107 protein-coding genes and 4 pseudogenes (2 of these 111 running past the window's edge) are annotated in these 113497 nt (G+C 69.3%); 49 read left to right on the top strand and 62 right to left on the bottom strand.

The features are described from left to right. On the bottom strand, positions 1-123 hold the beginning of the coding sequence (locus J2S55_RS40210) for an IS110 family RNA-guided transposase (RefSeq protein ID WP_306872100.1). It extends 984 nt beyond the left edge of the window; the window shows 123 of its 1107 coding nt (coding positions 1-123); the start codon lies at positions 121-123; the stop codon falls past the left edge of the window. 280 nt (positions 124-403) lie between these two features. Here J2S55_RS40210 and J2S55_RS40205 point away from each other — a divergent pair, with 280 nt between their 5' ends. Next, positions 404-1300, top strand: coding sequence for an IS3 family transposase (locus J2S55_RS40205; protein WP_306875791.1), 897 nt, complete (start codon positions 404-406; stop codon positions 1298-1300). Positions 1301-1712: 412 nt separating this feature from the next. Further along, positions 1713-2075, top strand: coding sequence for a nuclear transport factor 2 family protein (locus tag J2S55_RS40200; protein WP_306872098.1), 363 nt, complete (start codon positions 1713-1715; stop codon positions 2073-2075). Between the two features lie 261 nt (positions 2076-2336). Here the strand turns inward: J2S55_RS40200 and J2S55_RS40195 are convergent, their stop codons facing one another. After that, positions 2337-3497: a site-specific integrase gene (locus J2S55_RS40195; RefSeq protein WP_306872095.1), complete on the bottom strand. Its 1161-nt coding sequence runs from the start codon at positions 3495-3497 to the stop codon at positions 2337-2339. Between the two features lie 409 nt (positions 3498-3906). Between J2S55_RS40195 and J2S55_RS40190 the strand changes: the two genes are divergently transcribed. Further along, entirely contained in the window at positions 3907-4305 is a 399-nt protein-coding gene (locus tag J2S55_RS40190; RefSeq protein WP_306872093.1) for a hypothetical protein, read from the top strand. 103 nt (positions 4306-4408) lie between these two features. Here the strand turns inward: J2S55_RS40190 and J2S55_RS40185 are convergent, their stop codons facing one another. After that, on the bottom strand, positions 4409-5212 hold the full coding sequence (locus J2S55_RS40185; RefSeq protein ID WP_306872091.1) for an IS5 family transposase: 804 nt from the start codon (positions 5210-5212) through the stop codon (positions 4409-4411). Between the two features lie 273 nt (positions 5213-5485). Beyond that, positions 5486-5686, bottom strand: coding sequence for a hypothetical protein (locus J2S55_RS40180; RefSeq protein ID WP_306872088.1), 201 nt, complete (start codon positions 5684-5686; stop codon positions 5486-5488). Positions 5687-5974: 288 nt separating this feature from the next. On the opposite strand from J2S55_RS40180, the gene J2S55_RS40175 reads away from it, so the two are divergent. Together J2S55_RS40175 and J2S55_RS48480 are read left to right on the top strand one after the other, a co-directional pair. After that, complete coding sequence (locus tag J2S55_RS40175; protein ID WP_306872084.1) at positions 5975-6658, top strand: hypothetical protein; 684 nt, start codon at positions 5975-5977, stop codon at positions 6656-6658. 38 nt (positions 6659-6696) lie between these two features. After that, a pseudogene (locus J2S55_RS48480) lies at positions 6697-6841 on the top strand (IS1380 family transposase); the annotation flags it as partial. Positions 6842-6876: 35 nt separating this feature from the next. Here the strand turns inward: J2S55_RS48480 and J2S55_RS40170 are convergent. From J2S55_RS40170 to J2S55_RS40125, 10 genes are all read right to left on the bottom strand, one after another. Next, positions 6877-7728: a hypothetical protein gene (locus tag J2S55_RS40170; protein ID WP_306872082.1), complete on the bottom strand. Its 852-nt coding sequence runs from the start codon at positions 7726-7728 to the stop codon at positions 6877-6879. Positions 7729-8558: 830 nt separating this feature from the next. Beyond that, positions 8559-8945 (bottom strand): hypothetical protein, encoded by a 387-nt coding sequence (locus J2S55_RS40165; RefSeq protein ID WP_306872080.1) that lies wholly within the window; start codon positions 8943-8945, stop codon positions 8559-8561. A gap of 27 nt (positions 8946-8972) precedes the next feature. After that, positions 8973-10709: a DUF6245 family protein gene (locus tag J2S55_RS40160; protein WP_306872077.1), complete on the bottom strand. Its 1737-nt coding sequence runs from the start codon at positions 10707-10709 to the stop codon at positions 8973-8975. Between the two features lie 269 nt (positions 10710-10978). Continuing rightward, a complete protein-coding gene (locus J2S55_RS40155; protein ID WP_306872074.1) occupies positions 10979-11125 on the bottom strand; it encodes a hypothetical protein in 147 nt (48 codons plus the stop codon). A 185-nt stretch (positions 11126-11310) separates the two neighbouring features. Beyond that, on the bottom strand, positions 11311-13059 hold the full coding sequence (locus J2S55_RS40150; protein ID WP_306872073.1) for a bifunctional metallophosphatase/5'-nucleotidase: 1749 nt from the start codon (positions 13057-13059) through the stop codon (positions 11311-11313). A 45-nt stretch (positions 13060-13104) separates the two neighbouring features. Then, positions 13105-13914, bottom strand: a complete 810-nt coding sequence (locus J2S55_RS40145; RefSeq protein ID WP_306872071.1) for a carbohydrate ABC transporter permease — start codon at positions 13912-13914, stop codon at positions 13105-13107. Next, positions 13907-14836 carry a carbohydrate ABC transporter permease gene (locus tag J2S55_RS40140; RefSeq protein ID WP_306872068.1) on the bottom strand — a complete coding sequence of 310 codons (930 nt, stop codon included), beginning with the start codon at positions 14834-14836 and terminating at the stop codon, positions 13907-13909. The genes J2S55_RS40145 and J2S55_RS40140 overlap by 8 nt, the downstream gene beginning before the upstream one ends. Positions 14837-14839: 3 nt before the next feature. Continuing rightward, on the bottom strand, positions 14840-16084 hold the full coding sequence (locus tag J2S55_RS40135) for an ABC transporter substrate-binding protein (RefSeq protein ID WP_306872065.1): 1245 nt from the start codon (positions 16082-16084) through the stop codon (positions 14840-14842). Positions 16085-16154: 70 nt separating this feature from the next. Beyond that, the gene (locus tag J2S55_RS40130; RefSeq protein WP_306872061.1) at positions 16155-18527 is read right to left on the bottom strand and encodes a phospholipase D-like domain-containing protein; all 2373 of its coding nucleotides are present in this window, start codon (positions 18525-18527) and stop codon (positions 16155-16157) included. Continuing rightward, a complete protein-coding gene (locus J2S55_RS40125; protein WP_370879747.1) occupies positions 18524-20164 on the bottom strand; it encodes a beta-N-acetylhexosaminidase in 1641 nt (546 codons plus the stop codon). Before J2S55_RS40125 ends, J2S55_RS40130 begins: the two co-directional genes overlap by 4 nt. Before the next feature lie 143 nt (positions 20165-20307). On the opposite strand from J2S55_RS40125, the gene J2S55_RS40120 reads away from it, so the two are divergent. The 3 genes from J2S55_RS40120 to J2S55_RS40110 all read left to right on the top strand — a co-directional run bounded on the left by J2S55_RS40120 (position 20308) and on the right by J2S55_RS40110 (position 22869). Further along, positions 20308-21480, top strand: a complete 1173-nt coding sequence (locus tag J2S55_RS40120) for an ROK family protein (RefSeq protein WP_306872058.1) — start codon at positions 20308-20310, stop codon at positions 21478-21480. A 172-nt stretch (positions 21481-21652) separates the two neighbouring features. Continuing rightward, entirely contained in the window at positions 21653-21823 is a 171-nt protein-coding gene (locus tag J2S55_RS40115) for a sigma factor (RefSeq protein ID WP_306872056.1), read from the top strand. Between the two features lie 221 nt (positions 21824-22044). Then, complete coding sequence (locus J2S55_RS40110; protein ID WP_306872053.1) at positions 22045-22869, top strand: GNAT family N-acetyltransferase; 825 nt, start codon at positions 22045-22047, stop codon at positions 22867-22869. 168 nt (positions 22870-23037) lie between these two features. Here J2S55_RS40110 and J2S55_RS40105 read toward each other — a convergent pair whose 3' ends face one another. The 4 genes and pseudogenes from J2S55_RS40105 to J2S55_RS40090 form a co-directional block, all read right to left on the bottom strand. Beyond that, positions 23038-23259: a helix-turn-helix domain-containing protein gene (locus J2S55_RS40105; protein ID WP_214635263.1), complete on the bottom strand. Its 222-nt coding sequence runs from the start codon at positions 23257-23259 to the stop codon at positions 23038-23040. Continuing rightward, a complete protein-coding gene (locus J2S55_RS40100) occupies positions 23259-23750 on the bottom strand; it encodes a DUF2975 domain-containing protein (protein WP_306872052.1) in 492 nt (163 codons plus the stop codon). Before J2S55_RS40100 ends, J2S55_RS40105 begins: the two co-directional genes overlap by 1 nt. Positions 23751-24111: 361 nt before the next feature. Beyond that, positions 24112-24312: pseudogene (locus J2S55_RS40095) on the bottom strand (transposase); the annotation flags it as partial. 842 nt (positions 24313-25154) lie between these two features. Beyond that, positions 25155-25706: a recombinase family protein gene (locus tag J2S55_RS40090; RefSeq protein ID WP_306872051.1), complete on the bottom strand. Its 552-nt coding sequence runs from the start codon at positions 25704-25706 to the stop codon at positions 25155-25157. A gap of 394 nt (positions 25707-26100) precedes the next feature. Between J2S55_RS40090 and J2S55_RS40085 the strand changes: the two genes are divergently transcribed. Both J2S55_RS40085 and J2S55_RS40080 read left to right on the top strand, forming a co-directional pair. Beyond that, positions 26101-26805 carry a DUF305 domain-containing protein gene (locus J2S55_RS40085; RefSeq protein WP_306872048.1) on the top strand — a complete coding sequence of 235 codons (705 nt, stop codon included), beginning with the start codon at positions 26101-26103 and terminating at the stop codon, positions 26803-26805. A 229-nt stretch (positions 26806-27034) separates the two neighbouring features. After that, the gene (locus tag J2S55_RS40080; protein WP_306872045.1) at positions 27035-29560 is read left to right on the top strand and encodes a heavy metal translocating P-type ATPase; all 2526 of its coding nucleotides are present in this window, start codon (positions 27035-27037) and stop codon (positions 29558-29560) included. 466 nt (positions 29561-30026) lie between these two features. Here the strand turns inward: J2S55_RS40080 and J2S55_RS40075 are convergent, their stop codons facing one another. After that, entirely contained in the window at positions 30027-31058 is a 1032-nt protein-coding gene (locus tag J2S55_RS40075) for a flavin-containing monooxygenase (protein ID WP_306872043.1), read from the bottom strand. Between the two features lie 51 nt (positions 31059-31109). Further along, positions 31110-31799 (bottom strand): helix-turn-helix transcriptional regulator, encoded by a 690-nt coding sequence (locus J2S55_RS40070; RefSeq protein WP_306872042.1) that lies wholly within the window; start codon positions 31797-31799, stop codon positions 31110-31112. Between the two features lie 359 nt (positions 31800-32158). Here J2S55_RS40070 and J2S55_RS40065 point away from each other — a divergent pair, with 359 nt between their 5' ends. From J2S55_RS40065 to J2S55_RS40055, 3 genes are all read left to right on the top strand, one after another. Further along, entirely contained in the window at positions 32159-32863 is a 705-nt protein-coding gene (locus J2S55_RS40065; protein ID WP_306872040.1) for a hypothetical protein, read from the top strand. Between the two features lie 198 nt (positions 32864-33061). Beyond that, positions 33062-33574, top strand: a complete 513-nt coding sequence (locus J2S55_RS40060; protein ID WP_306872038.1) for a hypothetical protein — start codon at positions 33062-33064, stop codon at positions 33572-33574. Between the two features lie 24 nt (positions 33575-33598). Then, positions 33599-33952 carry a hypothetical protein gene (locus tag J2S55_RS40055; protein WP_306872034.1) on the top strand — a complete coding sequence of 118 codons (354 nt, stop codon included), beginning with the start codon at positions 33599-33601 and terminating at the stop codon, positions 33950-33952. A gap of 52 nt (positions 33953-34004) precedes the next feature. On the opposite strand, the gene J2S55_RS40050 is transcribed toward J2S55_RS40055, so the two are convergent. The 4 genes from J2S55_RS40050 to J2S55_RS40035 are packed head-to-tail and all read right to left on the bottom strand — an operon-like array spanning position 34005 to position 35543. Then, positions 34005-34697 carry a methyltransferase family protein gene (locus J2S55_RS40050; protein WP_306872031.1) on the bottom strand — a complete coding sequence of 231 codons (693 nt, stop codon included), beginning with the start codon at positions 34695-34697 and terminating at the stop codon, positions 34005-34007. Continuing rightward, the gene (locus J2S55_RS40045) at positions 34697-34960 is read right to left on the bottom strand and encodes a hypothetical protein (protein ID WP_306872028.1); all 264 of its coding nucleotides are present in this window, start codon (positions 34958-34960) and stop codon (positions 34697-34699) included. The genes J2S55_RS40050 and J2S55_RS40045 overlap by 1 nt, the downstream gene beginning before the upstream one ends. 25 nt (positions 34961-34985) lie before the next feature. After that, positions 34986-35225, bottom strand: coding sequence for a DUF2933 domain-containing protein (locus J2S55_RS40040; protein WP_306872025.1), 240 nt, complete (start codon positions 35223-35225; stop codon positions 34986-34988). Positions 35226-35276: 51 nt separating this feature from the next. After that, positions 35277-35543 (bottom strand): SHOCT domain-containing protein, encoded by a 267-nt coding sequence (locus J2S55_RS40035; protein ID WP_306872023.1) that lies wholly within the window; start codon positions 35541-35543, stop codon positions 35277-35279. Positions 35544-35733: 190 nt separating this feature from the next. Between J2S55_RS40035 and J2S55_RS40030 the strand changes: the two genes are divergently transcribed. Further along, a complete protein-coding gene (locus tag J2S55_RS40030; RefSeq protein WP_306872020.1) occupies positions 35734-36009 on the top strand; it encodes a hypothetical protein in 276 nt (91 codons plus the stop codon). 78 nt (positions 36010-36087) lie between these two features. Here the strand turns inward: J2S55_RS40030 and J2S55_RS40025 are convergent. From J2S55_RS40025 to J2S55_RS40005, 5 genes and pseudogenes are all read right to left on the bottom strand, one after another. Then, positions 36088-37095, bottom strand: a pseudogene (locus J2S55_RS40025) (Tn3 family transposase); the annotation flags it as partial. Beyond that, positions 37026-39044, bottom strand: coding sequence for a DUF4158 domain-containing protein (locus J2S55_RS40020; protein ID WP_306872017.1), 2019 nt, complete (start codon positions 39042-39044; stop codon positions 37026-37028). The pseudogene J2S55_RS40025 and the gene J2S55_RS40020, both read right to left, overlap by 70 nt. Positions 39045-39758: 714 nt before the next feature. Then, positions 39759-40556, bottom strand: coding sequence for a class I SAM-dependent methyltransferase (locus tag J2S55_RS40015; protein WP_306872015.1), 798 nt, complete (start codon positions 40554-40556; stop codon positions 39759-39761). 471 nt (positions 40557-41027) lie between these two features. Continuing rightward, positions 41028-41390, bottom strand: a complete 363-nt coding sequence (locus J2S55_RS40010; protein WP_306872013.1) for a VOC family protein — start codon at positions 41388-41390, stop codon at positions 41028-41030. Between the two features lie 396 nt (positions 41391-41786). Further along, positions 41787-42191: a YybH family protein gene (locus J2S55_RS40005; RefSeq protein WP_306872011.1), complete on the bottom strand. Its 405-nt coding sequence runs from the start codon at positions 42189-42191 to the stop codon at positions 41787-41789. Positions 42192-42399: 208 nt separating this feature from the next. On the opposite strand from J2S55_RS40005, the gene J2S55_RS40000 reads away from it, so the two are divergent. The 6 genes from J2S55_RS40000 (at position 42400) to narI (ending at position 50259) form a co-directional block, all read left to right on the top strand. Beyond that, the gene (locus J2S55_RS40000) at positions 42400-42852 is read left to right on the top strand and encodes a GrpB family protein (RefSeq protein WP_306872007.1); all 453 of its coding nucleotides are present in this window, start codon (positions 42400-42402) and stop codon (positions 42850-42852) included. Positions 42853-43263: 411 nt separating this feature from the next. Then, entirely contained in the window at positions 43264-43389 is a 126-nt protein-coding gene (locus tag J2S55_RS39995) for a hypothetical protein (protein ID WP_306872004.1), read from the top strand. 240 nt (positions 43390-43629) lie between these two features. Then, positions 43630-47292 (top strand): nitrate reductase subunit alpha, encoded by a 3663-nt coding sequence (locus J2S55_RS39990; RefSeq protein WP_306872001.1) that lies wholly within the window; start codon positions 43630-43632, stop codon positions 47290-47292. Next, complete coding sequence (gene narH, locus J2S55_RS39985) at positions 47292-48938, top strand: nitrate reductase subunit beta (RefSeq protein WP_306872000.1); 1647 nt, start codon at positions 47292-47294, stop codon at positions 48936-48938. Before J2S55_RS39990 ends, narH begins: the two co-directional genes overlap by 1 nt. After that, on the top strand, positions 48935-49549 hold the full coding sequence (gene narJ, locus J2S55_RS39980) for a nitrate reductase molybdenum cofactor assembly chaperone (RefSeq protein ID WP_306871996.1): 615 nt from the start codon (positions 48935-48937) through the stop codon (positions 49547-49549). Before narH ends, narJ begins: the two co-directional genes overlap by 4 nt. Beyond that, complete coding sequence (gene narI / locus J2S55_RS39975) at positions 49546-50259, top strand: respiratory nitrate reductase subunit gamma (protein WP_306871994.1); 714 nt, start codon at positions 49546-49548, stop codon at positions 50257-50259. The genes narJ and narI overlap by 4 nt, the downstream gene beginning before the upstream one ends. Positions 50260-50351: 92 nt before the next feature. Here the strand turns inward: narI and J2S55_RS39970 are convergent, their stop codons facing one another. Together J2S55_RS39970 and J2S55_RS39965 are read right to left on the bottom strand one after the other, a co-directional pair. Beyond that, positions 50352-51587 carry an MFS transporter gene (locus J2S55_RS39970; RefSeq protein WP_306871991.1) on the bottom strand — a complete coding sequence of 412 codons (1236 nt, stop codon included), beginning with the start codon at positions 51585-51587 and terminating at the stop codon, positions 50352-50354. Positions 51588-52116: 529 nt separating this feature from the next. Continuing rightward, the gene (locus J2S55_RS39965) at positions 52117-53061 is read right to left on the bottom strand and encodes an alpha/beta hydrolase (RefSeq protein WP_306871989.1); all 945 of its coding nucleotides are present in this window, start codon (positions 53059-53061) and stop codon (positions 52117-52119) included. A 313-nt stretch (positions 53062-53374) separates the two neighbouring features. On the opposite strand from J2S55_RS39965, the gene J2S55_RS39960 reads away from it, so the two are divergent. Continuing rightward, the gene (locus J2S55_RS39960) at positions 53375-53947 is read left to right on the top strand and encodes an alpha/beta fold hydrolase (RefSeq protein ID WP_306871986.1); all 573 of its coding nucleotides are present in this window, start codon (positions 53375-53377) and stop codon (positions 53945-53947) included. 356 nt (positions 53948-54303) lie between these two features. Here the strand turns inward: J2S55_RS39960 and J2S55_RS39955 are convergent, their stop codons facing one another. Together J2S55_RS39955 and J2S55_RS39950 are read right to left on the bottom strand one after the other, a co-directional pair. Next, a complete protein-coding gene (locus tag J2S55_RS39955; protein ID WP_306871983.1) occupies positions 54304-54831 on the bottom strand; it encodes a TetR-like C-terminal domain-containing protein in 528 nt (175 codons plus the stop codon). Continuing rightward, positions 54803-55651 carry an alpha/beta fold hydrolase gene (locus J2S55_RS39950; protein ID WP_306871980.1) on the bottom strand — a complete coding sequence of 283 codons (849 nt, stop codon included), beginning with the start codon at positions 55649-55651 and terminating at the stop codon, positions 54803-54805. Before J2S55_RS39950 ends, J2S55_RS39955 begins: the two co-directional genes overlap by 29 nt. Positions 55652-55780: 129 nt before the next feature. Between J2S55_RS39950 and J2S55_RS39945 the strand changes: the two genes are divergently transcribed. Then, entirely contained in the window at positions 55781-56698 is a 918-nt protein-coding gene (locus J2S55_RS39945; RefSeq protein ID WP_306871978.1) for a helix-turn-helix domain-containing protein, read from the top strand. A 396-nt stretch (positions 56699-57094) separates the two neighbouring features. Here the strand turns inward: J2S55_RS39945 and J2S55_RS39940 are convergent, their stop codons facing one another. From J2S55_RS39940 to J2S55_RS39930, 3 genes are all read right to left on the bottom strand, one after another. After that, positions 57095-58195, bottom strand: coding sequence for a winged helix DNA-binding domain-containing protein (locus J2S55_RS39940; protein WP_306871976.1), 1101 nt, complete (start codon positions 58193-58195; stop codon positions 57095-57097). A 6-nt stretch (positions 58196-58201) separates the two neighbouring features. Next, positions 58202-59227, bottom strand: coding sequence for an aldo/keto reductase (locus J2S55_RS39935; protein ID WP_306875785.1), 1026 nt, complete (start codon positions 59225-59227; stop codon positions 58202-58204). Between the two features lie 95 nt (positions 59228-59322). Further along, positions 59323-59745 carry a VOC family protein gene (locus tag J2S55_RS39930; RefSeq protein ID WP_306871974.1) on the bottom strand — a complete coding sequence of 141 codons (423 nt, stop codon included), beginning with the start codon at positions 59743-59745 and terminating at the stop codon, positions 59323-59325. Positions 59746-59903: 158 nt separating this feature from the next. On the opposite strand from J2S55_RS39930, the gene J2S55_RS39925 reads away from it, so the two are divergent. Continuing rightward, entirely contained in the window at positions 59904-60365 is a 462-nt protein-coding gene (locus J2S55_RS39925; protein WP_306871972.1) for a helix-turn-helix transcriptional regulator, read from the top strand. Positions 60366-60804: 439 nt separating this feature from the next. Further along, entirely contained in the window at positions 60805-61251 is a 447-nt protein-coding gene (locus J2S55_RS39920; RefSeq protein WP_306875783.1) for a recombinase family protein, read from the top strand. On the opposite strand, the gene J2S55_RS39915 is transcribed toward J2S55_RS39920, so the two are convergent. From J2S55_RS39915 to J2S55_RS39905, 3 genes are all read right to left on the bottom strand, one after another. Then, complete coding sequence (locus J2S55_RS39915; protein WP_306871970.1) at positions 61221-61475, bottom strand: alpha/beta hydrolase family protein; 255 nt, start codon at positions 61473-61475, stop codon at positions 61221-61223. The genes J2S55_RS39920 and J2S55_RS39915 overlap by 31 nt on opposite strands. After that, positions 61432-61974: an alpha/beta fold hydrolase gene (locus J2S55_RS39910; protein ID WP_306871968.1), complete on the bottom strand. Its 543-nt coding sequence runs from the start codon at positions 61972-61974 to the stop codon at positions 61432-61434. Before J2S55_RS39910 ends, J2S55_RS39915 begins: the two co-directional genes overlap by 44 nt. 641 nt (positions 61975-62615) lie before the next feature. After that, complete coding sequence (locus tag J2S55_RS39905; protein WP_306871965.1) at positions 62616-63392, bottom strand: SDR family oxidoreductase; 777 nt, start codon at positions 63390-63392, stop codon at positions 62616-62618. Between the two features lie 172 nt (positions 63393-63564). Between J2S55_RS39905 and J2S55_RS39900 the strand changes: the two genes are divergently transcribed. Beyond that, complete coding sequence (locus J2S55_RS39900; protein ID WP_306871962.1) at positions 63565-64437, top strand: helix-turn-helix transcriptional regulator; 873 nt, start codon at positions 63565-63567, stop codon at positions 64435-64437. Between the two features lie 409 nt (positions 64438-64846). Here J2S55_RS39900 and J2S55_RS39895 read toward each other — a convergent pair whose 3' ends face one another. The 3 genes from J2S55_RS39895 to J2S55_RS39885 form a co-directional block, all read right to left on the bottom strand. Then, positions 64847-65302, bottom strand: coding sequence for a hypothetical protein (locus J2S55_RS39895; RefSeq protein WP_306871960.1), 456 nt, complete (start codon positions 65300-65302; stop codon positions 64847-64849). A gap of 12 nt (positions 65303-65314) precedes the next feature. After that, the gene (locus J2S55_RS39890) at positions 65315-65758 is read right to left on the bottom strand and encodes a GNAT family protein (RefSeq protein ID WP_306871957.1); all 444 of its coding nucleotides are present in this window, start codon (positions 65756-65758) and stop codon (positions 65315-65317) included. A gap of 68 nt (positions 65759-65826) precedes the next feature. Next, complete coding sequence (locus tag J2S55_RS39885; protein WP_306875779.1) at positions 65827-66033, bottom strand: tyrosine-type recombinase/integrase; 207 nt, start codon at positions 66031-66033, stop codon at positions 65827-65829. 624 nt (positions 66034-66657) lie between these two features. Here J2S55_RS39885 and J2S55_RS39880 point away from each other — a divergent pair. From J2S55_RS39880 to J2S55_RS39870, 3 genes are read left to right on the top strand one after another with little or no spacing between them, the layout of a single operon-like run. Then, a complete protein-coding gene (locus tag J2S55_RS39880; RefSeq protein WP_306871954.1) occupies positions 66658-67446 on the top strand; it encodes a hypothetical protein in 789 nt (262 codons plus the stop codon). 44 nt (positions 67447-67490) lie between these two features. Continuing rightward, the gene (locus J2S55_RS39875; RefSeq protein WP_306871952.1) at positions 67491-68624 is read left to right on the top strand and encodes a sensor histidine kinase; all 1134 of its coding nucleotides are present in this window, start codon (positions 67491-67493) and stop codon (positions 68622-68624) included. Next, positions 68621-69277, top strand: coding sequence for a response regulator (locus J2S55_RS39870; protein ID WP_306871950.1), 657 nt, complete (start codon positions 68621-68623; stop codon positions 69275-69277). The genes J2S55_RS39875 and J2S55_RS39870 overlap by 4 nt, the downstream gene beginning before the upstream one ends. A 472-nt stretch (positions 69278-69749) precedes the next feature. On the opposite strand, the gene J2S55_RS39865 is transcribed toward J2S55_RS39870, so the two are convergent. After that, the gene (locus J2S55_RS39865) at positions 69750-70259 is read right to left on the bottom strand and encodes a hypothetical protein (protein WP_306871949.1); all 510 of its coding nucleotides are present in this window, start codon (positions 70257-70259) and stop codon (positions 69750-69752) included. Between the two features lie 168 nt (positions 70260-70427). Between J2S55_RS39865 and J2S55_RS39860 the strand changes: the two genes are divergently transcribed. After that, positions 70428-70883: a transposase gene (locus J2S55_RS39860; RefSeq protein WP_306871947.1), complete on the top strand. Its 456-nt coding sequence runs from the start codon at positions 70428-70430 to the stop codon at positions 70881-70883. Positions 70884-71014: 131 nt separating this feature from the next. Here J2S55_RS39860 and J2S55_RS39855 read toward each other — a convergent pair whose 3' ends face one another. Beyond that, entirely contained in the window at positions 71015-72445 is a 1431-nt protein-coding gene (locus J2S55_RS39855) for a hypothetical protein (protein WP_306871943.1), read from the bottom strand. A 263-nt stretch (positions 72446-72708) separates the two neighbouring features. Here J2S55_RS39855 and J2S55_RS39850 point away from each other — a divergent pair, with 263 nt between their 5' ends. From J2S55_RS39850 to J2S55_RS39825, 6 genes are all read left to right on the top strand, one after another. Then, positions 72709-73056: a hypothetical protein gene (locus J2S55_RS39850; RefSeq protein WP_306871940.1), complete on the top strand. Its 348-nt coding sequence runs from the start codon at positions 72709-72711 to the stop codon at positions 73054-73056. A 329-nt stretch (positions 73057-73385) separates the two neighbouring features. After that, complete coding sequence (locus J2S55_RS39845) at positions 73386-73529, top strand: hypothetical protein (protein ID WP_306871938.1); 144 nt, start codon at positions 73386-73388, stop codon at positions 73527-73529. After that, on the top strand, positions 73526-73825 hold the full coding sequence (locus tag J2S55_RS39840; protein ID WP_306871935.1) for a hypothetical protein: 300 nt from the start codon (positions 73526-73528) through the stop codon (positions 73823-73825). The genes J2S55_RS39845 and J2S55_RS39840 overlap by 4 nt, the downstream gene beginning before the upstream one ends. A gap of 399 nt (positions 73826-74224) precedes the next feature. Then, positions 74225-75814, top strand: coding sequence for a protein kinase domain-containing protein (locus J2S55_RS39835; RefSeq protein ID WP_306871933.1), 1590 nt, complete (start codon positions 74225-74227; stop codon positions 75812-75814). Between the two features lie 702 nt (positions 75815-76516). Next, positions 76517-77173 (top strand): C39 family peptidase, encoded by a 657-nt coding sequence (locus J2S55_RS39830; RefSeq protein WP_306871931.1) that lies wholly within the window; start codon positions 76517-76519, stop codon positions 77171-77173. Positions 77174-77190: 17 nt separating this feature from the next. Continuing rightward, entirely contained in the window at positions 77191-77775 is a 585-nt protein-coding gene (locus J2S55_RS39825; RefSeq protein ID WP_306871929.1) for a hypothetical protein, read from the top strand. Between the two features lie 684 nt (positions 77776-78459). On the opposite strand, the gene J2S55_RS39820 is transcribed toward J2S55_RS39825, so the two are convergent. Continuing rightward, positions 78460-79401, bottom strand: coding sequence for a tyrosine-type recombinase/integrase (locus tag J2S55_RS39820; protein ID WP_306871926.1), 942 nt, complete (start codon positions 79399-79401; stop codon positions 78460-78462). Between the two features lie 220 nt (positions 79402-79621). Here J2S55_RS39820 and J2S55_RS39815 point away from each other — a divergent pair, with 220 nt between their 5' ends. From J2S55_RS39815 to J2S55_RS39780, 8 genes are all read left to right on the top strand, one after another. Continuing rightward, positions 79622-79957: an ArsR/SmtB family transcription factor gene (locus J2S55_RS39815; protein ID WP_306871924.1), complete on the top strand. Its 336-nt coding sequence runs from the start codon at positions 79622-79624 to the stop codon at positions 79955-79957. A gap of 12 nt (positions 79958-79969) precedes the next feature. Beyond that, entirely contained in the window at positions 79970-81199 is a 1230-nt protein-coding gene (arsM, locus tag J2S55_RS39810) for an arsenite methyltransferase (RefSeq protein ID WP_306871922.1), read from the top strand. A 114-nt stretch (positions 81200-81313) separates the two neighbouring features. Beyond that, the gene (locus tag J2S55_RS39805; protein WP_306871920.1) at positions 81314-81967 is read left to right on the top strand and encodes an arsenate reductase ArsC; all 654 of its coding nucleotides are present in this window, start codon (positions 81314-81316) and stop codon (positions 81965-81967) included. A gap of 88 nt (positions 81968-82055) precedes the next feature. Next, the gene (locus J2S55_RS39800) at positions 82056-82448 is read left to right on the top strand and encodes an ArsR/SmtB family transcription factor (RefSeq protein ID WP_306875777.1); all 393 of its coding nucleotides are present in this window, start codon (positions 82056-82058) and stop codon (positions 82446-82448) included. Continuing rightward, positions 82448-83536 carry an ACR3 family arsenite efflux transporter gene (arsB, locus tag J2S55_RS39795; protein WP_306871918.1) on the top strand — a complete coding sequence of 363 codons (1089 nt, stop codon included), beginning with the start codon at positions 82448-82450 and terminating at the stop codon, positions 83534-83536. The genes J2S55_RS39800 and arsB overlap by 1 nt, the downstream gene beginning before the upstream one ends. After that, entirely contained in the window at positions 83529-83933 is a 405-nt protein-coding gene (locus J2S55_RS39790) for an arsenate reductase ArsC (RefSeq protein ID WP_306871915.1), read from the top strand. The genes arsB and J2S55_RS39790 overlap by 8 nt, the downstream gene beginning before the upstream one ends. A 103-nt stretch (positions 83934-84036) precedes the next feature. After that, the gene (locus tag J2S55_RS39785) at positions 84037-84261 is read left to right on the top strand and encodes a hypothetical protein (RefSeq protein ID WP_306871912.1); all 225 of its coding nucleotides are present in this window, start codon (positions 84037-84039) and stop codon (positions 84259-84261) included. A 76-nt stretch (positions 84262-84337) separates the two neighbouring features. Beyond that, positions 84338-84802, top strand: a complete 465-nt coding sequence (locus J2S55_RS39780; protein WP_306871909.1) for a hypothetical protein — start codon at positions 84338-84340, stop codon at positions 84800-84802. A 40-nt stretch (positions 84803-84842) separates the two neighbouring features. On the opposite strand, the gene J2S55_RS39775 is transcribed toward J2S55_RS39780, so the two are convergent. Both J2S55_RS39775 and J2S55_RS39770 read right to left on the bottom strand, forming a co-directional pair. Next, positions 84843-86195, bottom strand: coding sequence for a M28 family metallopeptidase (locus J2S55_RS39775; RefSeq protein WP_306871907.1), 1353 nt, complete (start codon positions 86193-86195; stop codon positions 84843-84845). Further along, positions 86192-86479: a hypothetical protein gene (locus tag J2S55_RS39770; protein ID WP_306871905.1), complete on the bottom strand. Its 288-nt coding sequence runs from the start codon at positions 86477-86479 to the stop codon at positions 86192-86194. The genes J2S55_RS39775 and J2S55_RS39770 overlap by 4 nt, the downstream gene beginning before the upstream one ends. 177 nt (positions 86480-86656) lie before the next feature. Here J2S55_RS39770 and J2S55_RS39765 point away from each other — a divergent pair, with 177 nt between their 5' ends. Next, positions 86657-87535 carry a hypothetical protein gene (locus J2S55_RS39765; protein WP_306871903.1) on the top strand — a complete coding sequence of 293 codons (879 nt, stop codon included), beginning with the start codon at positions 86657-86659 and terminating at the stop codon, positions 87533-87535. Here the strand turns inward: J2S55_RS39765 and J2S55_RS39760 are convergent. From J2S55_RS39760 to J2S55_RS39730, 7 genes are all read right to left on the bottom strand, one after another. Next, positions 87532-88611: an ArsO family NAD(P)H-dependent flavin-containing monooxygenase gene (locus J2S55_RS39760; protein ID WP_306871900.1), complete on the bottom strand. Its 1080-nt coding sequence runs from the start codon at positions 88609-88611 to the stop codon at positions 87532-87534. The two genes, J2S55_RS39765 and J2S55_RS39760, sit on opposite strands and share 4 nt — an antisense overlap. Next, positions 88608-89006: an ArsR/SmtB family transcription factor gene (locus tag J2S55_RS39755; protein WP_306871897.1), complete on the bottom strand. Its 399-nt coding sequence runs from the start codon at positions 89004-89006 to the stop codon at positions 88608-88610. The genes J2S55_RS39760 and J2S55_RS39755 overlap by 4 nt, the downstream gene beginning before the upstream one ends. Positions 89007-89038: 32 nt before the next feature. After that, a complete protein-coding gene (locus J2S55_RS39750) occupies positions 89039-90277 on the bottom strand; it encodes an MFS transporter (RefSeq protein WP_306871894.1) in 1239 nt (412 codons plus the stop codon). Next, positions 90274-90546 carry a hypothetical protein gene (locus J2S55_RS39745; RefSeq protein ID WP_306871891.1) on the bottom strand — a complete coding sequence of 91 codons (273 nt, stop codon included), beginning with the start codon at positions 90544-90546 and terminating at the stop codon, positions 90274-90276. Before J2S55_RS39745 ends, J2S55_RS39750 begins: the two co-directional genes overlap by 4 nt. 14 nt (positions 90547-90560) lie before the next feature. Next, positions 90561-91988 carry an FAD-dependent oxidoreductase gene (locus J2S55_RS39740; RefSeq protein WP_306871889.1) on the bottom strand — a complete coding sequence of 476 codons (1428 nt, stop codon included), beginning with the start codon at positions 91986-91988 and terminating at the stop codon, positions 90561-90563. A gap of 37 nt (positions 91989-92025) precedes the next feature. Beyond that, positions 92026-92181 carry a hypothetical protein gene (locus tag J2S55_RS39735; RefSeq protein WP_306871887.1) on the bottom strand — a complete coding sequence of 52 codons (156 nt, stop codon included), beginning with the start codon at positions 92179-92181 and terminating at the stop codon, positions 92026-92028. Positions 92182-92314: 133 nt separating this feature from the next. Beyond that, a complete protein-coding gene (locus J2S55_RS39730; RefSeq protein ID WP_306871883.1) occupies positions 92315-93400 on the bottom strand; it encodes a flavin-containing monooxygenase in 1086 nt (361 codons plus the stop codon). 56 nt (positions 93401-93456) lie between these two features. On the opposite strand from J2S55_RS39730, the gene J2S55_RS39725 reads away from it, so the two are divergent. Then, positions 93457-93843: an ArsR/SmtB family transcription factor gene (locus J2S55_RS39725; RefSeq protein ID WP_306871881.1), complete on the top strand. Its 387-nt coding sequence runs from the start codon at positions 93457-93459 to the stop codon at positions 93841-93843. Positions 93844-93859: 16 nt separating this feature from the next. Here J2S55_RS39725 and J2S55_RS39720 read toward each other — a convergent pair whose 3' ends face one another. After that, positions 93860-96700, bottom strand: coding sequence for a Tn3 family transposase (locus tag J2S55_RS39720; RefSeq protein ID WP_306871879.1), 2841 nt, complete (start codon positions 96698-96700; stop codon positions 93860-93862). Further along, complete coding sequence (locus tag J2S55_RS39715) at positions 96691-96888, bottom strand: DUF4158 domain-containing protein (RefSeq protein WP_306871877.1); 198 nt, start codon at positions 96886-96888, stop codon at positions 96691-96693. Before J2S55_RS39715 ends, J2S55_RS39720 begins: the two co-directional genes overlap by 10 nt. Positions 96889-97072: 184 nt before the next feature. Between J2S55_RS39715 and J2S55_RS39710 the strand changes: the two are divergent. From J2S55_RS39710 to J2S55_RS39700, 3 genes and pseudogenes are all read left to right on the top strand, one after another. After that, a pseudogene (locus J2S55_RS39710) lies at positions 97073-97596 on the top strand (integrase core domain-containing protein); the annotation flags it as partial. 1250 nt (positions 97597-98846) lie between these two features. After that, complete coding sequence (locus J2S55_RS39705; protein ID WP_306871875.1) at positions 98847-100100, top strand: coiled-coil domain-containing protein; 1254 nt, start codon at positions 98847-98849, stop codon at positions 100098-100100. 491 nt (positions 100101-100591) lie between these two features. After that, entirely contained in the window at positions 100592-103888 is a 3297-nt protein-coding gene (locus tag J2S55_RS39700) for a hypothetical protein (RefSeq protein WP_306871873.1), read from the top strand. 213 nt (positions 103889-104101) lie between these two features. On the opposite strand, the gene J2S55_RS39695 is transcribed toward J2S55_RS39700, so the two are convergent. Together J2S55_RS39695 and J2S55_RS39690 are read right to left on the bottom strand one after the other, a co-directional pair. Then, complete coding sequence (locus tag J2S55_RS39695; protein ID WP_306871871.1) at positions 104102-105100, bottom strand: serine hydrolase domain-containing protein; 999 nt, start codon at positions 105098-105100, stop codon at positions 104102-104104. A gap of 411 nt (positions 105101-105511) precedes the next feature. Continuing rightward, a complete protein-coding gene (locus tag J2S55_RS39690) occupies positions 105512-106408 on the bottom strand; it encodes an IS3 family transposase (RefSeq protein WP_306875775.1) in 897 nt (298 codons plus the stop codon). A gap of 280 nt (positions 106409-106688) precedes the next feature. Here J2S55_RS39690 and J2S55_RS39685 point away from each other — a divergent pair, with 280 nt between their 5' ends. Further along, a complete protein-coding gene (locus J2S55_RS39685; protein WP_306871868.1) occupies positions 106689-107795 on the top strand; it encodes an IS110 family RNA-guided transposase in 1107 nt (368 codons plus the stop codon). Here the strand turns inward: J2S55_RS39685 and J2S55_RS39680 are convergent. The 4 genes from J2S55_RS39680 to J2S55_RS39665 form a co-directional block, all read right to left on the bottom strand. Further along, on the bottom strand, positions 107746-108081 hold the full coding sequence (locus J2S55_RS39680) for a transposase (RefSeq protein WP_306871866.1): 336 nt from the start codon (positions 108079-108081) through the stop codon (positions 107746-107748). The genes J2S55_RS39685 and J2S55_RS39680 overlap by 50 nt on opposite strands. Before the next feature lie 251 nt (positions 108082-108332). Next, complete coding sequence (locus J2S55_RS39675; RefSeq protein ID WP_306871863.1) at positions 108333-108698, bottom strand: hypothetical protein; 366 nt, start codon at positions 108696-108698, stop codon at positions 108333-108335. Between the two features lie 638 nt (positions 108699-109336). Beyond that, positions 109337-112294 (bottom strand): S8 family serine peptidase, encoded by a 2958-nt coding sequence (locus J2S55_RS39670; protein WP_306871861.1) that lies wholly within the window; start codon positions 112292-112294, stop codon positions 109337-109339. A gap of 457 nt (positions 112295-112751) precedes the next feature. Further along, a protein-coding gene (locus J2S55_RS39665) for a CU044_5270 family protein (protein ID WP_306871859.1) crosses the window boundary here: on the bottom strand, positions 112752-113497 show its 3' portion. It continues 103 nt past the right edge of the window; 746 of the gene's 849 nt are visible here — the last part of the coding sequence; its start codon lies off the right edge, out of view — the gene reads right to left on this strand; it ends in the stop codon at positions 112752-112754.

The raw sequence follows: 113497 nt of genomic DNA, 5'->3' as shown, positions 1-113497 counted from the left end.
CTGGACTGTGAGAACGGCAGCGACATGAGCCTCGGTATGGGTATCGACGCCGACGATGACCTCTTCGCGTTCATCGTCGGTGGAGTGGGTGGTGACGGGGTGGCGGCCGGGGGCGACGCTCACGTGCTCCTCCTGGAGGTGCGGTCATGACAGAGGCACCGACCGGGTGAGGGAGGTCAGGACTGTGATGGTGCACGGCAAGGCCCCTATGGGGACACACCCCCGCCCGATCGACAGCGCCACCGGCACCAGGGCGACAGGTCATCACGAAGGCAGCATGGCCAGTCTCAAGCTGGGTCAGACCCTGGCACCGGGGGGCACGTCATCCATCCTCACAGTGCTCAAGCGCTCGGTGGTCTTGTGGGTCAAGGAGTCGACGGGCCGGTGAGCGCACGCGGCCTTCATCGCCTCCCAGAAGACCGAGCACGATGTTCCCCACGCGACGGCCTGCCGGATCCTGGGGGTCTCGCAGTCCTGGTTCTACAAATGGCGTGGGCGCGCACCGGGTGTTCGTCAGCAGCGTCGCGCCGGCTTGGATGCGGCGATCGAGGTGAAGTTCACCGCCTCGGGCGGCACCTACGGCAGCCCGCGCATTACCCGGGACCTGCACGAGGAGGGCTGGCGGGTCTCGGCCAACACGGTGGCCGCGCGGATGGCCGAACTCGGCCTGGCCGGTCGGCCGGCTGCCAGACGGCGTTCGCTGACGCGCCAGGGCGCCAGGCCCGCGGCACCGGATCTGGTCGGCCGTCAGTTCACCGCCGTCGCACCGGACGTGTTGTGGTGCGGAGATGTCACCGAGATCGTCACCGACGAGGGCAAGCTGTATCTGGCCACCGTGCAGGACCTGTTCTCCCGCCGGTTGCTCGGCTATGCCATGTCCGCCCATCATGACGCCGCTTTGACGGTCGCCTCCTTGCAGATGGCCGCGGTCACCCGAGGCGGCGACGTCGACGGGGTGATCTTCCACTCCGATCGCGGCGGTGAGTACACCGCTGCCCGGTTCCAGGCTGCCTGCCGCCACTGGGGTGTGGTGCAGTCGATGGGCCGGGCCGGCTGCGCGCTGGACAACGCTCCGGCCGAATCGTTCAACGCCACGCTCAAAGTCGAGCTCGCCCACCGGTATCGCTTCGCCACCCGCGCCGAGGCCCGGCTGAAGATCGCAACCTGGATCGCCGGTTTCTACAACACCCGCCGCCGCCACAGCGCCGCCGACGGGTTACCACCGATCATCTACGAACAGCGGATCGCGGCCGTTAGAGCGGCCACCACGGTGAGACGTCAGCAGCTCATAGCCGCATAGAAAAGTCTCCACGATTTCAGGGGATTGCCACAGCAGATCACGGCCGCCCGAGCGGCCACCACGATGAGATATCAGCAGCTCATCGCTCCATAGAAAGTCTTCACGGTTTCAGGGGATTGCCACCAACAGCCACTATCAACGAAACGTAATGAGACGAGAACACCGCATCAATCCTCGACCGCGAGCTTCTCAGAGGTGTCTTCAATCCTCGACCGTCGCGAATCACCGAAGACGCGAACTCGCGACGGTCTGATTTTCCGGGCCGCCGCGCACCACTTCAACGGCCTGTCGGGAAGCCTGCTGAACCCGACACCCACTCACCGACGATCGGAGTCCCTGGATCGGACTGCAAAGATCAGCCGAGCGTGAACGTCCTGGCGCGGATACGGCGCCGGCTGGGAGGGTGGACCTCATGATGGAGGACTTGCGGGCCGCCGAGCGCCGACTCCAGGCCGCGCAGCTCGCTGGAGATGTCGAGGCGCTGGATCGGCTGCTGGATGATCGGCTGATCTTTACCTTCGGTGCGAACGTTGCGACCAAGGCAGACGACCTGGAGCTGCACCGCACTCGGACGCAAGTGCTGACGAGAGTGGCCGAGGAGGAGTTGACCGTGCTCGCCGATGGGCACACCGGGGTGACGTGGTTTCTCGGCACCGTCGAAGGGACCGTCTCCGGTACGCCGTTCGCGGCCAGGATGCGCTACACCCGTACTTGGCTATACGACGAGACACACGGCTGGCGAATCATCGCCGTGCACGCCAGCACGACCGATTGACATAGCCGACACGTTGTCCGACGACCGGCCAGCCGGATGGTCGCCAGCGAGGTTCGACCGCCCCCCCGGGGGCGGGCCGACGCTGGAAGCCAGGCTATCCCGGCAAGGCCAAGGACTGGATCTTGTTATCCCAGCTCCGGCCCATGCACGAAAGGATCAAAGCCAGAGGGATCAGAGACACCCTCTCGCAGAGAGGCTGTCTCACCGGTCTGGCACATGTGCCAGACCGGTGCCAAGATCGTTGAGACCCTACAAGTACACCTAGAGCCCGGCTCTGCCCATGGGGTTGTCCTTCCAGCGGTCGACGGCGCGGACGTAGCCGTGCACGGTGGGGGAGGTGGGCTTCCACCGGCCCTGTTCGGCGATTTTGCCGGTGGGCACGTTCGCGTCGGCCAGGGTGGTGGCGCCGCCGGCGCGTAGCCCGTGTGCGCTGTAGCGCTCGGCGTCGGCCAGACCGGCGCGGAGCGCGGCGTCCTTGACGATGGTGTTCAGCGTGACGCCCGACAGGCGTAGTCCGCCGCGGCCGGCCCAGCCGGGGGTGCCGCCGATGCGGCCGAAGCGGTCGATGGGCCGCAGCAGCGCCCCGGTGGTGATGCCGTGCTCGCGCAGCACGGCCAGCCAGGTCTGCACCGAGCGGACCGGGCAGGTGGAAAGGTGCGAGCCGTAGGGGATCGCGATGGTCTGTCCGGCGGCGTCCTGGTCGGTTTTGCTCATCGGGATGAACACCTCCAGTCCCTGGCGCGGGAAGGTGAGATGGTCGCAGTCGATGGCGGCGATCTCGCTGCGCCGGCCCATCAGCGCGAAGCCGAGCACCAGCGCGGCCCGGTCCCGGATGCCCGTCGGAGTGCCGTCGGGGGTGTGTTCGACGAGGCTGCGCAGGATGTCGATGGTGATCGGCGGGGCCTTGCGCACCGTGTTGCCCCCTGTGGTGCTCCAGGCGCGGCGGTAGGCGCGCAACGCGTCGCGGGCGGCGGTGGTGTGCGGTCTGGCCAGGCCCGCCTTGCCGTGCGCGGACGACACACAGGCCAGCGCCTGGTCGATAGTGGCCGGGGCCAGGCCGCGCCCGGCCAGTTCGGCGACGAAGGAGGCCAGGGTGGCGGCGGTGGCCGGCAGCGGGGTGCGGCCGGTGGCCGTGCACCAGGACAGGTAGTCGGCCCAGACGCGGGCGTAGGCGCGGGTGGTGTTGGCCGCCGGAGCCGCCGCGATCAGCCGCGCCGCCTCCTCGGTCACCTGCTCGTCGGCCGGGCGTCGATCACCGACGACCGTCACCCCGTCCAGAACCACCGCATCGCCCATCCGTGCCGCACTGTCGGCCGGCGCCCGCCGGGCGAGCGCGGTCCCCGGCGGGCTCGGCTCATCGGGGAAGGCATCCGCCCCGGCTCCGCCGTTGCCGTCAAGGCTCGGCGTGGTGCGGATTGCCACGAAACTGTCAATGCCGGATTGCCACGAAGTGTCAGTGGGCTGGTCAGCGCGTTGTCGGTTCACGAAGCTCATCGCGATAGCGTGCCGCTTCCTATCGGGGCCGGGTGCCAGACGTTCGATTCATCTAAGACTCCCGCGTCTCTCGGAGCTTGCCGCCCATGGTAGAGGTTTGGCAAGGGTCCGTTGCTGTCATTTGTGACGAGATTGCCATCTACTGGCACATGGAACTTACGCTCTGACGTGTAGCTTTGCCACCTGATGTCAGCGAGCCGTGCCACAAATGTGTCAGTAACAGTGCCGGTAAGGCGATCATCGATTCCCTGAGAAGCCGTTGTCTTACCGAATGTAGTTCCTGCGTTTGCGCTGGTCAGGCGTGAAGTCCGGTGCCGTGCGGGAGGGATGACGTGTGATGTCGTCTCGTTCGCTGGAGGTCGTGGTGGCGTCGGTGATGGGGTTGTTGGAGGAGCGCGAGACGGCTGCCCGGGTGCGGGTGGAGGGGTTGCGCGCGGAGGCTGACCGGGTCCTGGCCGCGTTGTGCGAGGCCGAAGTGGTCCTGGAGCGCCGGGTGGTCGTGGTTGAGGAACTGGCCGAGGCTCTGGACGCGCGGGCGCCAGCCGAGTCGGCCGAGCAGGCCGGGGGCGTCGAGCCGGTGCCGGTGGTCGTGAAACCTGCGAAGTCCGGGGCGGTGGTGCCGCACCGGCGTGCAGAGACAGCGGTGGAGGTGCTCGCGCCGGACTACCGGCGGATCGTCGCGCTGGTGGAGGCCGACGGCGCCGCAGCGCAACTGCTGGTGAAGGACCTGGCGTGAGGGCTGGGCCTGGAGCTGGTCCCGGCGAAGTTGGAGGGGGTGCGGTCGAAGGCGAAGCGGCTGGTGGCGCGGGGGTGGCTGGCCGAGGCGGTGCCGGGGGTGTTCACGCCGCGACCAGCGGAGGTCCGGCCGCCGCGCGGCGGGCCAGGCGCCGGGTCATGAGCATGGTCATCGACCACCACACGATCGCTTCGCTGCTGGTGGGGAGGGTTTCGTAGTCGTGGGCCAGACGGCGTGAGCGCATCAGCCAGCCGAACGTGCGCTCCACCACCCAGCGTCGCGGCAGGACGACGAAGCCGCGCATGTCGTCGGTGCGTTTGACCACGGTCAGCGCGATGCCCCACCGCTCGTCGGCCCAGTCGGCCAGGTCGCCGGTGTAGGAGTCGTCGGCCCACAGACGTCGCAGGCGGCGGTGCCTCGCCCGCAGTGCGGGCGGCCTCGCGGGCGGCCTCGCGGGCGGTGACGCCGGCCGCGGTGACCAGCACCTGAAGCAGCGCCCGAGCGTGTCCACGACGATGTGCCGCTTGCGGCCATTGATCTTCTTGCCGCCGTCGTAGCCGCGCGTCGCGGACCGGACCGAGGCGGCGGCCTTGACCGACTGCGCGTCGATGTCGCCCGCGGTCGGCTCCACCGCCCGGCCCTCGGCGATGCGGCACCGTGCGCGCAGCCGGTCGTGGAACTCGCCGGCCAGGCCTTGGTCGCGCCAGCGGCGGAAGAACGCGTAGACGCAGGTCCAGGCCGGGAAATCGGCTGGCATCGCCCGCCGCTTGATCCCGTTGTCGACCAGGAAGCGCACCGCGTCGACCATCTCCCGGTGGCAGTACGCCTCCGGCTGCCCGCCCCGCCCTTCCAACCAGGCGGGCACCGGCAGCGCCGCCCGCACGACCCGCCACTCGGCATCGGTCATGTCCGACGGGTACACGCGTGCCCGGACCGGCCGGCCGTCCGCGTTCCCGTACATGTGCGCGAGGCAGTCACACTCACGGTGGAACGGACTGGACTCGCCCGCCGCGACCGCGTACAACCGCGGCAACAGGGTCTCCTGGACCTCTCGTTCGGCTTCGACAACCACTGAGATTCCAAGAGGCCCTGCTCGCATGCGCGGACAGCACAGAAATCACCCTGCCAGATAACCCGACGCCAAGTTCGGCACGACAACGGCTTCTCAGGCATCCGTCGATCAGGTCGCTGCGGTACTGGATTTCGCGGAGTCCCGCCGAAGGTGACGGACGAACTGATCGGTGTCGGTAAATGCGGTGTTGGCCTGCGAGCTGCGTTGGAGCAGCGACCCCTCCAGCACGGCGAACAGGTCCGCGCGCAGTTTGGGCCTGGCCCCGGTCGGCAACGCCGCCAGTTTCACAGTCCCGTCGCCAGCCGTCATCTCGCATGTGCCACGCCTGTAGTCGCACCTCATCGGACCGGGAGCCTACGTCCTGCGTCTGACAACGCCGCGACAGGTCTGGACCTCGGGATCGACGCCTTCGGCAGCAGGGTTCGGACGGATCGCGACCTGCGACGGGTGACGCTCGGATGAAGGAACTCGGAGAAGTGACCTTCACTCGGATCGCCCATCAGCATGCTGTCGTAGCTGTGAGGGAGGATCACGGCAGCTATCGAACGCTGCGGCGGCGACCACCCGCCGATGACCCCACTGTCGAAAGGGAGAAGCATGTTTCTCGAATCGCCCGCCGCAAACTGGGATGCCGTGCCAGTTGAGGAGGCGCTGGAGCAGTACGACATGGCCGAAGCGAGCAACCGCACCAGCTGGGATGTCGACGACTATTTCGGTGAGGAACCCGAGCATTTCTACGTCCACCGCGGTGACCTGACGATCGACGGTGCGCTGGCGCTGGGCAACACGCCCTGCGAGGACGAGGACACGGTCTACGTCATCGATGGCGATCTAACCGTCAGCGGTCCCATCACCTTTTGCAACGCGGACGTCTATACTTCGCTCTACGTCACCGGCTCGGTCGTGGCACAGGATCTGGTGTGCCTCTGGGACAGTTGCCTGTTCGTCGGCCGGTCTTTGACCGTCCGGAACCTTCTCGCGACTTCGCTGTACGACCCGGCCGCCCTCGTCGTCAAAGGGCCGGTGTCTGCACATACCTGGCTTGAGATGGGCGGCCGGGGCTGTATCTACTTCGCCGGCAAACCAACGACCGACATCTGTGTTCGCGGGCACCTGAACGAGTACGCCGAGGGAGCCAATGCCGCTGTCTACCTCGGCGGGGAAGGCAAGGTCGCCAGCGTGGCGGAGGCGGTCCTCCCTGAGTTCCTCGAAGAGGACAGAATCCGCGACAGCCTTCAGATCCTGAAGGCGGTGCTTGAGGGCAGGCCCGTCCTGCGGTAGGCACCCGCCCAGGCGCGCTGTTGTGCCGGTTCGGGGTTCCCGCGAGCGCGTGGACCCCGACCGTCGAAGCCGACGGCACCGTCGGTGAGGACGCGTGGGACGGGGCTGGTCGTGCGGAAGGAACGCCCGCACCCCGGCGCCCAATTGTGGGCCACCGACGTGGACGTAAACCGCGTTCGCTGCGAACACCCCTGGGCTCACCAGCGGAAACGCAGGAACTACATTCGGTAAGACAACGGCTTCTCAGCGCATGAGCTTGTGTCCGTGCTCTGGGTTTGGGCCAGGATGCCCACGTGCTGCCAGAACGCCAGCAGATCCGCCATGGTCTGCACCGCCGGGTGCCCGCAGGCCTGGACCAGGGCGGAGAACCCGCTGTCCCAGCGGGCCCAGTTGTGCTCGTCGCCGATCATCTGCAGCCGCAACGTGTGGATGCCGGGGTATTCGTCCAGCTCGGGCACCTCACCGGCAGCCGGTATGTAGTCCAGGGGCGGCTGGATACCGTCCCAGATACTGGAGGCCAGCCACTGCTCACCGTCGGCCCAGCGTCCAGGACTCTGGGCTGCGGCGTGTGCGGCGATCTCCTGCGGTGAAGCGCGCGGGGCGTCGAGGAAAGCTCTGGTGATCTCACCGGCGCGGGGGCATACCGTCAGCCAGCCGGTCTCGTACACCCCGAGGACCACATGAGGCGCATCCGCCGGCCGCGGGACGTCGGGGTGGGTGGGAGTGATCTGGTGCGGCCGCGAAGGCAGCGTGGGCGGTTCCACCCGGTGGGGGCGCCGGCCGTAGCGGTCGATCCAGTCTTGTGCCAGCACGACCTGCTGGGTCTCGACCGCGTCTTCTTCGGCCTGGCGGACCTTTTCGCGGGCGGCGCGCAGCTGCTCACGGCGCTGTTGTTCGGTGGCGGTCAAATGCACGTGGCAGTGCTCGGCGCCGATACCGGTGAAGATGCGTTTGGCGCAGCGCACCCCTTTGAGGTTGACGCCGGCGCACTGGGCGTGAGGAAAGAGGTCCGGGCGAGAGGCCTCGCTCAGCGCCTGCAGGTGTTCGGCGGGGACGTCGGGAGAACGCATGAGAAGGAATTTTTGAGAAGTGGCGGGCTCTGTGGTGATCGGGTGCACCTCTCCCGTTGATCGTCAGATCACGCCGACGATCACACGGTTTCACCTGCGGTTGGCATCAGGCGTCCGGGCCGCGGCCGGCGGCCAGGGGGTGAGTATCGCCGCGCCGATGCCCGCAGGACGGCGATCCAGATATCGGAGTCGGTGAGGGAGGAGCGTCAAGGGCATCGGTTCGGGAGATGCGTGGGGGAGTGCCCGGCAGCGTGGACGGCGGCATTCCCCCGTCGCCCGGTAGGGACAAGATAAGCACAGACGTGCAACTGGTTTCCGTGGACGGGCTTCAAGTGTCTGGACGCAGGAGCGACGATGCCTCAGAGTTATTAATCTACATTGTAAAGGCGATCGACCGGTTTCAAGATCATTTACAATGGACTAAAGACTCCTCACCTACAAAAAGGGGTCGCGACCGGATCATCCGGTATGAAGTACGGGGGCTGAAGCAGTCATGGGGGAGCAACTGGCCGAGCATGTACGACTCCACGTCCCAAGTGTCTGATCACGTCTTTCCCGATCACGGGCATCTTCGACAGCTCCGGCTGGGAAGGCAAGGCGATCAGCGCCGAGACCCGCTTCACCGGCTGGGGCACCAGGCTCTCCATCAAAGCTCCGCCCGCGTCCAAGGTGATGACCAAGCTTGAGGCAGGTGGCGAGCATGCCCTGCAGGGCGCTCTTCTCCGAGCTTTACAGGGTCAGCCCCCAGTGGTGCTTGATCTGCACCCAGGTGCGGGCGTACAGACAGTGGTTGAGCGGCGGCTGCCAGGGCGGGTCGCTGCGCGCCTGCCTCAGGCGCGTGGACGGCGCGGCGGCAGGCTGTAGGTGTTGAAGAGGCTGGCGCCCGCCAGCTTGTGGTGGGCCAGTTGCTCCGCTACAGCCTGCGGATCTTTCCAGCGAGCATGGCCCGCGGCGAGAGCCTCGGCCCAGTTCTGCATGGCAGCTGCGAGGAGATCCCACTTGTCTTGGGTGATGACGCGCATGCCCGGCACGGGGGTGGCCTTGCCATCGAGTTCCCTGCTGGGGTGGACGATAACGGGCAGGTGCGTCACGTCTGGGTAGACATCTTTGTCCCACAGCGCGCTACCGCCGAGCTGGTCAACATCGTGCTTACTAATCGTCGACGTTGTGCGGCCGGTTTTGAGCTCAATGACGGCATGGCGTTCGTCGCTGAGCACCTACAAATTGTCTGGACCCTTGGAGTACTACTTTTCGGGACGTGTGCTGTCCAGGCCGAGGTGCTGGCCAAGGCGTTGCCAGGCACGCTCAGCATCTTCGGTCCGATCTTCATCGCCCCAAACCACGTCCTCGATGAGGGCCTTGATGGCCAGGACCAAGGTGGTGCCGTCGGTGTACTTGCTGGCGAGGAACTCGGCGGCCGCTTGCGCCTGGGCGGCCGCGGGACGCTGTTGGGCGGCCGCCGCGTCAACGTGGTGGAAGTAGGCAGCGCGCTGCTCGGTGAGCCAGCCGTGTACTGCCGGATCAGTGATGGTGGGGATGACTTTCTTGAGCCGGTCTGCGGCGTCGCTGCGGCGGCCGGTGGCGGCCAGGTCGAATGCCTGACGCAAGGCGACGGCCTCTTGCCGAACCAAACCTGTGGTGTCGTATTGCTTGGGGTCATGCAGGGCGATGGACTGGTGAGCGCCGAGGAGGAGGACGGCGCAGTGGTCCTCGCTGTCGCGAACCCCGCGGCCCATGCCTTGCTCGATACGCTGGAGCTGGCGGGCGAGGATGGTAGAACTGCCCGAGAGCACTGCGGCTTCACGACATTCGGTGGCATCCATGGGCCGCGGCACCCCGTCGAGGATCAGTAGCTCGCAGGCCTCTTTCGGCAGATCGATGCCGTCGTACTTGTTCACCAGAACGACCAGCTCCACATGGCCGTCTTTGAGTGCAGCGACTCCGTCCTGCAACTCGCCGGCGCGCCATACGTGAGCGGCGTGTGAGCGCCAAGGGGCGGCGGCGCGGTTGCTGGGCACGAGGACGACCACGTTGACGGGCTTGGCATCGGGGGTGCCGTCCCCGTCGCGATCACCGTCGGCGTACTGGCGAGCCGGCACGCGCACGGCTTTTGGATAGAGGCTGGGATTCAGCGCGATCGGTGCGAGGATCATGCGGTCGCCCAGGTCGGCGGTGCTTCCCGGCGTGACGGGTTGGGCGATGTCTTCGGGGGAGGCGTTGAAATCGGTGACGAGGATGCTGTCGTCGGAGAGAGCGGCGGTCAGATAGACGCGGCGGCGTGCCGTCGCGAAGGCAGGGATCATCGCGATGGGTGGGCAGGGCGGGCTTGTCTGGGTGCTGGTGCTGGTGCTGGTCACGGTGACGGTACACAGGTCCAGCACATCATCGATCAGCGGCCAGGTGAACTTGAAGTCATCGTCGCTGGCACACGGATGCAGGATTTGCATGACTCTGTCCTGCCGAGCGGTCCAGGACCAGAAGGGGACGGGCACCGTGGCGGTGGGATCGTCAGTCTCCAGGTCAGCCCATGCCTTGGGGGACTGCGCCCGAAGGTCTCGTTCGAATTCGTTGAGGAGGTCGTCGTAGGCGGTGTGGCTGGACGGGATGCTGAGCCGGAACTGGGCCTCGGTGGTGGCTAAGCAGCAGGCCCGGCGGCTGGAGGCCGAAACCCAGTTGGGGGCCGAGCGCGAGCGCACGCACCAGCTGACCGACCGGCTGACCGAGACCCGCCAGCACCTGGCCACGGCCGCCGAGCAGATCACCGAGCTCAAGGCCGCCACCGCCGAGGCGCGCGCCGAGACCGATGCGGTACGCGCCGAGCTGGAGGAACTCCGCCGCGTCGGCGACGAGCAGCTGCGCGTCCTGCGCGCGCAGCTGGAGGACGCCCGCATCCGGTACGGGCCGTCACCACCGAGCCGGGCCGCCTCGCCCGCGTGTTCGTCGGGGGTGTTCGTGCCGCCGTACAGGCCCAGGGCGGCCATGGCGGCGTCGAGATGGACGGCGGGGGCTCGTCGGAGGAGAGCGGGGGGAGGGTCATGGGCACCCACCGTAGGGTCCGCCGACCCCGGGGGGCCGGGGGGTTTCGAGACTTTCGTGACACCCCTACGCGGGTGCACGCGACCCCCAGGGCGCCGATCTAGCGGTGCTAGCTTGCGGGAACACGAGTCTTTGCCATTTGTCCCACCTCCACCCTTCACGGTGCGCGACGACAGACGCGCCAGCTAGGGCTCGCACTCGATCGGGGATGACCTCAGGTCAAGAGTCCGGAGTGCTGAGGGAGACTCGGGTTGAGTCGGGTCAGCTCGCCGTACAGGTCGACGGCCTGCTGGGAGGCTTTCAGGGCGTTCTGGTGCTGGCTGACGTTGCGCAGGCGGTTCGCATGGGTGAGATGGAGCACGGCTCGTCGCGCCGGGTCTTGAGTGGTGGCCAGGCGGTGGGCGGTCAGCCGGATGGACAGGGCGGCGATCCCAGGTCGAGGTCGATATGCCGACCGGACGGCAGGCAGGCACCGAATGGCTCCCGCTGACCGTCCGGGCGGGCCCGCGCGGGTGCGGGGGATGTGGGTCCCCCGCACCCGGAGTCCTATATCAGCGGTACCGCCCGGTCCAGGGCGGGCGGGGCCACCGGTCCCTGCCGCAGGTAGGCCCGCATGGCCTCGTAGTCGCGGTTGCCGCGCACGGCGTCGGTGTACCCGGCGAAGGCGGCGTAGCCGTCGGCGCCGAGAAGCGTGTAGGCCAGCGCGGCGAGCCGGTAGGTCCTGCCGGTGTCGAGCGGCTGCCCGTTCACGATCACGTCGGCGGGGTTGATCCTGTCACCGACGGGCCTGGTCGCGTCGAAGGAGAAGCGGACGTTCTTGGACACGGCCAGCGGCGCGAACTTCACGGTGCCGTTGGCCTGCGCCTGCCACTGCTGCTCCAGGGCCTGCTCGATCTGCGAGCCCTTGACGGTGACGGTGAGCACCGGGTTGGCGTAGCCCCAGGCCGCCCACGACTCGCCCATGAGCACCTGACCGTCGCTGTCGGCGGGGTTGGCGCCCTTGGCGAACCTCAGGTCGCCGCGCAGGGAGTTGGAGCCCTTGGTCGGGGCGACGGCCACCATGGCCAGGTCGGCCTTGCCGCCCTCGGTCCGCTGGGAGTCGAAGTAGGCCACGTCGGCCACGGTGTTGCCGAGCGTGCTCTGCCCCGTCGCGTCGCGGGTCCTGGTGAGGTCGCCGGTGATGGTCCCGTACGGCTTGGCGTAGGTCTCCTTCTGCTTGGCGTTCCAGTGGTCGACCAGCTTCACCATGGCGGGGTCGGGGGTGACATCGCGGGTCACTGGGTGGTTGACCGCGGTGGTCTCGGACCTGATGACGTCGCGGGTACGGTGGTCGAGCTTCAGGTTGATCTCGTTGATGAGGCGGCCGTGGTTGGCTGCCTCGACGACCGGGCGGGGATTACCCGCTGGGTCGGGTAGCGAGCAGGTGAAGTACCAGTGCCAGTGGCCTGTGACGATGACGTCGATGTCGGGCGAGGCGTTGGCGGCGAAGTCCCAGATCGGCCCGTTCTTCTGATCGGCGCAGCCGTTGTAGTCGTCTCCGGCCTTGCCGCCCTCGTGCACGTTGGCGACGATGGCCTTGACGCCGCGCCGCTTGAGGATGGCGGCGTACTTGTTGGCCGTCTCCACCAGCGGCAGGTTGTCCAGTGACGGCTGGTAGGAGGTGGAGCCGTCCACCGTGGTGGGTGTGGTCAGGTTGATGAACCCGACGGGGATGCCCTGGAAGCGCTTGATCACGTACGGCGGGAGCACCGGACGGGTGTCGCCCTTCCGCGTGATGTTGGCCGTCGAGATGGCGAAGTCGGCGCCGTGGAACTGCCGCCCGTCGGAGTCGGTGAAGCAGCTGTCGACCCCGATCTCGCCGAAGCACTCGCCCTCGCCCATGTGGTCGCGCAGGAACTCCAGGGACCGGTCCAGCTCGTGGTTCCCGACCGCGGTGAACTCCACCTTGATCTTGTTCAGGAACTCGATCGTGGGCTCGTCGGCGTGGTAGGACACCTCGGTCGGCCAGCCGCTGAAATTGTCACCGGCCGAGAACGTGACCGTGTTCTCATGGCCTTGCCGGAGCTTGTCCAGATGCGTCGCCACGTACGGCGCGCCGCCCACCACCAGGGTGTTCCCCTGCGGATCCTTGATCGTCCCGTCGGTGGCGTTGTTCTGCGGGGTGATGTAGCCGTGGAAGTCGGTGAGGGACAGCAGTTGCACGTCCACGGGCTTCGGGTCGGCCAGTGCCGGTGAGGCGGAGGAGGCCAGAGTGACGCCTAAGGCGACGACGATCCACTTACGACGGGAATGCACACATACTCCTCGATAGGGGATATAGCGGGAGAAAAGACTGGTGGTTCAGCCTTTCGAGCCGGTGAACGCGATCCCAGCGATCAGCTGTCGCTGCATGACCACGAAAAGAACGATCACGGGCAGCGAGGCGACGACGGACCCGGCGAAGAGGACCGGGTAATTGGTCAGGTACTGGCCGCGCAGCGAGGCCAGCCCGGCGGAGAGCGTCATCATCTCCGGGTCGGTGTTGACCACCAGCGGCCAGAGCAGGCTGCTCCAGGACCACATGACGGTCAGCAGCCCGAGCGCCAGCAGCCCGGGCCGCACCAGCGGCAGCATGATCCACCAGTAGATCTGCAGCGGGTTGGCGCCGTCCAGGCGCGCCGCCTCGTCCAGTTCCCTGGGCAGTGTCTTGAAGAACTGCCGCAGCAGGAACGTGCCGAAGGCCCCGAAGACCCCGGGGGCGATGAGCGCCTGGAGGGTGTTGAGCCAGCCGAGCCCCTGCATGATCTCGTACCGGGGCAGCAGGAACAGCTCCCCCGGCACCATCAGCACGGCCAGGAACAGCAGGAAGATCGGCCCGCGCCCGGGGAACTCCAGCCGCGCGAAGGCGAAGGCTGCGAGCGAGCAGAGCAGCAGCTGCCCGGCCGTCACCGCCGCCGTGACGATCACGGTGTTGAGGAACTGCCGCCCGAGCGGCACGGTCCTGAACACGTCGGCGAAGTTGTGCCACTGCCAGGAGGGGACCGGCGTGGGCGGCATCCGCATCGACTCGGTGACGGTCTGCAGCGAGACCACGAGTTGCCAGACGAACGGCGTGATCATGATCAGCCCGCCGGCGAGCAGGACCGCGTGCACGATCCAGCGCCTACTCATAGTGGACCCACCGCCTCTGCAGCCTGAACTGAAGGGCGGTCAGCGCGAGGATCAGGGCCAGCAGCACGACCGCGATCGCGGCTGCGTAGCCGCGGCTGTTCTGCACGAAGCCCTGCTCGTAGAAGAGGTAGACGATCGTGCGGCTCCCCGCCAGCGCCGGGCTCTTGGTGTCGATCATGAGGTAGACCAGGTCGAACACCTGCAGAGCGTTGATCAGCGTGATCACCATGACGAAGAACGTGGTGGGCGTGAGCAGCGGCAGCGTGATGCGGAAGAACTGCCGCATCCTGCCCGCGCCGTCGATCGCGGCGGCCTCGTAATAGTGCTTCGGGATCCCCTGGAGCCCGGCCAGGAACAGCACGGCGTTGTACCCGAGCGAGCTCCAGATCCCGACCACCGCGATGGCGTAGATCGCGAACTCGGGGTCGGAGACCCAGTAGGGCCCGTCGATCCCGATCTCGCCGAGCAGGTAGTTGATCAGGCCGAAGTCGCCGTTGTACAGGTAGCGCCAGGTCAGGCCGACGGCCGCGGGCATGGTGACCACGGGCAGGAAGTACAGCGTGCGGTAGAAGCCGAGCCCGCGCAGCCCCGGTACGTTGAGCAGCGCCGCGATCACGATCGCCAGCGGCACCCCGATGAGCACGAGCAGGGAGTAGAGCAGCGTGTTGCGCAGCGCGCCGAGCATCTCCTCGTCGCCGAAGAGGGCGGCGAAGTTGTCGACGCCCACCCACGTCTGCCCGCCGAACACGCCGGACTCGGTGAAGCTCAGGTAGAGCGTCTGGACGATCGGCCACAGGTAGAACACGGCCAGCCCGAGGGCCATGGGCGCGATCAGCCCGTAGCCCCAGAGCCAGTCGCAGCGCGGCCGCCGCCCCGGCTGGGCCGCCGCCTTGGCGGCGGCCCGTTCCTCGGTCAGCAGCATCCGCTACTCCTTGGCCAGGATCTCGTTCATCTGCGCGGCGATCTCCCTGGCGGCGTCCGCGGTCGGCCGCCTGCCTGCCCATGCCTCGGCGAGGAGCTTGTTCTGCACGTCCTGCCACTTGGCGGTGTTCAGGGAGACGGGGTACGGCACGCCGTGCGGGATCGAGGCGTCGAACGCCTCCTTCAGGTGGTAGTTCGGGAAGGCGTTGAACCAGCTGTCCTGGGTGCCCGCCCGCGAGGAGACCGAGGCGCCGCCGGTGTCGCTGAGGATCTTCTCGGCCTCCTCGGAGGAGAGGAACGTGGCGAACTGCGCGCTCTCGACCGGGTGCTCGCTCTTGGCCGAGACGGCGTTGGCCAGGCCGAGCAGGATGACGGCCTCCTGCGTCGGCCCCTTGGGCAGGGGCGCCACGTCGACCTTGTCGCCGCGCTCGGTGTTGGCCTTGAACGCGGTGGCGAGCCAGGAGCCGCCGTAGTACATGGCGTACTTGCCGGTCATGAACAGCTGTACGGGATCGGTGTCGGTGGTCGCCTGGGCGGGCGGGGCGACCTTGTCCTTGTTGATCATGTCGGTCCAGAACTCCAGGCCCTGGATGGAGCCGGGCTCGTCGAAGCCCGACTTCTTGCCGTCGGCGGAGATGACGTGGCCGCCGGCCTGGATCATCGTGGGGTAGAAGCCGCCCTGGTCCCACATGGGGGCCAGCAGGCCGTACTGCTTCTTGGCCGGGTCGGTCAGCTTCTTGGCGGCGGCCCTGAGGTCGTCCCAGGTCCAGTCGGCGGTCGGGTACTTGACGCCGGCCTTGTCGAAGAGCTCCTTGTCGTACCAGAGCACGGGGAGGCCGACGTCGCGCGGCATGCCGTACAGCTTGCCGTCGTAGCGGTAGCCGTCCACGATCGCCTGCGGGAAGGCGCTGACGTCGGCGTTCTGGATGGGGGCGAGCACGCCGCCCTTGGCGTACAGGCGGACGTTGAGGCTGTTCATCCAGAAGACGTCGGGGGCCGCGCCGCCGGCGGCGGCGGTCTGGAGCTTGGTCCAGTACTGGTCCCAGGGGGTGATCTCCAGCTTGACCGTGACGTCGGGGTGCTGCTTCTGGAAGGCGTCGATGATTTTCTGGGTGCTGACTTGGTCGTTCTTCTCCCAAATCGCGTAGCTGATCGTGATTTTTCCGGACTTGGTAGTGGTGTCGGTGCCGGAGCCACAACCGGCCAGGGTCACGGCCAGGGCGGCGACCAATGCCATACGCAGACGCACGGGGGGTTCCTTCTCTGGAAGCGTCGGGGGTGGTGGTCAGGGTCTCGATCGCGAGGGATCGGCGCTCCGCTCAGAATTCGGTGTTGGTGAAGCCGGTCCGCGCCACGACATCGCTGTATCCGTTGACGTCGAAGTCCTCGGCGTAGAAAAGGTGGAAGCCGGTGGCGTCGGCGGCGACGGCGGTGGCCGACTGGCTGCCGGCCGTGTTCGGGTTCATGCGCTCGCAGGGGAACCGGCCGGCCGTCGTCCCGTCGGCGTTGAAGCCGCGGGCGTACACCTCGAAGGAACGGCCGGCGTTCCAGATGTCGGACTCGGTCCAGCCGACGACGAACCGTCCGCTGTCGTCGACGGCGACGGACGGCGATCCCTGGACCGCGCACCTGTCCACCAACGACACCCTCCCGCACAGCGGCGGGTACTCCTTGCCGCCGTCGGAGACCGTGTTCGGTGCGTACTTCCCGAACGCGACGGGGTTCTCCGCGAACCTCGATCCCAGGGAGGGCGTCAGACCCCGCGTCCGCACCCGCCAGACGGTCTTCACGTCGCCGCCGGTGACCGCCACGTTGTCGCTCCAGGCGACGACGCTGTCGCCGCCCGCCGTCGTCGCCACCGCGGGGGCCAGGTGCTCGGTGGCCGCGTTGGTGTTGATCTTCGTGGCGGCGGCGACGGTCGCGCCGGTCGCCGAGACGCGCTTGCCGTACACGTCGGGCGCCTGCTGCCAGACCACGGACGCGGTGCCGGCGCCGTCGACGGCCACGTCCGGCCGGCCCCCCGCGCCCACCTGGACCGGCGCGAAGGCACGCGAGGTCAGCGAGGCGTAGCCGGCCGCGCGGACGGTCTTGGTCGGCACGTCCTCCCAGACCACCGTGAACCCACCGTCGCCCCGGACCGCGATCCTCGGCCGGGTCTGGTCGCCGCTCCACTGCGGGTCGTTCGCCCAGATCGTCGAGCTCAGCGTGCCCGACGGCGAGAGCCTGCGCACCGCGATGTTGTGCTCGCCCCGGCAGTCGCCGTCCTCGGCCCAGGCGACGTAGGCGTTGCCCGTGTCGTCGACGCCGGCCGACGGCTGCACGTGGTTCCAGCCGGTCGCGCACCCGGCCCCGCCCATCGAGACCTTCACGGGGCCGGTCACCTGCTGCCCGTCGTGGTAGATGCGCGCGTAGACCTCGGTGCCGTCCACCGAGGCACGATCACGGTCGTCCTCCCAGGCCACGGCCGTGTAGCCGGCGCGCATGGCGGCCGCCCTCGGCGCCCGCTGGTCGTCGGGGCCATTGGCGGCCATCTGGAGCGCGGCGTCCGGATAGGCGGAGGGGACGAACTTGATCATCTCGTCCAGCATCGCGGCGAAGTCCGCGTCGTACGCCGCGTAGATCCCCGCGTCGTCGATACGGATGAAAGAGTCGTCCGAGGCGGTCAGGGAGCCGGCGTTGAGGTTGTGGGATCCGGTGTAGACGTAGCGCCGCGTCGCGCCACCCGCCGCCGCCGACGGCCCGTCCACCAGGATGATCTTCGAGTGGAGGTTGTCGGGCGCGCAGGTGTCCCCGGCCGGGTAGTGGCAGCCGCCGGGCCTGAAGGTGTGCACCACGATGCCGCCCTTGGCGAGCTCCTGGGCGGTCGAGACCGTCTGGTTGCCTTCGGCGACGAGCACCTGGACGCCGCACCCCTGCTGCTTCTTCGCCTTGAGCGCGTCGATGACGAGCGGCCTGTCCGTGGCGAACTGCGACTGCGCCACGCGGATCGTGCCGGGGCAGCCCACGTCCTTGATCATGGCCGCGACCAGGTCGGCGCTGTCGTAGGTAGCCTGGTCGTAGACGGTGTCGCGGGGCTCCATCCAGACCGTGACCTTGCCACTGGTGGAGGTGAAGGGCGCCTGCCACGTCGTCCGCACCCGGGAGACCAGCGTGTCGAACACCTGCCGGTAGCCCTCGGCCAGGCCGCCGTCGCCCGAGCTGATCAGCATGTTCTGGTGGAGGCCGTTGTCGGCGCTGAGGTTCTGCGAGCTCTGCGCGACCACGTCGGTCCTGCCGTCCGTGAGGCGGCTGAACACGAAGAACTTGTGGTGGTTGATGTCGGTGTCCGGGCCGTTGCAGCCCATGGTGCAGAGCGTGACCGGCACGCCGGCGGCGGCCAGCTCGTCGAGCAGCGGGTCGTGACCGGACCCCTCGGACACCACCCGTACGTCGACGCCGCGATCGTGCGCCGCCACGAGCTCGTCCTTGACGGTCCTGATCTCCAGCACGTACGTCGCCACGCGCAGGGTGGAACCCGGCGCGGCCAGGTCGATCAGGCCCAGCAACCGCGTCAGCAGGGAGCCGTCGAGCGTGCCGTCGACGCTCGGCCTGCTGAAGTACGCCGACAGCTCGGGAGTCGCCGCACGGGCCGGGGTGATCACGCCGAGCAGGCAGGATAAGCCGATGAGGATGACGGACAGGCGTCTGGTCATGCGTGCCTCTCTCCACTGAGGTTTCGTCGGATGCCGCGGGTCCAGGCCGCCACCTCGGCCTCGGTCTCCGCCCGCTCGCGCGGCCAGCCCTTGACGTCCGGCCGCGTCTGCCACGGCTCGGGGCCGGTCTCCTTGCGGTACTCCACGCCCAGCGCGGCGAGCCGGCGCTCGTGGTGGTGCAGCCGCGCCCGGAAGTCGTCGAAGTCGCCGCCTGCGGGGCTCCACACGACCTCGGCGAAGGCCGACAGGCGGGGGAAGGCCATGTAGTCGAGCGCGCGAGGCGAGTCGATGTGCTCGGTCCAGAGGTTCGCCTGTGCGCCGAGCACGCGGACGGCCTCGGCCTCCGTGAGCTCCGGCGGCACCGGTTCGAAGGCGTGGACGTCGCGCAGCGAGATCACGCTGCCGATCGGGACCGGCTCGTCGGGCCGGTCCGACTGCCGGAAGTCGAGGTAGAGCTGCGTGAAGGGGCACGTGATCACGTCGTGCCCGGCCCTGGCCGCCACGACCGCGCCGTACGTGCCGCGCCAGGACGCCACGGTCGCACCCGACGGCAGGCCGCCCTCGATGATCTCGTCCCAGCCCAGCAGGCGTCGCCCGCGCGCGGTCAGATGGTCGGAGAACTGGCGGATGAACCAGCTCTGCAGCTCGTCCTCGTCGCGCAGGCCGAGCTCGCGGATGCGCCGCCGGGCCGACGGGCTCTCCCGCCACTGCGTCTTGGGGCACTCGTCGCCGCCCACGCAGACGTACTCGCCGGGGAAGATCTCCATGACCTGGTCGAGCACGTCCCGGTAGAAGGCGAGCGTGGCGTCCTCGACGTTGAGCACGTTCGGGGAGACGCCCCACTGGGTGGCGACCTCCAGCGGGTCGTCGAGGTTGCCCAGCTCCGGATAGGCGGCGATGGCGGCCTGGGAGTGCCCGGGCAGCTCGATCTCGGGCACCACGGTGACGAACCGGTCCGCCGCGTACGACACGATCTCGCGCAGGTCGTCCTGGGTGTAGAAGCCGCCGTGCGGGCGGCCGTCGAACAGGCCGTGCCGGCGGGACCCCAGCGGGCTCTCCCTCCGCCAGGCGCCGACCTCGGTCAGCTTCGGGTACCCCTTCACCTCGAACCGCCAGCCCTGATCGTCGGTCAGGTGCAGGTGCAGCACGTTGAGCTTGTGCGCGGCCAGCAGGTCGATGTACCGCAGCAGGTCGGGCTTGGGCAGGAAGTGCCTGGCCACGTCGATGAGGCAGCCGCGCCACCGGAATCTCGGCCGGTCCTCGACGGTGACCGGGGCGACGAGCCAGTCCCGCTCGCCGACCGCGCCGCTGCGGAAGGCCGCGGGCGGCAGCAGCTGGCGCAGGGTCTGCGCGCCGTAGAACGCCCCCGCCGCGTCCCCCGCTTCGACGCGTACCCCGCCGGGGCGCACGGTCAGGCGGTACGCTTCATGGCCGAGCCCGGCCGCCAGGGTGAACTCGATCGCCCCGGGCCGCGCCTCTCCGGGCGGCAGCGGCAGGCCGGTCACGGGGGACAGCACGCCACGCAGCCAGCCTTCCACCCGCGCGAGCTCGGGGGGTGCGGCGATCACTGTGGCCGTGGTGAGGGTGAAGGGCTCCGTGCCGTCTCGGGTGAGGTGAACGGGTCGTGGCAGCAGCAAGTCAGGTCCCTGAGGGGTCGGAGGTCGGGGTTCGGCGATTGTGTCGCCGTACGGGCTGGGCGGGCTTGCGTTGCGGTGGAGTACCGCCCCGATGAGGATTTATGATGAAGTCCACCATTAAGATTCGTCAAGAAGGGTTATCCGTGACGCACTCCGTGACTGGCGGCGACCTTCAGCGGCTCCGGCGGCTCAACGCGCTCTCCGCGCTCGCCGTCCTGCGCGCCGACGGCCCGATGACGCTGACCAAGCTCGCCGAGCGCGCCGACCTGGCCAGAGCCACCATCAAGGTGGTGGTCAGTGACCTGATGAAGCTGGGCTGGGTGGCCCAGCTGGACCCGAGCGGCGGCGAGAAGGGCAGGCCCGCGCGCCGCTACCGGTTCCGCGGGGAAGCGGGCCGAGTGCTGGGGCTCGACATAGGAGCGCACAAGGTGCTCGCGGTCGTGGCCGACCTCGACGGCAACGTCCTGCACACCACGCGCGAGCCGGTCACCCCCGAGCAGCCGCGCGCCGAGCGGCTGGCCGCCGTCGACAGGGCCGTCGACGCCTGCCTGACCGGCTCCGGCACCTCCGCCTCCGACGTCTGGATCGCGGTCGCGGGTAGCACGGGCTACGTCGACCTGCAAGGACGCGTCGTCCTGTCACGGGCCATCCAGGACTGGTCGAGCGTGCCGCTCGCCGATCACCTCGGCGCACGGCTCCGCTGCGCGGTCCTCGTGGAGAACGACAGCAGGCTCGCCGCGCTCGCCGAGTGCCGCAGGGGCATCGCCCGCGACACCCGGAACCTGATCTTCCTGCACATCGGCCGGCGGGCCGGGGCCGCCGTCGTACTCGACGGAGTCCCCCTGCGCGGCGGTGGGGGCGCGGCGGGCGAGATCGGCGTGCACCCGCTGTTCAACCTGGGTCACGTGGGCGAGCTGCTGCAGGCCGTCCCCACCGTGGAACCCGGCACGCCGCCCGACGCGGTCGCGGGGGCGGTGTTCGAGGCCGCCAGGCGCGGCGACGCCGGCGCGCGCGGCGCCGTCCTGCGGTACGTCAAGGTGCTCGCGCTGGCCACCTCCGCGATGGCCCTCACCGTCGATCCCGACCTGGTGGTGCTCGGCGGGGGCTTCTCCCGGTCGGCCGACGTGCTCCTGGAGCCGCTGAGGGACGAACTGGAGACGATGTGCCTGCGCACTCCGGAGCTGCGGGCCTCGGTGCTCGGCGACGAGTGCGTGGCGGTCGGCGCCGTCTGTTACGGCGTCGAGCGCCTGTCCAAGACGCTCTTCAACCCCGAGACCGGCCCGTTGCCCGCGGATACCCCCATCATTAATGGTTGAGTTCACCAAATATCGGGAGCGTGTGTGAGGACGGCTGGTTGTGACTTCAGGTGCCGGGCGGCCACGTAGGCGCGGCTGAGTTTGGCGTGCCGCGCACGGGCTTGACGCCGAGGGCGCCGGTCATGGCATCCAGGCGACCGGGCTCGCAAGGCGGGCTGAGAGGGAGAGGGTGGTGGGCGTGACAGGTGATGCGGTTGAGGAGTTCGAGCGACACCGTTCGAAGCTGTTCGGGCTGGCCTATCGGATGCTGGGTTCGGCTGAGGAGACCGAGGGCGTCGTCCAGGACGCCTTCCTGCGTTCGCATCGGGCGAGCGCCTTGTCCGGTGCCAAACCTCGCTCATAGCGCTGGCCTGCGGCTTCGCGCCTCGTCAAGCTGCTCTGCGATACTCGTGGATCAGACCGCAGACAGCGCTTCGCCGCTGTATCGGCCCAGGACTCCCGGAGCTGCGGCGAGCCGCAAAGTGGCTCTGCATAAGTGAGCGGCCGCCCAGGGGACTCCGATCCGCTCGAGGCCCGGGGAAAACCGATCGCCCAGCCATGAGACAGAGGCATACGGTCCAAGCCATGCATCTCGTTGTCGTGAAGGGTCCCGACAAGTGGACCGTTTGGAACGGGGAGGCGCTCTGGGGCGAGGCATCGATGCTCCTGCGGCCCGACGGCCGGCACTTCGTCTTCTTCCGTTCCTGTCGCGCCGAAGCGTACGGGCCGCCGGTACACGCTGCGGCAGAGCACCATCCACACGATCTCTGCACCGAGCTCAGCGAGTCCGATGTCGACTCCCGCCGCCACCTTGCGGAAGCGGGATTCACGATCGCTCGCACCGAGCACGTCTACACCCTGTCCACCGACCCGCACGTCACCGGCCTGTCCAGCACGGCTGCTCCTGCCGGATTCACAATCGTCACCGCTGACCAGGTGCCCGAGAAAGGGCTCCGGGAACTGGACGACGAGCTGCGCCAGGACGTCCCGGGCTGCGCGGGATGGAAATGGGACCGGCAGGAATTCCGCCGGCAGACCTATGATTCACCGGATTTCGATCCAGCCACCTACCTCGTGGCCGTCGATCAATCGACCGGCCGATACGCCGGACTCGCCCGGGTCTGGGGCAGCCTGAGCATGCCGCGGCTGGGCCTGATCACGGTCGGCCGCCCCTACCGCCGCCTCGGTCTCGCCAGAGCCCTGTTGGCGCGCGTGTTCGGCCTCCTTCACCAGCGGGGGAAAACGTCTGTGATCGCTGAGGTCGATGCCACCAACCTCGGATCCACCACTTTGCTGAGCGAGATCGGAGCACGCCGGGTCGGCGGCTCCATTGAACTCATCCGTCCGAACGCTCTCGGACCCGTGCCGACAGAAAACCATGGTCTTCGAAGGCAGAGGGCCGAAGGATGACCGTCGAGACCCTCAAGTCACCCGCGAGGTTACTTGGGGTGCTGGTAAGAACCGAGTCACGCGCCCCAAACGAGCGGCATCGTCGCAGGTGACTGCACGTGACCGGTATCCCGACCGAGATCCACAGGCCGGTGGTGCCAGGCGTTTTCACGCCCGCTCTGGGGCACGTCATCCGCCCGCGGCGTCCTCCGCCTCCCAGCGCAGCAGGTCGCCCGGCTGGCACTTGAGTACCTCGCAGAGCGCGGCGAGCGTCGCGAAGCGCACCGCCTTAGCCCGGCCATTCTTGAGTACAGCCAGGTTGGCGGGCGTGATCCCTATGCGGTCCGCGAGGTCGCCCACGGACATCTTCCGCCTGGCCAGCATCACGTCGATGTCGACGACGATCGGCATCAGATCACCTCGTCCAACTCGGCCTGCATCTGCGCCGCTTCGATGTCGCGCGCGACGGCCTGGGCGAGCAGCATCCGCAGCACGAGCACGATGAGCGCGACCCCCAGGATGGCCAGGCCAACCCCGCCCATGATGACGGTGACGCCCGGGTCGGCCCGCTGGCCCGGCGCATTGAAGGCCGTGACCGCGAACCACAGGAGGGCAGCCGCCACGATCGCGCCGATCACGGCGTCCACGTACCGGAAGGCGGCGTGGGAGAACACGGTTCCGCGTCGCACCATCGTCACCAGTCGCCATACGCTGACCAGCGCGACCTGGGCCGACACCATGCCCAGGATCGTGATCACGCGCAGCGGGGTCAGCGGGAGCGACCCGTCCTCCGGGTCGCTCCCGCTGACCAACACCCACACCATCAATGCCTGTACGAACACGGTGCCGGCAAGCACCACCACGAGTACGGCGCGAAGCGCACGCACTGCCAGCTTTCCCATGACCCATCCTCCCATCGAGTTACGATGAAAATCTATCGAATATCGATAGATGAAACAAGAACTGGCCGGACCACCTAGCCCTCCGGGCCTCGGTAGCAATGGGGAATTTCCAGCAGATATCCAGGTCAGAGCCCCAATTGAGGGCATCGAGAGCCTGGAAGACGGGCCGCAGACCTGGATATCCGTTGTTTCCTGCACCGTTGCTACCGATGTTCCTCAGACCCCTGATCCGCGACGATGCCGCGCGTTTGGGGCGCGTGACTCGGTTCTTACCAGCACCCCGTGTTCTCCGAGTCACCCAACGGCCCGACCGGAGCGTCTCCCGTCGAAGAAGCCCCGCGCGACCCACCCTGCACCAATAGGTGTTCTCGTTCGAACCCCGCTGCCAGGGACTGCCTGGCTCACAGAAGACCGGCATGTCCGTGGTGGTGCTGAAATCCTCGTGTAGATGCATTTCCGAGCCCTGGTCCCAGGTGAGAGAGCGTCGGAGCTGGGCGGGGAGAACCGAGATGGTCTGTATGAGCGCGTCACGAACCTGGGAGGGCCGCCGATCGTGACCGAGATCCCCGTCCTGCGTGCCGGGGCGGGCACCGGCACCGAGGCGCCGATGACGTCCTGACGTGCCACATAACCAGAGTCCCCGCCTTGATCGACGTCGCCGCGGTGGCCGCGGCGCTCGTCTGCGGCGCGCATCCGGGCTCCGGATCAGGGCCGGCGCGAAGTGGGGGCCTTCGATGATCGACGACGTGCGGCGCGCCACGTCGCGCCCGCACGGCATCCAGGATGGGGGAGGGGGATCGGCCGGACAGCCCCTGCGCCCTGAACCACCCACCCGAGACGACCGCCCGAAAAGCAGGCTTCATGCCGCCTCACCGCCCGCCGCGCATCACCCGTACCCACGCCGCCGCGCTGCTGCTGCCCACAGCGGCCCGGGCGGCCTTGGCTCAAGCGCTCCTACGGTGCTGATGGTCGATGGCGCGGGCCGTCGCTGTTGTGGCGCCCCGATGAGGTGCTGGACGGTTGCGCCGGGCGCATCATGCTCACCCGCGCCGACCTGATCGACGCCGATACCGGCGTGGTGGCCGGCGCATCACGTAGATGCCCGCAGACGCGGCACCGGCCGGTAGTCCTGGCCATCAAGCCGCTGAACCGCCGCCGCAGGAACGCGACGGCTGACGACCCGCGGCCGCCGCGGTGAAAGGGCTGAGTCGTCGATGATTTGCAGGAGATCGGCCCACCACATCCGTAGGCCACTCTGCCACCAGGCGCTCAAAAACAGCGACGCCCCATCGTGCGTCACCAGCGGCGGCAATGGAAGAGGAACCAGGGGTCCATCCAAGGTGAGCCCAAAAGCCGCAATACAAGATCAACAACGTTGTGGCTCGGGTACGGACCTGTGTGACGTCAGGCCTTGGCGAGGTGGCGATAGATGGTGGGGCGGGTAACGCCGAACTCGTCGGCGATCTGCTGGACGGTGTAGTCGCCGGAGTCGTACATCTCCCGCGCGAGCTGTACCTGGCGGGGGCCGAGCTTGGGTTTCTGGCCGCCGGTGCGGCCCCGGGCGCGGGCGGCCTCCAGCCCGTCCATCGTCCGCTCCGACATCAAGGCGTGCTCGAACTCGGCGATCGCTCCGAGGATCTGGAAGAACATCCGGCCGACCGCGGTGGAGGTGTCGATGCCCTGGTCCAGGACGACAAGGCCGACCCCGCGCCCCTGGAGCTCCTTCGACAGCTCGATGAGGTTTTCCAGGGAGCGGCCGAGCCGGTCGAGTTTGGTGACCACGAGCTGGTCGCCCTCGCGCGCGACGAGGAGGGCCTTGTCGAGCTCGGGCCGGCGGGCGAGCTTCCCGGATGCCTTGTCGGTGAAGACCTGCTCGCAGCCGGCCGCGCGCAGCGCGTTCTGCTGAGCTTGCGGGTGCTGGTCCCGGGTCGATACGCGCGCTACCCCGATTCTCATGATCGAAGTGTAATGCGAAGGGGGTTGTGCGTTACATAGGTGCGTACACGGCATGCGTTACAGAGGTGACCTGCGGGAACACCAGGTTGATCTTTGTGTAAAGCGAACGATCGTTTGTGTTACGTGGCTGCAGGTAGGCGGTCACTGGAGGAAGGATGCCTGCCAGTAGGGGGACCTGCGTAAACGATGCCCCTTTGGGCCTGGGCGGCATGATTCTTACAAATACTCCATCAAGGCAGGCTTGGATCGCCGGGGGGAAAGGGCTGAGCCGAGGCGGCGAGGGACGCCTGACGTCATATGCGCCCACCGGGTCACGGCAGGGCCGCTTCGGGAAGCCTGACCACGGCAAGACTACCGTGGGAGATGGAACCCGCACGAACGGTTGGGGGGACGAATGAGACGACGCGCAGCGACGACGGGGATCGCGGTCGGGTCGGTCCTGATGGCCGTGGCGACGGTGGGTCTCGCCGTCGCGGACGCCAATGTCGGCCGGTCGGCCCCGGTGCCGACCCCTTCCGGACCACAGCAGACCTGTCCTGGCATGCCCCCCGGCATGGGGCCAGGGGGGCCGATGAACGCCGTGAACAACGAGTTCGGCTACCTGACGCAGATGATCTCCCACCATCAGGAGGCCGTCACCGCCGCGGAGCAGCTGCGACGCTCGGCCCGGCCGGAGATGCGCCGGCTGGGCGAGTCGATCGCGACGACGCAGAGCGCCGAGATCGAGACGATGAAGGCGTGGCTGGCCCAGTGGTACCCGGGACGTTCCACCGAGGTCACTCCCCGGCCGATGATGCGCGACCTGTCCGGGCTGTCGGGGGACGCGCTGGACAAGGCGTTCCTGCAGGACATGATCTGGCATCACATGATGGCGGTGATGATGTCCCAGCAGCTGCTTATGCGCGGGAACGCCGAGCATCCGGAGGTCATGGAGTTCGCCCGTACGGTGCGAGACACCCAGCATGCCGAGATGTTCCAGATGCGGCAGTGGCTGGTCAGCTGGTTCGGTGAGCAAAGCATGCCTTGCATGCCGGGTATGACCGGAACACCCGCGCCCGTACCCACGGGCACCGGCCCCTCCCCGACGAGCGGCGGATAGACCCACCCCCGGGGGGGCGGATCGCCGGGCATATCCCGGTTTTCCGTCCCGGCCGCGATGCCCTCGGGTCTTCGAGAAGGAGGACCCGAGGCCCGACCCCGGACCGTCTCTGTCCCAGTCCGGGCGCCGCTACCAACTCCTGCGAGGCAGCCCCGCCTCCCGGGCAAACCTCCGATAGCGATAGAGGAATGCCGGCCCCAGCGCTTTCTGGCCCGAGGGGGGGAGAGCCTTGACAGAGCACGCGGACGTCCGGAGCGGCGGCAAGGAGCGCAGCACTGCGGTCCTCGACGTCAGCGGCCTGCAGTGGGCCTCGGAGCAGAACGTCGTCACGGCCCGGCTCGGCCGCCGCCCTGGAGTGCTGGAGGTCGAGGTCAACCCGGTGGCCCAGACCGCGACCGTGGTGTTCGACCCGGCCAGGACCTCGCTGGCCGAACTGCGCGCGTGGGTGATCGAATGCGGCTATCACTGCGCCGGCCAGTCGGTGCCCTCACACATCTGCGATCCGATGGACGAGCCGGACCCGTCGGCGACCGGCCACGATGAACACCACGGGGCTGTCCAGGAACGGGGACAGGCCGGCACGGCCGTACTGCCGCAACGTCGCCGGTCTGGCAGGGACATGCCCGTCGGGCATGCCGCCCACGACGCTCACGTCGGGCCCGCGGCGATGGACCATGCCGAGCACCCGGGCCCCGGCGAGGTCGAGACGTTGCCCTCCCCGCACGAGATGATGGGTCACGGCGGGATGTCGATGGCCGCGATGGTGGCCGACATGCGCAACCGGTTCCTGGTGGCGCTGCTGTTCTCGATCCCGATCGTGGCCTGGTCGCCGATCGGTACCGAGGTGCTCGGTTTGAACCTGCCGGTGCCGTTCGGGCTGCGCCGGGACGTGTGGGCGCTGCTGCTCAGCCTGCCGGTGATCCTCTACTCGTGCTGGATCTTCTTCACCGGGGCGGTGCGCGCGCTGCGGGCCCGCACGCTGGACATGATGGTGCTGGTCGCGGTGGCGGTCGGCGCGGGCTGGCTGTACTCGGTGATCGTGACCCTCACCGGCGGCGGCGAGGTCTTCTACGAGGCCGCCACCGTGCTGGCCGCCTTCGTGCTGCTGGGCCACTGGTTCGAGATGCGGGCCCGCGGCGGCGCCAACGACGCCATCCGCACCCTGCTGGATCTGGCCCCGCCCAAGGCGGTCGTCGTGCGCGACGGCCGGCCGGTCGAGGTGCCCACCGCCGAGGTCGTCGCCGGCGACCTGCTGCTGGTCCGCCCCGGGGCGAAGATCCCGGTCGACGGGGTCGTCGAGGACGGCGACAGCGAGGTGGACGAGTCCATGGTCACCGGCGAAAGTCTGCCGGTGCACAAGCAACCGGCATCCGCCGTCATCGGCGCCACGATCAACCGCAACGGCACGCTACGGGTGCGGGCCACCAAGGTGGGTGCCGACACCGCTCTGGCGCAGATCGTCAAGCTGGTGCAGCAAGCCCAGAACTCCAAAGCCCCCGGGCAGCGGCTGGCCGACCGGGCGGCCTTCTGGCTGGTCTTCGTCGCGCTGATCGGCGGCGCGCTCACCTTCGCCGGCTGGCTCCTGCTCGCCGACGCGCCGTTCGGGGTGGCGATCCTGTTCGCCATCACCGTCGTGGTCATCACCTGCCCGGACGCGCTCGGCCTCGCGACCCCTACTGCGATCATGGTCGGTACCGGGCTCGGCGCCAAGCGGGGTGTGCTGTTCAAGAACGCGATCGCGCTGGAGACCTCCGCTCGCATCCAGGTCGTGGTGATGGACAAGACCGGCACCCTGACCAGGGGCGAGCCGGAGGTCACCGACGTCATCGCCGAAGGGATCGCCGCTGATGAGCTGCTGCGACTGGCGGCCGCGGTGGAGCGGGAGTCGGAGCATCCGCTGGCCGAGGCGATCGTCGGCCATGCCGACGCCCGCGGCCTGGAACCGTTGCGCGCCGGGCGGTTCGAGAACGTGCCCGGCCACGGTGCCGTCGCCGACGTGGCCGGGCGCCGGGTGGCGGTGGGCAACCGGCGCCTGCTGGAGCGCGAAGGCGTGGACGTCGGCACGCTCGATGCGCGCCGGGACGAGGTGGCCGCCGGCGGCCGCACGGCCGTCATGGTCGCGGTCGACGGCGTCGCGGCCGGGGTGATCGGCATCGCCGACGCACCCCGGCAGACCTCGGCGGCGGCGGTGGCCGCCCTGCACGACCTCGGCGTCGAAGTGGTCATGCTCACCGGCGACAACACCGCCACCGCGCGGCGGATCGCACAGCGGCTGGGGATCGACACGGTCATCGCCGAGGTGCTTCCCGGAGACAAAGCGACCAAGATCGCCGAACTGCAGGCCGGGGGCCGCAGGGTCGCCATGGTCGGCGACGGCGTCAACGACGCCCCCGCCCTCGCCCAGGCCGACCTGGGCATCGCCATCGGCGCCGGCACGGACGTGGCCATCGAGACCGCCGACGTCGTGCTCATGCGCTCCGACCCCCTCGACGTGCCCACCGCACTGCGCATCGGCCGCGGCACCCTGCGCAAGATGCGCCAGAACCTCGGCTGGGCGATCGGCTACAACACCATCGCCCTGCCCATCGCCGCGGGCGTGTTCGCCCCCGCGTTCGGCCTGGTGCTGCGCCCCGAGATCGCCGCCCTGTCCATGTCCGGCTCCAGCGTCATCGTCGCCGTCAACGCCCTGACCCTCGAAAGGCTGCGCCTGTCCTCCCCCATCGAGAAGTCGGACAACGAGAGCGCCCACGCCTGATGCCGGTTTCACACCGATCCCCGGCGGTCGAGCGTCGATCGGCACAGTCCGGGTATTACGCCCCGGCACGGGTGCCCGGTCGGCGCCATGCCACCGGCGTTATCTTGGGTTGCTGAGCGTTTCGACTGGTCAGCGGGTTGATGCTCAGTAAGGCATGTTAGGCAAGTACCTGGCCGCTCGGGAGGTCACGCGCAGCGCATGGCATCGCATTAGGACAGGAGTCCACAAGGTGTTCGACCGAAACACCTTCCACTTCCAGGACAATCCCGAGAGGTCCGACACTAGGGCCGTGACGATCGTTGGCGGCGGCCGAGCTCCTGACGGGTTGGCCTGTCGGTAAGGATGGCCCCACCAACCGCCATCTGTGACATTCCCGCAGGTAGACAGGAGTGAGGGAACCGTCTCACACGGGGAACTAGTCGATGACGCTGTCCGTCGACCTGGGCCGGGTGGTCGGGTGGAGCCTTCATTCGCGTCCCGTCAGGAAGGTGTGACAGTGATGCGCCAGCGGAGCGGCGTCCCCGCCGACCCAGCCAAGCAGCGCAGACCCGCGGCTGCGCTGGAAGGGAAGACCGACGTAGTACAGACCGCTCACCGGGCTGATGCCCCCCTCATGCACGGGCCGGGAGTCGGTGAGCGCACCGGGGACCTGTATCCAGGAGTAGTCCGGCCGATATCCGGTTGCCCAGATCACGACGGACGGCGTCACCTCCTCCCCCAGAGCGGTGCGAAGGGTCCGGCCGGTCGTCTCGACGATCCGGTCGACGATCCGGACTCCCCGCCGCCGCAGCACGCGTGGTCCCAGCCCGATGAGCGGATCCCGCGCCTGGACCCGCCGCCCGAGCCGCCCGGTGACCGGCGCACGCACAATCCCGAGGGCATTCAGCCAGCTGAACACATCGGAGCCCAGGATCCGCTGCGGCATCACGGGTTGACGTGCGCCCAGGGAGATCGTGACAGGTCGGCTAGCCGCCAGCTCGGCGGCGATCTGGACCCCGGAGTTACCGCCGCCCACCACGAGAGCCGGGCCGTCGGGCAACGATTCGGGCGAGCGATAGTCCGAGCTGTGCAGCGACGGGATCTGCAGGTGCGTCTCCGGCACGAACGGAGTCTGGAACGGTCCGGTCGTGACCACGACCGCAGGCGCGTGGTGCGTCCCTCGGTCGGTGACCGCGACAAACCCGTTAGAGGTACGGCGGAGCGACCGGACGTGCGCGTCATGCTCCACCGGCAGTTCGAAGTGCTTGGCGTAGGCAGCCAAGTAGTCGGCCACTTCGTCTCTGGCCGGGTAGCGGCTGCCTGGACCGGGGAAGGCCAGCCCTGGCAGCGAGCTGTGCCGCGCGGAGGTGAACAACCGCAGCGAGTCCCACCGCTCCCGCCAGGAGTCACCCACCCGCGCCCGCCCATCCAGCAGCAGCACCTCGTGCCCCGCCCGCCGCAGCTCGTAGCCCATAGCCAGTCCAGCCTGCCCCGCACCGATGATAAGAATCTTCGTCACAACGCCAAGCCTGGCCCTGAGGCGGACACTGCGGCTTGAACGAACCCGCCGTCATACCCAGCGCACATCCCGCGCCAGCTCTGACGGCGAGGCGCCGAACATCCGGCGAAACACCCGGGTCATGTGCGGCGCGTCGGCGAAGCCCGCCTCATGCGCCGCCTGCGTCAACGACCGGCCCGACGACAGTAGACCCATCGCGCGGCGCAGCCGCTCCCACAGCACATACGGCCGGAACGGCACCCCGAGCTCCTCGCGGAAGAGCCAGGACAACCTGCTTTCCGACAGGTGTACGGCTCGCGCCACCTCGCCCAGCCGTACCCCGCCGGGCAGCAGGTCCTCGATGACATCCGCCGCTGCGATCAGCGCCGGATGTCGCGGATCGGGAGGCGGCGCACCGGTGACCGCGGCGACCAGAGCCTCCGCCGCTGCGACCCCGTCCGCCTGGACCCGCTCGCCGAGCTCGATCCGCCAGGTGGCGGCGTTGCCGTCTCGACTGGCGACCGAGGCCGGCTCCATCAGCACGACCAGACCTTCCAGCGTCCCCTCGACGATGGCGTGTGGTGCGTTCGCGGGGATCAGGGCGGCGGAGCAGGCGTGCTCGATGCCGTCCGATCCACGCAGGACCAGGCCGTCGCCGACGAGCAACTGCACCGCGTGGTGGGCGTGCAGGCTCCCGGGGTCGATCTGGCCGCGGTAGTACAGCCGCCCTGGAGCCATCGCCACCCAGCCGCGCCCTTGCATGGGATCCATCCTGCCCGAACGCCGAGCCAGCGCGGACACCGGCTGAGCCGGTCTCAGAGGTCGGGAGGCCAGGTTTCCGCACATGACCGACGTGCCTTACAACCCCCGAATACTTGTCAGGCAAGTTCCCAGTCCTGCACGTGCCTTACATGCCTGACGGTTCCTCGGCACCCCAGATAACCGAGGTAGCAGATAGCCACAAATGGGTAGAAATCAAACGACTTGCTTGGTGTTGCGGGACAGGGGGGTGAAGCCACGGGCTGCCTGCGCGCCGGGCTCCGTCCGGTCTCCGGTCTGCCACTGGCGTAGCGGGCTCGGCGATCGGTGTCGCCAATGGCTCTCGACAACGGGAGGCGGCCATGAACGAACGATCCTGGGAGCGTCTGGGAGCGGCCAGCGGATTGGTGGCCGCGGTGCTGCTGCTGGCGGCCTTCGTGACGGCTCCCAGCCCTCCCGGGCTGGACGCGTCCGCCGCCACCATTATCGGCTACCTCGGCGATCACCGGGTGGGGATGCTCACGGCCTCCCTGCTGGTCACGCTGGCCGCGGTGGCGTTCTTGTGGTTCGTCGCCCACCTGCGGCACGTGCTGCAGCGGGCCGAGGGCGGCGCGGAGGCGTTCTCGCCGGTGGTGCTGGTCTCCGGGGTGAGCCTGGCCACGGTGTGCGCGCTGGGCATGGTGCCGCTCACCGCGCTGGCCACGTTGATCGCCCGGCCTGTGGGGCTCGGCGAGTCCGAGGCGGTGCGCGTCCTGTACGGCATGCACCAGCTCTCCCTCGGACCGGTCGGCCTGCTGGTGGCGCTGTTCGCGGTGAGCACCGGAGCCGCCATGGTACGCCGGGAACTGGCGGGACCGTGGCTGGGCTGGCTGGGCATGATCGTCGCCGTGATCGGCCTGGTCGCGGGCGTCAGCAGTTTCTTCGCCGCTCTGTCCGGGACCGCGATGTTCCTGGCCTACGCCATGGGCATCGCGTTCGCGCTGTGGCTTGCCGCGGCCTCCGTGGTCATGCTGCTGCGTCCGGAGGTGGAGCGCGTCACCACCGCGCGCGGGGTCTTCGCCCGCTGAGCGCCCGTTCCCGGTGATGATCCGCCGGGATTCGGGATCCGGGACCTGCCCGGCTGAAGGTGCTCTCGGCCCTGGCCGGAGCTTCCGGAGTACCGGATCCGGCGGCCTGCGGTATGTCGCTCCCGCGTGGCGCTGGGTCAACGGGCACGGACGCACCCGCGCGCCTCTACGGTGCGCGAAAGCCACGGGAGGTGGGCCATGAGGCTGACCGGGCAGGAATGGTGGGCACTGATCCACGGCGTGGTGCTGGGCGGGCTGTATCTGCTGGCCTTCGCCGGTGGGCTGGCGGAGTTGTACGGCCTGCGGCCGCACCTGGTGACCGCCCAGGGCCTGCGGGCGCGGATACGCCGCCTGAAGATCGGTACAGCCACGATGGCGACGGTCACCTGGCTGACCGACATCACGGGCACGTGGATCGTCTATCCGTGGTATCGGGACCCGGCCCCCGGCAGCCCCAGGTCGCGGCTGCTGGCCTCCGAGAGCACCGCGGGCTGGCACGAGTTCGCGATGGAGTGGAAGGAGCACATCGCATGGATCAGCCCGATCCTCGCGACGGCAGTGGTGTTCATCGTCTTCTCCCTCGACGCGGACCTCGTCCACCACGAGCGGGCGCGCCGGACCGCGATGACGCTGTTCGTCTTGGCCTTCGTCTTCGCCGCGGTGGCCGGGCTGCTGGGCGCACTCATCACCAAGGCCGCGCCGGTCGCATGAGGCACAAGAGGCAGGAGGGACACGATGATGACCAAGCCCGACGCCGAGCGGCGGGTCCCCGGCGCGCCCAAGCCGGAGGGCCCGATCGCGGCGGCGGTCCTCGCCGCCGGGGCGGGCTCGGCCGCGCTGGGCCTGCTCACCACGCTCGCGGAGGCCAGCACCGCCGTCAAGAAGTGGCTGACCTGGAGCGACGCGGTCGGCCCGCTGTCGGGCAAGACGACCGCCGCCGTGCTGGTGTGGCTGGTGGCCTGGCTGGTGCTGCACCTACGCATGCGCACCGGCGTGTACGAGACCCGCCGGGCCCTGGCCGTCGCCCTGGTCCTGATCGGCCTGGGCGTGCTGGGTACCTTCCCGGCCTTCTTCCAACTGTTCGGCTGACCACCCCCGACGGTCCGGGCGATACGGCCGAGGCCTGCCTGCCCGGTCGGGTTCACGCACCCGGCAGGCGGTGCTCATCCATCCGAGCGCTGCCCTGCCGCTGCCCGGTGGGCGGTGTCCCGCGGTGCCACCGAGGCCAGAACGCGGGAGTGCGGGCGGCATAGGGTTCCCACTGGTCGCGGTACCGGTCGGCGACCTCACGCTCCTCGCTACGGGCCAGCCGCGCATACACGAACACCAGGATCGGAAACATGATCAACGTGGGGATGGTCGGCCACTGCAGGAGGAACCCGATCATGATCAGTATGAAGCCGTCGTACTGCGGGTGCCGGACCTGCGCGTACGGGCCGGTGGTCGCCAGCCGGTCGTGCTGAGCGGCCTCATGCAGCACCTTCCAGGCCGCGGAGATCAGCCAGAACCCGCCGCCGATCGCCAGATAACTGGCCAGGTGGAACGGGCTCAGGTGCGGATCGCCCGTCCAGCCGATCAGGTCGTTCCACAGGTGCCCGCCGGCGTGGGTGTCCCTCAGCAGCGGAAAGCGCGATCCGAGCCAGCTGCCCAGCAGATAGACCGTCAGCGGAGCGCCGTACATCTCGGTGAACAGCGCTACCAGGAACGCGGTGTAGGTGCCCATGGCCCGCCAGTCCCGCCTGCTGCGCGGGTGGAAGAAACTCGCGGCGAACACCACAAATAGGGCGGTGTTGAGCACCACCAGCGGCCACAGGCCGTATGCGGCGTCCGCCATCACGTCCTCCCGGAGATTGTGCGCTCTCCGCGGGCCAGAGCGCTCATCCGCCGCTGGTAGGTGGACGAGCCGATCTGGCCGTGCAACCGCAGGCCGACACACCACCGCTCGGCGGCCTCCAGGGCCGCGCGCCGCCCCCGCAGCCGGGCCAGCGGAGGACAGCGGGCCTCGTCAGTTGTGATCATGCGCACCAGGTCGTAGAGGATGGCCGCCACGATCAGCGTGCCGATCAGCGTCACCACCACCGCCACCACGGCGTCCATGACGGGCTCCCGTCGCCCTGGCCGCCTATGGCCCGGCCGGACCGGGATGGTGAGGCTCGTGCTTGTCCGGCGGGTCCGCCTGGCCGGCATTTCGACTGCCGTCGCCATGGCCGCCATGCATCATGAGCAGCATCATCAGCGGGCAGGCGGAGGCGATGGCCAGCAATATGAGGATATGAGCGGGCACGCCGAGCAGCAAAGCACCGACCCAGGCGACGATGAACACGAGAGCGTATAGGCCGTAGGCGTTCTTGGTGAGGTTCATGGTAGGCCTCCTGTTCGGGAGGACGGGGCCGACTCGGCGCGCGGCCCGAGATCAGCGTCCGGTGAGGTGGCCGGAGGTGTGCAGCGCGGCCAGGCGGCGCCGGTAATCCTCCTCGTCGATCTCGCCGCGGGCGAACCGCTCGGCGAGCAGTCGCTCGGGCGTGGGCCCGGCAGGGGTGCGGATACTGCCCTGAGGGCGGTTCAGGGCACGGACGAGCGCGACGACGGCGGCGATGACCAGAGCCCAGAACAAGATCATGCCAACGGACATCGCCCCCCAGCCCCACCCGCTGAGGTCATGGTCGTACCAGGGCATCATCGCTTCCCACCTCCCGGGGCGCCGCCGCGGCGGGCACAACACCCGCCGTACCGGTCTTTTCTCGCCACTGCCACGCTCTCACCGTTCCAGCCGTATACGCAGGGGCCGAAAGTCCCTGCCCGCGGGGCTGTTCGGCCTCCCCTGCAGGGGGTGAGGATTTCCCCTGAGGAATGGACGGCTCGCCGCGGGCATGCGCGGGCTGTCCGCAGCCGTGCTGATCACTGAGCCGGACCGGCTCTTCGGCTCCCCGGCAGGTCGGGTGGGGGACATCACCGACTGGTACGGCGAATGGGTCGCCATCCGCCGACACCCCATCAGCGATGAAGCCGCCAGGCGCAGTCTGGTGAACGTGGTCGCGGCCCGAACCCTGGACGATCTCGCGGGGAAACTGATCGAGCAAAGCCACATCGAGGACGTCCCTGCCGGCGCCCGTCATCTGCGTGCGGTGAAACCGCCCGCAGCGTGAAACACCCTTCGAGGCCACATCTGCCATCGGGTCGCCGGCCCCAGGGGCCGGCGACCTGCCGATAGCAGCCGGCCAGCGTCATGCGGCCTGTTCGGTGTCGGCTTCGCCGAGCTTGGTGAAGTCGACGTCCAGGTGGGGTTCATACGCCTCGGGCTCCGCGTCGAGCTCGTGCGTGGCGTACTGGCCGAACCGGTTGATCGACTCCGTCAGGTACGGGGAGACCTGGGCCAGGTCCTCGGGCTCGATGATCCAGCCCTCGGCCTGCAGCTGGCGCACGACCTCGGCGATGTCCAGGGTGTTATGGAAAATCACCGCGTTGGTGAGCAGGGCGTTGAACTTCAGCGTCTTCTCCTGCTCGACGGGGTCGTTGTCGGCGATCACCCCGCGGTTGCCGAAGCGCAGCCATTCGGAAAAGCCGTTGTAGGCCTCGACCTTGTTGGTGGCCGCAGTGACCCGGCGGCGCATCGCCGGATCCGACAGGTAGCGCAACAACTGCACGGTGCGGATCACCCGGCCCACCTCACGGAAGGCGGTGTAGTGGGCGTTGCGCTTGGAGCCGGAGCGAAGCCGGCGCAGCAGCAGCGTGGAGGAGATCGCGCCCTCGCGCACCGAGACCGCCACCCGCATCAGATCCTCGAAGTGGTTTTCGATCAGGTCCCAGTCAATGACGTTGGCGCCCGGCTCGCCGAACAGCGCGTCGATGTGGACGTAGCTGCTCTGCTTGCCGGGCCGGTAGAAGTTCAGGTCCTTCCAGTTGCGGATCCGGGGCATCAGCTCAAAGCCCAGCAGATGGGCCAGGCTGAAAACGGGCAGGCTCTGGCCTTGAGTGTCGGCGTGGATGGTGGTGGGCTGCACCTCGGAGGCGTTTTTCAACAACCCCTCGATGATGTAGACCGCCTCCCACACCCCGCACGGGATGAAGTGCGTGAACAGCGCGATGTAGGTGTCGGCGATGTGGTGGTAGGCGATGCCGCCGGGCTTGCCGTACCGCACAGAGGTCTCAGCGAGGAGGTTGTTCAGATAGGTGTCCATGTGGGTGCCGTCGGCCGCCACGGTCGTCCCATCCCCCCACGCCCGCGACAGGCGGTCCGGGCCAAAATCCCCAGCAGGGACCGCTCCGGCATCCGGGACCTGATCTCTTGCTCCAGCTTCTTGGCCGAGGGCCGCTGGACGTCGGCTTTGCGCCGGTTCAAGGTCGGCACACCCGTCTCGGGGTCGATCAACAGGTCCTCGTTGTCGGGATAGCTCGCATCGGCCTCCGCGGTGGCAGCGGTGAGCTTGTTGTGCAGCTGCGCGCGGAAGGCCGCCGCGTCGAACGGGCGATCGTCTCCTGCCTCGCGCAGGCCGACATCCACCAGGTAGGCCGGCAGCTTGGCCTGCACCACCTCCCACGACAGCAGCTGGGCGCTCCAGTCGGCGTACTCCTCCGAGCCGACCACCGCCACATCGCCCGTCCGCAGCTCATCGGCCAGGCCCGCGAACACCATCGCCTCGAAGTGGCGCCGCACGAACATCCCGGGCCGGGCGCGCTCCCGGATGACCTTCTGCCAGTTCTGGGTGGCAAAGGAGACATCCACCGGGCGGCCATCCTCATCGACGTCCGGGATGAAATCCCGGGCCGTCTTGTGCCGGCGGGCGTGCTCCAGGGCCTCCAGCACCCGGCGGTCGGTGCTGGTCGCGGTCAGCTCCAGCACCGAGGTGAGGTCGAACATCACCGCGCGGTCCTTGCGCAACTGCGCATACAACAACACCTCCCAGTTATCGCCGTGGTGCGCGGCGACCTTCTCGATCTGCTCGTACTGCTGAGTGAACCCGCCGAAACCGCCCACCGCGTCCTGCACCGCGCCCAAAGCACCCGCCTGCACCCGCAGGCCCCGGGCCAGCGCGAGGAACGCCGGCGACAGACGGCCGTCGAATCGCCGCAGCACCTCATCGGCGCCCGCGTGCTCGTCCAGACCCTCCAACGCCGTAAGCGCCGCCCGCGTCATCCGCGCCGCCCTGAGCTGGGCCGCATGGGCCGGCCCCTGCTCATCGACCTGCCGCAGCAGGGTGGCGTAGTTGCCGATCAACGCCTCCACCAGGCTCTGCTGATGCCTGCGGATCTCCTCCAGCTCATCTCTGGCCCTTTTGACCTTGATGGCGACGCGCTTACAGAACATCGTGGCCAGCTCGTCTCGGGCCCGCATCCGCGCCTTGTGCACCAAGCACGCCAGCACCGCCACCCGCTTGGGCGGCGCGTAATCCTTCAGCACCCCGGCATCGGCCGCGGCCGCCTCCCCGGCGAAGTCCGCGATCTTCCCCGTGGCCACCCCCTCCAGCCACACCCCGGTGTCACCGAGGCCGTCCACCCACTCCAGATGGGCCGTCTGCCTACGGAAATGCGACCAGGTGGCGCGCTTGGCGGACTGCTTGAGCCGGTTGAACAACGTCTTATTGCCGGGCCCCACATCCACCACCTCCAGCAGCCCCAGCAGACTAGCCCGCTCCACCTCGCTCATCCGGGCGCCGATACCCGCATAGATCGCATCATTGACCTCACCGCGCACGGTCGAGGCCATGGCGTCCAACGTGGAGAACGCCGGAAGCTCATATCCCGCCTCGACCAGCTTCTCCAACGCGACGTTGATCAGGTCCGCCGGGTTGTTCTTCGACGCGGCCTCGTCCCGGATCGTCTTCTCAGCCAGCGCCCGGGCCCGCACGCCGTCGTAGACCACACCGGTGCGCCGCCGCACCTGGGTGCGGTGCTGCTGAGCCGTGCGCTCCGAGGCGTACACCGGCAGCGTCCCCTCCGGCAGATCCACCACCCGCCGCACGAAGTCCACCACCACGTCCGGGACCTCCTCCCGCCTGGGGAAGCAACCCATCCGCTGATACGACTTCAGCGCCACCAGCAGCGCGAGCTGGTGCTCGTAGGAGTCGGTGCCCTCAGCCGCCCAGGCCACCTCCTGGCTGGTCGGGGAGAAGAACAGATGCAGCTCCCGTGCGCCGATCAGCCGCTTGAACCGCGGATACGCGGTCCGCTCAATCGAGGTCATCCCTGACGTCCCACTCCACCCGATACCCGCGCCAACGTGCCCACATGATCTATGCGCACGCGCGACATCGTCTCCAGTCGGAGCCAAAAGGGCAAAAAGCGCACCAGGGAACGAAGCGGTATCTAATGCTCGCCACACCGGACCGCTCGCCGCCCCAGCGACCCCGACGGGTCATCGGCAGGCCGCTGACCAGCCCGAAAGCCGCTTAACGATCATGTATTGCGGCTTTTGGGCTCACCTTGGCTGGACCCCAACCAGGTCACGCACATGGCGACCCTACCGGCCCGCCACCCGATTTCCGATCACCCGTTCGGAAAACCCTCCGGACGCCGACGTTAGCCTCGGGGGCACCGTCGGAAGACGACGGCCGAGGCGCAGTCGCGCGTGCTCACCGAAACGGCCAGGTGATCTGCGGTGAAGGGGGGAAACAGATCTCGCAGGTGGCGATGGGGCAGGCCACCGCGCAACCCGGTTGCCCGCACCAGTGCCGGGCCGCCGAAGCGGCGACCTCACCGCAGGCCGCCATGTGGATCGGGGTGGGGCTAATGGCCTCGTTCAGCGAACTACTCCTGCAAGCATCCTCATGATGGGCGCGACTCGACGCCCCGGCGGCGGCCGGTGACCGGCTGGTGATTATGCCGTGGAATGCGCGCCCACCGATACCACCGTGACCTGGCAAGCAGCCAGAGGCGTCGACCGGCGGCTGGTCCAACATCAGTTGGTCTGCTTCCAGGCGATGAGCTGGAAGAGCCGGGCGGTGTGCATATAGGGCGGGCGTGCGGTGGTGGCGAGCTCGAGGCGTTCGAGGTCGGCGTAGAAGTCCGGTTCGTGCTTGCGTGCGTCGTCGGTGATGTAGTCGCAGAAGCTGCGGATGCCGTAGTGGGCGATGTCCCGGCATCCGAGCTTTCGCAGGGTGGGGATGATCTCTTCGGCTGTGTGGAGCGTCAGCGCCGAGTTGAACATCTGGGTTCGAGCCTGATCGGTGTCGAGTGCGGCGAGCGCGGCCGCGGGGTCCATCTCCCGGACGGCGATGTTCAAGGACACCGAATGCCGGTTGATCGCCATGACAGAGACCAGGCCCCCGGGCTTCAGCGGGGCAAGTACCGAGGTGAGAGTCCCCGGGATGTCCTCCATGTATTGCAGGAGGTTGTGGCAGAGCACGACATCGAACTTCCCGTTGGCGAGGTCGCGGGGCAGATCGGTCGCGTCGGCCTCAACGCAGTTGATCAGTGCTGTCACGCCGCCTGCCGCGGCTCGCTCGGTGGCTACGGCGAGCATGGCGGGCGCGTAGTCAACGATGGTGACATGGTGCCCGCGGGCCGCGAGGCGGATGGCGTCGCCGCCGTCGCCACCGGCGAGGTCGAGGATCCGCAGCGGTTCGCCGCCCAGGCTGTCGAGGTGACGGAGCAGGTTTGCCTCGGCGATCGAGTAGCGCAGTCGGCCCCAGGGGGCGTCCTGCCACTCCCGCCAGGTGGTCATCGCGGTGTTGAACTTCTCAGGAGCTTCGGGCATCTGGCGACGATAGCGGCCTGGGTATGGGGTCCCGGTGGTAACGACGCAGGAAACAACGGATATGCAGGTCAGCGGTCAACCTTCCCAGCCGTGCTCGAAGGTCCTTAAGAAAGCTCTGACCTGCGTGTCCGTTGAAAATTTCGCCGATGTTACCGGGACTCCCAAATGAGAGGGGACAGTAGGCGCTCCACCATCACCCGCCGGTCGTGATCATGCCTTAGACAGGTGAGGCAAACCATCAGATACCTCAGTTTGGATGAGACCGCCTCAGGTTGAGTGAGACAAGACAACCAGCGCCCGGAAAAGGTATGTTAAGTCCTGTATCAGATAGAAATCTGATTCTGTCCGGTCAACGTCCCGCCCTGTGCCATCCGCATCGGAACGGCCAGTGACAATAAGAGGAGCCCGCCAAGCTCCTTAACGTAACTGGCCGTTCGGTTGCTGCTCAAGCCCCGGACCCGCTCTCGCCTGTCACTTCTTGGAGATCATGACCTCGTGGCCGTCCGGGTCGGTGGCCTTGATGTAGGTGCCCCAGGGCTCCTTCACCGGGTCGGTCACGGTGACGCCGACCTCGCGCAACTGACGCACCGTCTCGTCGATGTCATCGCAGGCGAAGGTGAGATAGGCACCCTCGCCCGGCTTCTTGCCGAACGCCTCCGCGCTGTGCAAAGTGATCGAGGTCTGTCCGTTCGGCGGTTTGACCTCCACCCAGCGCGCTCCTGGCCACATCTCGGCGTCGACGGTCTTGGTGAAACCGAGCTTGTCGACATAGAAATCCATCGACCGCTGCTGATCGGCTACGTACATGACGGCGACGTTGATATGGGTGATCATAAATTTCCCTTTGTCGGCTCGGCCGCATCGGATGTCAGCGATGGTGCACGGAACCCGGGCGGGGGCCGGGCCTGGCGCAACGCGACATGGCAGAAGTGTATGTGAGGAGTCCACGTTCGGGTGATCTGTCACTCGGTGGCGATGACTCGTTGACGGCAGCGCGGCCGGCGGCGTGGTCGACCACTTCGTCAGGAAACTCCGCCCCGGCCACGAGGGAAGCACCCAAGCTGCGTGAGGTACTGGCGCAGTCAGCGCACGGCCGAGGCGAGGCCCTTCAGCCCGCACGCCTTGGCGATCTCCCAGGTGCGTTCCAGCCGGCTTTCTCGAAGGACCATAACCGCCCGGCGGCCGGTGACATGATCCCTGGTGTGGATCGCATTTCGGCGGCTGAGCTGGTCAGCTGGTGCCGTGGGGGTTGTCGATGACGTAGCGCCACCGGCCGTCGGGGCCGCGGCGGACGACGTCGGTCGCGGTGCCGCTCATGTCGATCTCGGTGCCGTCGCTTGCCGTGCCGCGCATGGACCAGTCGACGATGAGCAGGGCGATGTCACCGGCCACGTACGCGTGTCTCGGACGAGCCTCGATCGGCAGCCCGAAGCTCTGCAGGTGCTGGTTGGCGGCGAGACGCGCGGGGCCGGTGACGGGATGGCCGGGCGCCGGTACGAGGACTGCGCCGTCCTCGTAGACGTGGTCGAGCGCATGGGGGTCACCGGCGTTCATGGCCGCGACGAAGCGGGCCACGGGGCCGTCAGAGTCGTCGGCGAGAGGAATCCGAGGCTGGAATGTGTCATGACTGTCCATGACAAAATGATCATATCACATTTCGGCCCGCCGGCGGGGTTGGCTCGGGTCCAGCGGCGATACAGGTCGCTCGCAGCGATCACCAGGTGTGCTGCCACCCCTTGCCGGAGGGGATCGCGCGAGCTCGGCCCGGAACAGCGGCGACTGGACTGGCTACGCTGCTGAGATCAGCCACCGCCGGCATACGACCAGCAGAGGAGCACCCTGATTGAGCACGCCCATCAAGATCGTCCCCTACGACCCGTGCTGGCTCGAGATGTTCGCGGCAATCCGCGACCCGATCGCCCACAGACTCGGCTCGCTCGCCCAGCGAATCGAGCATGTCGGCAGCACCGCAGTCCCAGGCCTGCCAGCCAAGCCCATCATCGACATCGACGTGGTCATCAACACCCGTGACGACCTGCCCGCCGTCATCAAGAACCTGCGTCTCCTCGGCTACCACCACGAAGGAAACGGGAACATACCGGGGCGAGAAGCGTTCACCAGCCCTGCGGATACGCCTTCGCACCATCTCTACGCAGGCTCACCCGGCAAGACGAGCACTGGCTCGACAGCTTCGAGATCGACCCGATCGCCTGGGACGACGGCCACGACGCAATCACCAACGGCCAGTACCGCCTGTGCGCGCTGCGCGCCGCCGGGGTCCTCGCCTGCTCCGTAGACGGCCGGCACGTCCCCGACGACGCCTACTCCAGCCCGGTGCACGCCTACGAGCACGCCGGCCAGTAGTCCCCGGGTGATTTCCACCGGATTTGCCTGACCCGCACTGATACAAGCCCGTTCCGTTCGTTGATCACTTTCGCTACGGTTCGTGCGATCCTGACCGATGACGGTGTGGGGACGATCGATGTCAACCCAGATGTTCTCCGAAGACCAGTTGGAGCGGTTGCGGTCGTAACCCGACATCGGCCGGGACGACCTGATCCGGTATGTCGCCCTGACATGCCGCCCCGACCAGACCGACCAGGCGTGGTGTGTGACCGTGCTGATCAACGCTGTCGTCACCTGTTATCCACCGGGTACTACGCGCTGGCGGTGCGGCAGCTGCGCGCCACTGGCCGGGAGGTGCCTGATGAGTTGCTGGCCCACATCTTCCCGGCGCACAAGCGAGAACGCCAGCTTCTTCGGCATGATCACCGTCGAGGCGGAGCTGGACGGCGGCGGCTGGCGGCTCCTGCGTCCGATGCTGCGCAGGTGACCTCGCGGCGATCGCGGCTTGCCGACTGACCGGGGCGGCATCGGCCCAAGGGCTGGTCCCGGTTGAACCTGCTGGCGCGCTACTGGGCCATGGCACCGGAAAGTCCGGCCGGGTAACGCCGTGAGAGCTGGTCGCGGCTGGTCGTTCCGGAATGCTCGGGAAGACGATGCGGGTCTCCTGGGCGGTAAAGCCGGGCTTGCCGGGTATGGCGTGATCCGTGATCAGGCGAGGTGGTGACGGATGAGCAAAGGAGCGGGCATGGCGGGCACGGACGGGCCGGTGAGTGACGCGTTGCTGAGACTGGGCCGGCATTTGCGGCCGGGGACGGTCTCGCCGGATCTGCGGTCGTTGTACCAGGTGGGCGGCCGGCAGGCGGACGCGTTCTATCGGGATCGGTGGAGCCATGACAAGGTGGTGCGATCCACGCACGGGGTGAACTGCACGGGTTCGTGCTCGTGGAAGGTGTATGTCAAGGACGGGATCATCACCTGGGAGGCGCAGCAGACCGACTATCCGAGCGTCGGGGGTGACCGGCCGGAGTACGAGCCGCGCGGCTGCCCCCGCGGTGCGGCGTTCTCCTGGTACACCTACTCTCCGACGAGGGTGCGTTACCCGTACGCCCGGGGCGTGCTGGTGGAGCTGTATCGGGAGGCCAAGGCGCGGCTGGGCGATCCGGTCGCGGCGTGGGCGGAGGTCACCACAGATCCGGACAAGCGCCGCCGCTACCAGTCCGCCCGTGGGAAGGGCGGCCTGGTCCGCATCACGTGGGACGAGGCATGCGAGATCATCGCGGCCGCGCACGTGCACACCATCAAGACGTACGGCCCGGACCGGGTGGCGGGATTCTCGCCGATCCCGGCGATGTCAATGGCCTCGCACGCGGTCGGTGCCCGGTTCATCTCGCTGATCGGCGGCGCGATGTTGTCCTTCTACGACTGGTACGCCGACCTGCCGGTGGCCTCGCCGCAGGTGTTCGGCGACCAGACGGACGTGCCGGAGTCGGCGGACTGGTGGGACGCGGCGTACCTGATGGTGTGGGGCTCGAACGTGCCGGTCACCCGCACGCCGGACGCCCACTACATGGCCGAGGCGCGCTACCACGGGCAGAAGGTGGTGGTGCTCGCACCCGACTACAACGACGCGGCCAAGTTCGCCGACGAGTGGCTGGCCCCGCATCCGGGCACGGACGGCGCGCTGGCCATGGCGATGGGGCACGTGATCCTCAGGGAGTTCTTCGCCGAGCGTGAGAGGCGCTCCTTCGCCGATTACGTCAAGCGCTTCACCGACCTGCCGTTCCTGGTCCGGCTGCGGGAGCGGGGCGGGTCGTACGTGCCGGACAAGTTCCTCACCGCTTCCGACCTCGGTGATGACGGGCGGGAGGCGGCGTTCGCCACGGTGCTGCTGGACGCGCGGACCGGGGATCCGGTGGTGCCGAACGGTTCGCTCGCCTTCCGCCACTCCGAGCAGGGGCAGGGCCGCTGGAACCTCGACCTGGGCGAGGTGGATCCGCTGCTCACGTGCCTGGGAGGGGAGGCGGCGGCGGTGGCGCTGCCGCGCTTCGACGGTCACGGCGACGGCGTGCTGGAACGCGGGGTGCCGGTGCGGCGGATCGGCGGCCACCTGGTCACCACCGTGTTCGATCTGATGCTCGCCCAGTACGGGGTCGCCCGCGACGGGCTGCCGGGACGCTGGCCGTCCGGGTATGACGACGCGACCGAACCGTATACGCCTGCCTGGCAGGAGGCGATCACCGGGGTGCCGGCCGCGGCGGCGGCCCGGATCGCGCGTGAGTTCGCCACCAGCGCCGAGGAGTCGGGCGGCCGATCGATGATCATCATGGGGGCGGGGGCGAACCACTGGTTCCACTCCGACACCATCTACCGGGCGATGCTGGCGCTGACCACGCTGACCGGCTGCCAGGGCGTCAACGGCGGCGGCTGGGCCCACTACGTCGGCCAGGAGAAGTGCCGGCCGATCACCGGGTGGGCGCAGCTCGCCTCCGGGCTGGACTGGTCGCGTCCGCCCCGGCAGATGATCGGCACCGCCTACTGGTATCTGCACACCGACCAGTGGCGCTACGACACCTACAGCGCCGACGTCGTCTCCTCCCCGTTGGCGGAGGGCGCCTTCGCCGGCAAGTCCACCGCCGACCTGCTGGCACAGTCGGCCCGGTTGGGGTGGATGCCGTCCTACCCGACGTTCGACCGCAACCCCCTGGACCTGGCCGACGAGGCGGGCGCCGATCCGGGTCCGTACGTCGCCGAGCAGGTCGCCACGGGGCGGCTCGGCTTCGCCTGCGAGGACCCGGACGCGCCGGAGAACTGGCCGCGCGTGCTGACGGTGTGGCGGGCGAACCTGCTGGGCTCCTCGGCCAAGGGCAACGAGTATTTCCTGCGTCACCTGCTGGGCACGGACTCGGCCGTGCGGGCCGAGGAGGCCGCGCCCGAGCAGCGTCCCGGCAGCGTGGCCTGGGTGGAGGAGGCGCCGCGCGGCAAGCTGGACCTGCTGCTGTCGCTGGACTTCCGGATGACCTCCACGACGCTGTTCTCCGACATCGTGCTGCCGGCCGCCACCTGGTACGAGAAGCACGACCTGTCCTCGACCGACATGCACCCGTTCGTGCACGCCTTCACCCCGGCGATCGACCCGCCCTGGCAGACGCGCACCGACTTCGCCGCCTTCCACGCCATCGCCACGGCGTTCAGCGAGCTGGCGAAGACCCATCTCGGCACGCGTACGGACCTGGTGGCGGTGCCGCTGCTGCACGACACGCCCGACGAGCTGGCCACCCCGCACGGGCGGGTGCGCGACTGGCGCGCGACCGGCCAGACGCCCACGCCGGGACGCGACTTCCCCAAACTGGTCGCGGTGGAGCGCGACTACGGGGCCGTGGCGGAGAAGATGGCCGCGCTCGGCCCGCTGCTGGAACGGCTCGGCGCCACCACCAAGGGCCTGACGTTCGACGTGTCCGGCGAGATCGACCGGCTGGCTCGGATGAACGGCACCGCCCGCGGCGGCGTCGCCGACGGCCGGCCGTCCCTGGCCCGCGACCGCGACCTGTGCGAGGCCATCCTGGCCCTGTCGGGCACCACCAACGGCCGCCTGGCCGCGCAGGGGTTCGCCACATTGGGCCGGCGGACCGGGACGTCGTTCGACGGCCTGGCCGACGAGCACAAGCAGATCGCCTTCGCCGACACCCAGGCCCGGCCCGTCCCGGTGACCACCTCGCCGGAATGGTCGGGCAGCGAGGCCCACGGCCGCCGCTACTCGGCCTTCACCATCAACGTCGAGCACCGCAAGCCCTGGCACACCCTCACCGGCCGCCAGCACTTCTACCTCGACCACGACTGGATGCACGAGACCGGCGAAGCGCTGCCGGTCTACCGGCCGCCGCTGAACATGACCGCGCTGTTCGCCGAGCCCGGCGTGGGAGAGTCCGGCGAGGACGGCATCACCGTGCGCTATCTCACCCCGCACTCCAAGTGGTCCATCCACTCCGAATACCAGGACAACCTGCTGATGCTCACCCTGTCACGTGGCGGGCCGACCATCTGGATGAGCCCGGCCGACGCCGCCAAGGCCGGCATCGCCGACAACGACTGGATAGAGGCGGTCAACCGCAACGGCGTCGTGGTGGCCCGCGCGGTCGTCTCGCACCGTATGCCCGAAGGGACGGTGTACATGTACCACGCCCAGGAACGCGTGGTGGACGTGCCCAAGAGTGAGACCTCTGGGCTGCGCGGCGGCATTCACAACTCCCTCACCCGCCTGCTGGTCAAACCCACGCATCTGATCGGCGGTTACGCCCAGCTCAGCTTCGCCTTCAACTACCTGGGCCCGACCGGGAACCAGCGCGACGAGGTCACCGTGATCCGCCGCCGCGGCCAGGAGGTCGACTACTGATGCGTGTCATGGCACAGCTCGCCATGGTGATGAACCTGGACAAGTGCATCGGCTGCCACACCTGTTCGGTCACCTGCAAGCAGGCCTGGACGAACCGGGCCGGCACCGAGTACGTCTGGTTCAACAATGTCGAGACCCGGCCCGGCCAGGGCTATCCGCGCACCTACCAGGACCAGGAACGGTGGCAGGGCGGCTGGGAGCTGAACCGGCGCGGCCGGCTCAAGCTGAAGGCCGGCGGCCGGCTCAAGAAGCTCCTCTCCATCTTCGCCAACCCGCTGATGCCGTCCATCCAGGACTACTACGAGCCCTGGACCTACGACTACGACCGGCTCTTCTCCGCCCCCATGCAGGCCGACACGCCGGTGGCGCGGCCCCGCTCGCTCATCACCGGCGAACCCACCAAGATCAGCTGGAGCGCGAACTGGGACGACAATCTGGCCGGCGCACCTGAGCTCGCCCCCGCCGACCCGGTGCTGCGCAAGCTGTCGGACCAGGTGAAACTGGAGTTCGAACGGGCGTTCATGTTCTACCTGCCGCGCATCTGCGAGCACTGCCTCAACCCCTCCTGCGTGGCCTCCTGCCCGTCCGGAGCGCTGTACAAGCGGTCGGAGGACGGCATCGTGCTGGTCGACCAGGACCGCTGCCGTGGCTGGCGGATGTGCGTGACCGGCTGCCCGTACAAGAAGGTGTACTTCAACCACCGCACCGGCAAGGCCGAGAAGTGCACGTTCTGCTACCCGCGCGTCGAAGTGGGCATCCCGACGGTCTGCTCAGAGACGTGCGTGGGGCGGCTGCGTTACATCGGCCTCATCCTGTACGACGCCGACCGCGTCGCCGAGGCGGCCTCCGTCCCCGAGGACAAGGCCCTGTACGAGGCGCAGAAGAGCGTCATGCTCGACCCCCACGACCCCGAGGTGATCGCCGCCGCCCGCGCCGCCGGCATCCCCGAGGACTGGCTGGAAGCCGCCCGGCGTTCCCCGATCCACAAGCTGATCTTCGAATACGGCGTGGCGCTGCCGCTGCACCCGGAGTACCGCACGATGCCGATGGTCTGGTACATCCCGCCGCTGTCGCCGGTGGTGGACGTGCTGGCGGGCACCGGGCACGACGGGGAGGACGCGGGCAACCTGTTCGGCGCCATCGACGCCCTGCGCATCCCGATCGGTTATCTGGCCGAGCTGTTCACGGCCGGCGATCCCGAGCCGGTACGGGCGGTGCTGCTCCGGCTGGCCGCGATGCGCTCGTACATGCGCCGCGTCAACCTCGGCCAGGAACGAGACGAGTCGATCGCGGAGGCCGTCGGGATGAGCGGCCCACAGGTCGAAGGCATGCACCGGCTGCTGGCCCTGGCCCCCTACGGCGAGCGCTACGTCATCCCCAAGGCCCACGCCGAGCAGGGCGAGCAGCTGGAGGAGCTGGCCACCGGCTGCAGCCTGGACTACGAGGGCGGCCCCGGTATGAACGGCCCGTTCGGCGAGGCCTCCGGCACGCCCGCCCCGGTGGCGGTGGAGAACTTCCACGCCCTGCGCCAGCGGCAGGAGGGCGAGGACGTGGACGACGCCCGCGAGCTGCGCGGCCGGGTCAACCTGCTCAACTGGGACGGCAAGGGCACACCGGACGGGCTGTTCCCCGGGAGGAAGAAATGAGCAGCGATGTGCGCACCGCCCACATGGTGGCCTCGGTGCTGCTCGGCTATCCCGACGAGCGCCTGTATGACGGGCTCGGCGTGCTGGCGGAGGCGGTGAACGGACTGCCGACCGGCGAGGTTCGCGAGCGGCTGTCGGCCTTCCTCAGCCATGTGGCCGGCACCGACCGGTCCGAGCTGGCCGCACACTATGTGGCGACGTTCGACCTCAAGCGGCGCTGCTGCCCGTACCTCACCTACTACGCCTACGGCGACACCCGCAAGCGCGGCGCCGCGCTGCTGCGCTTCAAGCACGCGCTCCGCGCTGCGGGCTTCGAGCCCGCCGACGGTGAGCTGCCCGACCACCTGGCCGTGGTGTGCGAGCTGTCGGCGCGCGGCGCCGTCCGCGAGGCCCGGCGGCTGCTGACCGAGCACCGGGCGGGCGTGGAGGTGCTGCGCGCCGCGCTGGCCGAGGAGCGCTCACCGTACGCCGACGTGGTGGCCGCCGTGCTGGCCACGCTGCCCCCGGCGGGCACCCGCGAGCAGGAGGCCGCGCTGCGGCTGGCGGCGCAGGGGCCGCCCGCCGAGGCCGTCGGCCTGGAACCATACTCAATGATGGAGGCGGGCCGATGAGCGTCCTGCTGTGGGTGGTGCTGCCGTACGTGGCCATCACCGTGTTCGTGCTCGGCCACGTGTGGCGCTACCGCTACGACAAGTTCGGCTGGACCACCCGCTCCTCCCAGATGTACGAGTCACGGCTGCTGCGCATCGGCAGCCCGCTGTTCCACTTCGGCATCCTGGTGGTGGCGCTCGGTCACGTCGGCGGCCTGGTGATCCCCAAGAGCTGGACCGAGGCCGTCGGGGTCAGCGAGGAGCTGTACCACCTGTCGGCCGTCGTGCTGGGCACGATCGCGGGCATCGCCACGATCGGCGGCCTGGCCATCCTGATCTACCGGCGCCGCACCGTCGGCCCGGTGTTCACCGCCACCACCCGCAACGACAAGCTGATGTACGCCGTCCTGGCGCTCACCATCGCCCTCGGCCTGGCCGCCACCGTCATGGCCAACCTCACCGGCGGCGGCTACGACTACCGCACCACCGTCTCGCCGTGGTTCCGGTCCATCTTCACCTTCCAGCCGGACCCTACGCTGATGACGGACGTGCCCCTGCTGTTCCAGCTGCACGCGCTCAGCGCGCTGGTGCTGTTCGCGATCTGGCCGTTCACCCGGCTGGTGCACATGCTCACCGCCCCGGTGGGCTACCTGACGCGGCCGTACATCGTCTACCGCAGCAGGGACGAGAAACGCCCGGCCGCCCGGCGCGGCTGGGAGCCGTCACGCTGACCCCGCAGGAACCCTCCGGTCACCGCCGGGCGGCACGGCACAAGCCCGGAGGGCCCCTGCTTGATCAGCGGGGCCTGAACAGCGAGCGCTGATCAGCGGGCCCGCACCTGTACGCCCACCAAGGCGCGCACCGCGGTCAAGGTCAGCACGACCGCCAGCGCGGCGGTACCGGCGAGCAAGGCCAGGCCGAGCCCGTAGGAGCCGAGCCGGCCGTAAAGGAAGCCCATGACCAGCGGTGGCACGAACCCGCCCAGCCCGCCGGCCGCGCCGACCAGCCCGGTGACCGAGCCCACCTGGTCGGCCGGGGCGGCCTGGGCCACGAGCGCGAAGGTGGCGCCGCTGCCCGCGCCGAGCGCCGCCGCCATGGACAGGAACGCGACCGTGCCCACCGGCATCAGGGCGGGCGTCAGCGCCTGGACCGCCGCCATGACGATGACCACGACGAACACCCCGGCCAGGACGGGGACGGGGCCGATCCGGTCCGACAGCCACCCGCCGAGCGGGCGCATCAGCACCGCCAGCACCACGAACCCGGCCATCCGGTAGGCCGCATCAGCCTGCTCCAGGCCGTACCCGGTCTGCAGATAGGCCGGCAGGTAGACGGAGAAGGCGACATAGCCGCCGAAGGCGACCGCGTACAGCAGGCACGCCTGCCACGTGATCGGCAGCCTGGCCGTGGCCGCCAGCCGCGCGATCAACGGCTGACCCGGCGTGCTACGCCCGGGAGCGTCCCGCAGGACCAGCCACGAGATGGCCGCGTAGAGCGCCAGCACGACCGCCGTGATGACGAACGGGGCCGCCGCACCGCCGCTGTCGACCAGATGGACGGTGGTCAGCGCACTGATGGCGGTGCCGCCCATGCCCGCGCCGAAGACCCCCACCGCCAGCCCGCGCCGGTGCGGCGGGAACCACGCGCCCACGAACGGCACCCCGACGGCGAAAGCGGTGCCGCCGATGCCGAGGAAGAACCCGCCGATCAGCAGAGCGGCCAGCGAGCTCTGCCCCGCCACACCGATGAACAGCACCGGCACGATCGTGGCGGCCGACACCAGCGGGAACATGACCCGGCCGCCGTAGCGGTCGGTCAGCGCGCCCACGGGGATCCGTCCCAGCGAGCCGACGATCACCGGCACCGCGACCAGCAGCGCCTGCTGCGCCGCCGGCAGGCCGAGCAGCTGCTTGAAACGCGGGCCGAGCGGGCTGAGCAGCGCCCAGGCCCAGAAGTTCAGCGCGAACCCCAAGGTCGCGCACGCCAGCATCATCCACGGCGTACGCGCCGAGCCCACCGGGTCCATCAGGCCCGTACCAAAGCCTCTCCTGGCCATCATGAGTCCGTCTCCTTCACCCATCCACGCGCGCCTGTCCACACCGATAGATCACTCCCTGGTCCGGCTACCCACAAGTCGAACCGGGACGCGTGCCCCGCTACCGACAGCCGCAGAGTGCCAGGCCAGGCCGCGCAGACCGCTCTGGAGACAGGAGCATGGCTGGCCCGGTTGCCGGGCGGCCACCTCACAGACGTTCGACCATGATGGCCGCAGCATGCTCTTTGCCGTTGGGATCCGTCAGTTCGCCGACCCGGGATTCCAGAAAGCGTTCAAAGAGCGACGCCGTCAAGAAATCGAAGTCACGCCCGGTCGAGCTGCGCAGGCGTTACATGGCCGCCTACGGCATGCTGTGCGGCAGGCTCACCGCGGCCGGTGGCGCCGCTGCCGTTCACTCTGGCGATGAGCGGTGGACGGCACTCCGCGTGGGCGTTTGGCTGTCGGCCGGCGGCTACCTGTGGCTGGGCGGATGGCCTGCCCCGGCGCCGGGGCGGGGCAGACCACCGCAGCGCGCGCAGCAGGGGTAGCCGCGCTAGGCGTTGCTGCGGGTGCAGGTGACGTCCTTGCTGGGCAGGACACCGTCGATGAGGTAGCGGCTCACGTTGGTATCGACGCAGGTGCTGCCCGCCACGAGATAGACGGTGTGGCGGTAGGCGCCTTTCAGCGTGATCATGCGGGAGCCGGTCAGTGCCCGGTGCATGGCCTGCTGGCCCGGGTAGGGCGTGGCGGGGTCGCCGGCGGCGCCGACGATCAGCGCGGGTACGGCGTTGCCGATCGTGGTGGCCGGTTCGAGCGGCTTGACCAGCCAGAACGCGCACGGGGGGATGTTGCGGGCAAGCGGCCCGAACAGCGGCTCCGCCGTGCGATGGCGCTGGATGTCGCGGTAGTAGACCAACGGATCACGAGGTGCGGCCCGGTCACCGCACAGGATCGCCGTTCCGGCCCGATCTGACGCGTCGCCGGCGCCGGTGAAAACGCCGTCGAGGAACTGCTTCAACGAGGCGGGGGGCGGCGTCGCGCCGGCTCGGCTCAGCGCGCGGGCCTCCTCGGCGAGAGTGGCGTAGGACTGCGGGCTGTCGCTGTAGAGGCGAAGGAACAGCCAGTAAGGCACGATCTGGGCGTCAACGCGATATCCGCCGATCTTCACGGACCGCCGGTTGATCTTGTCTACGGTCGCCAGCACGGCGTCGCGTGTCATGCACCGACCTTGTGGGTTGGCGTCGGATGGGTGAAGCGCCTCGGCGCCCACCGCGCCGGTGTCGACGAGCCAGGCGACGACGCGCGCTGATGGCGCGGTCGCCGAGTCGGGAAAGCCCTGATGAAGGACCGCCACGTCGAGATGGTCAAGGGTGCCGGCCGTACCGATCAGAGCGCGATGTACCGACCGCCTGGACGAGCAAGGTTCGGCGAGCGGGAAGCCGGACGCCGTCCGCGCCCTGGCCGGCACCGAGAGCATCCAGCCGACTGACCGGAACATTTGTACAAGATACCGGCGCGTACCGACGGCGACAGTAGGCCCATGATTATTTCCCTGGGGCTCGATGACCCCGCTGTTTCGGCGACGCCGACCTGCGGTTTCCGCACCGGCAGGCTGATGTGAGCCGCGCGGCACGGCGCCGGCGGCGCCTCTTGATCGCCTCGGCTGTCCTCTTCGTCGTCGTCGGATTGCTTCTCGTGAACGCGGAGGTGGTGACGCGGCAGAGCGCCAAGGCCGGCGGGAATCCGACCCTGCCCCTCGACGGCGGGAACATCTACGTGCGTCAGGACGGCCCCCCGATGCCCCGGCACTCGTGCTGATCCACGGGCTCGCCGCGTCGACCCGCTCGTGGGACGCGCTCGTTCCGCTGCTGACCAGGTCCCATCGCGTCATCCGGATCGACCTGCTCGGGCACGGCCAATCGGCCAAACCGGCCGGCGGCGGCTACGAGATGCCCGGGCAGGGACGCCGGGTCGGTGAGGCGATGGACCGGCTCGGCGTCGAACACGCCGTCGTGGTCGGCCACTCCACCGGTGGCGCGGTCGCCACCGCTCTCGCCGAGCAACGACCCGACCTGGTGACCGCATTCGCGATCATCGACACCGCACCCCGCCTGAACGCCGCCGTCTCAAGCGGCTTCGTCGGCGGGCTCCTGGATGACCCCGTCATCGGGCAGCTGCTGTGGCGGCTTCGGACCGACAGCCTGATCCGCAACGCCGCGAGCACCGCGTTCAGCCGCCCCGGCTACAAGGCCCCACAGGCGGTCGTGGACGACGCGCGCGGCATGACCTACCACGCCTTCATCGCGACATCGCAGTCCGGCGACGACTATGTGAACCAGCGCGCGCTCCCCGATCGGCTGACTCCCTCGGCAAACCGCTGCTAGTGATCTTCGGTGAGGACGACCAGAGATGGCGATCCTCCTCCGCCGCCGAATACCGCGCCGTTCCGGGCGCGAAAGTCGAGCTGCTGCCCGGTATCGGGCACACGCCCATCCTCAAGGACCCGCCGCGGACCGCCGCGCTTCTTCTGGCCTTCACCGCGAGCACACCGCCCAGGCGCACTGAACGAGCTGATGCGCCCATGGCGGGTCCCGGTGCCGCCGACATAGTTGCCGCATCAGGCAACGTTCGCCCCCATATTGGGTCTCGTGGTGTTCTTCGTTAGCGTTTCCGAGTTGTTGTCATCGAGGTGAGACGTCCGTTGACGCCGTGTCGGAGAACTCGAAGCGACGATCAGAGGTCAGGGGCGCCAGCCGCGTTCGACTGACCGGCGGCAACGTTCGGGGTTGTCGCCTGCGCCGGTGAACAGGGCGGTCAGCAGCGGTACGCCCGGGGCCAGCGCCTGATGGTGCAGGGGGCCGGTGGCGACCAGGGATGCCAGTCCATGTCCGATGATCCAGCTCTGCGTGGCCAACTCCAGCGGGTCGATGTCGTCGCCAAAGCGGCCGGTGGCCGTGGCCCGTTCGACGGCCCGGACCAGACAGTGCAGCGTGTCGTCCGCGGCCTCGGCGTTCTCTAGTTCGAACCCGGCGTCGAACATGACCCGGTAGAGATCGGGACTTGCCAGCGCGTTGGACAGGCCACAAGATCCCTCAAACGGCGCGTCATCACACGGATCCGACGAGCGGCAGACACGCGCTCCGATGGCATGGACGGCCGCTGGTCCGTCACCGCCTGAGTGGGCGTCGGCCCCGCCACTCGCGTTCAGGACGCGGAGCAGGGCCGACGGGCGCGGGTGGTCAGCGGAGGTGGGTGTCGTGCGTCTCACCAGTGGGGTGGCGCGGGGGGTGGAGGGCGGTGGTGAAGGATTCCAGGGCCGCGGCGACGGCGTGCGGTGCCTCCAGGGGCAAGAGGTGGCCGCTGGCGGGGACCACCTGGAGCGTGGCGTGCGGGATGTGCGGGAGCAGGTGGTGGCGCAGGACGGCGGCGGGTTCGACCTTGTCCTGCTCGCCTGCCAGGACCAGGACGGGGACGTCGATCGCCCCTGCGAGCTGCGTGATGTCCAGGGCTATGCCGTGCTGTGGCCAATGCCTGCGGGCGGGGTCGTCCGCGGCCAGGCTGTCGCGCACCGCGGCCTCCCGGGCGGACTCGGTCAACGCGCTCGCGGTCAGGACATGGTCCAGCGCCTGCCGCACACTGCCCGCCGAGTCGTAGGCGTGAGCAAGGAACTCGCAGTAGTCGGCGGTCACAGAAGCCGGCGGCTGCGGCGGAGCCGGGGCGAGCAGGACGAGCCCGGCCAGACCCGAAGGCCGGCGTGCGGCAGCCAGCTGGCAGACCTTCCCGCCCATCGAGTGGCCGACCAGCACGAAGCTGTCGAGCTCCAGCCCGGCCACCAGATCGAGCAGGTCGTCAGCGAGTTGGTCCAGGTGGTACGGGCCGGGCAACTGCCGTGCGGCGCCCCAGCCGCGCTGGTCGTAGCGGACCGTGCCGCGCTCGTCCGGCAGCTGCTCCAACACCGCGTCCCAGGTGCGGGCGGAGCCACCCCAGTAATGCGCGAACACCAGCGTGGGACCAGTCCCTTCCCGCCGGTGCACACCGAGCCGCCCGCCGGTCACCGCCACGCTCATACTTGTGTTTTCCGTCGTCATTGGTGCCTCTCCTGACTCGGGCCGGTGATCGGCGGCGCGCCGTGCCGGTCCCAATTCAGGTCACCCGAACAGGATGACCGGCACAGACGTTACGGTTGACGTCCGGTTCGGGGCACGGTGGAAAGAGGCGTGGTGCTAGTGGAAAACGGTCAGCCTTCCGAGGTGCGGCAGCTGCGCTACACCCCCGGCGCAGGGTCGAGGTTCGGCGTCGAGGTGCTCAGCTTCGCCCGGCTGCGGCGGATGGACCCCGCCCGGCTGCGGACCCGCCCACAGCGTCCGGACTTCCACGTCCTGGCACTGGTCCGGTCAGGGACGGGCGGGCACAGCGCCGACTTCGTCGAGCACCGGCTGCGACCGCGCGACGTGGTGTGGATCCGCCCCGGCACCGTGCACCGCTGGAACGACGTGGAACGGGTGGACGGGCCGCTGGTGCTGTTCGAACCGGGCTTCCTGCCCACCGACCCGCTGGCCACTGCCTCGGCAACGTCGGGCCCGATGTCCTCAGGACCTGCACTCGGCTGGAGCGGTGCGAACTGGCAGCTGGACGAACGGTCCTGGCCGGCGGCCGTCCGCGCGGGGCAGCACCTGGCGCACGAGCACCGGCTGGCCGTGACAGCTCCCCGACCGACGTCTGCAGCCGTGCTCACCCACCTGCTGTCGGTGCTCGTCCTGCATGTGCGACCCGACCAACCCGACACGCTCGGTGCGCCCGACACAGTGGACCAGGAGACCTTCGCCCGCTACCGGATCGCGGTCGAGGAGCGGTTCGCCACCCAGCACCAGGTCGCCGACTACGCCCGCGCGCTCGGCTACGACCGGCGCACCCTGACCCGCGCCACCCGGGCCGCCACCGGGCTGGGCGCCAAACAGTTCCTCGACCAGCGCATCATCCTGGAGGCCAAACGCCTGCTCGCACACACCGACCTGCCCGCGGCCCGCTGCGCGCAGCGGGTCGGCTTCACCGACGCGGCCAACTTCACCGCCTTCTTCCAGCGCCAGACCGGTCTCTCACCCAGCCGCTGGCGCGCCGAGCGCAGCGGCCGCTGAACCTGGGCGCGAACTCTCGGGAAGCTGGGTGAGGTGCGGTTTCGATCTCGTGGCTGAGGCGGCCATTCGGACCGTCGAGTGATCGGCCGCCCGGCGGCCCGAACGGTCGGACCCACGCTCCGCCCTGCTGCTCCTGACCGACGACGCCGCGTGGGTCCTCGCGGACCCTACGTGCCGCGCTCGAACGCGACCAGATCGGCACACCTGCCGGCTGACCTGACGTCGGTCGGGTGAACCGCGTCCCGTGCACTGGTTCTCCGGAGGTGGCGCCCAGCCGTGTCAGGTGCCGCGGCAAGCGGTTGCCGCGGTTCCCGGCCCATGACGCGTGGCCGCACTCCGCGGTGAGGCACCAGCACACTGCTGCGGTATCGGTGGCCGAAGCGTCCAAGGCGCCACTCAACAGGGCGTCTTGGCGATCTCGATGCGATCGCTGTCATGGTCGGAGAGGAATGCCGCCAGTTCCTGGCCCTGCTCGGCCACGGAGGTGTGTTCGGCTCGGGAGAAGCGGCGCAGCGGGGTGACGGTCACGGTGCCGGCCTTGACGCTCCAGGTCGCGGCCCCCCGGCCGTCAACCAGGACCACGCGGGCGCCGGTGACCGACAGGCCGCGGTGGGCGTCGTCGATGAGCCGGCTGCGGTCGTGGTAGCCGAGGATCGCGTTGTCGAACGCCGGCAGGAACCTTACTGGAGCGGGGGTGCCGGGGTCGGGGCGCGGGGCGTCGGGAAGGTCCAGTAGTTCCCGGCCTCGCTCGTCGCGGAAGGACACGAGCTCCTCGCGTACCGCCGCGACCGCGGCCGGCAGCCCGGCGAGGCCGCACCAGGCGCGCAGATCGGCTGAGGAGGCGGGGCCGAAGGCGGCCAGGTAGCGGCGCACCAGCGCTGCGCCGACCGGGTCGGTGCCGTCCGGGGCCGGTGGGTCGATCTCGCGTCCCAGCCAGGACGAGAGCAGGACGTTGCGCACTCCGGCCTTCGTGCGCCACAGTCCGCGCGGTGGCCGCTGGGCCATCGGGACGAGGGCGGAGACAAGCATCTCGCCCAAGGCCCGCGGTGCCGGGGTCGGCCAGCGGTCGGCGAGGGCGCGGGTGAGTTCGGCCATCGAGTGGCAAAGGCCGTCGGCCATGACCGCCCGGCCCGCGGCGGCGAGTTCGTCGAGGTCCACCCCGTCGAGCTCACGGCGGTAGGTTCCGAGCACCCGCTGGCGCAGCATGGTGTCGTGGCGGACGCGCCAGGCCAGGGCGTCGTCAGCGGCGACCAGGTGGACGGTGCGGCGCATCAGGTGCGTTCGGACGACCTCACGGTCTGCCAGCGCCTCGTCCAGTTTCTCGGGCCTGAAGGCGTGCAGCCTGGACCACAGGCCGATGAAAGGCTCCTGAGGTTCTTGCGCCTGCATGCCGCACAGGTGGGCCACAGCGTCACGGACCAGTGTGTCCGTGCGCTCGAGCAGGTACTGGCGGGCGAGGGTCGCGCGGTTGAGAGCGCGTACGTTGAGGACGGTCATGGGTGCTCAGGCCGCGGCGCGCTCGTCAACAGGACGGCGGCGCAGGACAGGCCGAGTGACGGAGGGCGGCGTGTAGGAGACGTCCAGGGGGCTGATGTCGGTGCCGGGCGGGACGATCGCGTCGATCCGGTCCAGGACGCCGTCGTCGAGTGTGAGAGTTGCACCCGTGATCAGGTCGTCCAGTTGCTCCATGGTGCGCGGGCCGATGATCGCGGATGTGACGTCCGGATGGCTGGTGGCAAAGGCCATGGCCAGGTGGGTGAGGGACATTCTGGCTTCGTCGGCGACAGGCAGGAGCTGTTCGACGGCGTCAAGCTTGCCCTCGTCGGTGAGGTGCTTGGGGACCCACCGCATGCGGGCGTTGTTCTGCGGCGCGGTGCCCTTGCGATAGCGGCCGGTGAGCAGGCCCATGGCCAGCGGGCTCCACACAAGGACGCCCATGCCGTAGCGGCGGCAGGTCGGCAGGATCTCCCGCTCGATGCCGCGGTTGAGGATGGAGTAGGTGGGCTGCTCGGTGCGCAGCCGGTGCAACGCGCGCTGCTGGGACACCCACTGGGCCTCGACGATCTGTGAGGCCGGCAGGTTGGAGGAGCCGATCGTGCGGACCTTCCCGGCGCGTACCAGGTCGGTGAATGCGGAGAGAGTCTCCTCAATGTCCGTGTGCGGGTCGGGGTGGTGGATCTGGTAGAGGTCGATGTAGTCGGTCTGCAACCGTCGCAGTGAACCCTCGACCGCGGCCATGATCCAGCGGCGTGAGCTGCCGCCGCGGTTGGGGCCCTCGCCCATTGGGCCGTTGAACTTGGTGGCCAGCACCACCTCGTCGCGGCGCCCCTTGAGGGCCTTGCCGACGATCTCCTCGGTCTCGCTGCAGCCGTACACGTCGGCGGTGTCGACGAAGTTGATGCCTGCGTCCATCGCCCGGTGAATCATGCGCACGCAGTCGTCGTGGTCGGGATTGCCCATCTTGCCGAACATCATGGTGCCCAGGCAGTAGGCGCTGACCTCGATGCCGGTACGTCCCAGCTGTCGCATTCGCACGGTGACCCGTTTCCTTCCGGTTCGCTACCCTTGGGCCGCCGCAGGGACGCGGCGGCCCAGGCCGATCTTCTGTTCCTGGCCGGGCTGGATCAGCCGTTATACGGAGCGGTGACGTCCAGGACCCAGGTCACGCCGAAGCGGTCGGTGAGCATGCCGTACAGCGACGCCCACTGCGCCGCCTCCAGGGGCCGCACCACTGTCGAGCCCTCCGCCAGCTTCTGCCACAGGGCGCTGATCTCGTCGGTGTCATCGCCACGCACGGAGACGAAGAACGGGTTCTCACCCTGGTTCCAGGGCAGCTGGGAGGGCACGTCGTAGGCCATGACGTGGAAACCGTTGTCGCCGACCACCTCGCCCCACATCACCCAGTCCGCCTCGTTCTCGTTCTGCACATTGCCGGCGTCCTTGTACGTGACGGTGACGGCGCGTCCGCCGAAGACGGACTGGTAGAAGTCCAGCGCATCACGCGCGGCGCCCCGGAAGTTCAGGTGGGTGGTGGTAGTGACGGACATGGCCGGCTCCTTGCCTTCGGTTTGACGGGGGTGCGCAGCTGCAACGACAGGGCCCACGGGCGCGGCGACCCATGGCCAGGGGCAATGCCTCCTCAGCGGCTCTGGTATCCACCATTCCGCAGGTAGCGGACAGGTTGTGTCCTGTACTGCGGAGCAGAATGATGAGCATGCAAAAAACGTCCTCGCGCTGCTCTCACTGCTTCAGACGCGCCGTCGACCGCATACGCCCCCGCACACCCACCGGTCCGCGCTTCACCCCGCGCGAGTTCCCCGGAGGCGACGTATCCGCCTTCATCGTCGGCCGATTCCGAGGCACCGACGGCACCACCACCGACTGGCCCTGCCACGGCGAAGTCGTCCTCAATCTCCCCGCTACGGCCGTAGCCCCCTTCGTCCAGGACGGAATCGTTGAAGAACTCGGCCCCGACCGCTGTCGGCTCACCCTCGGCTCCTGGTCATGGACCGACCTGGCCGCCGCAATCGGCCGCTTCGACACCGACATCGAAGTCATCGGCCCGCCGCAGCTGACCACCGCGTTCGCATGCCTCGCCGCACGCTACGCCAACGCCGCAGGCATCACCCACCCGACGCAGGCGCCAGACACCGACACCTCGCGCTGACACACAATGGCGCCACCTGCGACGCCCAGTACCCCTTCAGCGTGGGCGCCTTCGGGGCCAGCCCGTACCGGGCCAGTCCGGTCATCCGCGCGGCCGGGACCCGCCTGACGTCGACGTGCCCGTACGCCGTCTGCGAGCGCGCCCCGTACTCGGTGAAGTGCTCGTCGTCGATCGAGCTGCTCGGCGACGCACCGCACCACGAAGGCCGGGACCGCCGTGGGGTCCTCGCTCAGGAGCGTGCCGAGCATCCGCACCATCCCCACTGCACCGCCCACCTTATCTTGAGCTTGAACATCGATCATGGCTGTGAGCTGCGATGATCTGAAGTGGACAGTGTCGTCGACGGAACCTGGCGGCCTCGCCGTCAGCACGGGCCGATAAGGGATGCCGGTGGCCTCGGTGATCAGGTGGTGTTTGCTGCCGGCCCGTCCTCGATCGGCTGGCGCGGTCGGTGGCCGACGCCCACGACATCACGAAAGAACTGACCGCTCGCGCGGTGAAGCTCAACTTGGGCGGGTCGATCCATGATCCGACCGATCCGATGGGCAAGTTGTTGTCCACCGTGTTGGCGATGGTCGCGGAGTTCGAGGCGGACCTGGCGCGGATGCGGACCCGCGAGGGCATGAAGATCGCCAAGGCCAAAGGACGGCTGCGCGGCAAGAAGCCGAAGTTGAACGCGCGGCAGGAAGCGCATTTGGTGGCGCTGCACAAGGCAGGCGAGCACACCAGCGCCGAGCCGGCCAAGCTGTTTGGAGTGGCCCGCTCGACGGTGTATCGGGCAGACGAGCGGGCGGCGGGGAACAAGGCTCCATCAGGGGGGCTGACCGGGGCGGTCAGCCGGCCGGCGGATCGCCGCTACGAGCGCGCTTCGATCCGCTCCATATAGTCCCGAATGATGGAGACGTACTCGCGGCGAAGCGGTTCCTCCTCGAGATAGCCCATGTGGGCGGCGCCGGACTGCGTGACATGCTCGGAATCCGGGATGCGGCCGGCGATATCCGCGAGATGCGAGGGAACGCATTCGTCGAACTCTCCGCCGAGGACCAGCGTAGGAACTCGAATCCGTTCAAGCCTGTCGAAGATGTCCCAATCCTTGAGGGCTCCCGTCACGTGGCAGTCCGCCTGACCGATCATCGTCCGGAACGTGATCAAGCTCATGAGATCCGGGTCGAGGCTCACCGAAGAGGTGCGCACGACACACGCGCATGTACTCGCCCTGGGCGACCCAGTAATCCGGATCATCCGTCTCTCCTCGCAGCTCACGGCCGTAGGTGCGGTCCAGGACATCGCCCGGTAGCTTCGCCAGTAGATCTCGTACCTCTTCTTCGAACCGGGGGACGCTGGCCAGTCCGTTGGCGCAGATCAGACTCGTCCATTCGGGCGCGCGCTCGGCGGCGTACTGCAGCCCGAGCATGGCTCCCCAGGAGTGGCCGTGGACGTGAGGTCGTTCCAGGCTGAGACCTCCGATGACCGCGCCGAGTTCGTCGAGGAAGCGATCCACCGTCAGCAGCGAGGCGTCGTCGATCCGATCCGAACGCCCCACCCCGAGCTGGTCGTACCAGATGACTTCGCGTTCCAGGGCGAGCGGTTCAAACGCCTTGAACAACAAGGTCGCTCGGATAGCCCGGCCCGCCGTGAACAAGCAGAAGCGGCACGCCGCCGCTGCCCATTCTGCCGTGTGTGCCATGCGGCGGGCGGTGTCAGAGCGGCTCGCCCAGCGGGCCGTACTCGGCTTCGAGCGCGACCGCCCAGTGCGCGGCGAAGTCGGGCTGCGTGCCGTCCGCGTCGGTGAAGCTGCCCCGGATCGTCGGTGGCATGCCCCAGAAGGAAGCGGCACCGGATAACCAGCCGTCGGCGTGGCCGGCGGTCATCGCCGGTGCCGCCGCAGGAGGCACCGGACCGGTGAACCTGCCTCCTGGGACGACCCCGCCCCCGTGGCCGAGGCCCGATGGCCGACCACTGGGAACCTCTGGGACGATCACCGCGTGACCGAGCCGTGTCCTGGGTCATCTTGGACGACGGAACCGTCGACATCTGCAGGCTTGTAGTGCACCCACGCGCGCGCACCGACGAGGACTAGCCTCCACCCTGCTCGACGCGCTCCACACCCAAAACCCCACACACCGGACCGTGGTAACCCTACGTCCAAGAAGTCCCTGCCGCTCGACGGCCCACGCCAGCCGTATTCCGGTGGCACCCCTTGTCGGGTCTGCCCCTTGGCGGTGGGCAGACCCAGACAACGGTCGAGGGTCAGGAAGTCTGACCGGTCGGCATGATCGTGACCTGCTGGAGGTTCACCCGCGGCGGCAGCGCGGCGAGGAAGCCGATGGTCTCGGCGACGTCCTGCGGCGTGAGCCACTCGATGCTCTCCTTGGCGCCGGCCAGCCATGCCAGGGCGCCCTCATCGGTGACGTGACTCTGTAGCTCGGTGCCGACGATGCCCGGCTCGATCGCCGCCACGCGGACCTTCTTCGGGCCCAGCTCCACGCGCAGGTGACGGGAGAGATGAGTGACGTACGCCTTCGTGGCCGTGTAGACCGCGAAGTTCGGGAAGATGTTCTGCGCCGCGATCGACGAGGTGTTGATCAGGTCGCCGACACCGCGCTCTCCGGCCGCCTTGACCAGCTGCGGGATGAAGGCGCCGACGACGTTCATCAGGCCGGTGATGTTCAGGTCGATCTGGTGCTGCCACTGGTCGGTGGCCAGCTCCTCGATCGGGGCGGGCAGCATGACACCGGCGTTGTTGAAGACCAGGTCGGCGCCGCCCAGCTCGGCCGCGACCCGGTCGGCCGCGCCCTGGACGGCCGCCTTGTCGGTCACGTCCGCGGCGATCGCCGTAGCGCCGCCGCCGTTCTTCTCGATCCGGGCCGCCAGCTCCTGGAGCCGCTCGGCCCGCCGAGCCAGCAAGACGACGTGCGCGCCGAGCTCGGCCAGCTTCTCGGCGGACGCCTCGCCGATGCCGCTGGAGGCGCCGGTGACGACCGCGACGCGGCCCTGAAGCGGCTTGACGGTGGTCTGTGTGGACATGGTGTGTACCTTTCGAACGAAATCTTTTCCGAGGGGCCGGGCTTCCCGGCGCACCTCCAGCACACCGGGTCCGTGTCCCCTTCGGAGCGCCATAGCTGGCCTTGCTCAGGCAGGTACTGGCAGGGCCACTTTCGCGAAGGACAGGTCGGGTCGGCTCGTTCACACTGGACTCATGGACCGCAGTAAGGAGATCGCCGACTTCCTCCGCTCTCGACGTGCTGCGATCACCCCCGAACAGACAGGGCTCGACTTGGACGGACGGGTGCGTCGCGTGCCCGGACTGCGCAGGGACGAAGTGGCACGTCTCGCCGGAGTGAGCACCGAGTACTACACGCGCCTGGAGCAAGGACGGGTCGGCACTCCGTCGGCCGAGGTCGTGGAAGCCCTCTGCCGTACCCTCCGGCTGGATGCGTCGGAGCGCGAGCACCTCACCGATCTGCTGCTGCGCAATCCCCGCACGGCCCGGCGTGCGCCCGCCAGGCCCCAGCGGGTGCGTCCCGGCCTGTACCTGATGCTGGACACCCTCAGCCATGTGCCGGCGTTCATCCTCGGCCGCCGCACCGACGTACTGGCGGCCAACCAGCTCGCCAAGGCCGTCCTCACCGACTTCGACGCCCTGCCGGCGACCCGGCGCAACCTGGCCCGCTACTACCTCCTGGATCCGCAGGCCCGGGAGCGGGTGGGCGACTGGGAGAAGATCGCCGCGGAGACGGTGGCCATGCTGCGCCTCGAAGCCGGTCGCTACCCCAACGACCGCCAGTTGGCCGACCTCGTCGGAGAGCTCACGCTGCTGTCGCCTGAGTTCTCGGGATGGTGGAACGATCACCGGGTGCTGCGCCGCACTCACGGTGCCAAGCACTACTTCCATCCGGTCGTGGGCGAGATGCATTTCTCCTACGAGTCCTTCCAGGTCCCCGGCGACGCGGAGCAGACGCTGTGCGTCTACAACGTTGAACCCGGCTCCGACAGCGCCAAGGCCCTGCAGTTGCTGAGCAGCTGGACAGCGCCGGAGATCGCCGCAGCCGACGCCCCGCCCGTGCCCTGAGAGCCGTGTCACAATCGGGCTCGTGCGGCACGGCGCTCGGCATGAGGTCATGTCCGATCCTCGCGTTGTAGGCGCATGACGAAGGCGGCCGTCCGATCGGGGGCCGCCTTCCTCGTATCCGGGAGCAGGTGCGAGAGCGAGGGGGGTGCCGTCGTCCCATCCACCGCCGACACAGGACTGGATGACCTTTCACCCGGTCGCCGCGGTCATCGTTGCCTACACCCGCTACGCCGCCCACGCCGGCGTCCTCCGGTGCTACGGCCTCCGGCGAGTCTTGGCTGGATGCTATAGCCGACAAGATTTCTCTCGAGATCTCCTGCTTCCCGTTCCGGTCAGCCTGGGCCCATCGCTGCGGCCAGGGGTCGTGGTCATATCCGGCCGAAATTCCCGCTAAGCGATGAGGCGCTGGTCAGCGGGGCTCATCCCTGATAGTCCAGCCGTGTTTGGCGATGAGCTTGGACAGCGCGTTGCGCAGTTGGTTGACGCGTTCATGTGTGTCGGGGCCCTGGATGCCGATGGTGAGGGCTGAGTCGGTGGCGTAGTAGGTGGTGCGGCACCCCTCGGCGGCGACCCGGGCCGCAGCGTGGATCCGGCCCCGGAGCCGGATGAGCTTGCGCTGGTCGGTTTCGCGGTCCAGGCCGTCGATAGTGAGGTAGCACAGGAAGGGGCCCGGAACGGTGAGTGGTCCGTCGGGTAGCCCGGTCTCGAGCGCTTCACGGATTTTCGCTCGGTCGGAGCTGCGCATCGGGCGGCGGCCGAGCCAGTTGGGCCAGCCGTCCTGGCGTTGAGGAACGGTGTAGTCGGGAGCTGCAGCCTCGGCCCCGGCTGGGGAGGAGGCGGCGGACTGGTGGTCAGCATTGTCCATGGCGTGGCGTTGTCAGATGTCGTGTTCGATCACCGCGCGCGGTGGCGGGATGCGTTCGGCGGCGATGCTCCGGTCGATTTTGGTGTGGGGACATGACGGGCCGTGCGCGGTGAACGCCGCTCCCGTCTCGGCGCTCATGATCGGGAAGAACTGCTTGGCTTCCGGGGACTGTCCTGAGGTGACCCAGGCGTACGCGGGGCCGTCGCGCAGGGCGCGGTGGATCAGGCGGCGGCCGAGCCCTTGGCGTTGCCATTTCTGGTCGATGGAGATCTTGTTGATGCTGCCGCAGCGGCAGGCGTCGCAGACCTGCCAGACGAGGCGGGCGATGTCGTAATCGCCGGGATCGTAGACGTAGATCTCGCGCAGGCCGGCCGGAAGTGCGGGCGGGTGGTAGACGAAGCGCGACGGGGCGTGCGGCGTGGTGATGCGGTTCCACCACCAGCGCAGGCGGGACACCCGCTGGACGCGAATCGGGCTTCGGTCACGAGGCATGCGATCACCCTGCAGGCGGTGTGAGGTCGTGGTCAGTGTCGTCGGCGGCCGGGGTCGTGCTCGGCCAGTGCGGCGGCGACGGCTTCGGTGCTGGGCTGGACGTAGATGCCGAGGGTACGCAGGTTCCGGTGGCCGGACAGGATCATGAGCATGGAAGCCGACCAGCCGTCCTCGCCCAGGTGGGTCAGCCGGGAGTGGCGCAGTTGGTGGAGGGTGTAGCCGGCGCCGGCCGGGTCCAGGCTGATGGTGGCCTGCTTGAACAGGTACTCGGCGCGCTCATACGTTCAGTCGTCGTCTTGCTGATCCCTCTTTCGGGCCTCGTTCTTGCCGGCGGCCAATTGAGCCCGGCGATCGAAGTCGCCCTGGGAGCTGTCGATGTAGGGGGATCTTGGCGGCCGCGGATTGGATGCGGGCGCCGGCTTCCCTGTCCATCGATGCGTGCTTGCTCATGCTTCCAGGGGACTGCGACGACGCGGACGCCGTACCTAGCCGCGAGCGGGTCCGCATACGGGCTGACGATCACCATGGCCAGCGAGGCTGGCAGCGTCCGCAGCCCGGCGGCCAGGATCAAAGTGCCTTGGACGTGGACGAAGAACTGGGAGAGAAGAACGACGACCCCATCAGCCGTCCGGCAGCTCGGCGGGCTGGGGCGAGCTGCCGGCGATCCACTCGGAGGAACCGGGCCGCAGCCTTCCGCGGCCCCCGGCAAGGCGGTGTCCACCTCGTAGAGGGACAGGCTGGTGGAGAGCGGCCAGGAAGGCGGCCAGGGCCGCGGTACGTCAGTCACCAACTCAACTAAAGAGACATCTGTACATGTCTAACGGCAGATGTGGCGGCCTTCTCCTGCACGTCAGGGTGAGGGCATGTCATTGATCAACATCACTCCCACGTCGGTTCACCACAATGCCTGGTTCCCCGGGCGTTTCCTCGGAGGTGGCGCCCTGGTGCTCGGGCCGCTCCTGTGGTTCGCCGGGTTGACGCTGCGCCACCTGGCGACAAGCACGGCGGAGTTCACGCCGGAGCAGCGGGCGTCCTTCGCCACGCAGCCGTTCGCCGCGCCGGAGCAGTTGGCCGCCTACGCCGTTAACCCGGGGCTGGCTACGGCTGGGTACGCCCTTTACACGGCGGGCGCCATCGTGCTGTGCCTGGCGATTGTCGTGCTGGCCCGGGTGGCTGCCGCGCGCTCCCCCTGGGCGGCCCGGCTGGGTGGCGCGCTGGTGGTCGTGGGGTTGTTCTCGCGCCTGTACTGGGCGGGAGTGGACGAGACGGCCCTGCGGCTCATCGGGACGCTGGGGCTGGAGCGGACGACCGAGATCGTGATGGACTTGTACGTGGACATCTCCTACGGGCCCTGGCGGGTTCCGGTCTCGGCGGCCTTCGGTCTCTACCTCGGGACGCTGCTCCTCGGCCTGGCCGCCTTCCGCGCGGGCACGTTCGGCACCGGGCGGCTGGTGCTGTTCGTGTTCTCGGGATGGCTGTGGACCGGCGTGCTGAAGAGAAGCGAGCTGATCGACGGCGTCCTGTCGGGTGCTGCGCTGTGCCTGGTGCTCGTGCCGCTCGGGATCAAGGTGCTGCGCGATGCCGTACCGCAGCTGCGCGCGCAGGCGCAGCCGGCCGGGGACCGGGTGCCGTTGCGGGTGCTCAGCTGGTGACAGGCCGCTCCGGGCACCGCTCGGCGGCCTCTACGCTGTGGTGGGTGAGGGATGTGCGGGCCGGGCTCTTGTCGTGGGCGTTGCCCGCGGCCGCCTTCTGCGGGGCCTTCGTGCCGGCGGCGTTGCCCGGCGCGCAGGCGTACGGGTACGCGGCCACGCTGGCCGGACTGCCCGCGCACCTGCCGGTTGCCTACGTTGCGGCCGCCGTGGTGGGGTTGCTCGCCGTGTGGGCGGCGGCCAGGGCGGCGCTCGGCAGGCCGTGGCTGCTCCTGGTGCTCGCGCCGGTCGACGCTGTGCTCCGCACGCCGGGGCTGCTGCTGGCGGTGGCCTCGTACGTGGCCGCGACCGCCCTGCGGCGCCCGGTCCCGCTGGCGCTGTATGCGGTGCCGGCCAGTCTGGTCGCGGTCATCCCGCAGCCCGGTGCCGGGTTGGTCAGCGCGCTTGGTGGCGCGCCCCTGTTCGTCTGGCTCCCGCTGGTGCTCGGGCTGTGGGCGGGCGCCCGCCGCGAAGTGGTCGCGGGGCTGCGCGAGCGTGCCCGGCGGCTGGAGCGCGAGCAGGCGGCGCGAAGCGAGCAGGCGCGCGCGCTGGAGCGCGCCCGGATCGCGCGCGAGATGCACGACGTGGTGACCCATCGGGTCTCGCTCATGGTCCTGCGGGCGGGAGCGCTGGAGATCAACGCCACCGACGAGAAGACCGCGGCGGAGGCGGAGCTGATCCGCGTGACGGGCAAGGACGCGCTCACCGAGCTCAGAGCGGTGCTGGGAGTTCTCAGTGAGGAGGACGGGGAGTACCATCCGCGGCCGACACTGGCCGATCTCGACGGGCTCTTGGAGCAGTCCCGCTCGGCCGGCGTCCCGGTGGAACGGCACGAGGAGGGCGATCCTGGCGCGCTGCCGGTCATGGTCCAGCACACCGCCTACCGCGTCGTCCAGGAGGCCCTCACCAACATCCACAAACACGCGGGCCGGGCCGCGACCCAGGTCGTCCTGCGTCACCTGCCCGCCGCGCTGCAGGTCGACGTGCGCAACGCCGCCCCGCCCGAACCGGCCCTGGACCTGCCCGGTGGCGGGGCCGGGCTGCTGGGGCTGCGCGAGCGCGTGGAGCTGCTGGGCGGACGCTTCACGGCCGCAGCGGAGCCGGACGGCGGATTCCTGGTCAGCGTCAGGCTACCGACATGATCAAAGTGCTCATCGCGGACGACGAGGCGCTGGTGCGCACCGGCCTGCGCGCGATCCTGGAGGCCGCCGGCGACATCGAGGTGATCGCCGAGGCGCGCAACGGGGCCGAGGCGGTGGCCGAGGCCGCCCGCCACCAGCCGCACGTCGTCCTCATGGACGTGCGGATGCCGGTCATGGATGGCGTGACGGCGCTCAGGGAGATCAACTGCTCGCCTCAGCCGCCCAAGACGGTCATGCTGACCACCTTCGATCGCGACGAGTACGTCTACAGCGCCCTGCGGGCCAGGGCAGCGGGCTTCTTGCTGAAGGACACCCCGCCCCGTGACCTGATCGCCGCCGTGCGCGCGGTGGCTCAAGGCAACGCCACGCTCTCACCAACGGTGACCAAGCGCATGCTCGACGCCTTCGCCAGGCAGGAGATCCCCGACTCGGCCGCCGCCAGGAAGCGCCTGGCCCGGCTCACCGAGCGCGAACGCCAGATCGCGCGGGCGGTGGCTCGAGGGCTGTCCAACGCCGAGATCGCCCGCGAGCTGGGCATGACCGAGACCACAGTCAAGGCGCACGTCAGCCGCTCACTGGCCAAGCTGGGCCTGGCCAACCGGGTGCAGATCGCGCTGCTCGTCCGCGACACAGGCGGGAACGACCTACCCTGATCACGACTACTGGCGCCCCACACCGTCCGGACCTCGCCGCAGGGTTGGACGTGTTAGGGGTGCCGTTAAGAAACGCGTCACCAGCCCCAAATGGGCGAGAAGGCACAGGTCGGCGGCTTGCATCTGAGAGTCATGACAGCCCCGGTGAGCCGATGCCTCTACGGAGGAAACCTTGTCTGACCTGCGGAGACGTTACGGTTTGGGGCTGGTGACGCGTTTCTTAACGGCACCCCAACTTGCTCCGTCGAAGGCGGCTTCAGCGGACGGGGGGCCGGGACCGGCCGTATCGGCCCTCTGCTCCCGAACGTGTCCCCAGCCGCCAGATAGGTCTGACGGCACCATTGGATTCGCGTAATGGGGGTGCCGCCGGAATACGGCAGAAACGGGCCGCGTCCGGCTGGCCCGACAGAAACACAAGCCCTGCCGGGTCACTGTGGGCGTATCGTCCCCAATCACCGGAGCGGCGGCATCGCTACCCGTCGTCCCGCCGCCGGTGGGAGAGGCACGCCACCGCGCCGAGGACGGGGGCGGCGGCGACCGCTGCCGGGTCGTCGCCGCCGCGCAGCCGTTCGAGGGCCGCAACCGCCTGGTCGCGGCCGACGTCACCGGCGAGCAGCCCGACCGCGATCCGGTACCGCACCCCCCGATCGCCCTCAACGGCGAGCCGCGCCAGCAGCGCCCCGGCCGAAGCGCCCAGCGCGGCCCGCGCCCGAACCCGGAGATCGCCGTCCTGAAGCGCGTCGTCGAACACCCCGGCGAACATCCCCGGCGCCCGCAGCCGGGCGAGCGCTTCGAGGGCGACCATCCGGACGGGCGTTCGAGCCGACTCGGGTGGATCGTCATGATCCCGATCATCGAACTCGCCCGGATCCCGCACGAGAGGTGCCACGACCGCCGCGTCGCCGGAGTCCCCGTGCGCCGCGAACCACCGCAGCGCCTCGGCCCGCATACCCGGATCGGCCGCCGACAGATTCGCAAGCATCTCCGCCCTCACGCGTCCATGATCCCTCCAATGACGGAAATCGGGGTCCCGGTGCAAGCCCTCTGACCGCCGCGAGGCTTCTCTACTGCCTGCGGCGATGTGCTCGCACGGCCCGTTTCTGCCGTATTCCGACGGCACCCCTAGGGAGTGTTCTGAGTTGAGATCACGGTGTTCGCCCTGCGGGTGAACACCGCGGCTGGTAGCACCGTTGATATGGCACGTGGTGATGTAACCGATGCGGAATGGGCGCTGATCGAGCCGTGGCTGCCGTTGGGTGGGCGGGGGCCGGTCCCCGACCTTCGGCGGCAACTGAACGGGGTGATCCACCACTTCCGGACGGGCAGCCCATGGCGGGACGTTCCGGCCGAGTATGGGTCGCGGTCGACGGTCTATGACCGGTTCCGGGCGTGGGCGCTGTCGGGCGTCATGCAGAACTTGCAGGAACGGATGATCGCGGAGGCGGCTGCTCGCGGTCAGGTCGATCTCAGTTTGGTCAGCGTGGACTCCACCAGCCAGCGAGCCCACCAGCACGCCGCAGGGATGGCAGTGGATCCCGAACTCCTGCGGGCGCTCGAAAAAGCGGCTGAGGAGGAAAAAGGGGTGCGAGCGAGGGACAACCTGTAGGCGACGGTGGGGGCCGCCAGCGGCGTGCTCGGGCGGGCCAGGCCGACGTGAGCGTGAGGGGCCAATGGACCCGGAGCATCCTGCGGGACCCATGTCGTGTGCAGGGGTTGTTTGCTCGAGCGGTGGTGAAGTCAGGAAGTTTCGTAGCCGACCCAGTTGATGTGCCAGCCGAGCCGCTCGGCATCGGCGAGCGTCGGGAATACGTTGTCGCGCCATTTGAGGTGAACGCTGAAGCCGGTGGCGGTGGCGTTGTAGATGCCACCTGCACGAAGGTCATGCTCGCCGTAAAAGTCACCCCCGAGGGCGATGAGGTAAACGGGGGTGTTGGTGAACCCGGCTGCGGAGGTATCGACGGTGATGTCGTACGTGTTCCCTCCTGTCGGCCTCCAGCCATACCTAGGGGTGCTCCGCCCTGAGGCCACTCCGCCGTTGACCTTGCGGGCGTACAGGGTGCCCGGGTCGTTGGAGCCGAGTGCGCTCCAGATTTTCATTCCGCCTGGGAGGAACCTGATGTCTCCGTCGGCGTCGTTAGGTCCGCTCACGTAATCGGTTCTTACGCCACCGGCGTACAGGGTGCCCGAGTCGTTGGAGCCGGGTGTGCGCCAGACCTTCACCCCGCCCGGGGGGAAGGTGATGTCTCCGTCGCCGCTGTTGAGCCCCTTCACGTACTCGGTGGCGACGCCGCTGACGGTGGCCTCGCCGGCCGTCAACGTCCCCTTCACGCCGGAGTCGTTGGAGATCTCCGCCCCTGTGCCGGTGATGGTGAGGCCCCAGTTGGTCGCGGTCCCCTGGACCCGGGGGGTCTTGATCCCGGTGGTGGCGGTGAGGGTTTCCAGGACGGGATTGCGCACTTGAACGGTCGTGGTGAGGAAGTGCTGCTGCTTGTTGGGGTCGGTGGCGATGAGGATGTAGGTCGTAGCCCGGTTCGGGGCGTCGGGCGGTGACCAGCTGTCCCCGGAGACGGGGATGGGCTGCGGCGCGCCCGGGTACATGATCTCGTAGCGGAAGCCGGTAGACCCCTGCCAGCTCAGCGTGAGCTTGTCACCGGGGTTCATCATGGCCTTGTCCGGATGGAAGCTGTGCGGCGCCGGGAGCTCCTTTGGCGCGGTCTTCACCAGCGCCACCGCCGCGAAGCTGGGGCTCAGGCGCCCGGTCTTGGTTCTGCCGGCCTTCTCGGTCACCTTCAGCACGGCCAGCCCGGCGGTGGAGGCGACAGTGACGTTCTCCAGCCTCAGCACCATGTGGTCGCCGGGGACGAAGGAGGCTCTGCCGCCGGGGGCGGTGGCCTGGAAGGCGTTGGAGCCCTGCCGCTGGATGTTCACCGACGACCGGGTGCCCGACCGCGGGCCGTACTCGCCCTTGGGCTTGATCTTGTTGAAGTCCGGGGTGAGGTCGCCGGCGCCGTTGCCGACGGGCACCCCCACCTCGATCGTGGACCAGTACGCCGCCTGCTGCCCGGTGTTGGTGACGACCAGGTACACCGTTCCCGTGGACGGCCGCCCGGCCGCTGACGCCTCCAGGGGCGCCGGGTCGGTGAGGACGGTGTAGGTCAGCAGGGTCATGGTCACGACTCCTTGTCTTGGAGGACGGCTTCTTGGAGGACGGCGCAGGCCGATAACCCGCCCGCGGCAAGAGGACCGGGCCGGGCAGGACGGGCGGTGACCTAGGTGGCGCATCCGGAACCCGCCGGTGACGCACCGCAGAAGATCACCTCTGGATCCAATCGCCCAGCGTTGGAGCGTGACAAGCCCACTCAAGGCGGCCATAACAGGGCGGTCCGGCAATATCATCAGCGTCTTGACAAGCATTGGGACCATGCGAGCGGGTGCTGCCCGACAACCGGGTGCCCGACTCCGAGCGGGTCTGGCTGCCGGTGGAGACCGAGGGCGCGATGTCGGCCGCGGAGGGCATCCCCCGCCGGATCGACGACGGCGACCCGGACGGGTCGACACTCGCCGACTCGCTCTACGTCCGATACTGCGTGCAGGACGCCCTCTCCCGGGTGGTCCCACGCGCGGTCGAACTGCTCGGCAACCTCGACTCCACGGCCTCCGACGAGGTCGGCCACCTCGCCACCTGCGCCAACGGGCTGGCCCTGCAGCCGCCGGCACGGTTCCGGATGACCGGTCCGTTGGCGGCGCACCTGGTCGACGGGCCGCTCACCGTCGCCTGATCCTGGTTGTCCTCGCCCCGAACCACGACCCGCCGTCCTGCTCCCGGAGCAAGGGCTGGCAGGCCCCGGCACGCTCCGACCGCCCGGCCCAGAGGAAGGCTGGAGACTGCCGGTAAGTCGCCCGAGCCGACGAGGTGGCTCCCGAACTCACCGACACGGCATTGCGACCGAGGCGATCAAGGGAGCCAGTCAGCAACATTCGGCTCCGTTTCTCATCGACATAGCCAGACGGAGATGGCGAGTTTCCGGAGTTTTCAGAGTCTCTTACGCACGCGCGTGGGACCAGCTACGGGACTGACAACGCCGCATGCGCCGCGTAGCGTCAAGGCATGGCCACCGACGACCAGAAGGACCCGCCGATCTGCGACACCTGTTTGGGCGCCGCCGGCGAATGGGTCGATCGCAACGGCAGCAGCAACAAGCAAAGCGTGTGGGTGCCCTGCACCGCGTGCAGCGGGACCGGGCGGAGATGACCGACCCGATCACCTGCCCCGAGTGCGAGGGCAGCAAGGGCCAACGCCTGGGCCGACTATTTCTGGCCTGCCGCTTCTGCGGCGGCCTGGGCTGGGTCGGCGGCCACAACGAGCCCGCCGAACGCGGCGAGGCCGAGCCGCCGGAGCGTCCGGCGGCCTGGGAGCACCGCATCTGGTCCGACCCGGCGGTGGCCGCCGCGCTGGGCTGCCGCTACTGCCTGGATTCAGGGACGGTGGCGCACCTGGACGAGGCGGCGCGCACCCTGGTCACCGCGCCGTGCCGGTGCCGACTGTAGGTTCCGCTGCAGGTCCCCCAGGAGATGCGGAGGCCTCGTCCGGGTGCTACCGGAATACGGCAGATTCGGGCCGCCAAGTCTCTGACCTGCGATGACGCAAGTCCCAGCGCAGACCGTCCAGAACCGTACACGTTCTCGGACGACGGGCTCAACTGCGCGATTGTCGTCCGAAATACCTACGTCCACGAAGTCTCCGCCGCTCAGACAGCCCACGCCAGCCGTATTCGGCCCTCCGCTCCCGAACGTGTCCCCAGCCGCCATCTGGGCCGGTGACCCGGCAGAACAGCGGTTCTGTCCGGTCAGTGCCCGGGCGCGGCCCGTTTCTGCCATATTCCGGTGGCACCTCTTTTGGAATCATCGACACCGACCGGTGAAGATCTCGGCGAGGAATGAGTCACTATGACCGACCCCCTACGCGACGGCGACCCGGCTCACATCGGCTCCTACCGGCTACACGCAAGGCTCGGCGGGGGCGGGATGGGAGAGGTGTTCCTGGGCCGCTCCCCGGGTGGGCGCCTGGTCGCCGTCAAAGTGGTGCGCCCGGAGCTGGCCGGCAACAGCGACTTCTTGCGCCGCTTCGCTTCCGAGGTGGACGCCGCCCGCAAGGTCGGCGGGTTCTATACCGCCCAGGTCGTGGACGCCGACACCGACGCCGTCCGGCCATGGCTGGCCACCGCCTACATCCCCGGCCCCTCCCTGCACCAAGCCGTCGATGAGCACGGGCCGCTCCCTGTGGAGTCGGCCGCGGTGCTCGGCGCCGGGCTGGCCGAAGGACTCGCCGCCGTGCACGCCTGCGGGATGGTGCACCGCGACCTCAAACCCGGCAACGTCATCCTTGCTGAGGACGGGCCCCGCCTGATCGACTTCGGCATCGCCCGCGCCCTGGACGCCACCAGCCACACCCAGACCTCCACCGTGCTGGGCACCGCCGCGTTCATGTCCCCCGAACAGGCCATGGCCCGAGAGGTCGGGCCGCCCTCGGACGTGTTCTCGCTCGGCTGCGTGCTCGCCTTCACCGTGACCGGCCGCAGCCCCTTCGGAACGGGGCCCGTCCACGCGGTCGTCTTCCGCGTGGCGCACGCCGACCCCGATCTTCAGGGAGTGCCCGCCCCCCTGGCCGCCCTGGTGGCGGCCTGCCTGGCCAAGGACCCCGCCGCCCGGCCCAGCCTGGAGCAGGTGCTGACCCAGCTCACCGCGCTCGCTTCGCCTGACCAGGGGCGGTGGCTGCCTGAGGCGCTCACCCAGGTCATCGCCGACCGCCGGACCCTGGCGCTGACCGCCCTGCACGATCCGGCCACCGGGATTGACGGTGGCGGCCCCCGAATGATGTTCGCTACCCCCACCATGTGCACGTTCCAGACGTTCAACACCGGGAACTACCTGACGGCGGTCGGCGATGGAGGCCAGACAGGAGACGTGATCCACACCGACGCCACCGTGGCGCGCTCGTGGGAGCGGTTCACGCTCGTCGACGCGGGCGATGGCGTGAACTTCGGGATCAAGACGGTGACCGGTCATTTCCTCACGGCGGTCGGCGGTGGGGGCCGGACCACCGATGTCATCCACAGTGACGCCACGCTCCTGCAGGCATGGGAGAAGTTCGCCCTGATCCCGCAGGGCGGCGACGTGTACGCGATCCGGACCATCACCGGTCATTTCCTCACGGCGGTCGGCGGTGGGGGCCGGACCACCGATGTCATCCACAGTGACGCGACCCTGGTGCAGTCGTGGGAGAAGTTCCGCGTACGGTGCAACCTCACGGTCGTGCCCAACGTGGCGGGTCGCGACCGGGCGGGCGCGGAAAGCGCCATCATCGCGGCTGGCCTGAGAGTCGGCTCCACCACGTTGCTCAACACGTGCATCCGGGAGGAAGGGACCGTGCTGTCCACCACTCCGAGCACCGGGACCACGGTCACGCGGGGCACGTCGGTGGGTCTCAGGGTGGCCAGCGGCGAGGACAGTCAGGGTAATCCCTGCGAACTCCAGTAAGACTCGGGAACCAGTAAGCCCCGGGGGCCGGCGTCCTGCTCCCGAGCGTGTCCCCAGCCCCAAGGTAGATCGGCCGCCGCAGGTCAGGACCTTGGCGTTCCGCTCTGACCCACCTGTTCCGAGGCCGGCTTTCGGCATGGTCCGGCGGCTCGTTTACCGGGACCGGATTGGCGGGCCGCACCATCTCATCGCGCTGACCTGCGGTTGCGCCGTCTGGGAGACCGGGCAGAACCCAGATTCTGCCGGGTCACCGGCCCAGATGGCGGCTGGGGACACGTTCGGGAGCGGAGGGCCTTTCCGGGATTGAGGAACGTCCGGCCGCACCCGCCCCCGGCAAGGGCCCCGGCCCCGACGGGGTGCGAGGTTGGCCGGATCTGGACACCGTTCCGTATGGAGCGCGCCACGAACGCACGCCATCGCCAAGGTCACCGAGGTTCTGGCACCCCGTCACCGTACTCACTGACTGCGCACGTCAGCACCCAAATGACGGCTGGTGACAGCCGCCTTGACGGCACCCCCAGTTGGTCTCAGAGGTTCGAGTTTCTCGGCTCCACTCCGGCAAATCTACCCATTTACATTCTCGGCTATCCGGTAAAAACTCCGGCAAAAGGATGCCGTTGGATCATCAACACGAAGACGGCGACAAGGTAAGCGGCGCAGGGAAGGGGATGGCATCAAGTGACACAACCAGACGAGAGCGTAATGATCAAGAGCCTCGGCTCGACCTACTGGCGCTGGAAGCAATACCAGGAAAAGACCCTCTGGTGCTGGAACGCGACAACGATCAGCATCGCCAACTCCTACGCCAACGCGCAGGTTTGGACCCAGTGCGGATTCGCCGCCGCGGTCCTCAACAGGGACGACTCCCGGCTTGCCGACCAGCGGCCGTTCCGCTGCTGCCCAGGTGGGGACTTACGCGGGGACTGCAACCAGGGCTGGTGGCCGGATTTCGGGCCGCTGCAGCAGGCCGGGATTCAGGTCCCGGTCGCCGACGGTGACAGGTATTCCGTTGACGCGAGCTGGGTGGTCGACAAGTGGGTGGAGGTCAGAAGGCTCAAAGAGCTGACGAAGAACGAGGTCAAGGCAGAGATAGACGCCGGACGCCCGATCATGATGAACATCGGCTGGGGTGGCGGCCTGTCCGGCCACATCGTCAACATCTGGGGCTACAGCTACCGCCCGGCGACCGGTGAACTGGTGCACGTATGGGTGCATGACCCATGGGAGGACACTCACGGGACATACGCGGGCACGGAGAACGATCCCATCATGTGGGTCGCATGGGAGACGCTCTTCGGCGGTTACCCGGGCGGCCCGAACGGCACCTGGAACAGGACCTTCAAGACTCGGCGCAACTAGCCTCAGGGAGCTGCACAATGCCGTTGAACACGCCTGAACCTCCGGGACGGATTCGCGACGAAACGCGCTCCCATCTCGGCCAGATCGCCAGAGCCAGTGGAGAGGGCCCGAAACTGCTGGGCGAGATCGCCCCGGACGATGTGGAGGTGTCCACCCCGCACCGGGTGTTCGCGCTGCTCGTGCGAGACATCGAGGCCGGCGGTGGCCTGGAGAGGGCGCAGCCGGTGGGCTGGCGATTCCTGTTGGAGTCCGGCGGCAAGGTGCTCGCCGGCGCCGAAGTCTCCGAAACGCCGGAGCGCACCTTCCCGCCGACGTTCTACAGAGGCTCATCCGTTGGAGCCACCGCGACCGCGGTCAAAGCCGCACGAGCCCTGCCGCAGCTCCAACTGGCCGGATTCGACCTCCGACTCCTGCGGATCCCCGAGCTCTACCAGATGGCCCTGTGGTTGCACTCGCCCAACACCGACCTGCTCATACCGCTGGCCCCCTCCCCGATCGGGCGCGAGGGCCAGGTCACACCACCACCGGTGTTCTTCCGAGAGCTCACCGCCCGTGCCCAGGACTACCGGGCTCACCAGCCCCGCGACCGGGAGCCGACCTGACGCCATCCGCCCGCCCTTCCTGGAGGTGATCGCGCAAGACCGCCGGTCGGGCTGAGCTGCTCGGGGAAGCGGGGGTGACTTCATCGTCGCCCCGCTCCCAAGGCCGTAGTGCCCGCGCACATCATTCCTCAGCTCTGGCCGCACACCGCCAACCAACTGGCCATGTTCGCCCTCGCGGTACGCCAGCGCGCGACCGGCGTGAAGCGATCGGCCAGGTGGTGCGGACCATCGGGGTTGAGGAACGGTGGAACAGCCGTTGGCGGTGAGAAAGATCTTGTTTCTCGTTGTGGCGGTGAGCTGGTCGAATGGGAAGGGCCAGGCGGTCAGGGACTGCTGACGCGAGGGCATGGCCCTGGGAATCACCGCCCCGATGCCCTGCACAGCATTCCGCGACCTGCGACGCAGCGGCTTACCGCCAATGACTGTTCCGCTGTTCCTCGACCCCGGTTCCCGCGCTAGCAGGTCGCGCGCACGCGCGTGGAGGTGCCAAAAAACTCCCCGGACATGCCGAAGGCCCCCGCCGCTCCGCTGGATGATCCAGAGGTGCGGGGGGCCTTCGTGCATGTTGGCCTTCGAGGAGGCTGGGTGCAGAAATTAGCGGTAGCGACCTGCGGTTTTTTCGCCTGTTAGCGGTCCATGATGGCCCGGAACTCCTACAGCTCCGGCTAGCCGCCAGTCAGTTGATCAGTGGGTACGACGGCGAGGTGCCAGAACCTCGGTGACCTTGGCGATGGCCTCAGCGCCCGGTTTGACGTAGCGCAGGGCGGTGCGGGGGTTCTTGTGCCGGGTCTTGCCCATGATGAGCTGCAGCGGGACTTCGGCCTCGCCGAGGTGGGTGGCAGCGCTATGGCGCAGCTGGTGCAGGTCGAGGCCGGCGTAGGTGTCGAGCAGGACGCGGGCGCGGTCGTAGCCGAGGCGGGCGCGGCCGGTGTGCGGGCAGATGTCGGCGGCCGCCGGCCGCCGGGCGGGGACGGGACGGCGTTCGGACAAGAACAGCGGGCCGTGCGTGCGCGTGCTGCCATCCGACAGGCGCAGTAGGCGAGGCAGCAGGTGGGCGGTGCCGCTGTCCCAGTACACCCATTCGATGGCGCCGCCCTTGGAGCGGACGGGGGCGCGGCGGTGCTCCATGTCCAAGTCCTCGACATTGAGAGCGAGGATCTCGGCGGCCCGGGCTGCGGTCTCGTACAGCATCCGCCACAGCGTCTTCTCCCGCAGCGGGATGTCACGGCGCGACAGCAACCGGTGGATGGTGGACTTGGCCACGGCGCGGGTCTCGTCGGCGGTTTCCTTGCGACGTTCGGCGTCGGCTGGGACCGATGGGGCGGCCCAGTGCTTCTTGGTCTGGCACCAGGTCAGCCAGGAGGTGACGGCGGCGCGGTTGCGGTTCCAGGTCGCCGGCGCGCATCGGCCCCACAGCTCGGTGAGCGCGGCGCCGATCTCAGCGTCGGCGACGTCGGCGAGCGGCCGGTCGCAGCCGAGCCGCGCGGTAACGCGGTCGATGGCCGAGGCGTAGGCGCGGTGGGTGTTGGGGTTGGCGGTGCGCGCCGTGGCGAGGAAGTCGTCGGCGGCCGCGGCCAGCGTGACGTGCCCGCCGCGCAGGGCGGAGATCTTCGGTGCGGCGCTCATGCCGGCCGCCGGGCGACGTCCGCCGCGATGCACCGGATCGAGATGTACCGGATAACGTGCCGGAGTCGCGTACCGTCCCGGCAAGAGGTTCTCCTGGTCGCCGCGCCGCCATGATCGCTCATGTACGCGATAAAGGCCACTATCACGTACATGGAGGCTCGCGCGAAAGGGAAGCATGGGGCTTTCGGTTTCGCCTTTTATCGAATATCGTCGATTGACGATGGATGAGATGAAGGAGCCGCTGCCGCGCGCGGAGGCCGAAGAGTACGCGAGCTGGTTCAAGGCCCTGGCCGACGCCACTCGCATCCAGATCGTGTCGCTGCTGGCCCGACGGCGCGCGCCGATGAGCGTGGGTGAGATCGTGGCCGCGTCCGGGGTGGGGCAGTCCACGGTGTCGCACCATTTGAAGATCCTGGCCGAGGTGCGGTTCGTGCTCGTCGAGCGGCAGGGCACGTCCAGCCTGTACCGGATCAACGAGAACTGCGTGAGCTGTTTCCCGACCGCCGCGGACGTGGTGATGGGCAACCCCGTGCCGGCCGCGCCCACCTGCGAGTGAAGGAGCGTCGCCATGGCGCACGATGAGATCATCGACCGCTACTCGGCCCTGGCCCGTGCCGCGGACGCCGGCCGGACGGTCGCCGACTGCGGGCAGGAGGCGTTCGAGCAGGGCGGCTTCGGCGCGGCCGGCTACGACGACCTGACCGTGCTCCCCGAGGGGGCAGTGCGGGCCAGCCTGGGATGCGGCAACCCGGTCGCCGTCGCCGAGCTGCGCCACGGCGAGACGGTGCTCGACCTCGGCTCCGGTGGCGGCATCGACGTGCTGCTGTCCGCCCGCCGCGTCGGCCCGTCCGGCACCGTCTTCGGCCTGGACGCCAGCCCTGCCATGGTGGAACTGGCCCAGCGCAACGCCGCACAGGCGGGCGCGTCCAACGTGCAGTTCCTGCACGGCACGATCGAAGCGATCCCGCTGCCCGGCCACACGGTCGACGTGGTCATCTCCAACTGCGTGATCAACCTGTCCGACGACAAGGCCGCAGTGCTGGCCGAGGCGTTCCGGGTACTACGGCCCGGCGGCCGGTTCGGCGTCAGCGACGTCGTCACCGCGCAGGCGCTCGACGAGCAGGCGCGGCAGCAGGCCGAGCAGCGCATCGGCTGCGCGGCCGGATCGCTCACCGTGCAGGAGTACCGGGACCTGCTGACCGAGGCCGGCTTCGTCCAGATCGCCATCACGCTGACCGCCGATCACGGCGACGGGGTGCACTCGGCCATCGTCCAGGCCGTCAAGCCCGCCATCGGACCCGGCCTGGAGATCCGGCCGATGCGCGAGAGCGACGCCGAGCAGGTGCTGGCCATCTACCAGGCCGGGCTGGACACCGGCCAGGCCAGCTTCGAGACCACAGCGCCCAGCTGGGAGGGCTTCACCGCGAGCCGGCTGCCGCACCTGCGGTATGTGGCGACCGACGCCGCCTCCGGCGAGGTGCTCGGCTGGGTGACCGCCACGGCGGTCTCGTCTCGTCCGGTGTATGCGGGCGTGGTCGAGCACAGCATCTACGTCCACCCCGGCTGCCAGGCCCACGGCATCGGCCGGGCGCTGCTGGCGGCGTTCATCGCCGCCGCCGAGGACGCCGGCGTGTGGACGATCCAGTCGGGCGTGTTCGGCGAGAACGCCGCGAGCCTGAGCCTGCACCAGGCGCTCGGTTTCCGCGTCGTGGGCACCCGCGAGCGCGTCGGCCGCCACCACGGCGTCTGGCGCGACGTGCTGCTGATCGAACGCCGCAGCGCTGTGGTCGGCGCCTGAGCCCGCGAGGCCGCTGTTGGCCCGGCGTTCACCTGCACGACATCGACGGCTGCCAATATCGATAAATATCGAAATCGACAGCCGTCGATATGAGCGACGCCGCCGGAGCCCTTCATGGACAGCACCTACCGCCACGCTGATCTGACCGTCGATCAGCAGCACGCCCTGCTCACCGCAGCCCGCGCCCTCGGCGAGGAGTTCACCGGCACCTTCGGCACCGAGACCATCGAGCGGTTCCTGCACACCAGCTACGACCAGTTCGCCGGCCGCGCCGTCATCGCCAACTACCTGCCCCTGCTGGCCGAGCGGTTCGCCCGCCAGCGGCTGCGCGCGCTGGCCCGCGTCGAGGGCAAGGACAACGCCGGCGTGCCGATCGTGCTGTTCTTGTGCGTGCACAACGCCGGCCGCTCGCAGATGGCGCTCGGCTTCTTCACTCACCTGGCCGGGCAGCGCGCGCTCGGCTGGTCCGGCGGCACCGAGCCCGGCGAGCTGATCAACCCGGCCGTCGTGGAGGTGATGCACGAGCGCGGCATCGACATCACCGGCGAGTTCCCCAAGCCGTGGACGAGCGAGATCGTCCAGGCCGCCGACGTGGTGGTCACCATGGGCTGCGGCGACGCCTGCCCGGTCTACCCGGGCAAGCACTACCTGGACTGGGACCTGGACGACCCCGACGGCAAGACGCCGGAGCAGATCCGCTCGATCCGCGACGACATCGAGCGCCGGGTCCGCGCCCTGCTGTCCGACATCGGCGTCCCGGCCGGCTGAGAGCAAGCTCACGTACCGGGCAGGCAGAGGCAGATGTCAATATAGACATACACCTATTTCGACGAGCATCTATATGGAAGGGCAGTGGATGGAACTGCTGGAGATCCTGGAGTGCAGCCCGCCGCTGACCCGGCAGCCCCTGGACGCCGAGCAGGCGGCCGGGGTGGCGCGGGTGTTCAAGGCGCTGGGCGATCCGGTACGGCTGCGCATCCTGTCGATCGTGGCCAGCCGCGCCGGCGGCGAGGTGTGCGTGTGCGACATCACCGACGCCTTCGAGCTGTCCCAGCCGACCATCAGCCACCACCTGAAGGTGCTCAAGGAGGTCGGGCTGCTCACCTCGGAGCGGCGCGCCTCCTGGGTGTACTACCGACTGGTGCCCGAGACGCTGGGCGAGCTGTCGGCGCTGCTGACCCTGCCCACTGGTGGGCCCACCAGTGGGCCCGCAAGTGAGGCGGCTGCTGCAGCTGCGGTGTCGCGGTGATGGCGGCACGACCTGCACAGGCCACCGCGCCATCGGCAGGCGTGATCGGCGCGCTGTCGGTGCTGGATCGGTTCCTGCCGGTGTGGATCATCGCGGCCATGGGCGTGGGGCTGCTGCTCGGGCGTCTGGTGCCCAGCCTGGACACCGCGCTGGACGCCGTCAAGATCGGCGAGATCTCGCTGCCGATCGCGCTCGGCCTGCTGCTGATGATGTATCCGGTGCTGGCCAAGGTTCGCTACGACCGCTTGGGCACCGTCACCGGCGACCGCCGCCTGCTGCTCTCCTCGCTGCTGCTCAACTGGGTGCTCGGCCCGGCGCTGATGTTCGCGCTGGCCTGGATCTTCCTGCCCGACCTGCCCGAGTACCGCACCGGCCTGATCATCGTCGGGCTCGCCCGGTGCATCGCCATGGTGCTCATCTGGAACGACCTGGCCTGCGGCAACCGGGAAGCCGCCGCCGTCCTGGTCGCGCTCAACTCCGTCTTCCAGGTGATCGCTTTCGGCGCGCTGGGCTGGTTCTACCTGCAGGTGCTGCCCGGATGGCTCGGCCTGCCGCAGTCGGCGCTGGAGGTGTCGGCCTTCGACATCGCCTTCTACGTGCTGGTCTTCCTCGGCATCCCCCTGGCCGCGGGCTACGCCTCACGCAAGCTGGGCGAACGCGCCCGCGGCCGCGGCTGGTACGAGCAGCGCTTCCTGCCACGCATCGGCCCCATCGCCCTGTACGGCCTGCTGTTCACCATCGTCATCCTGTTCGCCCTGCAAGGCCACACCATCACCTCCCAGCCCGGCGACGTGGCCCGCATCGCCCTGCCGCTGCTGGCCTACTTCGCGCTCATGTGGGGCGGCGGCTTCCTGACCGGCAAGGCGATCGGCCTGCCCTACGACAAGACGACCACGCTCGCCTTCACCGCCGCCGGCAACAACTTCGAACTGGCCATCGCCGTGGCGGTCGGCGTCTTCGGCGTCACCTCCGGCCAGGCCCTCGCGGGCGTGGTCGGACCGCTCATCGAGGTCCCCGTCCTGGTCGCCCTGGTCTACGTCAGCCTGGCCGGGCGCCGCCTGTTCACCAAGGAGCCCGTACGTGCCTGACAAGCCCAGCGTCCTGTTCGTCTGCGTGCACAACGCCGGACGCTCCCAGATGGCCGCCGGCTGGCTCACTCATCTGGCCGGCGACCGCATCGAGGTCCGCTCCGCCGGATCCGCGCCCGCCGACCAGATCAACCCCGTCGCCGTCGAGGCCATGCGCGAGATTGGCATCGACATCACCACCGCCCAGCCCAAGATCCTCACCACCGAGGCCGTCCAGGCCAGCGACGTGGTCATCACCATGGGCTGCGGCGACGCCTGCCCCATCTTCCCCGGCAAGCGCTACGAGGACTGGAAACTCGACGACCCCGCAGGCCAAGGCATCGAAGCCGTCCGCCCCATCCGGGATGAGATCCGCTCTCGCATCGAGAAGCTGCTCAGCGAGGTGCTGCCCGGCTGAGCGCCTGCGCTGAACGACGGCGATGGCCGCCTCCCCTGGCAGGAGGCGGCCATCGCCCGTTTCACGCCGGTACGGACGGCAATCGGCTGGCTACCCTGTCGGGATGCAGATCCGCAGCCAGGTCCTCAGACTGATAGCCACCCCGCACACGGACACCCGCTTCCACGGAGCCTGCCTGCCCCAGTCCATCCAGGCAGCCACCGGCTGCCGATCACACGAGGCGTGGGAGGCGTTATGGGGACTGCTTGCCGACGGCCTGATCTACCTGGACCCCGAACGCCAACCGGCCAGTGACAACTGGCGATGGAAACTCCGAGCGAGGCCGTAGGGCGGTCGGGGGCGGGCCATGGGAACCCTACGACCCCGAAGGCTACCTACGCCGGCTGCGCCGCCAGGTTCCGGACTTGCATCCGATCGCCTACCAGTACATGCAGGAGGCCCTGCAGTCCTTCAACGCGGGCTGCTACCTGGCCTGCTCGGTGATGCTCGGAGTCGCGGCCGAGCAGGTCTTCCTCGGCGTGGCCGAGGCCATGGTCGCCGCGCTGGGCAGCTCGGCCGAGAAGCTGCGCAAGGAACTGGACAACCCCAAGAGCTCCCAGAACGCGCGCTTTCAGGCGCTGCGCGCCCGGCTGGAGCCGATGCGGCACACGCTGCCCGACGATCTGGGTGACAACCTGACCATGGACGCGGTGGCCGACCTGCTCAGGATCACCCGCAACGAGGCCGGCCATCCCCGCGGGCGAGCCGTCGATGAGGACACCGCCTACACCCACCTGCAGTTGGCCGCCCGCTACCTAGGCAAGATGACCGCCCTGACCGAACACTTCACCCAGCAGGCCACTGCCTCGTCACCCAGCGCCGGCACCTGAGCACAGCGGCTGCACCCGGGTGGCGCCACCGGCGAGGTGATCAGGCCGGCGCCTGGGCGGCCAGCAGTCCTACGGTGGCCACCAGAAGGCGGGCAGCGGCCAGCAGCGTGTCTGCCTGCACGCGCTCAGGCGTCTCGGCGGGCGTCTGGTAGCCGGGCATGCCCATGCCGATGCCGACCGCGGCCAGCCCAGCCGCGGCGTAACGGCGGTTGTCGGAGGCCATGGCGCCGGCCCGCAGCGGCACGCCGGTCAGGCGGGCGGCCTGGTCCAGCGTGGCCAGCAGGGCGTGGGCGGGGCCGCCCGCCTCGACGGCGGCGGCCTGGTGCAGCTGCGCGGCACCGTCGAGGTTGATCACCAACGTGTCGGGCGGCAGGGTGGAGGCGTGGTGGGCCGAGCCCCACGCGCCCGCCTCCTCCGCGTCCAGGAAGGCCACCGTCAGCTCCAGCACCCTGGACGGCGCAGCGGCGGCCAGCACGCGGGCGGTTTCCAGGACCGCGGCCACCCCGGAGGCGTTGTCGGCGGCTGCGGGCAGGCGCCGGTCGGGATCGTCGCCGACGCCGTCGTAGTGCGCGCTCAGCAGTACCCGCAGCCCGGCCTGCCCGCCGTGAGCGGTGCCGCCTCGGCGTCCGTCGGCCGGGTTGTAGGCCCCGGTGCTCGCCTCGGCACCGGTCTCGGTGCCAGGAAGGCGCGGGAAGCCGGCGTAGACGTTGCGGCCTCGGGTGGCGATCTGGCGCAACGGCATCGAGCCGGTCACCTGAACCGGGCCACCGTCGAGTGCTTCGGTCAGGCGCCGGTGGACCTCGGGATGCACGCCGATGATGGGCACCGCGCGGGCAGGCGGCCCGGCGATCATCTTGGGCATCCAGCCATCGGCGTCGGTGCTGCGCACGGTCAGCACTCCGACCGCGCCCTGCGCCTCGGCCAGCTCGCACGCCCGCCCCCAGTTCGCGGCCTCGGCCAGCACCCACCGCTCGCGCAGCCCCGCCGCAGTACCGGCCGCAGAGCCGGTCTCGGGGACCTTGACCAGGAGCGCGGAGCGCGGGTGCGCCAGGTCGGCGGAGGCCAGGTGCTCGACGAAGTCGCGGCGGTGCTCCAGGCGCTGCGTCTGCCCGGCGCTGCTCCAGTCGAGCATCGGTGTCGCGTACAGCTCGCGCACGTCGGCGACGTCGAACTCCGACAGGTGCACCTGGGCGCCCAGCTCGCCGAGTTGCTCGGCCAGCCAGGTCGCGGCGGCGCGGCCGCCGGACGTGCCCACGCGTCGCCCGGCGTACCGGTCGCCGGCCAGCTCACACACCGTGGCGTGCATGCGGGTGGCCGACACCGCCCCCACCAAGGGGGCCAGGTCCGGCCCGCCCTGACCCCCCTGGTGGCGCTCGGATGCGGTGCTGGTCATCCGCAGCACCCGGCGGCCTTGTGAACGCCGTCCTGAACACCGGCCTGGGGAGCGGCCGGAGCCGGGGCCTGGCCACAGCAACCGCTCTGGGCTGCCTGCTCGGCGGCGGCCGGGCTGCCGCAGCAGGCCGTCGCCGCAGCCGCCGGCTCCGTGCCCTGCCCGGCGACGCCGGACGCCTCGCCGGCGGAGGCGGAGGGGGCGCCGCAGCAGCTTCCGGCTGCGGGCGGGGTGAAGGCTTCTTCCAGGTCGCCGAGGAAGCCGCCGGTCGCTGCAGAGTTCGTCATGTGTGTCTCCCTACCGAGCAGGAGGAGCGATCCGCCTGCGCTCGGAACAATTAGATGGATGTCTAAGCAGATGTACGATCTCACGCTGATTCGATAGACGTCAAGATAGATATAGATCGAATCAACGGGGGTGGGTGTCCGTATGGGAGCGGGGAGCCGGCATACCGGCGGTGCTTGATGGGCGCCGCCGATCAAGGAGACCGGCTGCGGGAGCTGGAACGAGGCGTGGTCACCACGGCGGCGCGGAGCAGCGCCCAGATACCGCGCCCGTTCCCGCTGCTGGCGGTGTCCCTGGTGCCGGACCTGCCCGGCGACATGATCGTGGATGGGGCCGCCGTGGACCGGATCCGCAGGCAGGCCGAGCACGAGGTCGTCATGCTGGGCGCCTACACCCCCACCTTCCAGGAGGTGAGCGTCGGCCATCGCCGCATCATCGCCGAGTCCGGGGCGGGTACAGCGCAGGCTGTGCGGGCCGAACTGCACACCGACGGCGCAGGCACCTTCGCCTTGCATCCGCAGGCCATCTACCCCTCCTCCGGCGAGGAGGTCAAGGTCGGGATCGTGGACGCCGAGATCGCCTCGCGGACGGTGAGCGCGTTGCGCTTTCTGGCCCGGCACGCACGCGACCGGGCCGGTGCCACCGGGTCGGCGCTGCTGCGCCTCATGCTGGTCTCGGACCTGTCCCTGCACCCGGCCGTGCAGCCCAAGCTTCACAGCGAGGAATGGCCCTACAACGATCCCCGCCACGGCAGATATGCCGTCGATCTGCTGACTCCCACCAAGATCGCAGGCGCTCCTCGCGCGTGGGGAGCACGGGGCGTCAGGCTGGCCCATGGCGAATCGGTGGCCTGGCTGGATGATCTGGCCGACAACGGCCCTGCCCTGGTAAAAGCGGCCGCCCATCTGGTCGGCGACCTGTTGCAGGTGTACGGGGTCGCGGAGAACGCGCAGCTGCGACGCGATGGAAGCCTCAGCCCGTATGCGTGGGGGGCGGATTGGCGGACCGTCGAACGCTGGGTGCAGCAGTCGGGCATCCCGGTGAGCGGCGAAGGTTAGCTGGCGCCGCCGCGGTCGTGCACCTGCTCGACGAGCGTGGCCACGGCCTCCTTGGCCGTCCGGCCGGCGCCGATGAGGGTGGCCGAGGCGGGCCCGGTCCAGTCGCCGTAGCCGAGCAGATGCAGGCGGGGTTCGCCCACCGCCTGGGTGCCGCGGGTGGGGATGAGCCCGTCCGGGCCGCGCAGCCGCAGCGGAGCCAGGTGGCCGAGCGCGGGGCGGAAGCCGGTGCACCACAGGATCACATCGCACGCCACCGTGCTGCCGTCGGCCCACGCCACCCCGTCGGGAGTGATGCGGGTGAACATGGGCTCGGCCTTGAGCACGCCCCGGTCGCGGGCCTCGCGCACGGGCGGGACGGCGACGATGTCGCCCAGGTCGGCGATGCCCTCGGCCTGCCGGCCCGCTTGGACGGCGCGGTGGCGGCGGGTGGCCAGGTCGAACAGGGCGCGGCCGTCGATGTCGTCCGGCAGCAGGCGTGGCGGCCGCTGGGTTACCCAGGTGACCTCGGCGAGCGTGGACAGCTCGGCCAGGAGCTGGGCGGCGGAGTTGCCGCCGCCGACGATGACCACGCGCTTGCCGCGCAACGGTTCGGGGCCGCGGTAGCCGGCGGTGTGCAGGTGCTCGCCGCCGAAGTCGCGCATGCCGGGGTAGTGCGGGATGTAGGGGCGCCACCAGGTGCCGGTGGCGCTGATCACGCTCTTGGCCTGCCAGGTGCCGTGGCCGGTCTCGACCAGGAGGTGGCCGTCGCCGCGCCGGACGGCGTTCACGGTCACCGGGCGCAGCACCGGCAGCTCGTAGCGGCGTTCGTAGTCGGTCAGGTAGGTTACGACCTCGGCCGCGCTCGGGTAGCCGCCGTCCGGCGGGATGGGCATCATGCGGCCGGGCAGCGAGCTGTACTGGGCCGGTGAGAACAGGCGCAGGCTGTCCCAGGCGTGCCGCCACGCGCCGCCGGCGCCGTCCTGGGCGTCGAGGATGACGAAGTCGGCCTTCGTGCGGCGCAGATAGTAGCCGGCGGCCAGGCCCGCCTGCCCGCCGCCGATCACCAGGACGTCGACGGGCCGGGGGGCGGCCGTCATGCGGGCAGCAGCTCCAGCTCGGTGCGTCCCGCGGCAGGCTGGGGAGCGGGTCCAGGAGCGGACTCGGTGAGCGGGGCGAACAGCGCGCCGAGCCGGTTCACCGCCTCGGGGACGATGCGGTAGTAGACCCAGGTGCCGCGCCGCTCACCGTCGATCAGACCCGCCGTGCGCAGCACCTTGAGGTGGTGGGAGATGGTGGGGGCGGTCAGGTCGAAGGTACCGGTCAGGTCGCACACGCAGGCCTCGCCGCCGGCGTGGGAGCCGATCATCGACAGCAGACGCAGCCGTACCGGGTCGGCGACCGCCTTGAGCATGACGGCGAGCTCGGCGGCAGCGTCCTCGGCCAGCGGTTCGCGGGCGATCGGGGCGCAGCACTGGCCGGTCGGGACGGTCATGACAACCCCTCCTGATTAGAAGCCTGTCGAAATTATAGGCGGTGGTAGGCCAGCAGCGCGAACGCGGCGATCCCGCAGACGGCGGCGACCGCGCTCATCACCCAGCCGTAGCCGACGGCTTGGGCGAGGGCGACCGCGCCGAGCGGGGCCAGCGCCTTGTCGGCGACGGAGAAGATTGTGATGCGGCCGGCCAGCGAGGCGTAGGCGGTGGTGCCGTACCGGCCGACCAGCAGGTGCGGAAGGGTGATCGAGGCGATGCCGAAGCCGAGCCCGAACAGCAGCACCGCGCCGATCGCGCCCGCCACGCTGCGGCCGATCAGGGGCAGCAGCAGGACGGCCACGCCTTGCAGGGCGAAGATGGCGGCGGCGATGAGCGCGGCGGGCAGCCGGGTCTGCAGGCCGGTGGTGATCAGCCGTCCGGTCACCGACAGCACGCCCAGCAGCCCGGCCAGCGTGGCGGCCAGCACGGGCGGGTGGCCCAGCTGGATCAGGTAGGTGATGAGCAGGACCGCCACGGTCGCGACCGCGCCGCCGTTGGCGGTGAAGGCGATCATCAGCAGCCAGAACGGCCGCCGGCGGGTGGCCGCCTTGACGATGGCGGCGCGCTCCTGCGCCGCGTCGGACGCCTGTGTGCTCGCCGGACGGGCGCGGCGGCGCAGCACGAGGGCGTGCAGCGGGATCGCCGCCGTCCCGTAGATCAGGGCCAGGATCACCAGCGCCGTACGCCAGCCGTACCGGTCGACGAGCAGGCCGGTCAGCGGCAGGAAGATCGAGGAGGCGAACCCGGCCACGATGGTCAGCGCCAGCAGCCCGTTCGCCCGGCCGCGCTCGTTGCCGGCGTAGAGGGAGACGATGACGGCGAAGGCGGCCTCGTACAGCACCAGGGAGCAGGCGACGCCGACGAGCGCGAACACCGCGTACAGCTGCGGCAGGCTCTCCACGCGCGACCAGGCCAGCACCGCAGCGGTGCCCAGCAGCGAGCCGACCGTCATCAGGGCGCGACCGCCGCGGGCGTCCAGCAGGCGGCCGACCAGCGGCGCGCACAGGGCGGCGATCAGGATGGACAGGGTGAGCGCCGCGGCGATCTGCGTGTTGGTTGCGTGCAGGTCGCGGGCCATGGGAGCGAGGAAGACGGAGAAGGCGTAGTAGAGCACGCCGTAGCCGATGGTTTGGGTGACGGCCAGCGCCGCGACGACTGGCCGGCCGTGCCGCCGACGTGGCTGAGCGCCGTCCCCGAGGGCGGGGACGGCGCTCGAAGCGGGGGCGCTCACTCGCACTCGCCGGGACAGGCGATGAGCTGCCTGCCGGTTGCCGTCGTGGCCCAGGCGCCGCCCGCGGTTTCGGTGATGAAGCCCTGGGCGTGCAGGCGCCAGGCCAGGGTGCCCGCCATCCGGGTGATCGCGCGGGCGTAGCCGGGGTTGGTGCTCGGCCGCCGGGCCCGCAGGAGGTGGCGGCCCAGGCGTTCGGTCTCCAGTCGCCCGTGGTGGCAGATGAGGCGTAGCGCCTCCTTCTGTGCGGCGGTGGGGTAGCCGTCGGACATCAGGGGTGTTCCTTTCAGCCGCAGCAGCTGCCGCCGGACTCGCCGCCGGCACCGGCCGGGGCGCTGACGGTGGCGAGGGGGAGCGGGGCCGACAGCAGGCCGCCGCTGATGCCGGTGGCCAGGCCGACCCGCTGCTCCTGGGCCTCGGCCAGGTTGGAGGAGCACACGCCGGTCTCGGGCAGGTCGAGCTGAACGTCGCGGGCCGCCTCCCAGTCCCCGGCGATCGCCGCCACGACCGAGCGGACCTGCTCGTAACCGGTGGCCATGAGGAACGTCGGCGCGCGGCCGTAGCTCTTGACGCCGACCGCGTAGTAGCCGGGCTCGGGGTGGGCGAGTTCGCCGACGCCGTGGGCAGGGACGGTGCCGCAGGAGTGCTGGTTGGGGTCGATCAGCGGGGCCAGGGCACGGGTGGAGCCGAGCACCGGGTCGAGGTCGAGCCGGAGTTCGGAGGCGATGGAGTGATCGGGGCGGTAGCCGGTGGCCGAGACGATCCGGTCCACGGTGACGCTCTGCTCTCGGCCGGACGGGTCGCGGCTGATCACCTCGACGCCCTGGCCGGTGGCGTTGACGCGGTGGGTGAAGAAGCCGGTCAGCAACTGGATGCGGCCGGAGGTGACGTGGGCGCGCAGCCGAGTGCCGAGCGCGCCGCGGGCCGGCAGCGCGTCGGCGTCGCCGCCGCCGTAGGTGCGGGTGGCGTTGCCGGCGCGGATCGCCCAGGTGATCGGGGTGTCGTCCAGTTGGGCCAGGGCGAGCAGCGTGGTGGCGGCGGAGTGGCCGGCGCCGACGACCAGCACCCGCTTGCCCTCGTAGTGGTCGCGGTCGGCGCCGAGCACGTCGGGCAGGGCGTGGTCGACGAACACCTCGTGCTCGCCGTGGGCGGGCAGGCCGCTCGCGCCGAGCACGTTCGGGCTGGTGTAGGTGCCGGACGCGTCGATGATCGCTCGGGCCTGCAGCTCGGTGCCGTCGGCCAGGCGGATCAGGAACGGGGCCTGGTCGCGGCCGGCGGTGCGGACCCGGTCGTAGCCGAGACGGCTGATCGCGGTCACCTTCGCGCCGAGCCGTACCCGGTCGCCGAACAGCTTGGCCAGCGGCGCCAGATAGCCGTCGATGAGTTCGGCGCCGGTCGGCAGCCAGTCGGCGTCCGGAGCCGTCCAGCCGTCGGCCTCCAGCAGGCGGCGGGCGGCGGCGTCGATGTTGTACTTCCAGGGGCTGAACACCCGCACGTGCCCCCACTGCGCCACCGAGGCGGCGACGCAGTCACCGGCCTCCAGGACCGTGAAGTCGACGCCGCGTTCGGCCAGGTGGGCGGCGGCGGCCAGCCCGACCGGGCCGGCGCCGATCACGACCACGGGCAGGTCATCCCATCGCCCTGAGGTGGCCTGCTGAGGGGTGGCGGTGTGTTCGATCGCGATCGGCGTGGGGCCGCAGCAACTGTCACTCATAACTGCTCTCCAGGTGGCGAAATGGGTTAGAGGTGGATCAGCGGAAAAGCGGGAACGCGGCGTAGGCGCGGGCGCGCTCGATGGCGGCCTCGGCGCGGCACTCGATGTCGCACACCCGTGAGGTGGCCTCGTCGAAGGTGATATTCGCCCGCTCGGTGGCCGGGCGGTGTCGTCGGGTGAACAGAGCGCGCATCGCGCACCCCCTTGAATAGAAATTCATCTAAGCAGGAGTCATCATGCGCCACTGCTTAGATGGAAGTCAAATCAACTCGCAGTCTTCGCCGGAGCAGAGGGGATCGCAGGGCGGAGGGAAAGACGGGCCGGGCTCAGGCTCGGGTGCGCTGACGAGTGCCGCGCAGCTGACGGGCGAGCACCCCCATCACGTGCCGGGCGTCGGCGCCGACGCCGCGCAGCGTGTTGGAGGAGGGAGTGCGCTGCCACTCCAGGCCCAGGTAGCCCAGACCGACGTGCATCAGCGACAGGCCATGGCGCTGGCGCGGGCGGCCATCGGCACCCAGCACACCCAGCCTCTCCAGATAGGCCAGGTTCGGCCGGTAACCGGTGGCCAGCAGCACCGCGTCGACGCGCTCACGGCTGCCGTCGGGCCAGGTCGCCTGATCGCCGTCCAGGCGGGCGAAGATCGGCCGGCGCCGGTAGCGGCCCTCGCGCAGCGCCCGGCGGTAGCGGCCGTCATCCAGCACGGGCGAGGCGGGCGGAGCCTCCGCGCGGGCCGGCGGCAGCCGGTCGAAGCCGGTCACCCGGAACCAGAAGTGCAGGTCACGCCCCAGCGGGCGCTGGGCCACGAACCGGATCGGCACCCGGCTGGCCAGCGTCACCCGGCGCTGGCTGGCCAGCTCGTGGGCGACCTGGACCGCCGAGTTGCCCGCCCCGACCACGATGACGTGCTCACCGGGCAGCGAGGTCGGCGAGTGGTAGTCGGCGACGTGCAACACCGGGCCGGTGAAGGTGTCCAGGCCGGGCAGGGCGGGCCGGTGCGGGCGGCCGAAGGAGCCGCTGGCCGCGATCAGGGCGCCGGCGCTCAGTTGCTCGCCGCCCTCCAGCCGCACGGTGAACCCCTGCCTGCCGGCTTCGGCGGCGCTGACGCGGGCGCCGGTGCGCAGCTCGGCGCCGCGCTCGATCAGGGCGACGGCATAGCGCTCCAGGTAGGAGCCCACCTCGTCGCGGCGTGGGTAGCGCTCGGGGTCCCCGTCGAAGCCCATGCCGGGCAGGCTGCTGTAGCGGGCGGGTGAGAACAGGGTGAGGCTGTCGTAGTAGCGCGGCCAGGACCCGGCCGCCCGCCGGGAAGCCTCCAGCAGCACGGGCCGCAGCCCGTGCTCCAGGGCGGCGTGCGCGGAGGCCAGGCCGGACTGCCCGGCCCCGACGATCAGGACACGGTCGTTGTCGATGGGCATGCCGCAGAACGTACCGTCATTTTCTAATATGTCAATAACTTGAAATGAGCGGTAGGGTGCTGGCGCAGGAGGGAGCACTCATGGCCGAACCCACGAGATCATCAGCCGCGCCGACGGATGAGCCCACAGACGGGAGAGCGGGCCCCGCGTGCGCGTCGCCGCAGCTGCCGCAGGCCGCCCAGGACTTCCTCAAGGCCCTGGCCAACCCCGGCCGCCAGCAGATCATGCTGCTGTTCGCCCAGGGCGCCGAGCTGTCGGTCAACCAGGTCGCCGAACGCGCCGGCATCAGCCAGTCCGCCGCTTCCCAGCAGCTCGCCCTGCTGCGCCGCAGTGGCATCGTCACCTCCCGCCGCGACGGCAAGGAAGTGCTGTATCGAGGCGATCGCGACGGCGTCGCCCGCATCCTCGAAGACCTGCAGAGCTACCTGAAATTCTGCTGCTGAGCGCCGGTGGCCGGGTTCATCCGGTCGAGGCGGGCAGGTCGTGGAAGGGGCGCAGCCCGGAGCCGACGTCGGCGCGGGTGAAGGCGTAGCGGCCCAGGAAGTTGATGTGGTTGTAGGCGATGGGCGACAGCCGGGCACACATCTGTTCGGTGACCGGAAAGCCTTGGGCGCGTAGCTGCTTGACGGCGGCGTCGAGGTAGAGGCTGTTCCACCACACCACGGCGTTGAGCGCCAGGCCGAGCGCGCCGAGCTGGTCCTCCATGCCCTCGCGGTAGCGCTGGCGCAGCTGACCGCGGTTGCCGAACGCGATCTTCCGCGCGAGACGGTGCCGGGCCTCCTGCACGTTCAGCTGGGCGCCGATCATCCGCCGGTAGCCCTCATCGTGCAGGAACTGCAGCAGATGCAGCGTCTTGAAGATCCGGCCGTAGTGCACGAACGCCTCGCCCAGGCCGGTGGGGCGGCCGTCGGCCGACAGCATCCGGATCAGGTCGTAGGCGCGCACCGTGCCCATCGTCAGCGAGCCGGCCACGCGCAGCATGTCGCCCCAGTGAGCGCGGATGCGATCGAGCCGGATGGTGTGGCGGGACATGTGCTCCAGCGGCCCGTAGACGGCGGCGGTGTTGGTCCGCCACAGCCGGGTGTCGGCTAGGTCGGCGATGCGCGGAGAGAACTGGTAGCCGCAGATCGCGAACAGTCCGAAGACGAGGTCGGAGTAGCTGGCGGTGTCGGTGACTACGGTCTCCGGCTTGGGCCCGCCGTCGAGGTTGAACAAGGCGTCCAAGATGAACAGCGAGTCACGCAACGTGCCGGGCACCACCAGCCCGCTGATGCCCATCACCTGGTCGTTGACCACGTTCAGCCAGGTCGCGCCGCGCTGACGGCCGAAGTACATCGGGTTGTGCCCGGCGTGCAGACTAGCCACGGGCACGACGAAGCGCAGCCCGTCGGCCGAGGCGATATGGCCCGACCCCCACGACTTGACGATGTCGATGCCGGCCTGGGCGGCGATCAACCGGGCGTTCGCCGCGGCGATCGTCTCCCCGCGCAAGTAGCCCTGGTCGACCTGCTGCAGCCGGGCCCGGGTCAACGCCGGCACGTTCGGCTTCTCAATCGGCACCAGGCCCATGTTGCACGCCTCGGCCACGATCAGCGCGGCCAGGCTCATCGGGAAGTCCTCCATGGCCGCATCCGCGCCGGAGACGTGGGTGAAGTCGGCCGGCAGCCCGGTGCGGTCGAAGACCTCCAGCAGCAACTCGGGGAAGTCCACCCGCGGCAGCATGCCGCCGACCAGCGTGCGCAGCTCTTTCATCAGCGGCGGCTCGTCCACCGCGCCGAGCTTGTCCAGGCGCAGCCGCCCGCCCACGAACTGCACCGCGGTGTTGCCGCCGAGCCCGTCCAGCACCCGGGTGTAGGCCGCCTCCAGCGCGCCCGCGAGCTCGGCCAGGTGACCGGCCGGTTCCAGCTCCTGCTCCTGCTCCAGCGAGGCCAGCACCCGCGGCCGCGCCTGCTCCCACGCCTGCCCGGCCAGCAGCCGGGCCCGCGGGTCGCTCCACCGTTCGGAGCCTTCAGCGAACACATCACGCCGCCGCAGCGCGGCGTGCAGGTGCATCAGCGCGCACAGCACGAACGCCGCCTTGTCCACCTGCCCCGCCGGCAGGTCCGGGTTGCGGTAGACCAGGCCCCGCCACGACCCGGTGATCAGCCCATCGTGGGCGGCGATATCACCCGGTGCGTAGCGGCGGCGGCTCTTGGCCATCGCCGCCGCGGTGCGCACCATCGCCAACACCGCGCTGCCGGCCTCAACGGCCCGAAACCGGATCGTGTGCAGGAGCGGCTCGATGAAGCCCTGCACGGTGCGGTAGCGCTTGACCAGCTCGGCCCGCCACTCGGCCGCCGCATCGTCATCAGTGACGGGCACGAACTCCGCCACCGTCTCCACCGCGGCCGCCAGCCTCTCGCGCGGCACCACCTCCTCGATCGTCTTCCACACCTCCACCAGCGACACCAGCCGCTCCTCCGTGGCCTCCGGCACGGTCATCAGCACCTCCATCGCCGAGGCCATCGTGCGCGCCGCCTTGCGCAGCTTCGGGAACGTGCGCAGTTGCTCGGCCTTGCCCGCCCGTTCCGCCCTTGCCAGCAGATGCGTGGCGATCAGCAGATCCAGCACGTCCAAGGCGTCATCGACCGAGGAGACCTCCAGATGCCGCACGGTGGCCAGCAGTGTCGCTCCCTTGCGCGGCTCGTCCAGCCCTTTGAGCGTGGGTGCCTTGGCGGCCAGCCCGTAGCGGGCCAGCGCCCCGAGCTTGACCGCCGGGACCGGGTCGGTCGCCACCCGGCCGGTGCCCAGCGCCGCGATCTCGGCCACCCGCTTCAGCTCTTCGGCCAGCACCCGGCCTGAGGCCTTCCTCGGCGCCGTGCGCAGACGCTCCAGCTCCGAGCGCCTCCTGCCGTCCGGCACCGCCAGCAGAGCGTCCAGCGCCCGCTGCATGTCGCGCGACAACCGTCCCGACAGCCGCTCGTTCTCCGCCCGTCGCACCTCGCCGACCAGCCGCACCAGCACGGTGATGCCGGGCAGCAGAATGCGCTCCTTGAGCATGTGCACTCGCGCCCGGTCAAACAGCGCCCGCGGCCCCTCCACCGACGCCCACACCCGCGCCGCCACGTACCGGCGCACCTCGCTCTCGCAGGCGCCGAAGTCGCGGTTGCCCAGCAACTGGCGGATCTCCCAGGCGTGCTCGTAGACGGTCTGCTGGCGGTGGCCGTAGTCGGCCAAGTGCGCCGGATCGAGCCCGAGCTGCTCGGCCACGAACGCCACCGCGCCCGGCGGGGCCGCCAGCGGGTCCTCGGTCAGGAACACCCCGAGCATCCGTACCGTGCCCCACTGCACGGCCCAGCCGAGCTGGTGGCCGGGCGCCGTTTGGACGCCAGCGCGTCCAGCGCGCTGCGGTCCAGGCGGAGGAACTGCTCCAGCTCCGCGGCCGAGGGCTCCTCGGGGAAGCGGCCATAGCGGGCGATCTGCTCATCAGAGAGAAATTCGAAGGGCATGGCCCAGCAACGTAGGCCCCGCGACCTGCTCAAACAGGCGCTGTCACCGAACCGGCACGAAGATCAACTCTCTACCGCTAATTTCTGCACCCAGCCTCCTCGAAGGCCGAACGGCGAGTGGCGGTAAGCCGCGCCCCGACGCCTCGCTAACGCCACTGACCGTTCCATTGCTGCTCGCCCCCCGAAGCTCGGCCGGATCCCCGTCGGCGGTGGCTGGCGTGCCCATGGCGTCGGCACCCCTGAAGCGCTCGCCTCCAAGCGTGTCGGGCCCGGCACCGGGAAGGTCGGCTACACCTACCTGCACTCAGCCGTTGACGACCACTCTCGCCTGGCCTACACCGAGGCCCTGGACGACGAACGCGGCACCACCGCAGCGGCGTTCTGGCGCCGCGCCGTCGCGTTCTTCGCCGCCCACGACATCACCACCGTCCGGCGGGTCCTCACCGACAACGCTCCTGCTACCGCTCGGCCGCCTGGGCCGACGCCCTCGCCGCGACCGGCACCACCCACAAGCGGACCCGCCCCTACACCCCGCGCACCAACGGCAAGGTCGAACGCTTCAACGGCACCCTCGCCCGCGAATGGGCCTACGTCCGCCCCTACGCCTCCGAACACGAACGCCGCGCCGCCCTCGCCGACTTCCTCAACCACTACAACTACGAACGTCCGCACAGCGCCCTCGGCGGCAAGCCACCCGCCAGCTGCGTCACCGACCACGGATACCGGCTCACCGCCGACGAGCACCCCGATCCCCTCGATCTACTGCCCGTCCAGCTCACGATCGAGGACGCCGTGGAACCAACGTCCTGAGACATCACACCTAGGGGGCCCGGTAGCAATCGCCGTGAAAACAACGGATATGCAGGTCAGGGCGCTCTCGGAGTGCTGCGGCAACATCCTGGCAATGGGTCGCTGACCTGCATATCCGTTGAAAATTTCCCCGCACGGCCGCTGGGCCCCCGCCTCCCCGGTCGTCCTGCGCTATATCCGCGCCGTCGACCGCTGGCGTGACAACGCCATGCGAGGCGTCGGCCTGTAACTCACGCAAAATCGGACGAAACTACCCTGGCCCTCACCGGCCAGACCAGCCAAAACATGCTTGTGGCCTGCGCCGGTCCGCGCGTTATCCGTTGCATCCAATTGGAGGGAGGACCTCATCACCGAACGCAAGAGGCTGACGGAAGCCGCCCCCTGCGCATCACAAGGACTTCCCTGAGCGTCCCTGAGACGCACACGTCCGTACGCCGCAGCGGCTGTCGGCGCCGGAAAACGCCTCTCTCAACGTCATCTCCGCCCCCGTCCAAGGGGGCGGGCGTCGAACCGGACGGGCGAAGAGACTGAGCGCTCAACCGAGAGCAGACGATCGTAGAGAGAGACTGTTGCCGACGGCACGATGACGATTGCCACCAACACGGTCGGCTGCTGGCGCGACAGCGCCGTGCGCAGTGTCGATCTTTGATCCGTTCCCCGACGCGAGGGGGAGCAGCCGAAGGCAGGCTACTGACATCTCGATGACAACAGCACTGATACCCCATGGCAAAACCAGAGGTCAAGCTGCTGATGAGGGTTGTCAGTGCATGGCAAAGTGACACGACTCGTCAGTCGAGCGTGGCCGAAAAGTTCCGGAGAACAGGGCTCGTAGCTGAGGAAACTACCTGCGTCCGGGGATCTTCGCCGAGCGGCTCAGGCGAGGCTTAGTGATCTTGCTGACATGAAATGGCAAATCCACTGACATCAACTGGCATTACGCCAGGACAACTTCATGGCAGTTTGCACCAGGTGCATGCGGCCATCCCTTGCTAATTCATAGGATCATAGGTTCTATCTTTGTGCTTCCAGGCTTGCGATAAGCAAAGTTATCGCAAGCCTGCTCGGTGCGCACGCATCACCGAGATTTCGTAACGTAACGCTTCGATTTTTTATCGGGTCTTGCAGACACGTTTTGGTAGAGTGCTTGTGTGGCTGACAACGCATCGCTCCGCTCTGCGGATGACCCGAAAAACACCGCTTTCGGCCTCCGCCCGGAACCGGATCACCTGGCCGGCCCGCCCGAGGCGCCGCTCGACGACGACCCGCCTGGCACCACCGGCCGCTCCGACGGCGGCCCGGGAGTGGTGGCCGAACCGCTCCCATCGCCCGCTGCCGATGCGGCGGCCCCGCACGGCCGATGTGCCTGGGACGGCCAGCCGCTGCCGCGCTCCACCGGCCGACGGCCCCGCCAGTACTGCAGTGACGCCTGCAAAACCGCCGCCTCTCGCGCTCGCCGCAAAGAACAGCTCACCGCCGTTACCACCGCGGTGACCGAGTCCGGCGCGATCCTGACCGAAGCACGCCCGCTGCAGGAGGCACTCGCCGCGCTCGTCGACCGCTTCGCCGAAAAGGTCGACCTGGCCGAAACCGGCGCGCTGGCCCGGATCAGTGCCGCCGAAGCCGAAGCCGCCGAGGACCGCGCGGACGCCGCGATCGCCCGCGAGCAGGCCGCGGCCGCCGATCGCGCCCGCATCAGCGCCGAGCGGCGGATGCGCGAAGCCGAGCAGGCCCAGCGACTGGCCGAGGAGCGCGAGGGCAACGCCCGCGCCGATCTCGAGCGCGTGACGGAGAAGACCCGCGCCGAAGTGCTTGACCTGGGGACGAAGCTCGGTGAGGCCACCGAGGCCGCCGAGCACGCCGCGGCGGTGACCGCCGACCAGGCCACCCAGCTGCGCGCGCTACGCACCGAGGCAGAGGAGGCCCGGGCCGCCGCCACGGCGCTGCGGACCGGCCTGGCCGACCGCGACCGGGACCTGGCCGCCGAGCGGGCCCGCGCGGCAGCGCTGGGCGACCAGCTCACCGAGCAGCGCAGCCGTACCGACACCCTGGCCACCCAGCTCGCCGCCGCCCAGGACGACAGCCGCCGGGCCCGCGCCCAGACCGACGCGACACGCACCGAGCTGGAGGAACTGCGCCGCGCCGGTGACGAGCAGCTGCGCGCCCTGCGCACGCAGCTGGAGGACGCCCGCGCCCAGGGCGCGGCCGGCGCCGCCGACCTCGCCCGCGCCCAAGCCCGGCACGAGGCCGACCAGGACCTGCTCGCCGAACTACGCGGCCAGCGCAAGGACCTCAAAGCCCGCCACGACGCCCTGCAGGCCGAGGTAGGGAAGCTGCGAGCCGAGATCGACCAGCTGCGGGCGCGCCCGACCCCCGCCGCCGCAGAGCCCGAACAGGACCGATGAAGCCGTCACCGGCCGGGCACTGGCCCGCCGCCACGTCCCGCCGATCCTCAAACAGGTGGCCACGGCCGCCAGGCTGAAGGCTCCGGCAACCGTCCGCTCGCACGTCATTGGTCGCGGACGGATGAGTTTGAGGTGCTGGCGCGGCTTCTCGGCGAGCACGGCCTTCAGGGCGCGCATGTCGCGCCGACATTACTGGAACCCCGAGTTGCGCGGCAATGGGATGGTGGGTCACCATTGTCGGCATGACTAGTGGAAAGGGCGTTCTCCGCCCAGGCCGTTGAGGCCCATGGAGCCGGTCGAAGAGCCGGCCCTCGAGATCGATTCCCGCGGTCGCGCTGCTGGCGCGTCTTGCACCTCTTCCCCACCCACGGCGCGCGCGGGCGCTGGCGCTGCACGCCCGCCGCCTGGCCGGCACCTCCCATCTGCGCGTTCTCCTGGACGAGCTGTCGGCGGGGGACCAGTACGCCCGGCACACGGCACTGCATCTCGCCATGGCGGCCCGCGACATCGGCTTCATCGAGAAGGTTCTCGCCGGACCCGACATGAGGTTGCGGCGCTCGGCCTTGCGTGCCGTCCGTACGCTGCCCGTATCGGATCCGGCGGTGCGGGCCGCGCTCGACGACGCGCCCGCCGACCTGCGGCGCGCGCTGTACCGCATGCTGGCGCACGGCCGCCGGCACGCGCTGGCCGAGGCGCTGTTGCCGGACGTGCGCGCCCGATGGAGCGACCGCGAGGCGGCCGCGCTGCTGCCGGCCTGCGGCTCCGCGGCGGTCCTGCGATGGTTGCCGGAGCTGGCCCACGCGGTGACGTCCTGGACGACGATGGCCAAGCGGCATGCGGGCGCGATCATGGCGGTGGCTGAGCAAGAACTGGCCACCGGCGTGCGCCCGTGGACCTGGTGGCGCCGCCGGGGCGCGGGCGTGGAGCTTGCCGCGCTCTCCGAGCCGGACCGGATGCTGGCACTGCTGGAACGGTACGACCTGCGTGACGTTCTCACCCAGCTTCCCGGCGCGGTCGCCAACGCGCTGTTCAGGGCGGACGCCGTACGCGCCAGGAGGCTGTTCATCGCCGAAGCCTCCCCTCGCTGGCAAGAACCACCGAAAGCGCTGCTCCGCCACTTGAGCTCGGCGTCGGACGCCGAACTGCTGCGGCTCGCCTCGGTCGATTACCGCTTCGATACGGTGCTGCGCCGGCTGCCGCCCGCCCGCCGGGTCACGATCTTCGAGACGGCCGCGCAGGCGCAGGGCAGAGCAGGCCGGCTGTGGGCGATGCGGCTGCTCGGATGGCTGCCTCCCGAGCCGGCGGCGGCCGAGGCCAGGCGCATACTCGACTGGCACGCCTCGGTGTGGCATTCGGCCCGCTCCTGCCTGGACAATCCGGACATCCCGCTGGAGCTCACCAGCCATCTGCCGTACGAGGAGGCGGTCGGCCCGCTGCGCGAGGCGGCCGTCGGAGGGGATCCGCGGCGGCGCGGCCTGGCCAGGACGCTGCTGGTACGGTGCACGGCGCGCACGCGGAACCGGGCGTTGCTCCATGATCTCCTGGCCGAGCTGGCCCTGCGCACCGTGAACGAACGGGACCCGCTCCGCCGGGACCTGCTGACCGCGCTGCTGGAGGTGCCGCCCGCGCTGCTCGACGACTCCTTCGCCGCCACGCTGGGCCGCATCGCCACCGCCGCGGCCCAGGCCCCGGACTCCTCCCCCGACACCCGGGAGGCGCTGCGCAGCCTGGCCGGCCGGGTGCTGCGGCACCACGACCCGGCCCTCGCGCCCGCCCTGGTCTCGTGGGGGATGGGCGTATACGCATCACTGGTGGCCCGGTACGGCGCGGCGGGGCTCCCAGCGCTCGTGCCTCACTCTGACGCACGCTGGCCCGCTCCCGCCCGTCGCCGCCGTCGTGATCGTGGCTTTCCCGGCACGCCCACGGATCCGCATCAGCTGGACCGGGTGCTGCGCACGGGTCAGGAGCACGACCTGCTCGCGCTGTTGCGGCCGCACCTGCGGGCAGCGCGCGAGCGGGGGGACTTCACCGTGGCCGTGGCCCTCGCCCGCACGCTCGGCCGACGCGGCTGGGCGCTGGCCGAACTGCAGGACGACCTGCGCGCCGCCATCGGCCAGGCACCGGAGCCACTCGCCCATGAGGCCGCCGACCTATGGCTGTCCCACCGACCCGGCCGCCACCGAACGACCCCACCGCCGGAACCCGGCGCGGCCGGGCGGCCGGTGCGAGCGGGTGATGGGCGGATGGAGCGGATCGTCGGGCTTGTTCTGGAAGAGCCGTCCGCCGTGACGCTGCCCGCCGTGTGGTGTGCGGTGGCGCGGCGCCGTACCGATCTCCTCCTGCCGCTGCTCGAGCACGACCGCGGTGGCCGGTTCGCCGACCCCTCGTGGGTGCCGCCGATCGTCGAGGGTGAGGCCCGACGATGGACCCCTGACCAGCGCGACCGCGTACGCGCCAAGCTCGCCGCCACCGTCGGCGACGAGCGGTTGCCCGTCTCCGTCCGGGCGACGGCGGTCCAGGCGTTCGGACGGGTCGGCGGCGGGCTCGACCTCCTCGCCACCTGGGCGGACCACGAGAACACGGTGCTGGCCGAGGCCGCCGTCATGGCCATGGCGGGCGCCGACGCGATGCCCCTGCTCCTGCGGCACGCCGGCGGCCCGGCCTCCCGTGCCGCGGTGATCGCCCTGGCGCGCGCCTGCCGGTCCGGCGCCCCGTCCCGGCTGGGCCCGTTCCTGGAGCAGGCGCTGACCGCCCCTGAAAGCAAGATCACCCTGCGCAAGCTGGCCGCCCGTCGGCTCCACCGCGACCGCCCGCCGGGCGCGGTGGAGGTGTTGCTGCGGGCATGGGAGGACCCCGGCCTGCATCGGGACGTACGCGCGACCGTGGCCGCGGTGCTGCGCGGCATGCCCGAGGACCCGCGCACCCTGGCCGCTCTGATGGAGACCCCCGGCCGGTACGCCGACGAGGTGATCCTGCGCACGCTCTTCCAGGCCCACCCGATGGAGTACGCCCCCGCCGCCCGCCCCGGCTACGCGGACCTCGTACGGCGGCTGCTCATGTCCGCCGACCTGCCCGGGGTACGTTTCCGCGGGTCGAAAGCGTTCAGTTTGTGGGCGCACTGGTACCGCGGCGGCTTCGAGGAGATCCTCGAGGCCGTGGCCGACCCGGGGGTTGACGGGCAGATCATGGAGGTGTTCCTGGCGCTGCTGCGGACAGGGGCGATCCAGTCTCGGACGCTCGACGTGCTCGCCCGGTTGGCCGCCGCCGTACCCGGCGAGGACCTGCGGGCGCCGGCGCGAACGCGCGTGACCGCCATCACTGAAAGCCTGGCCACGATGCTGGACGAGGAGCGGCCATGGCAGATGCGGCTCGCCCAGGACGCGATGGACCTGCTCGCCACCCGGCCGCGCCTGCTGACCGAGGCGGTGCGGCTGGCGATAGCCCTGCTCCCCACATCGGACGCAGAATTGGCCGATGCCTTGTGTACGCTGGCCGACCTTCTGGGGAACCGGCCGATCCTGGCGGCTCAGACAGCCGAGCGGGTAGCCGCCGAGCTGTACGACAGCTACCGGAGCCGTCCGCAGGTGCCGCCCGCCGCCACGCTGCCCGCGATCCGGCGGCTGACGGCCGGCGGCGACCTGGCTGGCGCCTTGTTCGCGATCACGCTCACCCAGTGGGGCGGCGCACACACCGACTGGGCGCCCCCATGGGGGGAGATCATCCGCGACCTGCGTGATTCCCCACACCTCGAGGTACGCCAGCAAGCCTGGGACACCACCGTCGGCTGAGCGTTGTGCAGTACGCGGCCACCTGCCGGCTCGCCTCCGGCAGGGGCCCGGTAGTAATCGCGGAACATCCAACGGATCTCGCCGACCAGCGTTGACGTGAGGCATCCGGGCGAGGTCAACGGCATCCCCGGTCCGGCCCACCGCACCACTGACCGGCGCACCAGTCCTGCGGTGCCCTCACATCAGAGCAGGTCAGGGGTATATCCGTAGGACTCACACCTGCTCATCCTTCAGCGGGTTGAGAGGCTGAGGTTGGGTTACCCCATCGAGAATGCTGTTGAGGAGCGGGACTCGGCGTTCGGTGTGGTCGTTGATCGCTATGACAGCCACGCTCAGGTCCAGATCGGGTACTCGCGCGTGCAGGGCGCGCAGGCCGATCCAGCCTCCGCCGTGCCGATAGACGCGGTGTGCGGCGTGTGATCGGACGCCGATGCCCCAGGCGTAGTCGATCGGCGTTCCGTCATCGAGGTGTCCAGGTGTCTGCAGGAGCTCCGAGATGCCGAGTTCGTCGGCGTTGAGCGCCTGGCCCCAGCGCAGCAGATCGCGGAGAGTCGTCCATACCCCTCCGTCACCCAGGGACAGCGGGGCGGGATGAAGACGGGCAAGCGGCGCGGCACCCGGGGGCGTGGGGTCAGGTCCGGGCCAGTAGCGGGTGTCTGCCATCGCCAGCGGGACGAAGAGATGGCACTGGGCGAAGTCGGGCAGCGGCATGTCCGCCGCTCGTTCCACCACCGCGGCCAGGCAGACGTATCCGGCGTTGGAATAGACGTGTTCGGTGCCCGGCTGGTGGTTCAGGGCCGGGAACTGGGTGAGGGCTTGGATGATGCCCGGGGTGGTCCGGTCGGCTTCGCCGGTGATGATGGCATCGATCTTGGAGTCGGCGGGGAGGGCCGCGGTGTGATGGACGAGGTGCCGCAGGCGGACGGTGCCGGCCCACGCCGGTAGCTGGGGCAGCCAGCGTGACAGGGGCGCTTCCATGTCCAGTGCCCCCTGTTGGGCGAGCAGCGCCGCGCAGGCCGCGGTCATCTGCTTCGACAGCGACGCCGCATAGACGAGCGTCGTGGCGGTCACCGACTCGCCGGTGACTGTCAGCCCTTGGGCCAGGAGGACAGGCGGCGCTCCGGGTTGCTGCATCCCGACCAGGACCGGTTCGTCACTGCGGTAGCCGGCTTCGGAGATCAGGGCTGTCATTCGTTGGCGCAACTGGGACACGACATGATCCTTGCAGTGCCTGGGCCGTTGCCAATCCGTTGATTCAGCGCAACGTTGAGCGCCTGGTGCTCAGTCACCTGGTTCGATGACGGAACCGCGGATCGGCAATCGGTGGACGTCGGCAACCTGGTGAGCCTGTCGGCGCAGACAGATGGTCTCGTCGTGTTGGGCGGCGAGGCGGGACAGCGCTTCGGTCTTGAAATCCGTGAGCTCGGTAATCGTCTCGTACTCCTGACTGTGCCCGTCGGTGACGGCTACGGCCGCGCTGGCGGGAAGTGCCGGTCAAGGATCTCGGGGTGACGGTGATCTGTCGCAGCGCTACTTGGCCGCTGAGGGTAGTTCACAAAACGATGATCACCGAGCGGGTGCCGAGTAACCGAGTGGCAATCCCCTGAAATCGTGGAGACTTTTCTATGCGGCTATGAGCTGCTGACGTCTCACCGTGGTGGCCGCTCTAACGGCCGCGATCCGCTGTTCGTAGATGATCGGTGGTAACCCGTCGGCGGCGCTGTGGCGGCGGCGGGTGTTGTAGAAACCGGCGATCCAGGTCGCGATCTTCAGCCGGGCCTCGGCGCGGGTGGCGAAGCGATACCGGTGGGCGAGCTCGACTTTGAGCGTGACGTTGAACGATTCGGCCGGAGCGTTGTCCAGCGCGCAGCCGGCCCGGCCCATCGACTGCACCACACCCCAGTGGCGGCAGGCAGCCTGGAACCGGGCAGCGGTGTACTCACCGCCGCGATCGGAGTGGAAGATCACCCCGTCGACGTCGCCGCCTCGGGTGACCGCGGCCATCTGCAAGGAGGCGACCGTCAAAGCGGCGTCATGATGGGCAGACATGGCATAGCCGAGCAACCGGCGGGAGAACAGGTCCTGCACGGTGGCCAGATACAGCTTGCCCTCGTCGGTGACGATCTCGGTGACATCTCCGCACCACAACACGTCCGGTGCGACGGCGGTGAACTGACGGCCGACCAGATCCGGTGCCGCGGGCCTGGCGCCCTGGCGCGTCAGCGAACGCCGTCTGGCAGCCGGCCGACCGGCCAGGCCGAGTTCGGCCATCCGCGCGGCCACCGTGTTGGCCGAGACCCGCCAGCCCTCCTCGTGCAGGTCCCGGGTAATGCGCGGGCTGCCGTAGGTGCCGCCCGAGGCGGTGAACTTCACCTCGATCGCCGCATCCAAGCCGGCGCGACGCTGCTGACGAACACCCGGTGCGCGCCCACGCCATTTGTAGAACCAGGACTGCGAGACCCCCAGGATCCGGCAGGCCGTCGCGTGGGGAACATCGTGCTCGGTCTTCTGGGAGGCGATGAAGGCCGCGTGCGCTCACCGGCCCGTCGACTCCTTGACCCACAAGACCACCGAGCGCTTGAGCACTGTGAGGATGGATGACGTGCCCCCCGGTGCCAGGGTCTGACCCAGCTTGAGACTGGCCATGCTGCCTTCGTGATGACCTGTCGCCCTGGTGCCGGTGGCGCTGTCGATCGGGCGGGGGTGTGTCCCCATAGGGGCCTTGCCGTGCACCATCACAGTCCTGACCTCCCTCACCCGGTCGGTGCCTCTGTCATGACCGCACCTCCAGGAGGAGCACGTGAGCGTCGCCCCCGGCCGCCACCCCGTCACCACCCACTCCACCGACGATGAACGCGAAGAGGTCATCGTCGGCGTCGATACCCATACCGAGGCTCATGTCGCTGCCGTTCTCACAGTCCAGGGCGTCTTGGTCGGCACCCGCCCTTTTGCGGCCACCGCCTGCGGCTATGCCGAACTGCTGGCCTGGGCTCGCAGCCACGGGCGGTTGCACCGCGCCGGCGTGGAAGGCACCAGTTCCCACGGCACCGCCCTGACCCGCTACCTGCGCCGCCACCGGGTGCAGGTGATCGAGGTGAACCGGCCCGACCGGGCGGTGCGCCGCCGACGCGGCAAGACCGACGCCATTGACGCCGAAAACACCGCCCGTGCGGTCCTGTCCGGGCAGGCCAGCGCCGTGGCCAAGTCCGGTGACGGGGCGGTGGAGATGCTGCGCATGGTCAAGCTAGCTAAAGAGTCCGCGGTCAAGGCCCGCACCCAGGCCATCAACCAACTGCGCGCCATCGTGGCCCGCACCGAACCGCACCTGCGCGAATCGCTGGCCGGCCTGGGCCCAGCCACGCTGTTTCGCCGCTGCGCCGAGTTGCCCAGCGCCCAAGCCGACGACCTCACCACCGTCGCCACCGAGGTGCTGCGTATCCTGGCGCGGCGGATTCTGGCGCTCACCGAGGAGATCCGCTGCCACCAGCAGCGCATGCGCTCCATCATCACCGCCTGCGCACCACGGCTGCTGGAGCGGCACGGCATCGGCCCGGACACCGCCGCCGCGCTGCTCATCACCGCGGGCGACAACCCTGACCGGCTGACCAGCGAGGCTGCCTTCGCCGCTTTGTGCGGGGTCAACCCGATCGAGGCATCCTCCGGCAAGACCACCCGCCACCGACTCAACCGCGGGGGCGACCGACGTGGCAACAGCGCGCTCTACACCATCGTGTTGACCCGTCTGAGCCGCGACCAGCGCACCCGCGACTATGCCGAACGCCGCACCGGCGAGGGTAAATCGAAGAAGGAGATCATCCGCTGCCTCAAACGCTACGTCGCCCGCGAGGTCTTCCCGATCATCGCAGCGGCCCTGTCACCAGCGCAGTCTCCAGCGATCGCGGCTTGACAAGCATAGGGGCCTCATCACGCTCCATCTCCAGCTCAGCGCGTTCCCTGCTCCACTCGGCCCGCTGCCGGCGCAGCCGGGTCAGCTCTTCCCGCTCGGACTCGGCCAGCTCACCGGTGGCGTCTTGTTCACGGGCCAGGCGGTCCATCTGCATCCAGTTGGCCAGCGTGCCCGCGTTGATCCCCAGGTCTTTCGCGACCGAGGCGATCGATTTCCCGGACTCCCGCACGATGCGCACCGCACCCGCCCGAAACTCCGGATCGAAACTACGTCTGGTCTCTCCCATACCTCGACCTCCCCCTTAGGCCAGATCTCCACGTTACGAGGGGAGGCTCACTACTCATGCAGCAGAATCCACCAAATCCCTATCGAGTCAGCGCTTTAACGTATCCGGCCACTCCTGGCTGCGCCTGCACGACAAAAACAAACTCTGACTAAAAAAATCTTGGACTTTCTTTGGCGGTCCTTGGAGTTGCTAAAGAAGGATCGTCTTGACGATTTGATCGGCGCGAAGGGAGGAGCAGCAGCGTTCCACTTTTAATCCGCGCACTGTTCTTTGTCGTCAGGTGGGAGCACACTGCAAGCGCTCTCGATCCCTCCGGTCGTGATCATGTCTCGCACGGCATCGATCATCGAGGCGAAGCCCGGCTGGCGGATTATGATCAGGTCAGAGCACCAGAAGTACTGTCCGCCGAGGTTCTCGCCCGTGCCCTTCCAGCGGTCCATAACTCTGCTCACGACGTCGAGGGTCATGAAGGTGGCGTAGCGTCGGGTGCCGTCGGGAAGGGTGATGGTCGCGTCGGCCTCCTTGGCAGTCTCAGGTCCGCATCCTTCCCATCGGGGGATCAGCATCTCGAAGTCGGGCTCACTGACACGACAGAAGGGGCCGTCGATCTCGATCACGTGTCTCACTCCGTCCAGGGCGTCGAGGTACCGCAACGGGTACTGCAACAGAGGAGCAGGATGACTCACGCCCCCACCTGTCCAGCACTGCTCAGAACCATCTCCTAAGCTGCTGATCACGACTGGCATGGTCCCGATAAGGAAGCGGTCAGAACCTTGATCGCGTGCCAGATGCGTGCCAGAACAGGCGGGGAACCACGGTCACTCACGGGGAATCACGGGGACTCGACCCGCCCTGACCTGCACCCCCGTTTTTCCAGCTCAGGTCGGCAAGGTCAGTAGATGATTCCCAAGCTGACAGCGCGGGTCCGGTTCCCGTCACCCGCTCCACTTCAAAGGCCCTGGTCAGGGATGATTCCCTGACCAGGGCCTTGATTGTTCTATGGGCCTCGTCGACCTTCCGCGCCCACTACTCCCGGCTCCGGGGCCGAGCGGCTCGCCGAGCAGGAAGCCCGCGCCCTCATGAACGCTTACAGCCCGGACGCCCCTTTCCAGGATGACGCCGTGCGCGGTGAGACGGTCGGCCGGTGTGGTCAGCTCGACGGGGTCCCGGTCGAGCCGCTCTGTCCCGAACGGTACTGCCCCCGGATTCGGTCCGAAAGGCAACCGAATCCGGGGGAGCGTAACGTAGCCGTCGGTCAGCCGACGGCGTAGGCGCGAATGATCGTCTGGGTCAGGCCGGTGCCCGCCGTATCGGTCACCACCGCGCGGAGGGAGACGAAACCGGGCGTGCGCGGGTTCGGCAGCACGGCGGTCCAGCCCGAGCCGGTGCGGACGATCGGGACACGACGCCACTTCGCCCCGTCGTCGATGGACATCTCCACCTGGACCGACTCGGTCGCTGCCCCGGTGGAGCCAGGGTTGTGCTCGATCCACAGAGGCAGGCGGGTCACGCTGCCCGGCTTGGCGCGATTCGACTCATCCAGGCCGGTGGGGCTGTATCGGACCGCCGTCAGCGGCAGTGGCCGCTCCTTCGCCGTGGCCGCGGACCGGAACCTCCATACGGACTCCACGCCGGTGGAGAGTGTCGAGTGCGGAACCTGCCTGCGCATCGACGCGGTCAGCGTGTAGGCGCCGGGCTCGGAGGGAAGGTCGGCCTGGAGCTCGCATGCTTCCCTCTGGTAGACCTCACAGTTGGCGATGTCGGCCTTGGCCAGCACCTGCCCGTCTCTGGCGAGGGTGGCGGTGCCGGTGGCGGCGGTGTCCGAGCCCGTTCTGCCCGGCCCCCCGCCCGCGAACAGCCCCACCCCGGAGAAGGTCAGCTTGTCGCCGGTACGGCTGCCGCCCGGCAGCAGGAACGACGGACCGGTGACCGCGGTGTTCCAGACTTCACCGGTCTGCCCGCGCTTCATGAGCTTGCCGCCGTCGAAAATCAGGGAGGTGCCGACCTGAAGTCCGCTTTCGTAGGTCAGCCCGGGGGTCCGGTAGTGGATGAGCGTGCCGGGCAGGGGGATGTCACCGACCAGTGATGCCAGGAACGAGCCCGGGAAGTCCCCGACCTGTAGTCCGGCCATCGGCGTCCCCACGGCCGCCACTCCCGAGGCCCGGTAGGTCGCGGAGACCTTCGCCAGATCCTTCTGCCTGGCCTCGTAGACGGGATTCTCGGGAACGCCGTCGGTGCGACGGTCGACGAGATCGTAGACGTAGGGACTGGGAGACACGTCCTTGCTCAGCCACGTGGTTCTCAACGTGTAGGTCAGGCCTGGCCGGTGAACCGGCACGACGAAGAGCTCGGTGTTGACGTTCATGTTCGTCGACGACCACGAATTCCATGCGCCGTGGGCCAGCCCGAGGGCGAAACCACGCCGAGGCGTGGCGGTCGGATCGTCGAGCGTGACCTTGGTCGCCCTGCCCTGGCGTGTGTCCACCGTCAGTCGTCGGCTGCCTGCATCGACCTTCAGCGGGGAGTTGGCGACGGTGAGGTTAAACTTCCCGTCGATCCTCTCTCCGATCATGGTGTAGAGGTCCCAGTCGCCCTTGGGGAGCCGTACCGTGGCCATGCCGTTCCGGAACACCGGCGCGGTGACGGTCCCCGTCTTCGCGTCATAGATCTCAGCCGACCAGGGGTCGACCTGTTGGCCCTGCTTGCCGATGACGGCGATGGTGACGTCGTAGGACTCGGGCTCGACGTACGCACCCGCCAGGGTGCGGATCACGCTGTCGCCCGAGGTGGCGGTGATCGTCCCGGCATAGTCGCCGGGGGCCTTGCCGCTCGCGTCGATGCTGAGCGTGACCGACGCCTGTCCTCCGGCGGGCACGTCGAGCCGCCGGGCGCCGAGTTCGAGCACTTCTCCCTCGACGGTCAGGTCGAGGCTGACCGGGGCGTCGCCGGAGTTGGTGTAGGTGACGGTCCCGGTCTTCTTGCGTCCGTCCGGACCGTCCCAGGGGAAGGCGGCCCAGGTGCCCGCCGTCTGGGCCACGACCTGCTGCTTCAGGGCACGGACCACGTCCACCCGCCCGGTGCCCTGCTGGAACGGCGTGGCACCGGACGAAGGGGCGGCGCTGCCGACCAGAGCGGCCTTAAGCTGCTGCCCGGTCCAGTCGGGGTGCCGCTGGGCGAGGACGGCCGCGGCCCCGGCCACGTGCGGTGCGGCCATGGAGGTACCGCTCATCTTGACGTGAGCGCCGTCGGCGGTGCCCTCGGCCGCCGCCGCGACGATGTCGACCCCCGGTGCGGTGAGGTCCGGTTTGACGGCGTGGTCGCCTATGCGGGGGCCGGTGCTGGAGAACGAGGCCACCCGATCCTGCCTGTCGACGGCGCCGACCGCGAGGGCGGCGTCGGCGCTGGCGGGGCTGCTCACCGGCCGCCTCCCGCCGTCGTTCCCGGCGGCGACGACGAACAGTGTGCCCGTCTCCGCCGACAGCGTGTTCACCGCCTGTTCCAGGGGGTCGATCTCGGGCTGGTCGGCGTCACCCAGGCTCAGGTTGACGACCTTGGCCTTGACCTCGACGGCGGCCCACTCCATACCCGCCAGGATGGCGGAGTCGATCGGGCCGACGGCGTCGCCGACCTTGCCGATGGCGAGCCGCGCGCCGGGCGCCACGCCCCGGTACTTCTCCCCGGCGCCAGCGACGATCGAGGCGACGTGGGTGCCGTGGCCGAGGGTGTCGCGGATGTCGGGATCGGGACTGAAGTTGCGCTCCTGGGTGACGACGCCCTTCAGGTCGGGATGGTCAGGGTCGTAGCCGGAGTCGAGGACGGCGACCGTGACGCCCTCGCCGGTCATCCCCTGCTTCCACGCCTCGATGGCGCCGATCTGCTTGACGCTCTGATCGAGGCTGAAGGTGCGGCGGCCGTCCAGCCAGATCTTCGTCGTGCCCGCGGCCAGAGTACGGCCGCCGCCCGTCATCTCCTTCCACGCCTGAGCCGCGTCGCTCTTGGGCAGGCGGAGCGTGGTCATGCCAAGGCCGGCGAGTTGCCGGGTACCCTGCGCGCCCCTGAGCGCAGGGGCCAGGCCCGCATCCGACCGCGTGATCAGCGGGATGTCGCGGATCTCGGCGTCTCCGTACCGCCACTGCAGCAGTTGGGTGACGTCGAACAGCCGCCGGTCGAGCACCCCCTGGGCGACCAGGGGCTGGGCGTCGGACGGAATCACGTACAGATGCTTCTCACGTACCTGGCTCGTGAAGCCGACCTCCTGCCGGCCGGGCCCGGGCTCCACCCGGTGCCCGTGGCCGGTGACAATGACACGGTCACCGGTGATCAGGGTCACCCCGTTCGCCGGTTGGGAGGGAGGCTGCGGTGTCTGCGCCGGTGCTGGCGCCGGTGTGATGCCCACGATCGTTCCTGCCATGGCGACGGCAAGGAGCGACTTACCTAAACTCATGATCTGCCTTTGTGCGAGGGGAAATGGTCTCTTCCTGCGTTCAGCCATGGGCACGCGCCCGCCAGACCGTTCAGCCATGGGCACGCGCCCGCCAGATGCGAAACCTCCCAGGCCGCCCCGGTTGAACTCCGCTCATGGACGTGGGGGCAGCCCTCAGGACACGGCCGAGTCGCCCCGCCGTCTCCGTACGGGTGGTGGGAGCCTTCAGCCGTCGTCACCCAGCCCCCTACCGGGGAGGCTGGTCCGTCCAGTTGGTGGTCACCGAGATCAATTCATCAGTCGACGCCGTGCTTCCGTCGCCGGAGAGGAGGACGTTGGTGCGGGTCACCCGAGCGGTCTCGGGATCGACGACCAGTTTGATCTCCCGCCCGCCTTCGGGGTCGGGGATCAGCAGTTCCTGCCCACCTTCGACCACACCTCTGCTCTCGACTCCCGGTGTCGTGGCCAGCGCTCGGAACGCCGCAGAACGGACCTCCGAAGGCGTCGGCAGCTCCGAGATCAGCGAGAGCAGGGGAAAGAGCGGATCACCTCGCTGCTCGGACCGGCTCATGTCTCCGGCACTCCCCTTCCGCTCGGTGATCCGTGCTTTCAACGCCTCTGGATCCGTCGGCAGCCCTTCGAGATCCTCGAAGCTCACCTCGGCCCCCTTGAGTCTGAGCGAGAGCGGGGACGGTACGACGACGCCGGGAGGGTCACCCGGCTCGCCCTTGGTCCAGCGCCGGCCGTCACGCCTGGTCCAGCTCTCCATCGCCGGGATTTCCGGGTTTGACCACTCAGATCTGACGTACCAATAGGTCCCGGAACCTTGCGGCGTACGCTCCGCACTGGTGGCGGCCATGAGCAGGACCTCGCTGCCCGAGACCGGTGCGCCGGCGGGCGTGGTCACACCCATGGCGATCACGGCGACGACCGCCGCGGCGGCGGTGGCCAGGCCGACTCCCGGCATGAGCCACCCGATCCGCCGTCGCGCGC

The sequence above is a fragment of the Streptosporangium brasiliense genome, from assembly GCF_030811595.1.
Classification (GTDB): Bacteria; Actinomycetota; Actinomycetes; order Streptosporangiales; family Streptosporangiaceae; genus Streptosporangium; species Streptosporangium brasiliense.
The sequence above is the reverse complement of the archived record's forward strand: the minus strand, read 5'-3'. Positions and strand labels throughout refer to the sequence as shown.

Excerpts from the sequence above, each read along its gene's own strand:
- arsB (WP_306871918.1), top strand. The coding sequence starts at position 82,448 with ATGGCGGCACGACCTGCACAGGCCACCGCGCCATCGGCAGGCGTGATC.
- J2S55_RS39745 (WP_306871891.1), bottom strand. The coding sequence starts at position 90,546 with ATGTCCGACGGCTACCCCACCGCCGCACAGAAGGAGGCGCTACGCCTC.
- J2S55_RS40060 (WP_306872038.1), top strand. The coding sequence starts at position 33,062 with ATGAGGCTGACCGGGCAGGAATGGTGGGCACTGATCCACGGCGTGGTG.
- J2S55_RS40055 (WP_306872034.1), top strand. The coding sequence starts at position 33,599 with ATGATGACCAAGCCCGACGCCGAGCGGCGGGTCCCCGGCGCGCCCAAG.
- J2S55_RS40105 (WP_214635263.1), bottom strand. The coding sequence starts at position 23,259 with ATGCCGATCGTCGTCGACATCGACGTGATGCTGGCCAGGCGGAAGATG.
- J2S55_RS40185 (WP_306872091.1), bottom strand. The coding sequence starts at position 5,212 with ATGACCGATGCCGAGTGGCGGGTCGTGCGGGCGGCGCTGCCGGTGCCC.
- J2S55_RS39970 (WP_306871991.1), bottom strand. The coding sequence starts at position 51,587 with ATGATGGCCAGGAGAGGCTTTGGTACGGGCCTGATGGACCCGGTGGGC.
- J2S55_RS40170 (WP_306872082.1), bottom strand. The coding sequence starts at position 7,728 with ATGCGTTCTCCCGACGTCCCCGCCGAACACCTGCAGGCGCTGAGCGAG.
- J2S55_RS40130 (WP_306872061.1), bottom strand. The coding sequence starts at position 18,527 with ATGACCAGACGCCTGTCCGTCATCCTCATCGGCTTATCCTGCCTGCTC.
- J2S55_RS39755 (WP_306871897.1), bottom strand. The coding sequence starts at position 89,006 with ATGACCGTCCCGACCGGCCAGTGCTGCGCCCCGATCGCCCGCGAACCG.
- J2S55_RS39870 (WP_306871950.1), top strand. The coding sequence starts at position 68,621 with ATGATCAAAGTGCTCATCGCGGACGACGAGGCGCTGGTGCGCACCGGC.
- J2S55_RS40005 (WP_306872011.1), bottom strand. The coding sequence starts at position 42,191 with ATGGACAGTCATGACACATTCCAGCCTCGGATTCCTCTCGCCGACGAC.
- J2S55_RS39905 (WP_306871965.1), bottom strand. The coding sequence starts at position 63,392 with ATGTCCACACAGACCACCGTCAAGCCGCTTCAGGGCCGCGTCGCGGTC.
- J2S55_RS40010 (WP_306872013.1), bottom strand. The coding sequence starts at position 41,390 with ATGATCACCCATATCAACGTCGCCGTCATGTACGTAGCCGATCAGCAG.
- J2S55_RS39965 (WP_306871989.1), bottom strand. The coding sequence starts at position 53,061 with ATGTTCCGGTCAGTCGGCTGGATGCTCTCGGTGCCGGCCAGGGCGCGG.
- J2S55_RS39700 (WP_306871873.1), top strand. The coding sequence starts at position 100,592 with ATGGCGGCCCGCGACATCGGCTTCATCGAGAAGGTTCTCGCCGGACCC.
- J2S55_RS39785 (WP_306871912.1), top strand. The coding sequence starts at position 84,037 with ATGCAGATCCGCAGCCAGGTCCTCAGACTGATAGCCACCCCGCACACG.
- J2S55_RS40015 (WP_306872015.1), bottom strand. The coding sequence starts at position 40,556 with ATGCCCGAAGCTCCTGAGAAGTTCAACACCGCGATGACCACCTGGCGG.
- J2S55_RS39900 (WP_306871962.1), top strand. The coding sequence starts at position 63,565 with ATGGACCGCAGTAAGGAGATCGCCGACTTCCTCCGCTCTCGACGTGCT.
- J2S55_RS40110 (WP_306872053.1), top strand. The coding sequence starts at position 22,045 with ATGCATCTCGTTGTCGTGAAGGGTCCCGACAAGTGGACCGTTTGGAAC.
- J2S55_RS40180 (WP_306872088.1), bottom strand. The coding sequence starts at position 5,686 with ATGACGGCTGGCGACGGGACTGTGAAACTGGCGGCGTTGCCGACCGGG.
- J2S55_RS39895 (WP_306871960.1), bottom strand. The coding sequence starts at position 65,302 with ATGGACAATGCTGACCACCAGTCCGCCGCCTCCTCCCCAGCCGGGGCC.
- J2S55_RS39825 (WP_306871929.1), top strand. The coding sequence starts at position 77,191 with ATGCCGTTGAACACGCCTGAACCTCCGGGACGGATTCGCGACGAAACG.
- J2S55_RS40175 (WP_306872084.1), top strand. The coding sequence starts at position 5,975 with ATGTTTCTCGAATCGCCCGCCGCAAACTGGGATGCCGTGCCAGTTGAG.
- J2S55_RS39805 (WP_306871920.1), top strand. The coding sequence starts at position 81,314 with ATGGACAGCACCTACCGCCACGCTGATCTGACCGTCGATCAGCAGCAC.
- J2S55_RS40070 (WP_306872042.1), bottom strand. The coding sequence starts at position 31,799 with ATGCAAGGGCGCGGCTGGGTGGCGATGGCTCCAGGGCGGCTGTACTAC.
- J2S55_RS39735 (WP_306871887.1), bottom strand. The coding sequence starts at position 92,181 with ATGCGCGCTCTGTTCACCCGACGACACCGCCCGGCCACCGAGCGGGCG.
- J2S55_RS39990 (WP_306872001.1), top strand. The coding sequence starts at position 43,630 with ATGAGCAAAGGAGCGGGCATGGCGGGCACGGACGGGCCGGTGAGTGAC.
- J2S55_RS39765 (WP_306871903.1), top strand. The coding sequence starts at position 86,657 with ATGGGCGCCGCCGATCAAGGAGACCGGCTGCGGGAGCTGGAACGAGGC.
- J2S55_RS40145 (WP_306872071.1), bottom strand. The coding sequence starts at position 13,914 with ATGAGTAGGCGCTGGATCGTGCACGCGGTCCTGCTCGCCGGCGGGCTG.
- J2S55_RS39855 (WP_306871943.1), bottom strand. The coding sequence starts at position 72,445 with ATGACCCTGCTGACCTACACCGTCCTCACCGACCCGGCGCCCCTGGAG.
- J2S55_RS39925 (WP_306871972.1), top strand. The coding sequence starts at position 59,904 with ATGATGAGCATGCAAAAAACGTCCTCGCGCTGCTCTCACTGCTTCAGA.
- J2S55_RS39940 (WP_306871976.1), bottom strand. The coding sequence starts at position 58,195 with ATGACCGTCCTCAACGTACGCGCTCTCAACCGCGCGACCCTCGCCCGC.
- J2S55_RS40090 (WP_306872051.1), bottom strand. The coding sequence starts at position 25,706 with ATGAGAATCGGGGTAGCGCGCGTATCGACCCGGGACCAGCACCCGCAA.
- narJ (WP_306871996.1), top strand. The coding sequence starts at position 48,935 with ATGAGCAGCGATGTGCGCACCGCCCACATGGTGGCCTCGGTGCTGCTC.
- J2S55_RS39835 (WP_306871933.1), top strand. The coding sequence starts at position 74,225 with ATGACCGACCCCCTACGCGACGGCGACCCGGCTCACATCGGCTCCTAC.
- J2S55_RS40085 (WP_306872048.1), top strand. The coding sequence starts at position 26,101 with ATGAGACGACGCGCAGCGACGACGGGGATCGCGGTCGGGTCGGTCCTG.
- J2S55_RS40030 (WP_306872020.1), top strand. The coding sequence starts at position 35,734 with ATGCGCGGGCTGTCCGCAGCCGTGCTGATCACTGAGCCGGACCGGCTC.
- J2S55_RS39800 (WP_306875777.1), top strand. The coding sequence starts at position 82,056 with ATGGAACTGCTGGAGATCCTGGAGTGCAGCCCGCCGCTGACCCGGCAG.
- J2S55_RS40065 (WP_306872040.1), top strand. The coding sequence starts at position 32,159 with ATGAACGAACGATCCTGGGAGCGTCTGGGAGCGGCCAGCGGATTGGTG.
- J2S55_RS40040 (WP_306872025.1), bottom strand. The coding sequence starts at position 35,225 with ATGAACCTCACCAAGAACGCCTACGGCCTATACGCTCTCGTGTTCATC.
- J2S55_RS39740 (WP_306871889.1), bottom strand. The coding sequence starts at position 91,988 with ATGAGTGACAGTTGCTGCGGCCCCACGCCGATCGCGATCGAACACACC.
- J2S55_RS40050 (WP_306872031.1), bottom strand. The coding sequence starts at position 34,697 with ATGGCGGACGCCGCATACGGCCTGTGGCCGCTGGTGGTGCTCAACACC.
- J2S55_RS39775 (WP_306871907.1), bottom strand. The coding sequence starts at position 86,195 with ATGACCAGCACCGCATCCGAGCGCCACCAGGGGGGTCAGGGCGGGCCG.
- J2S55_RS39820 (WP_306871926.1), bottom strand. The coding sequence starts at position 79,401 with ATGAGCGCCGCACCGAAGATCTCCGCCCTGCGCGGCGGGCACGTCACG.
- J2S55_RS39730 (WP_306871883.1), bottom strand. The coding sequence starts at position 93,400 with ATGCCCATCGACAACGACCGTGTCCTGATCGTCGGGGCCGGGCAGTCC.
- narI (WP_306871994.1), top strand. The coding sequence starts at position 49,546 with ATGAGCGTCCTGCTGTGGGTGGTGCTGCCGTACGTGGCCATCACCGTG.
- J2S55_RS40020 (WP_306872017.1), bottom strand. The coding sequence starts at position 39,044 with ATGACCTCGATTGAGCGGACCGCGTATCCGCGGTTCAAGCGGCTGATC.
- J2S55_RS39950 (WP_306871980.1), bottom strand. The coding sequence starts at position 55,651 with ATGACGACGGAAAACACAAGTATGAGCGTGGCGGTGACCGGCGGGCGG.
- J2S55_RS39830 (WP_306871931.1), top strand. The coding sequence starts at position 76,517 with ATGATCAAGAGCCTCGGCTCGACCTACTGGCGCTGGAAGCAATACCAG.
- J2S55_RS39865 (WP_306871949.1), bottom strand. The coding sequence starts at position 70,259 with ATGCTTGCGAATCTGTCGGCGGCCGATCCGGGTATGCGGGCCGAGGCG.
- J2S55_RS40100 (WP_306872052.1), bottom strand. The coding sequence starts at position 23,750 with ATGGGAAAGCTGGCAGTGCGTGCGCTTCGCGCCGTACTCGTGGTGGTG.
- narH (WP_306872000.1), top strand. The coding sequence starts at position 47,292 with ATGCGTGTCATGGCACAGCTCGCCATGGTGATGAACCTGGACAAGTGC.
- J2S55_RS39880 (WP_306871954.1), top strand. The coding sequence starts at position 66,658 with ATGTCATTGATCAACATCACTCCCACGTCGGTTCACCACAATGCCTGG.
- J2S55_RS39930 (WP_306871974.1), bottom strand. The coding sequence starts at position 59,745 with ATGTCCGTCACTACCACCACCCACCTGAACTTCCGGGGCGCCGCGCGT.
- J2S55_RS39995 (WP_306872004.1), top strand. The coding sequence starts at position 43,264 with ATGAGTTGCTGGCCCACATCTTCCCGGCGCACAAGCGAGAACGCCAGC.
- J2S55_RS39845 (WP_306871938.1), top strand. The coding sequence starts at position 73,386 with ATGGCCACCGACGACCAGAAGGACCCGCCGATCTGCGACACCTGTTTG.
- J2S55_RS40045 (WP_306872028.1), bottom strand. The coding sequence starts at position 34,960 with ATGGACGCCGTGGTGGCGGTGGTGGTGACGCTGATCGGCACGCTGATC.
- J2S55_RS39840 (WP_306871935.1), top strand. The coding sequence starts at position 73,526 with ATGACCGACCCGATCACCTGCCCCGAGTGCGAGGGCAGCAAGGGCCAA.
- J2S55_RS39935 (WP_306875785.1), bottom strand. The coding sequence starts at position 59,227 with ATGCGACAGCTGGGACGTACCGGCATCGAGGTCAGCGCCTACTGCCTG.
- J2S55_RS39770 (WP_306871905.1), bottom strand. The coding sequence starts at position 86,479 with ATGACGAACTCTGCAGCGACCGGCGGCTTCCTCGGCGACCTGGAAGAA.
- J2S55_RS39715 (WP_306871877.1), bottom strand. The coding sequence starts at position 96,888 with ATGCCCTTCGAATTTCTCTCTGATGAGCAGATCGCCCGCTATGGCCGC.
- J2S55_RS40190 (WP_306872093.1), top strand. The coding sequence starts at position 3,907 with ATGTCGTCTCGTTCGCTGGAGGTCGTGGTGGCGTCGGTGATGGGGTTG.
- arsM (WP_306871922.1), top strand. The coding sequence starts at position 79,970 with ATGGCGCACGATGAGATCATCGACCGCTACTCGGCCCTGGCCCGTGCC.
- J2S55_RS40035 (WP_306872023.1), bottom strand. The coding sequence starts at position 35,543 with ATGATGCCCTGGTACGACCATGACCTCAGCGGGTGGGGCTGGGGGGCG.
- J2S55_RS40140 (WP_306872068.1), bottom strand. The coding sequence starts at position 14,836 with ATGCTGCTGACCGAGGAACGGGCCGCCGCCAAGGCGGCGGCCCAGCCG.
- J2S55_RS39815 (WP_306871924.1), top strand. The coding sequence starts at position 79,622 with ATGGATGAGATGAAGGAGCCGCTGCCGCGCGCGGAGGCCGAAGAGTAC.
- J2S55_RS40160 (WP_306872077.1), bottom strand. The coding sequence starts at position 10,709 with ATGGCCGCCCTGGGCCTGTACGGCGGCACGAACACCCCCGACGAACAC.
- J2S55_RS39760 (WP_306871900.1), bottom strand. The coding sequence starts at position 88,611 with ATGACGGCCGCCCCCCGGCCCGTCGACGTCCTGGTGATCGGCGGCGGG.
- J2S55_RS40200 (WP_306872098.1), top strand. The coding sequence starts at position 1,713 with ATGATGGAGGACTTGCGGGCCGCCGAGCGCCGACTCCAGGCCGCGCAG.
- J2S55_RS39680 (WP_306871866.1), bottom strand. The coding sequence starts at position 108,081 with ATGGGAGAGACCAGACGTAGTTTCGATCCGGAGTTTCGGGCGGGTGCG.